This is a genomic window from Streptomyces sp. NBC_00887 (genome assembly GCF_045207585.1).
Genome location: NZ_CP108788.1, coordinates 3890799 through 4004293 on the forward strand (window position 1 = coordinate 3890799; position 113495 = coordinate 4004293).

Annotated in this window: 102 protein-coding genes, 2 pseudogenes and 1 riboswitch (2 of these 105 cut by a window edge); of the genes and pseudogenes, 33 read left to right on the forward strand and 71 right to left on the reverse strand. The window is 70.7% G+C overall.

Annotated features, from left to right (window positions below):
• The 4 genes in view from OG844_RS17675 to OG844_RS17690 are tightly spaced (each overlapping or abutting the next) and all read left to right on the forward strand, a layout consistent with a single transcriptional unit that may run on beyond the window.
• A protein-coding gene (locus OG844_RS17675) for a DNRLRE domain-containing protein (RefSeq protein ID WP_406391395.1) crosses the window boundary here: on the forward strand, positions 1-179 show its final stretch. 2605 nt of this gene lie to the left of the window's left edge; the window shows 179 of its 2784 coding nt (coding positions 2606-2784); the start codon falls outside the window, past its left edge; the stop codon is at positions 177-179.
• Positions 176-2428 (forward strand): LamG-like jellyroll fold domain-containing protein, encoded by a 2253-nt coding sequence (locus OG844_RS17680; protein ID WP_406391397.1) that lies wholly within the window; start codon positions 176-178, stop codon positions 2426-2428. Before OG844_RS17675 ends, OG844_RS17680 begins: the two co-directional genes overlap by 4 nt.
• Positions 2428-3120 carry a hypothetical protein gene (locus tag OG844_RS17685; protein ID WP_406391399.1) on the forward strand — a complete coding sequence of 231 codons (693 nt, stop codon included), beginning with the start codon at positions 2428-2430 and terminating at the stop codon, positions 3118-3120. Before OG844_RS17680 ends, OG844_RS17685 begins: the two co-directional genes overlap by 1 nt.
• Positions 3117-3944 carry a glycosyltransferase family 2 protein gene (locus OG844_RS17690; protein ID WP_406391401.1) on the forward strand — a complete coding sequence of 276 codons (828 nt, stop codon included), beginning with the start codon at positions 3117-3119 and terminating at the stop codon, positions 3942-3944. The genes OG844_RS17685 and OG844_RS17690 overlap by 4 nt, the downstream gene beginning before the upstream one ends.
• A 12-nt stretch (positions 3945-3956) precedes the next feature.
• Here OG844_RS17690 and OG844_RS17695 read toward each other — a convergent pair whose 3' ends face one another.
• A complete protein-coding gene (locus tag OG844_RS17695) occupies positions 3957-5120 on the reverse strand; it encodes a glycosyltransferase (RefSeq protein ID WP_406391403.1) in 1164 nt (387 codons plus the stop codon).
• A gap of 108 nt (positions 5121-5228) precedes the next feature.
• Here OG844_RS17695 and OG844_RS17700 point away from each other — a divergent pair, with 108 nt between their 5' ends.
• Positions 5229-6770, forward strand: coding sequence for a hypothetical protein (locus OG844_RS17700; RefSeq protein ID WP_406391404.1), 1542 nt, complete (start codon positions 5229-5231; stop codon positions 6768-6770).
• Here OG844_RS17700 and OG844_RS17705 read toward each other — a convergent pair.
• Genes OG844_RS17705 through OG844_RS17715 form a run of 3 tightly spaced genes read right to left on the reverse strand, consistent with a single transcriptional unit; the run spans position 6739 to position 10957 of the window.
• The gene (locus OG844_RS17705) at positions 6739-7983 is read right to left on the reverse strand and encodes a hypothetical protein (RefSeq protein WP_406391406.1); all 1245 of its coding nucleotides are present in this window, start codon (positions 7981-7983) and stop codon (positions 6739-6741) included. The genes OG844_RS17700 and OG844_RS17705 overlap by 32 nt on opposite strands.
• Entirely contained in the window at positions 7980-9668 is a 1689-nt protein-coding gene (locus tag OG844_RS17710) for a lipopolysaccharide biosynthesis protein (RefSeq protein ID WP_406391408.1), read from the reverse strand. The genes OG844_RS17705 and OG844_RS17710 overlap by 4 nt, the downstream gene beginning before the upstream one ends.
• The gene (locus OG844_RS17715) at positions 9665-10957 is read right to left on the reverse strand and encodes a glycosyltransferase (protein ID WP_406391409.1); all 1293 of its coding nucleotides are present in this window, start codon (positions 10955-10957) and stop codon (positions 9665-9667) included. Before OG844_RS17715 ends, OG844_RS17710 begins: the two co-directional genes overlap by 4 nt.
• Before the next feature lie 117 nt (positions 10958-11074).
• Here OG844_RS17715 and OG844_RS17720 point away from each other — a divergent pair, with 117 nt between their 5' ends.
• On the forward strand, positions 11075-11524 hold the full coding sequence (locus tag OG844_RS17720; protein ID WP_406391411.1) for an adenylyltransferase/cytidyltransferase family protein: 450 nt from the start codon (positions 11075-11077) through the stop codon (positions 11522-11524).
• Here OG844_RS17720 and OG844_RS17725 read toward each other — a convergent pair.
• Complete coding sequence (locus OG844_RS17725) at positions 11493-12224, reverse strand: CDP-alcohol phosphatidyltransferase family protein (RefSeq protein ID WP_406391413.1); 732 nt, start codon at positions 12222-12224, stop codon at positions 11493-11495. The genes OG844_RS17720 and OG844_RS17725 overlap by 32 nt on opposite strands.
• A 184-nt stretch (positions 12225-12408) precedes the next feature.
• Here OG844_RS17725 and OG844_RS17730 point away from each other — a divergent pair, with 184 nt between their 5' ends.
• Complete coding sequence (locus OG844_RS17730) at positions 12409-12777, forward strand: nuclear transport factor 2 family protein (protein ID WP_384611736.1); 369 nt, start codon at positions 12409-12411, stop codon at positions 12775-12777.
• Between the two features lie 30 nt (positions 12778-12807).
• On the opposite strand, the gene mnhG is transcribed toward OG844_RS17730, so the two are convergent.
• From mnhG to OG844_RS17765, 7 genes are all read right to left on the reverse strand, one after another.
• Positions 12808-13185: a monovalent cation/H(+) antiporter subunit G gene (mnhG, locus tag OG844_RS17735; RefSeq protein ID WP_406391415.1), complete on the reverse strand. Its 378-nt coding sequence runs from the start codon at positions 13183-13185 to the stop codon at positions 12808-12810.
• Positions 13182-13505: a monovalent cation/H+ antiporter complex subunit F gene (locus tag OG844_RS17740; RefSeq protein WP_406391417.1), complete on the reverse strand. Its 324-nt coding sequence runs from the start codon at positions 13503-13505 to the stop codon at positions 13182-13184. Before OG844_RS17740 ends, mnhG begins: the two co-directional genes overlap by 4 nt.
• On the reverse strand, positions 13502-14134 hold the full coding sequence (locus OG844_RS17745) for a Na+/H+ antiporter subunit E (protein WP_406391419.1): 633 nt from the start codon (positions 14132-14134) through the stop codon (positions 13502-13504). Before OG844_RS17745 ends, OG844_RS17740 begins: the two co-directional genes overlap by 4 nt.
• A complete protein-coding gene (locus OG844_RS17750) occupies positions 14131-15786 on the reverse strand; it encodes a Na+/H+ antiporter subunit D (RefSeq protein WP_406391421.1) in 1656 nt (551 codons plus the stop codon). Before OG844_RS17750 ends, OG844_RS17745 begins: the two co-directional genes overlap by 4 nt.
• On the reverse strand, positions 15783-16469 hold the full coding sequence (locus tag OG844_RS17755; RefSeq protein WP_406391423.1) for a Na(+)/H(+) antiporter subunit C: 687 nt from the start codon (positions 16467-16469) through the stop codon (positions 15783-15785). Before OG844_RS17755 ends, OG844_RS17750 begins: the two co-directional genes overlap by 4 nt.
• A complete protein-coding gene (locus OG844_RS17760; RefSeq protein WP_406391425.1) occupies positions 16466-19366 on the reverse strand; it encodes a Na+/H+ antiporter subunit A in 2901 nt (966 codons plus the stop codon). Before OG844_RS17760 ends, OG844_RS17755 begins: the two co-directional genes overlap by 4 nt.
• A gap of 102 nt (positions 19367-19468) precedes the next feature.
• Positions 19469-19900: a (4Fe-4S)-binding protein gene (locus tag OG844_RS17765; protein ID WP_406391427.1), complete on the reverse strand. Its 432-nt coding sequence runs from the start codon at positions 19898-19900 to the stop codon at positions 19469-19471.
• A gap of 205 nt (positions 19901-20105) precedes the next feature.
• Here OG844_RS17765 and OG844_RS17770 point away from each other — a divergent pair, with 205 nt between their 5' ends.
• Positions 20106-21239 carry an FAD-dependent monooxygenase gene (locus OG844_RS17770; RefSeq protein ID WP_406391428.1) on the forward strand — a complete coding sequence of 378 codons (1134 nt, stop codon included), beginning with the start codon at positions 20106-20108 and terminating at the stop codon, positions 21237-21239.
• Positions 21240-21308: 69 nt separating this feature from the next.
• Here the strand turns inward: OG844_RS17770 and OG844_RS17775 are convergent, their stop codons facing one another.
• Entirely contained in the window at positions 21309-21710 is a 402-nt protein-coding gene (locus OG844_RS17775; protein ID WP_351167580.1) for a RidA family protein, read from the reverse strand.
• Complete coding sequence (locus OG844_RS17780) at positions 21707-22834, reverse strand: acyl-CoA dehydrogenase family protein (protein ID WP_406391430.1); 1128 nt, start codon at positions 22832-22834, stop codon at positions 21707-21709. The genes OG844_RS17775 and OG844_RS17780 overlap by 4 nt, the downstream gene beginning before the upstream one ends.
• Before the next feature lie 102 nt (positions 22835-22936).
• Between OG844_RS17780 and OG844_RS17785 the strand changes: the two genes are divergently transcribed.
• Genes OG844_RS17785 through OG844_RS17800 form a run of 4 tightly spaced genes read left to right on the forward strand, consistent with a single transcriptional unit; the run spans position 22937 to position 26728 of the window.
• Positions 22937-24574, forward strand: a complete 1638-nt coding sequence (locus OG844_RS17785; RefSeq protein ID WP_406391431.1) for an AMP-binding protein — start codon at positions 22937-22939, stop codon at positions 24572-24574.
• A gap of 4 nt (positions 24575-24578) precedes the next feature.
• Positions 24579-25409 (forward strand): PaaX family transcriptional regulator C-terminal domain-containing protein, encoded by an 831-nt coding sequence (locus tag OG844_RS17790; protein WP_406391433.1) that lies wholly within the window; start codon positions 24579-24581, stop codon positions 25407-25409.
• 42 nt (positions 25410-25451) lie between these two features.
• Positions 25452-26273, forward strand: coding sequence for a GNAT family N-acetyltransferase (locus tag OG844_RS17795; RefSeq protein WP_406391435.1), 822 nt, complete (start codon positions 25452-25454; stop codon positions 26271-26273).
• Positions 26270-26728 (forward strand): hypothetical protein, encoded by a 459-nt coding sequence (locus tag OG844_RS17800; RefSeq protein ID WP_406391436.1) that lies wholly within the window; start codon positions 26270-26272, stop codon positions 26726-26728. The genes OG844_RS17795 and OG844_RS17800 overlap by 4 nt, the downstream gene beginning before the upstream one ends.
• On the opposite strand, the gene OG844_RS17805 is transcribed toward OG844_RS17800, so the two are convergent.
• On the reverse strand, positions 26715-29015 hold the full coding sequence (locus tag OG844_RS17805) for a bifunctional salicylyl-CoA 5-hydroxylase/oxidoreductase (protein ID WP_406391437.1): 2301 nt from the start codon (positions 29013-29015) through the stop codon (positions 26715-26717). The two genes, OG844_RS17800 and OG844_RS17805, sit on opposite strands and share 14 nt — an antisense overlap.
• A gap of 4 nt (positions 29016-29019) precedes the next feature.
• Entirely contained in the window at positions 29020-29847 is an 828-nt protein-coding gene (locus OG844_RS17810) for an enoyl-CoA hydratase family protein (RefSeq protein ID WP_406391439.1), read from the reverse strand.
• Between the two features lie 366 nt (positions 29848-30213).
• Between OG844_RS17810 and OG844_RS17815 the strand changes: the two genes are divergently transcribed.
• Positions 30214-30660, forward strand: coding sequence for an ATP-binding protein (locus OG844_RS17815; protein ID WP_406396173.1), 447 nt, complete (start codon positions 30214-30216; stop codon positions 30658-30660).
• On the opposite strand, the gene OG844_RS17820 is transcribed toward OG844_RS17815, so the two are convergent.
• The 17 genes from OG844_RS17820 to OG844_RS17900 form a co-directional block, all read right to left on the reverse strand.
• A complete protein-coding gene (locus OG844_RS17820; RefSeq protein ID WP_406391441.1) occupies positions 30620-32089 on the reverse strand; it encodes an amino acid permease in 1470 nt (489 codons plus the stop codon). The genes OG844_RS17815 and OG844_RS17820 overlap by 41 nt on opposite strands.
• 238 nt (positions 32090-32327) lie before the next feature.
• Positions 32328-33344, reverse strand: coding sequence for an ornithine carbamoyltransferase (argF, locus tag OG844_RS17825; protein WP_406391443.1), 1017 nt, complete (start codon positions 33342-33344; stop codon positions 32328-32330).
• 156 nt (positions 33345-33500) lie between these two features.
• Positions 33501-34733, reverse strand: coding sequence for an arginine deiminase (locus tag OG844_RS17830; RefSeq protein WP_406391445.1), 1233 nt, complete (start codon positions 34731-34733; stop codon positions 33501-33503).
• 72 nt (positions 34734-34805) lie between these two features.
• The gene (locus OG844_RS17835) at positions 34806-37349 is read right to left on the reverse strand and encodes a polynucleotide kinase-phosphatase (RefSeq protein WP_406391447.1); all 2544 of its coding nucleotides are present in this window, start codon (positions 37347-37349) and stop codon (positions 34806-34808) included.
• Positions 37346-38905, reverse strand: coding sequence for a 3' terminal RNA ribose 2'-O-methyltransferase Hen1 (locus tag OG844_RS17840; RefSeq protein WP_406391448.1), 1560 nt, complete (start codon positions 38903-38905; stop codon positions 37346-37348). The genes OG844_RS17835 and OG844_RS17840 overlap by 4 nt, the downstream gene beginning before the upstream one ends.
• Before the next feature lie 30 nt (positions 38906-38935).
• Positions 38936-39883: a homocysteine S-methyltransferase gene (gene mmuM / locus OG844_RS17845; RefSeq protein WP_406391449.1), complete on the reverse strand. Its 948-nt coding sequence runs from the start codon at positions 39881-39883 to the stop codon at positions 38936-38938.
• A 15-nt stretch (positions 39884-39898) separates the two neighbouring features.
• Positions 39899-40822 carry an LLM class F420-dependent oxidoreductase gene (locus tag OG844_RS17850; RefSeq protein ID WP_406391451.1) on the reverse strand — a complete coding sequence of 308 codons (924 nt, stop codon included), beginning with the start codon at positions 40820-40822 and terminating at the stop codon, positions 39899-39901.
• A 46-nt stretch (positions 40823-40868) separates the two neighbouring features.
• Positions 40869-41399, reverse strand: coding sequence for a DUF6099 family protein (locus OG844_RS17855; protein WP_406391453.1), 531 nt, complete (start codon positions 41397-41399; stop codon positions 40869-40871).
• A gap of 124 nt (positions 41400-41523) precedes the next feature.
• On the reverse strand, positions 41524-41883 hold the full coding sequence (locus tag OG844_RS17860; protein WP_406391455.1) for a nucleotide pyrophosphohydrolase: 360 nt from the start codon (positions 41881-41883) through the stop codon (positions 41524-41526).
• Positions 41880-43043, reverse strand: a complete 1164-nt coding sequence (locus OG844_RS17865; RefSeq protein WP_406391457.1) for an ATP-binding protein — start codon at positions 43041-43043, stop codon at positions 41880-41882. Before OG844_RS17865 ends, OG844_RS17860 begins: the two co-directional genes overlap by 4 nt.
• A 55-nt stretch (positions 43044-43098) precedes the next feature.
• Positions 43099-43506 carry a cell division protein SepF gene (locus OG844_RS17870; protein ID WP_406391459.1) on the reverse strand — a complete coding sequence of 136 codons (408 nt, stop codon included), beginning with the start codon at positions 43504-43506 and terminating at the stop codon, positions 43099-43101.
• A gap of 75 nt (positions 43507-43581) precedes the next feature.
• Complete coding sequence (locus OG844_RS17875) at positions 43582-44886, reverse strand: cytochrome P450 (protein ID WP_406391461.1); 1305 nt, start codon at positions 44884-44886, stop codon at positions 43582-43584.
• Positions 44883-45497: a GTP-binding protein gene (locus OG844_RS17880; RefSeq protein ID WP_406391463.1), complete on the reverse strand. Its 615-nt coding sequence runs from the start codon at positions 45495-45497 to the stop codon at positions 44883-44885. The genes OG844_RS17875 and OG844_RS17880 overlap by 4 nt, the downstream gene beginning before the upstream one ends.
• A complete protein-coding gene (locus OG844_RS17885; protein ID WP_351167622.1) occupies positions 45475-45828 on the reverse strand; it encodes a DUF742 domain-containing protein in 354 nt (117 codons plus the stop codon). Before OG844_RS17885 ends, OG844_RS17880 begins: the two co-directional genes overlap by 23 nt.
• Positions 45825-46247 (reverse strand): roadblock/LC7 domain-containing protein, encoded by a 423-nt coding sequence (locus OG844_RS17890; RefSeq protein WP_383186594.1) that lies wholly within the window; start codon positions 46245-46247, stop codon positions 45825-45827. The genes OG844_RS17885 and OG844_RS17890 overlap by 4 nt, the downstream gene beginning before the upstream one ends.
• Positions 46244-47734, reverse strand: coding sequence for an ATP-binding protein (locus OG844_RS17895; RefSeq protein WP_406391466.1), 1491 nt, complete (start codon positions 47732-47734; stop codon positions 46244-46246). Before OG844_RS17895 ends, OG844_RS17890 begins: the two co-directional genes overlap by 4 nt.
• Positions 47735-47815: 81 nt before the next feature.
• The gene (locus tag OG844_RS17900; RefSeq protein WP_406391468.1) at positions 47816-48811 is read right to left on the reverse strand and encodes an MBL fold metallo-hydrolase; all 996 of its coding nucleotides are present in this window, start codon (positions 48809-48811) and stop codon (positions 47816-47818) included.
• 429 nt (positions 48812-49240) lie between these two features.
• Between OG844_RS17900 and OG844_RS17905 the strand changes: the two genes are divergently transcribed.
• Entirely contained in the window at positions 49241-50134 is an 894-nt protein-coding gene (locus OG844_RS17905) for an SIS domain-containing protein (RefSeq protein WP_406391470.1), read from the forward strand.
• A gap of 76 nt (positions 50135-50210) precedes the next feature.
• On the opposite strand, the gene OG844_RS17910 is transcribed toward OG844_RS17905, so the two are convergent.
• Positions 50211-50795, reverse strand: coding sequence for a hypothetical protein (locus tag OG844_RS17910; RefSeq protein WP_406391471.1), 585 nt, complete (start codon positions 50793-50795; stop codon positions 50211-50213).
• A 326-nt stretch (positions 50796-51121) separates the two neighbouring features.
• On the opposite strand from OG844_RS17910, the gene OG844_RS17915 reads away from it, so the two are divergent.
• From OG844_RS17915 to OG844_RS17925, 3 genes are all read left to right on the forward strand, one after another.
• Positions 51122-51784, forward strand: a complete 663-nt coding sequence (locus tag OG844_RS17915; RefSeq protein WP_406391473.1) for a DedA family protein — start codon at positions 51122-51124, stop codon at positions 51782-51784.
• Between the two features lie 83 nt (positions 51785-51867).
• On the forward strand, positions 51868-53058 hold the full coding sequence (locus OG844_RS17920; protein ID WP_406391475.1) for a sensor histidine kinase: 1191 nt from the start codon (positions 51868-51870) through the stop codon (positions 53056-53058).
• Complete coding sequence (locus OG844_RS17925; RefSeq protein ID WP_406396175.1) at positions 53058-53693, forward strand: response regulator; 636 nt, start codon at positions 53058-53060, stop codon at positions 53691-53693. The genes OG844_RS17920 and OG844_RS17925 overlap by 1 nt, the downstream gene beginning before the upstream one ends.
• 97 nt (positions 53694-53790) lie before the next feature.
• Here the strand turns inward: OG844_RS17925 and OG844_RS17930 are convergent, their stop codons facing one another.
• Positions 53791-54648 (reverse strand): transglycosylase SLT domain-containing protein, encoded by an 858-nt coding sequence (locus tag OG844_RS17930; protein WP_406391477.1) that lies wholly within the window; start codon positions 54646-54648, stop codon positions 53791-53793.
• Between the two features lie 4 nt (positions 54649-54652).
• A riboswitch (cyclic di-AMP (ydaO/yuaA leader) is annotated at positions 54653-54837 on the reverse strand.
• A gap of 356 nt (positions 54838-55193) precedes the next feature.
• Here OG844_RS17930 and OG844_RS17935 point away from each other — a divergent pair.
• Positions 55194-55430, forward strand: a complete 237-nt coding sequence (locus OG844_RS17935) for a hypothetical protein (RefSeq protein WP_406391479.1) — start codon at positions 55194-55196, stop codon at positions 55428-55430.
• An 82-nt stretch (positions 55431-55512) separates the two neighbouring features.
• Here the strand turns inward: OG844_RS17935 and OG844_RS17940 are convergent, their stop codons facing one another.
• Positions 55513-55965, reverse strand: a complete 453-nt coding sequence (locus OG844_RS17940; protein WP_406391481.1) for a flavodoxin family protein — start codon at positions 55963-55965, stop codon at positions 55513-55515.
• Here OG844_RS17940 and OG844_RS17945 point away from each other — a divergent pair.
• Both OG844_RS17945 and OG844_RS17950 read left to right on the forward strand, forming a co-directional pair.
• On the forward strand, positions 55958-56350 hold the full coding sequence (locus OG844_RS17945; RefSeq protein ID WP_406391483.1) for a hypothetical protein: 393 nt from the start codon (positions 55958-55960) through the stop codon (positions 56348-56350). The two genes, OG844_RS17940 and OG844_RS17945, sit on opposite strands and share 8 nt — an antisense overlap.
• 109 nt (positions 56351-56459) lie before the next feature.
• Positions 56460-57206, forward strand: a complete 747-nt coding sequence (locus tag OG844_RS17950) for a thioesterase II family protein (protein WP_406391485.1) — start codon at positions 56460-56462, stop codon at positions 57204-57206.
• Positions 57207-57384: 178 nt separating this feature from the next.
• Here OG844_RS17950 and OG844_RS17955 read toward each other — a convergent pair whose 3' ends face one another.
• Positions 57385-58047: a TetR/AcrR family transcriptional regulator gene (locus tag OG844_RS17955; RefSeq protein WP_406391487.1), complete on the reverse strand. Its 663-nt coding sequence runs from the start codon at positions 58045-58047 to the stop codon at positions 57385-57387.
• A 295-nt stretch (positions 58048-58342) separates the two neighbouring features.
• Between OG844_RS17955 and OG844_RS17960 the strand changes: the two genes are divergently transcribed.
• Positions 58343-60235: an RICIN domain-containing protein gene (locus tag OG844_RS17960; protein WP_406391488.1), complete on the forward strand. Its 1893-nt coding sequence runs from the start codon at positions 58343-58345 to the stop codon at positions 60233-60235.
• Between the two features lie 64 nt (positions 60236-60299).
• Here OG844_RS17960 and OG844_RS17965 read toward each other — a convergent pair.
• A pseudogene (locus OG844_RS17965) lies at positions 60300-61265 on the reverse strand (hypothetical protein); the annotation flags it as partial.
• A 181-nt stretch (positions 61266-61446) separates the two neighbouring features.
• Here OG844_RS17965 and OG844_RS17970 point away from each other — a divergent pair.
• Positions 61447-62262: an SAM-dependent methyltransferase gene (locus OG844_RS17970; RefSeq protein WP_406391490.1), complete on the forward strand. Its 816-nt coding sequence runs from the start codon at positions 61447-61449 to the stop codon at positions 62260-62262.
• Positions 62263-62354: 92 nt separating this feature from the next.
• Here OG844_RS17970 and OG844_RS17975 read toward each other — a convergent pair whose 3' ends face one another.
• Entirely contained in the window at positions 62355-64301 is a 1947-nt protein-coding gene (locus OG844_RS17975) for a protein kinase domain-containing protein (protein ID WP_406391492.1), read from the reverse strand.
• A gap of 199 nt (positions 64302-64500) precedes the next feature.
• Here OG844_RS17975 and OG844_RS17980 point away from each other — a divergent pair, with 199 nt between their 5' ends.
• On the forward strand, positions 64501-65094 hold the full coding sequence (locus tag OG844_RS17980; RefSeq protein WP_406391494.1) for a TetR/AcrR family transcriptional regulator: 594 nt from the start codon (positions 64501-64503) through the stop codon (positions 65092-65094).
• 59 nt (positions 65095-65153) lie between these two features.
• Here the strand turns inward: OG844_RS17980 and OG844_RS17985 are convergent, their stop codons facing one another.
• The 4 genes from OG844_RS17985 to OG844_RS18000 all read right to left on the reverse strand — a co-directional run bounded on the left by OG844_RS17985 (position 65154) and on the right by OG844_RS18000 (position 69993).
• Positions 65154-66635: a pyridoxal phosphate-dependent decarboxylase family protein gene (locus OG844_RS17985; RefSeq protein ID WP_406391496.1), complete on the reverse strand. Its 1482-nt coding sequence runs from the start codon at positions 66633-66635 to the stop codon at positions 65154-65156.
• Positions 66625-68082, reverse strand: coding sequence for an MFS transporter (locus OG844_RS17990; RefSeq protein ID WP_406391498.1), 1458 nt, complete (start codon positions 68080-68082; stop codon positions 66625-66627). The genes OG844_RS17985 and OG844_RS17990 overlap by 11 nt, the downstream gene beginning before the upstream one ends.
• A gap of 95 nt (positions 68083-68177) precedes the next feature.
• Positions 68178-69251 carry a LacI family DNA-binding transcriptional regulator gene (locus OG844_RS17995; protein WP_406391500.1) on the reverse strand — a complete coding sequence of 358 codons (1074 nt, stop codon included), beginning with the start codon at positions 69249-69251 and terminating at the stop codon, positions 68178-68180.
• 325 nt (positions 69252-69576) lie between these two features.
• Entirely contained in the window at positions 69577-69993 is a 417-nt protein-coding gene (locus tag OG844_RS18000) for a nuclear transport factor 2 family protein (protein WP_406391502.1), read from the reverse strand.
• Between the two features lie 511 nt (positions 69994-70504).
• On the opposite strand from OG844_RS18000, the gene OG844_RS18005 reads away from it, so the two are divergent.
• Entirely contained in the window at positions 70505-70801 is a 297-nt protein-coding gene (locus OG844_RS18005) for a hypothetical protein (protein WP_406391504.1), read from the forward strand.
• 110 nt (positions 70802-70911) lie between these two features.
• On the opposite strand, the gene OG844_RS18010 is transcribed toward OG844_RS18005, so the two are convergent.
• The 4 genes from OG844_RS18010 to OG844_RS18025 all read right to left on the reverse strand — a co-directional run bounded on the left by OG844_RS18010 (position 70912) and on the right by OG844_RS18025 (position 75899).
• A complete protein-coding gene (locus tag OG844_RS18010) occupies positions 70912-72768 on the reverse strand; it encodes a DUF2201 family putative metallopeptidase (protein ID WP_406391506.1) in 1857 nt (618 codons plus the stop codon).
• Positions 72765-73826 (reverse strand): ATP-binding protein, encoded by a 1062-nt coding sequence (locus tag OG844_RS18015; RefSeq protein WP_406391508.1) that lies wholly within the window; start codon positions 73824-73826, stop codon positions 72765-72767. Before OG844_RS18015 ends, OG844_RS18010 begins: the two co-directional genes overlap by 4 nt.
• Positions 73827-73971: 145 nt before the next feature.
• Positions 73972-75039, reverse strand: a complete 1068-nt coding sequence (locus OG844_RS18020; protein WP_406391510.1) for a glycoside hydrolase family 43 protein — start codon at positions 75037-75039, stop codon at positions 73972-73974.
• Between the two features lie 209 nt (positions 75040-75248).
• Positions 75249-75899, reverse strand: coding sequence for a TetR/AcrR family transcriptional regulator (locus OG844_RS18025; RefSeq protein WP_406391512.1), 651 nt, complete (start codon positions 75897-75899; stop codon positions 75249-75251).
• Between the two features lie 103 nt (positions 75900-76002).
• Here OG844_RS18025 and OG844_RS18030 point away from each other — a divergent pair, with 103 nt between their 5' ends.
• The 3 genes from OG844_RS18030 (at position 76003) to OG844_RS18040 (ending at position 83009) form a co-directional block, all read left to right on the forward strand.
• On the forward strand, positions 76003-77064 hold the full coding sequence (locus tag OG844_RS18030; RefSeq protein ID WP_406391514.1) for an oxygenase MpaB family protein: 1062 nt from the start codon (positions 76003-76005) through the stop codon (positions 77062-77064).
• A 492-nt stretch (positions 77065-77556) separates the two neighbouring features.
• Complete coding sequence (locus OG844_RS18035) at positions 77557-80088, forward strand: S8 family serine peptidase (RefSeq protein WP_406391516.1); 2532 nt, start codon at positions 77557-77559, stop codon at positions 80086-80088.
• Entirely contained in the window at positions 80088-83009 is a 2922-nt protein-coding gene (locus tag OG844_RS18040) for an FG-GAP repeat domain-containing protein (protein ID WP_406391518.1), read from the forward strand. The genes OG844_RS18035 and OG844_RS18040 overlap by 1 nt, the downstream gene beginning before the upstream one ends.
• Before the next feature lie 187 nt (positions 83010-83196).
• Here the strand turns inward: OG844_RS18040 and OG844_RS18045 are convergent, their stop codons facing one another.
• Entirely contained in the window at positions 83197-84216 is a 1020-nt protein-coding gene (locus OG844_RS18045) for a DMT family transporter (RefSeq protein ID WP_406391520.1), read from the reverse strand.
• Entirely contained in the window at positions 84213-85031 is an 819-nt protein-coding gene (locus OG844_RS18050; RefSeq protein ID WP_406391522.1) for an SDR family NAD(P)-dependent oxidoreductase, read from the reverse strand. Before OG844_RS18050 ends, OG844_RS18045 begins: the two co-directional genes overlap by 4 nt.
• Before the next feature lie 161 nt (positions 85032-85192).
• On the opposite strand from OG844_RS18050, the gene OG844_RS18055 reads away from it, so the two are divergent.
• Together OG844_RS18055 and OG844_RS18060 are read left to right on the forward strand one after the other, a co-directional pair.
• Entirely contained in the window at positions 85193-85774 is a 582-nt protein-coding gene (locus OG844_RS18055; RefSeq protein WP_406391524.1) for a TetR/AcrR family transcriptional regulator, read from the forward strand.
• 880 nt (positions 85775-86654) lie between these two features.
• Positions 86655-87047: a hypothetical protein gene (locus tag OG844_RS18060; protein WP_406391526.1), complete on the forward strand. Its 393-nt coding sequence runs from the start codon at positions 86655-86657 to the stop codon at positions 87045-87047.
• Between the two features lie 129 nt (positions 87048-87176).
• Here the strand turns inward: OG844_RS18060 and OG844_RS18065 are convergent, their stop codons facing one another.
• The 5 genes from OG844_RS18065 to OG844_RS18085 all read right to left on the reverse strand — a co-directional run bounded on the left by OG844_RS18065 (position 87177) and on the right by OG844_RS18085 (position 91031).
• The gene (locus OG844_RS18065) at positions 87177-87530 is read right to left on the reverse strand and encodes an STAS domain-containing protein (protein ID WP_406391528.1); all 354 of its coding nucleotides are present in this window, start codon (positions 87528-87530) and stop codon (positions 87177-87179) included.
• A complete protein-coding gene (locus OG844_RS18070; RefSeq protein WP_406391529.1) occupies positions 87527-88807 on the reverse strand; it encodes a PP2C family protein-serine/threonine phosphatase in 1281 nt (426 codons plus the stop codon). The genes OG844_RS18065 and OG844_RS18070 overlap by 4 nt, the downstream gene beginning before the upstream one ends.
• Positions 88807-89739, reverse strand: coding sequence for an alpha/beta fold hydrolase (locus tag OG844_RS18075; RefSeq protein WP_406391530.1), 933 nt, complete (start codon positions 89737-89739; stop codon positions 88807-88809). Before OG844_RS18075 ends, OG844_RS18070 begins: the two co-directional genes overlap by 1 nt.
• A 317-nt stretch (positions 89740-90056) precedes the next feature.
• Positions 90057-90260: a cold-shock protein gene (locus tag OG844_RS18080; protein WP_406391532.1), complete on the reverse strand. Its 204-nt coding sequence runs from the start codon at positions 90258-90260 to the stop codon at positions 90057-90059.
• 435 nt (positions 90261-90695) lie between these two features.
• On the reverse strand, positions 90696-91031 hold the full coding sequence (locus tag OG844_RS18085; protein ID WP_406391534.1) for a MerR family transcriptional regulator: 336 nt from the start codon (positions 91029-91031) through the stop codon (positions 90696-90698).
• Positions 91032-92618: 1587 nt separating this feature from the next.
• Here OG844_RS18085 and OG844_RS18090 point away from each other — a divergent pair.
• The gene (locus tag OG844_RS18090; protein WP_406391536.1) at positions 92619-92828 is read left to right on the forward strand and encodes a hypothetical protein; all 210 of its coding nucleotides are present in this window, start codon (positions 92619-92621) and stop codon (positions 92826-92828) included.
• Positions 92815-93174: a hypothetical protein gene (locus OG844_RS18095; protein ID WP_406391537.1), complete on the forward strand. Its 360-nt coding sequence runs from the start codon at positions 92815-92817 to the stop codon at positions 93172-93174. The genes OG844_RS18090 and OG844_RS18095 overlap by 14 nt, the downstream gene beginning before the upstream one ends.
• Positions 93175-93275: 101 nt before the next feature.
• Here the strand turns inward: OG844_RS18095 and OG844_RS18100 are convergent, their stop codons facing one another.
• The 9 genes and pseudogenes from OG844_RS18100 to OG844_RS18140 form a co-directional block, all read right to left on the reverse strand.
• The gene (locus tag OG844_RS18100; protein ID WP_406391539.1) at positions 93276-93584 is read right to left on the reverse strand and encodes an SCO5918 family protein; all 309 of its coding nucleotides are present in this window, start codon (positions 93582-93584) and stop codon (positions 93276-93278) included.
• A gap of 51 nt (positions 93585-93635) precedes the next feature.
• Positions 93636-94040: a CBS domain-containing protein gene (locus tag OG844_RS18105; protein WP_406391541.1), complete on the reverse strand. Its 405-nt coding sequence runs from the start codon at positions 94038-94040 to the stop codon at positions 93636-93638.
• Positions 94041-94086: 46 nt separating this feature from the next.
• The gene (locus OG844_RS18110; RefSeq protein ID WP_406391542.1) at positions 94087-95580 is read right to left on the reverse strand and encodes a DEAD/DEAH box helicase; all 1494 of its coding nucleotides are present in this window, start codon (positions 95578-95580) and stop codon (positions 94087-94089) included.
• A gap of 310 nt (positions 95581-95890) precedes the next feature.
• Positions 95891-96094, reverse strand: coding sequence for a cold-shock protein (locus OG844_RS18115; RefSeq protein WP_023586116.1), 204 nt, complete (start codon positions 96092-96094; stop codon positions 95891-95893).
• A 994-nt stretch (positions 96095-97088) separates the two neighbouring features.
• Positions 97089-97844, reverse strand: a complete 756-nt coding sequence (locus OG844_RS18120) for a hypothetical protein (protein WP_406391544.1) — start codon at positions 97842-97844, stop codon at positions 97089-97091.
• A 13-nt stretch (positions 97845-97857) separates the two neighbouring features.
• The gene (locus OG844_RS18125; protein ID WP_406391546.1) at positions 97858-100179 is read right to left on the reverse strand and encodes an RHS repeat-associated core domain-containing protein; all 2322 of its coding nucleotides are present in this window, start codon (positions 100177-100179) and stop codon (positions 97858-97860) included.
• Positions 100180-100537: 358 nt separating this feature from the next.
• Positions 100538-100769: pseudogene (locus tag OG844_RS18130) on the reverse strand (hypothetical protein); the annotation flags it as partial.
• 489 nt (positions 100770-101258) lie between these two features.
• On the reverse strand, positions 101259-102602 hold the full coding sequence (locus OG844_RS18135) for a class I SAM-dependent RNA methyltransferase (protein ID WP_406391548.1): 1344 nt from the start codon (positions 102600-102602) through the stop codon (positions 101259-101261).
• A gap of 100 nt (positions 102603-102702) precedes the next feature.
• Entirely contained in the window at positions 102703-104751 is a 2049-nt protein-coding gene (locus OG844_RS18140; RefSeq protein WP_406391550.1) for an APC family permease, read from the reverse strand.
• 367 nt (positions 104752-105118) lie between these two features.
• Here OG844_RS18140 and OG844_RS18145 point away from each other — a divergent pair, with 367 nt between their 5' ends.
• Positions 105119-105787 carry a TrkA family potassium uptake protein gene (locus OG844_RS18145; protein ID WP_329206645.1) on the forward strand — a complete coding sequence of 223 codons (669 nt, stop codon included), beginning with the start codon at positions 105119-105121 and terminating at the stop codon, positions 105785-105787.
• On the forward strand, positions 105787-106464 hold the full coding sequence (locus OG844_RS18150) for a TrkA family potassium uptake protein (RefSeq protein ID WP_329206646.1): 678 nt from the start codon (positions 105787-105789) through the stop codon (positions 106462-106464). Before OG844_RS18145 ends, OG844_RS18150 begins: the two co-directional genes overlap by 1 nt.
• An 86-nt stretch (positions 106465-106550) precedes the next feature.
• On the opposite strand, the gene OG844_RS18155 is transcribed toward OG844_RS18150, so the two are convergent.
• The 8 genes from OG844_RS18155 to OG844_RS18190 form a co-directional block, all read right to left on the reverse strand.
• Positions 106551-107321, reverse strand: coding sequence for a DUF3159 domain-containing protein (locus tag OG844_RS18155; protein WP_406391551.1), 771 nt, complete (start codon positions 107319-107321; stop codon positions 106551-106553).
• 3 nt (positions 107322-107324) lie between these two features.
• The gene (locus OG844_RS18160) at positions 107325-107675 is read right to left on the reverse strand and encodes an OB-fold nucleic acid binding domain-containing protein (protein WP_383179311.1); all 351 of its coding nucleotides are present in this window, start codon (positions 107673-107675) and stop codon (positions 107325-107327) included.
• Positions 107676-107827: 152 nt separating this feature from the next.
• Positions 107828-108520: a response regulator gene (locus OG844_RS18165; protein WP_356429983.1), complete on the reverse strand. Its 693-nt coding sequence runs from the start codon at positions 108518-108520 to the stop codon at positions 107828-107830.
• A gap of 55 nt (positions 108521-108575) precedes the next feature.
• Positions 108576-111119: a DUF4118 domain-containing protein gene (locus OG844_RS18170; protein ID WP_406391552.1), complete on the reverse strand. Its 2544-nt coding sequence runs from the start codon at positions 111117-111119 to the stop codon at positions 108576-108578.
• A 147-nt stretch (positions 111120-111266) separates the two neighbouring features.
• On the reverse strand, positions 111267-112001 hold the full coding sequence (locus OG844_RS18175) for an ABC transporter ATP-binding protein (RefSeq protein ID WP_406391553.1): 735 nt from the start codon (positions 111999-112001) through the stop codon (positions 111267-111269).
• A gap of 130 nt (positions 112002-112131) precedes the next feature.
• On the reverse strand, positions 112132-112905 hold the full coding sequence (locus OG844_RS18180; RefSeq protein WP_351178915.1) for a DUF3710 domain-containing protein: 774 nt from the start codon (positions 112903-112905) through the stop codon (positions 112132-112134).
• Position 112906: 1 nt separating this feature from the next.
• A complete protein-coding gene (gene dut, locus OG844_RS18185) occupies positions 112907-113434 on the reverse strand; it encodes a dUTP diphosphatase (RefSeq protein WP_351178930.1) in 528 nt (175 codons plus the stop codon).
• Positions 113434-113495, reverse strand: partial view of a PaaI family thioesterase gene (locus tag OG844_RS18190; RefSeq protein ID WP_406391555.1) — the 3' portion only. Its footprint extends 523 nt past the window's final position; only the last 62 of its 585 coding nucleotides appear in the window; the start codon falls outside the window, past its right edge; it ends in the stop codon at positions 113434-113436. The genes dut and OG844_RS18190 overlap by 1 nt, the downstream gene beginning before the upstream one ends.

Here is a 113495-nt window from a genome sequence, read left to right on the forward strand (position 1 = left end):
CCTCGGTCTCCACCGACGACACGGTGGAGCTGAACGCGTCCGCACTGGGCGGAGCCCTGGGCTCCGTCTACTCACTCGCCCTCACCAGCAGCGGGACGGACAGTCTCCGCGTCTGGTCGAGCGAGGCAGGAACCGCGGCCTACCGGCCGCAGCTCGTTCTCACCTTCGGAGCTGAATGATGAACGCAAGCACGGGGCACAGACCCGGGGGACGCGGCCGTGTGCGGGCCGTCTCCACCGCTCTCTGCCTGTTCGCCGGCGCCCTGACCGCCGCGGCGGCCGGGGCATCCCCGACGGCGGCACTGACACCTCCGGTGTCTCTCACCGCGGACGACCTCACCACCTGGCAGACCAACGGCATCGTCTGGTCGATGGCCGCGACCGACGGCGTCGTGTACGCCGGCGGCACCTTCTCCACCATCCGGCCGCCGGACGCCGCGGCCGGCACCTCCGAGCAGCCCGCGGTCAACTTCGCCGCCTTCGACGCGGCGACCGGCGCACCGACGGGGTGCAGCCTGTCGTTCACGCTCTCGTCGGGCACGGCCACCGTTCGCGCACTGGCGCTGTCGCCGGACGGACAGACCCTGTACGCGGGCGGGCAGTTCGGGGCGGTGAACGGGGAGGGCGTCAGCAACATCGCCGCCATCGACACCGCGACCTGCACTCCGCGCCAGGACTTCAAGATCTCCGTCTCTGCGACGGTGCGGGCCCTGGACGTCACCGCGGACACCGTCTACCTGGGCGGGGACTTCACCAGTGTGGGCGGGCAGACCAGGAACAGCTTCGCCGCCGTCACCACGGGCGCCGACCTGCTGCCGTGGGCGGCCAACGCCGACGAGGTCGCCCGCGCAGTCCAGGTGACACCCGACGGACAGCACGTGGTGCTCGGCGGTGACTTCTTCACCGTCAACGGCACCACGTCACACGCACTGGCCGTCGTGGACGCCACCACGGGGGCGCTCACCAGGAGCTACCCCGGCTTCATCCCCAACACCTCCACGGTGCAGGACCTCACGACGGACGCGACCGGCCTGTACACCGCCAACGAGGGCACCGGGGGCGGTGTCTTCGACGGCCGGATCGCCATCGACCTCGACGACTTCCAGCAGCGGTGGCGGGACACCTGCCTGGGAGCCACCCAGGCCGTCCTGGCGTACTCGGGCGTGCTGTACAGCGGAAGCCACGCCCATGACTGCGCCAGCATGGGCGGGTTCCCCGACCAGCCGCGCAGGCATCTGCTCGCCCAGTCCGTCGACGATCCGGAGCTGCTGCCCTGGTTCCCGGACACGAACGACGGCATCGGCGAGCCCGTCGGGCCGCGGGTGATGGCCCAGACCGACAAGGGCGGCAGCCACTACCTGTGGGTGGGCGGGGAGTTCACCACCGTCAACGGCGCCGCGCAGCAGGGGCTGACCCGGTTCGCCGACGGCCCGGACACCGGGGCGCCGTGGGTGCCCAACGTCAGCCTCTCCACGGTCGCTCCGGGGCAGATCGACGTCACCTGGCAGACCAGCTACGACACGGACGACGGTGAGCTCACCTACCGGATCTACAAGGACGGGGCGAGCACACCCGTACACACGACGACCGGGTACTCGCTCTTCTGGGACCGGCCCCAGCTGAAGTGGACCGACGCCGATGTGGCGGTGGGCGAGACCCACTCGTACCGCATCACCGCGGGCGACGGCACCAACACCAGCGCCAAGTCCCCGGCACAGTCCGCGACCGTGGCGGCGACGGCGGAGAGATATCCGGCGCGCGTGCTGGCCGACGGCGCCTCGCTCTACTGGCGCTACGACGAGGGCACGTCCACCTTCGCCGCGGACACCACGGGCGGGCTGAACAGCGGCTTCCTGCGCAACGCACCCGCCTACCGGCAGACCCCCGCCGCCGTCGCGGGTGCCTCGACCGCGATCGGTTTCAACGGCTCCGACGAGTACGCGTACAGCAACAAGCGCCATGCGCAGCCCACCCGGTTCTCCGTGGAGACCTGGATCAAGACCACCACGGTCCGGGGCGGCAAGATCATCGGGTTCGGCAATCTGACGATGCAGAACAGCACCCGCTACGACAAGCACGTGTACATGGCCAATGACGGGCGGCTGGTCTTCGGCATCCACAACGGCAGCACCCGCACCATCACGACGCCCGGCGCCTACAACGACGGCGCCTGGCACCACGTCGTCGCCACCCAGGGCCCCGGCGGCATGGCCCTGTACGTCGACGGGCAGCTGCGCACGTCCAACTTCCTCTACACCACCAACGAGAACTACCCCGGCTACTGGCGGGTCGGCGGGGACAACCTGAGCAACTGGCCCAACCGCCCGACCAGCAACTTCTTCGCCGGGCAGATCGACGAGACCGCCGTGTATCCGACCGCGCTGGCCAGTTCGCAGGTCAGCGCCCACTACGCCCTGAGGACGGGTTGATGAGGTATCCGTTCCTGGCCGGCGCCGTCGTCGTCATCGCGACGGCGGCGCTGGCCGCCTGCGGCTCGTCCGCCGACGGGAGCAAGGAGGCCGCCGCGGGCGGCAAGCCGTCCGCGGCGGCCCCGCCCGCGCCCTCCGTCTCCGGGCCGTCCGCCGGCCCGGCCGGTCCGCGGGCCACCCGGACGAGCGAACCGCCGAAGGTGCCGGCCGACGGGATCACCCCGGCCACCGGCTCGTTCACCAAGAAGCAGAAGGAGTACCTCACCGACCGTGTCCCCAAGGGGATGGACCCGGCGGCGGTGCTCCAGACCGGTCAGGAGACCTGCGACCGGCTCCGCTACCTGGTCAAGGCCGACCGGGACATCGCCGTCGGCGCGATCGTCACCGGCGAGGTCGCCGACGCGAAGCCGGCCGTCACCCATCTGTGCCCGCAGCACCAGGACCTGGTCGACGAGGCGGCGCTCGGCTACGCCGACGGCACGCACCAGGGCGCGAAGCTCCGGCCCGGCCGCTACCTGGCCGCCTCCCCCACCAAGAATTGCAGCTGGCAGCTGACCGGGGCGAACGGCAAGGTGCTGGGCTCCGGTTCCTCGGACACCGGCGGACGGGTGGAGATCACCGTCCCGACGGCCGCCCGCACGTTCACCTCCACAGGCTGCTACGCCTGGCTGCCCGAAGGAGACAAGAGTTGAGCAAGCTGCCCATCGCCGTGGCGATCCCCACGAAGAACGAGGGCCTGAACATCGCCGAGGCGGTGAAATCGGTGCTCGGCCACTTCGAGGCGGTCGTCGTCGTGGACTCCCACAGCACGGACGACACGGCGAAGATCGCCGAGGAGTGCGGGGCCGAGGTGGTCACGTACACCTGGGACGGGGGCCATCCACGCAAGAAGCAGTGGTGCCTGGAGAACGTCCGCACCGATCTGGACTGGATCCTTGTGCTGGACGGCGACGAGCGGCTCAGCCCCGGTCTGCTGGCGGAGCTGCGGCAGATATTCGCCGACCCCGACACCCCGAAGCCCGCCGCGTACGACATACCGCTGGGGTACTGGTTCTCCGGGAAGCGGCTGCGCCACGGCTACACGATCCGCAAGCGATCGCTGACCGACCGCACCCGCTGCCACTACCCGGAGGTCGGGGACCTCGACGCGCCGGGGATCGGGGAGGTCGAGGGGCACTACCAGCCGGTCGCCGCGACGGCCGAGGCGCTGAGCAACCCCATCGAGCACCAGGACCTCGACCCCGTCACCGCCTGGTTCGAGCGGCACAACCGCTACTCGGACTGGGAGGCGTGGCTGGAGCACCACCCCGATGTCAAGGAACAGGTACGGAAGGTGAAGTCCCGTCAGGGGCAGCTCTTCCACAAGGCGCCCTTCAAGCCGCTGGTCTCCTTCGCCTACATGTACGTCTACCGGCGGGGGTTCCTGGACGGGCGGGCCGGGCTGGACTTCGCGCTGGCCATGAGTTTCTACCGCTGGCAGATCGCGCTCAAGTCCCGTGAAGCGCCTGCACGTTGACGGGCAGAGCCCTCACCCTCGCCTCCGGCGGACCACGTCCTCGTAGGTCCGCCGGAGGGTGGCGGTGACGGCCTCGATGGTGAACTGGTCGTTGACCAGCTGCCAGGCGGCCTTGCCCGCCTGCTCGGCTGCCTCCGGCTCCAGCAGCTCCAGGATCGCGTCGGCGACCTTACGGGCGTTGGCCGCGTCCTCTCCGACCCGGCTGTCGATGACCCGGCCCGCACCGGCCCCCGACACATCGGGGCCCTGCCCGCAGGTGCGGGTAATGACGACCGGGGTGCCGACCGACATCGCCTCCAGGACCGAGACCGGGAACGGCTCCTCGATCGCCGGCAGCACATACACATCGGCCTCGCGTCCGGCGGCGAGAACCGCGTCGTGCTCCAGCGGGCCCACATGGTCGAGGGAGTCCGTGACACCCAGCTTCCGGGCGAGGGCGAGGGTGCCGGCCAGTGCGCCGGTGTCCGGGCCGGCCAGCACGAAGCGGGCATCCGGGTGGTGGGCGAGGACGTGCGGCATCGCGGCGATGAAGTCCTCGGGCCGCTTGCGCTCCTGGATGCGGGCGAGGTACAGCACGGTCGGCGGGCGGCCGGGGTCGCGGGCGGGCTTGCGCTCCTGCGGGCGGACACCGTTGACCAGCCGTACGGTACGGGTGAGCGGTACGGGAGCTGCGACGGCGTTCACGTCGACCCGCTCCATCTCGGTGAGGTGCAGGACGGCGTCGGCCTCGCGCAGCACCTTGCGGACCCCGAGGACGTCGGTGAGCTGGGCGACCTTCTTCTCGGTGGGGTCGATCATGCCGTGGGTCTGCACGACCAGGGGTGTGCGGGTCGCGAGCGCGAGGAGCGCCGCCGGCAGGGTCACCAGGTCCCGCATCAGATGGACGTGGACGAGGTCGGCGCCGCGCATCATGCGGCGTGCGGTGCGCAGCAGCGCGGCGGAGGTGATGCCGCTGACCTCGAACATCGGGAGCAGGTGCCGTGCCTGGAAGAGGTGGACGGGAACTCCTTCCACATGGCTGGGCAGTTCGCCGTCGGGAAAGCCGTCACCGAGGGCCATGACGCGTGCGTCGTCGCCGTTCGCCCGCTGGACCCTGGAGAGGTTGAACGCCACCCGGGTCGGCCCGCCGAAGGCATGGTCCGGAGTGTGGAGCGTGACAACGTGCAGGATTTTCACCAGAGTTCCCCTCAACTGCGGCCAATACTTCACAGAGTAGTCATCGCGTCCCCTCACATGGGCCGATTCGTTAGAGTGTTCAGCGGTTCACTGATCCCGGGGGGGCGCATGACGTCGGTGCACACATCGGCGCCGGAGCAGGTCGCCCGCGGGGTCGCGCGTCCGGAGTGGGCACGGGGCCGGGGCGGCGTCCCGGAGCCGCCCGAGCTGCCGATCGCCTGGTCGATGCTGTCGCGGGCCCTGTCCGTGCCGCTCATCCTCGGCCTGGTGTGCTTCCTGCCCGCGGTGATCGCCGCCCAGCCCGGCAGCGGTGTCCGGGACACCGCGTACTGGCTCCAGTTGGTGCTGACCTGCTATGCGGGGGCCCGGCTGGCGACGATGATCCTCTCCACCCGGCGGCGGCTGCTCCAGGGCGTCTTCTGGATGTTCGTGTACATCGCGATGGGCGTGGCGCCGTTCGCCCAGGTGGTGATCGGGCAGACACCGACGCCGATGGTGGGACCGCGCCAGGACCTGGTCACGGCCATCGCGATGGTCCTGGTGGGGTGTGCCGCCTTCGACCTGGGGGCGCTGCTGGCCTCGCGGCGCCCGCTGCGGCGCCGTACGCCCTCCACGCGGAGCCCGGGCGGAGGACCGGCCGTGGCGCATCCGCTGCGGCTGCGACTGCTGGTGCTGCTGGCGTTCGCGGCGAGCGCGTTCTACGTGGTGAAGCTGGGCGGGCCCTCGGTCTTCTTCTCCAGCCGGCAGGAGATCAACGAGACCGTCGCGGCGAGCGGGGTGGTCTCGGAAGGGTCCAATGTCGGCTCGGCGTTCGTCAAGGGCTTCGGCCAGGTCCCGGCGCTGCTGGCGCTGCTCTTCTACACCCGCCGTCTGGCAACCTCCTACCGGGCCCGGCGCTCCCCGTCGACGGTGCTGGTGTGGGTGGCGCTGGTGGCGCTGAACCTTGTGGTGAACAACCCTGTCTCCAACGCCCGTTACTGGTTCCTGACGGTGCTGATGGCCTTCGTGTTCACCGCGTTCCCGAGCAGTGCGGCGATCTACCGCATCGTGCTGGCGACGGGGGTGGTGGGGGCACTGGTGGTGTTCCCGTACGCCGACAAGTTCCGGTACGACGACGAAGGACAGCGGCCCGCGCAGTCGGCCTCGGTCTTCGAGCCGCTGGTGACCAAGGACTACGACCAGATGGTGATGTTCGCCAACAGCATCTCGTGGGTCGACACACGGGGCCACACCTACGGCCGCCAACTGACGGGCTCCGCCCTGTTCTTCGTGCCGCGCGCGGTGTGGAGCGGGAAGCCGGAGGACACCGGGGTCCGGGTCGGGCAGTGGATGGGGCTGCGGATGACCAACCTCTCGGCCCCGCTGTGGACCGAGTTCTGGGTCGACTTCGGCGCCTCCGGGGTGATCGGCGGGCTCGCACTGATCGGTTACGCGGTGGCGCGCACCGACCGCCGGTACGCGCTGGCCGTCACCCGGGCGGGGCCCGGCCCCGGGAGTGTGCTGGCCATCGCCGCGCCGCTGATCGCCGGATACACCTTCATCCTGCTGCGCGGCCCGCTCCTGCAGGCGGCGGGGAAGCTGGCCATCGCCGCGCTGTGTCTGCTGCTGATCAGCACGTTCAAGGAGCAGAGGGCAGTGCGTCGGCGGTGACGGCCTCGTCGGGCGCCGGCTTCCCGCGTCGGATCCGGGCCACCCTGGTCCAGGTGGCGGCGGCCTTGCAGAGCGAGCCGAGGCACAGCCCCCAGGCGGCCCCCGGGACGCCTCCGAGGGCGTAGCCCCCCGCCATGAACGCCATGGCGGTGAGCGAGAAGACCACCTGGATGCTCAGCGTCGTACGCGGGTCGAGCATGCGCAGAGCGAGCAGTCCGCAGGTGCCCACGGCCATCGCCGCGTACTGGCTGCCGGTCGCCGGGAGGAGGGCGGCGGCCGTCGGCCAGGTGTCGCCGAGCAGCTCACGCCCAGCCTCGTCGGGGAGCAGGGCCAGGGCGGTGGCCCAGAGGGCGGCGGTGGCGGCGAGGACGGCCGCGAGTCCCGCGGTGGCCCGCACCCGGCGTCTCTCGTCGCCGACGCGGCCGAGCAGCGGGGGGCCGAAGGAGGTGGCGGAGGTGAACAGCACGTTGAGCGGCCCGAACAGGGTCGTCGCCCCGCGCAGCGCGCCGACCAGCAGCGGGTTGCCGACGGCACCGAGACCGAGGACGGAGAGCTGGCTGGTCGCGTTGCCGACACCGAACTCGACGACGAAGCGCTTCCCGAGGTGGCCGCGCCCGAGCATCGGACGCAACCGCGTCACCGCCCCGGCGGTCCTGCGGTGCAGCAGCACGGCGGACAGCAGGAGGGCCGGCAGGGCGGACAGCCCCCAGACCGCGATCAGCCGCGCGGGGCTCGCCCCGTACTCCTGGGCGGACAGGGCACCCAGCACGCAGGCCAGCCTCACCACGTCCGCGCTCAGGGCGAACTGGGGCTGCTGGAGGGCGGAGAAGGCGTACCGCAAGGCGTCCTGGCCGAGCACGACCGGCAGGACGAGGCCGAGCATCGTCAGGGCGCGTGCGGTGTCCCCCGGGACGAGTAGGCCGACGGCGGCCAGCGGCGCCCCGAGCGCGGCGGAGGCGGCCACGGTGAACGCTACGGCCGAGCGGCAGGCCCCCCGGGTCTCCTCGCCGTCGCCGCGCCGCAGGACCAGGGGCTGTCCGCTGTACGCCCCGGAGACGCCCAGCAGCACCGTGAAGACGAGGTAGACCGCGGAGAAGCGGGCGAAGTCGGCCACGGTGGAGAGCCGGGCGGCGGCCACGAGCACCAGGATGTTGGTGAGCGCGGCCACGCCCTGGTCCGCGACCGAGCAGAGGATCGCGGTACGGGCTCTCACCGGCGCGCCCCCGGCAGGGTGAAGGAGCGCAGGCCCATCGTCTCGGCGGGGTCCCCGGTGACCTCCGGAGCGTCCTCGTCGACGGCCGGGCCCTGGGGCCCCCCGCCGCTGTGGCGCCGGGCCGGCCTGGGCCGGCGTTCCGCGCGGCGCAACCGGCCGCGGCCAGGGTGGAGCAGGGCCCCGAGCACCTGGCCGCCGGAGGCCCCGATGATCTCGCGGATGCGCTCCAGGTCGCTGCGGTGCACCTCACGCGGGTCGCAGACGATCATGACGCCCTCGACCCGGTCCACGAGAGCGACGGCGTCGGCGTAGGAGAGCACCGGCGGGGCCAGGACGATGACGACGGCGCCGGGGCGGTCGGCCTCGGCGACGATGCGCCCGACGGACGCGGAGGTCAGGGCGCGCGGCACGTTGTCCGCGGTGGCCCCGGCCACCAGGGCGAATGCGCCTGAGCCGGGGACGTCCACGTTGGACCTGCCGCCCGCGGGCCAGCTGCGGTCGCCCTCGTCGGCGGCCCAGCGCGGCGGCCGCACCTCGTGGGCCGCCGGTCCCAGGTCCCCGGCCAGCGACGGGGTGCGCAGATCGGCCTCGACGAGCAGGACGTCACGGCCCATCTCGGCGAAGGCGGCGGCCAGGTTGACCGCGGCGGCGGCCGCCGCGGCGTTGTCCCCGCGCGGCGCGGTGACCAGGAGCCGGCGCCGCTCCGCGAAGGACGGGTCGTAGGCGAGCCGGAAGGCGACCGCGCGGTACTCCTCGGCCAGCCGCGAACCGCTCCGCCCGATCGCGAGCAGGGTGCCCGCGGCGGCGCGCTCCCTGGGCAGGGTGCCGAGCAGCGGGGCCCCGAGGGAGCGCACGAGCTCGCGCGGGGAGCGTACGGCGGGGTCGAAGACGAGCCGCACCCAGGACAGCAGCAGCCCGAGGGCGAGACCGACGACGGCGCCGAGCCCCAGGAGCAGCGGGAGACCCGCTCCGGCCGGCTCGGTGGGGGCGACGGGCTTCTTGTTGAGGTAGCCGGGGGTGGTGTCGAGCGCCTTGAGCTCGGAGATCTTCCGGCTCAGCTCGGAGATGGAGACGATGATGTTGGCGCGGGCGCTGCTGACGTCGTCGGCGGCGTCGACCCCGGTCCGCTCCTCCAGGAGGTCGCGCTTCTCCTCCAGTGGTTCGAGCTGGGCGCGGTAGCCGTTCGCCATGTTGTCGATGCTCTCCTGGGTGCGCGCCTTGCGGTGTGCCAGGTAGGCATTGGCCAGGGCTTCGGCGCGGGAGCGGGCCTGCTCGGGTGTGGCCCCGGTGTAGGAGAAGCGGAGGGTGAGCGTGTTGGGCGGGTTGGTGACCTGGAGGCCGGTGAGCAGCTTCCTGGCGGTGACGTCGTCCCCCTTCTTGAGCAGGGTGCCGGCTGCCAGCTCGCCCACGGTGTCGCTGACCGCGGTCTGCCGCTCCGAGCCGATGTTGATGCCCTTGTCGGCGGAGGCGCCGGTGGCGAAGGGATCGGCGGTCGCGGAGCGCACCTGGACCTCGCCGCTGGCGGTGTAGGTGTCGTCGCCGCTCAGGGCGAGGAACCCGCCGCCGAGCAGGCCCACCACGACACCCGCGGCGAGCAGGGCCCGGTAGCGCAGGAGCTGGCGGAACTGGTCGCGCAGCAGCGCCGGTTCGTCGTGGTCGTCCGCGGGCCGGATCGGATGTGTCATCGGCGTGCTCCCCCTTGTGTGTCCCCGGCTCGCGCTGTTCCGGCTCGTGCGTCCCCGAGTGCCTCGGTGAGCAGGGCGTCGAAGCGGGCGAGGCCCGCCTCCCTGCTCAGGTGCTGTGCGACGTACCGGGGGCCGTGGGCCCCCAGCGCCCGGGCCGCCCCCGGATCGGCGGCCAGCGCGCGTACGGCGGTGACGAGCGCGGCCGGGTCCTCGGGTGCCACCAGGACTCCCGCGCCCGAGCGGCGCACCTCGTCGGCGGTGCCGCCCTCGTCGGCCACGGAGGCGATGACGGGGCGTCCGGAGACGAAGTACGAGGTGAGCTTGGACGGCACGCTCATGTCGAGCACGGAGGCCCGCTGGGTCACCGCGAGCACGTCGGCGGCGGCGAGCACATCGGTGAAGTCGTCCGCGCCCGCCGGCGGGAGGAAGTCGAGGTTGGGCAGCCCGGCGGCCTGGGCGCGCAGTCCGTCCCGCTGGTTGCCGTCGCCCATCAGGACGACCCTGATGTCCGGGGCCAGCCGCGCCAGGTCGACGAGGACGTCGAGCCCTTGCTTGAGGCCCATGTTCCCGGAGTGGACCAGGACGGGGGTGCCCTCGGACCAGCCGAGCCGCGCACGGGTGGCGGAGCGGTCGGCCGAAGGGCTCTGCACGTGCGTCCAGTTGGGGACCACACGGATGCGTCCGGGGTCCACGCCGAGGGCGGTGACGCCCTCCACGAAGCTCTCGTGGATGACACCGACGAGAGCCGCGCCGCGCAGCGCGTACCTCTCGGCCTTCGAGGCGACGGCCGCGGCCCTGCCTCCGCCGCGGATACCGCTCTGCGCGGCGGCGGCGCCCATCAGGTCCTGGACGACGGGTATGTGGGGGACGCGGTGGCGGCGTGCCAGCCGCGCGGCGATCACACCGCCCGCGAGGCTCGGCATCTGGGATATCACCGCGTCGGGGCGTCCGGGCGGCGGGGCGAGGATGCCGTGGACGAGTACGGACGCCTCGAACGCGCCTCGGCGCAGCGCGGTCTGATGGGACGGCACGTAATGGCGCCGACGGTGCACACGCACCCCTTCGCGGCTCTCCAGCCTCCGCCAGGCGCCCCGGTACCGCTCGTCCACCCGCCAGGCGGGGTAGTGCGGCATGCCGGTCAGGACCTCGGTCCTGGCCCCCGACGCCGCCCAGTGCTCGGCGAGCTGGGTGGCGTACGGCCCGATGCCCGTCAGCTCGGGGGCGTAGTTGGTGGAGACCACGAGAAGTCTGCGGTTCTCGAACGGCTTCTGATGCTCAGCAGCGGACAACGGATGGTCGCCTTCCCCCGGAACAGCCTCTTCCTTGAGCTTATCCGTTCACGGGTTGCACAAGTGTTCTTCACAGTAAGGTCGTTGCACCAGTTCCACCGTGGGGGGAGAGAACGGATGGTGCAGCACAGAGTCGGTTACGCACCGGGGGCGTGGGACCTGTTCCACGTCGGCCACCTGAACATCCTGCGGCACGCCCGCAGCCAGTGCGACTACCTGGTGGCCGGGGTCGTCTCCGACGAGATGGCCGCACTCGCCAAGGGCCACAAGCCGGTGATCCCGCTGCCCGAGCGGCTGGAGATCGTGCGCAGCGTGCGCTACGTGGACGCGGCGTTCGTGGAGACCGTCCCCGACAAGGTCGAGACCTGGCAGCAGGTCCGGTTCGACGTCATCTTCAAGGGCGACGACTGGCGCGGCACGGAGAGGGGGAAGCGCCTGGAACGCGACTTCGCCGAAGTCGGCGTGGAGGTCGTCTACTTCCCGTACACCGTCCACACGTCCAGCACCCAGCTGCGCCGCGCCCTCGACGTCCTCGTCAGCCGGCCCGGAGCGCTTTCAGCTCCCTGAACCACTTGGCCAGGAACGCCACCAGGAACAGCGCGTGCACCGCGGCGAGTACGGCGTAACCGGCCCGGAAGACCACGGGTGCGCCGAGCAGCAGGAAGACCGGGACGAACACCCCGTAGTCCGCGGGAAGCAATGCCACGGCCCGCACCCGGGACACCGGAGCCGTGGCGCCCGCGGCCCCCGGTGCGGTCCGGGCCGCCCCCTTGCCCAGCTGTTCCCGCAGGAGCCCGGCACAGAAGGTGAGCACCGCGACGAACAGGAAGCCGAGCGGCAGCAGGAGCCAGGCGTCCGCGGGCAGTTCGGCGAATCGGTAGAAGGAGATCAGTACGGCGGTGTGGACGAGGATCATCTTCGCGCAGTCCACGACATGGTCGAGCCACTCCCCGTCCGGGCCGCCCCGGCCGGTCAGCCTGGCGAGCTGCCCGTCGGCCGCGTCGAAGGCGAATCCGACGGCCAGGCCCGCGTACACGACGATGCCGAGCCACCAGGACGGCTCGGCGAGCGCCACCGCCGCAAGGGCGGAGAACGTGAAGGCCGCACTGACCATGGTGACTTGATTGGGCGTCAGACCCGCACGGTACGCACCTGCCGCCAGCAGACGACCGGCCGGCCGGTTCACATACCGCGAGTAGAGCGAGACACCCTTGGACGACTTCTGTGCGCCGCGCAATTCGCGCAGCACCGTACCCGTGCTTTCCATACGCCCCCCAGCGTCCGGCCGGTTCCCCGCTGCATCATGGCACGCAGGAACCCCGGACGCCCGGGATTCGTACCGGCGGCATGACCCGGCAGGTAATCGACGCCCCCGGCCGCCCCGGGACAAGCTGTTCCTGCCGCTCCAAACCACGGATCGGCAGCCTCAGCACCCTGGGAAGGGACTCATCGTGACCGTTCACGAGGACGCCGTCCGACGCTACTTCGCCGCCTGGAACGCCGGCAGTACCGAGGAGATCGAGAAGGCGGTGTCCGCCGCCTTCACCGAGGACGCCACCTACACCGACCCGCTGGCCGACGTGCGCGGCCACGACGGGCTGACCGCGGCGATCAGCGGCGCGCAGGCACAGTTCCCCGGCTTCGACTTCGTACCCACCGGGACGCCGGACGGACACCACGGCCTGGTCCGCTTCACCTGGGACCTCGTCTCCCGGGCCGACGGCTCGGCGCCCGCCGCCGGCTTCGATGTGATCACCCTGGCGGAGGACGGCAGGATCAGCTCGGTCAGCGGCTTCCTGGACCGGCTGCCGGGAGCATGAGGAGGAGTGGGAAGTCGCCCCTTCGGGGAGTCATCCCTTTCCCGCTCCCGAGCCCGGATCCTGCTCGGTGAGCTGCTCGTCCAGTTCGTCGAAGAGCAGCTCACCGTGCTCGATCTGGCCGGTCCGGTACGCGGAACGGGCCACCAGATGGGCCGCCACCGGGCCGGTCATCAGCTGGAAGAAGGCGATGAGGGCGAGCGTCGCCAGGTCCATGCCGCTGCGCAGCCGCAAAGCGACGCCGGCCAGCACCAGCAGGAGGCCGAGGGCCTGCGGCTTGGTCGCCGCGTGGCTGCGCGACAGCACGTCGGGCAGCCTCAGCATGCCGATCACCCCGAGCAGGCAGATCACCGCGCCGATGAACACCAGGGCCGCACCGGCCGTGTCGGTGACCTGCAGCCAGACGCTCATTCCTGCTCCTCCTTGCCTTCGGGCGTCCGGCGCGACAGCGGACGGTCGCGTACCGCGATGAAGCGGGCGATGCCCACGGATCCGGTGAAGCCGAGGAACGCCAGCACCAGCATGATCGGGAAGTAGAACGGGTCCCGGGCGAGCGCCGACTTGGCGCCGAGGCCCGCGATGATCAGGGCGGCGCCGACGTCGAGGGCGATGGCCCGGTCCAGCATGGAGGGGCCGCGCCGGATCCGTACGAGCAGCAGCGTCCCCGCGAGGACGAGGACCACCACGGCGGCGGTCAGCAGCACATGGTCGACGGTCTCGACGCCACTCATGACCCGTTCCTCCTGTCGTCGGACTGCGTGGTCGCCGGGGGTGCCTGCGCGACCCTCGCGATCTCGTCGCGGGTACCGAAGGCCCGTACCGTCAGCTCTTCCAGACGCCAGACGGAGCGCCTGGCCGCGTCCAGCGCCGCGGGCCTGTCGGCGTCGAGCACGTGCAGGAAGACCGTGGCGGTGTCCCTGCGCACCTCGACGATCGATCCGCCGGGAACGTTGGACACGGCGACGGCGGTGGCGGCGAGCATCAGATCGCTGCGGCAGCGGAGCGGCACGCCGATGACGGCGGGCCTGTGCGGACGGCCGGCGAAGATCTGCCGGGTGACTTTCACGCCCGAGGTGTACATGTCGTAGAGGAGGTATCCGGCGAGCAGAAGGATGCCCCAGGGGTGCAGCCGCAGGCCCAGGTCGACACTGGGCAGGGGGAACGCCAGGCAGACGGCCACCGCGACGACCACTCCGGTGACGACGTTGGCCCAGGTCAGGGTGGACCACAGCAGCACCCAGATGAGGGTGAGCCAGGCGATCAGCGGAAGGTCGAGGACACGGCGGCGGCGGCCGGCGAACTCACAGCTGAAGGGCGGCAGTTCGGGGTTCCGGTAGGACAGGGTGATCAGGCGTTTCACCGGCCGAGCACCTCCTCGGTGTAGGGGGTCCGTTCGACGAGTTCGTCGGCCGCGCGGTCGGTGAAGGTGGTGAGCGGACCTGCCAGCACGGTGAAGGCGAGACCGAGTGCGACCGCCGCCGCGGTGGCGGCGGGCATCGCCGCCGGCGGCCGGGTCGTCGTGATGACGGCCCGTCCCTGCAGACTCGCGGCGACAGCCTGCCCCGCCGGTCGCGGAGTGCCCCCGACCGGTTCGTCGCCGGTGCCGGGGATTCGGTCGGGACCCGGGTCGACATCGTCGTCGTCGGTCTCGTCGGCGGACTCGAGAACGGTGCCGTAGGCGGTCTGACCCGGCGGTTCGGCGCGCCAGAAGGCCAGGTTCCAGATCTTGGCCATCACGTAGAGGGTGAGCAGACTGGTCACCGTCGACCCGGCGACCAGGATCCAGGCCCAGACGCCGCCCTCGGCGACACCGGCGCGCATCAGTCCGAGCTTGCCGATGAAGCCGGACAGCGGGGGGATCCCGGCGAGGTTCATGGCCGGTACGAAGAAGAGGACGGCGAGCGACGGCGCCGCCTTGGCCAGCCCGCCGAGCCGGGTGAGCTCGTTGGTACCGCCCCGGCGTTCGATGAGCCCCGCGACGAGGAAGAGCGTGGTCTGGACGGTGATGTGGTGGACCACGTAGAAGATCGCCCCGCCGTACGCGTCGCGGGTGGCGAGGCCGATCCCGAAGACCATGTAGCCGATGTGGCTGATGAGGGTGAAGGAGAGCAGCCGCTTCAGGTCGGTCTGGGCGACTGCCCCGAGGATGCCCACGGCCATGGAGGCGAGCGCGGCGGCCATCAGGAGGTCGCCGAGCCGGTTCCCGGGGAAGAGCAGCGTCTCCGTACGCAGCATGCAGTAGATGCCGACCTTGGTCAGCAGGCCGGCGAAGACGGCCGTGACGGGCGCGGGCGCGGTCGGGTAGGAGTCGGGGAGCCAGGCGGCGAGGGGGAACACCGCGGCCTTGATGGCGAAGACGGTGAGCAGCATCGCCTGGAGCAGCGTCTGCACGCCGAGCGGCAGTTCGGGCAGCCGGAGCGCCAGCTGGGCGAGGTTGGCCGTGCCGGCCGCCGCGTACGCCATGGCGATGGCGGTCAGGAACAGCATCGAGGAGAACAGCGAGATGATCACGTACGTGGAACCCGCCCTGATCCGCGGCCCGGTGCCGCCGAGGGTGAGCAGCACGAAACTGGCGACCAGCATGATCTCGAAGCCGACGTAGAGATTGACGAGGTCGCCCGCCAGGAAGGTGCACGACACCCCCGCAACGAGGATGAGGTAGGCGGGGTGGAAGACGGCGACCGGAGTCTCCTTGTCCCGGTCGGCCATGCCCTGGCCGAGCGAATAGACGAGGACGGCCAGGGTGATGGCCGAGGAGACGGTCAGCATCAGTCCGGACAGCCGGTCGGCGACCAGGGTGACGCCGAGCGGCGGAGCGAAGTCGCCGAGGTGGACGGAGAGGGGCCCCTGGCGGTCTGCGGCGATCATCAGGGCGACGGAGAGGCCGAGGACGGCGGTGAGCACGGCGACGCTGATGAAGCGCTGGAAGTGGGCGAGCCGGGTGCCGAAGGCGAGGCTCAGCCCGGTGGCGCAGAGCGGCAGCAGCACGGGCAGCGGGACGAGCGCGTTCATCCGGCGGCTCCTCGGTCGGGACCGGTACCGCCGGGACCGGTACCGCCGGAATCGGGACCGGTCGGCCCCGGTCCGCCGGTGTCGGGTCCGGCGGATTCGGGGTCGGCGGATTCGGGGTCGGTGCTCACGTAGTCCTCCGGATCGGCTCCCAGCACGTCGTGCCACAGATCGCCGGTGGCGTCCCGGCCCCGGGCCTGCAGCGCGCGGTCGGCGCGCAGCCGGGAGCGCAGCCGGTGGCGCTCCTCGCGGTATCGGGCACGTTCCTCCGGTGTACGGCCGGCTTCCGCCCGGTACTCCTCGCGCAGCTCGGCCCACTCCCCCAGCACTTCGGCACGCAGCACGATGCGCCGGTCCTCGAGGTCGTCGTGGACCTCGTCCGTGCCGGTCAGCTGGTGGCTCCGGTACGCCATGGCCAGCAGGAACGCCGTCGTGGCGAGGGTGATGACGATGGCGGTGAGTGCGATGGCCTGGGGCAGCGGGTCGGTGACCTGTCGCAGCGGCACGCCGTAGAGCAGCGGGGCCTCGCCCGCCGAACCGGTCGCGGAGAGGACCAGGAGGTTGATGCCGTTGCCCGCGATGACCGCGCCGAGCAGGATGCGGGTGAGGGGCCGGGTGAGCATGAGGATGCCGCCGACCGCGCAGAGCACCACGGCGGTGGCCAGGAGCGAGACACTGACCGTCATCCCCGGCCCTCCGTCCCGGTGCCGGGTACGGGGGCGAGGGCGCCGGCCGCCCGTTCGATCTGCCGGTCGACCTTCGCGCCCAGCGCCCGCACGATGTCCAGGACCACGCCCAGGACCAGGAGATAGACCCCGAAGTCGAAGACGACGGGTGTGCCCAGGTGGTAGCTGCCGAACACGGGCAGGTGCCCGTGGTACGTCCAGGCATGCAGCACGGTGCCCTCCGCGAGGCCGAACAGGCCGACCCCGGTGGAGAGGAACAGGCCGAGGCCGGTGAAGAGGCCGGGCTGCAGGGGCGCTGCCTCGGCGAGTTCGAACCTGCCGCCGGCCAGGTAGCGGGTGATGAAGGCGAGTCCCGCGACGAGTCCGGCGACGAACCCGCCGCCGGGCATGTTCTCCGCGCAGAACAGCAGGTACAGCGAGAGCACCAGGATGGGGTGGAAGAGAAGCCTCGCCACCACCTCGAAGACCACGGAGCGGTGTTCCGGCGCCAGCGTCGACCCCGCGGCCAGCCAGCTGCGTTCGGGTGCGGTGTCGTCGCCCTGCGGCATCCCGGTCAGCTGTGGCGTGCTCAGCGACCAGGCCGTCCTGCCCCGCAACTCCTGTCTGGTCGGGGGCGCTTCGCTGCGGCGGTGCAGATAGATGAGGCTGGTCACCCCGATCGCGGCCGCTGCCAGTACGGCGGACTCCCCCATCGTGTCCCAGGCCCGCAGATCGACCAGGATCGTGGCCACGACGTCCTTGAGCCCGTGGTGGGCCACTTCCTCGACCATCGCGGCGCCCGCCGGCTCGGCGACGCGTGCGGCAGCGGAGACCCACACGACCACGCCGAGAGTCGCCGCGGCGCCCAGCGCCACGGGAATGCGGACGGCCCGCCGCCAGGTGCTGACGGACTCCTGGAAGTGCACCGGCATCCGGCGCAGCACCAGCACGAACACGATCATCGACACGGTCTCGACGCAGAACTGGGTGAGCGCCAGATCGGGGGCGCCCTGCACGACGAAGAGCAGAGCGGCTCCGTACCCGGTCAGTCCCGCCAGCACCACCGCCTTCATCCGGCGGCTGACGGTCAGGCAGAACAGGGCGGCCGCACAGGTCAGCACGGCCAGGGCGCCCTGGAGCGGTGCGTCCCACAGCCTGGGGGCGACGGCTCCCCGCCAGGGGCGGTCGGTGAAGAGGACCGCGAGCTGCCCGGCCAGCATCACCAGCAGGGTGGTCGCCAGGTAGACGGAGAGCGAGCCGCGCTGGACGAAGCCAGTGATCTGCAGGGCGAGGCGTTCCAGCCCGAGCAGCATGTGCCCGAAGACGCTGTCGGCGGTCGGCCAGGCGATCCGCCGGGAGATCCGGGTGACGGCGGTGCCCCCCGTGAAGAGCACGGCACCGCCCGCCCAGGTGAGGGCGGACAGCACCAGGACCGTCCCGAAGCCGTGCCAGAGCGCGAGGTGGTAGGGGTGGGCGGGGACCGGGAAGGCGTCGGCGTACGCACCGAACAGCCTGTCCGTCCACCCGACGCCGGGGCCGAGTACCAGGCCGGCCACGGCGAGCAGCGCGGGCGGGGCCAGGAAGGCGGCACCGACGCGGCGCACGGGGGTGTCCGCGACGCCGGGCTTGCGCCAGAACGCGCCCCACACGAAGCGGAGGGTGTACGCGACGGTCAGCACCGACCCGACGACGGTGGCGGCCAGCACCCAGCGGTCCGAGGCGTCGCCGTGCAGCAGCGCGTAGAAGGCGGCCTCCTTGGCGGCGAAGCCGAGGAACGGCGGCAGGGCGGCCATGGAGGCGGCGGCAAGGACGGCGACCGTACAGACGTACGGCAGTGAGCGGCCGACCCCGGAGAGTCTGCGCAGATCACGGGTGCCCGCCGCACGGTCGACGACGCCGATGACGAGGAACAGCGCGGCCTTGAACAGGGCGTGGCCCAGGATCATCGCGACGGCGGCGAGTGCGGCGTCCCAGTTGCCGGCCCCGGCGAGGACGGTCAGGAAACCGAGCTGGCTGACCGTGCCGTAGGCGAGGACGAGTTTCAGGTCGTTGAGGCGCAGTGCGCGCCAGCCGCCGAGCAGCATGGTCGCGGCGCCGAGCACGAGGATCACGGGTCGCCAGACGGGGACGTCGGCGAAGGCGGGGGCGAGCCGCGCCACCAGGTAGACACCGGCCTTGACCATGGCCGCCGCGTGCAGGTAGGCGCTGACGGGGGTGGGGGCGGCCATGGCGTTCGGCAGCCACAGGCTGAAGGGCCAGATCGCGGACTTCGTCAGCGCCCCGCACAGAACCAGGACGACGGCCACCGAGACGGCGAGGGTCGTCTCCGGGGGATCGGCGACGATCGCGGAGATCCGGTAGGTGCCGGCTGCCTGACCGAGGATCAGGAAGCCGACCAGCATGGCGAGGCCGCCGAGGGTGGTGACGGTGAGTGCCTGGAGTGCCGAGCGGCGGTTCTGTTTGCGCTCGCTGCTGTGGCCGATCAGCAGGTAGGAGAAGACCGTGGTCAGTTCCCAGAACACGTAGAGGGTGATCAGGTCGTCGGCGAGGACGAGGGCGAGCATCGCACCGGCGAAGGCCAGCAGGTTCCCGGCGAAGGCGGCCAGTTGCGGGGTGTCGTCGGTGAAGTAGGAGGTGCAGTACAGGAGGACGAGCGTGCCGACCCCGGCGGCGAGCAGCACCATGAGCTCGGCCAGTGCGTCCAGGCGCAGATCGAAGGAGACGCCGTAGGCGGGAATCCACTCCCAGGACCGGTTGACCGTCCGTCCGGCCGCCGCGGTGTCCCACTCGGTGGCCGCCCAGACCGTGGCGGCGGCGGGGGGCAGTGCGAGGACCACGAACGCTCGCCTGCCGAGCCGGCGCACCAGCGGGCCCGCACAGGCAGCCAGGACGAAGTGGCAGACGATGAGCGCGATCACGGGGCGGGGTCCGGAGCAAAGGGCACCGAATACAGATATATCCCCCGGCCGCATTCACCCGTCCGGCGCGCCGCACGGGCTCGGTCCCGCTCCTGGCCGCGCTCAGACGTGGTCGGCGCACACTCCGCTGTGATCACAGAACGGCGTGTTCCCGGTCAGCCCGCAGCCACACAACATCACCCGGGTCTCCTTCCGGGGGCCCTCCGGCGTGGCCACCACCAGGTCCCCTCGCACGTGGAGCACCCCGTCGCCGTGCAGGGAGACATGAGTCGGCACATCGGGAACCTCGTCCGGCAGCCCGTCGGTGCGGTGGTACTGCAGGGCTCCGCCGGGGCAGCGCCGGATGATGTCCGCCACTTCGTCGGCGGACGCGCCTTCGGGCGTGATCCACGGCCTGCGCCCGGCCTGGAAGACGTCGGGCAGCCCTCGCACGCATTCGGCGGCGTGCAGGCAGCGGTGCGCGTCGTAGCTCACGGTGATGCCTTCACCGTCGTACGACCTGGCCGCAGGGTGCGGAGGCGGTTCGCTGGTCACCGCTGGCCTTCCCGCTCGCGTGCGTCGGGCTGTATACGGAATACCGACTCCTCCAGCGTCGCCCCGGAGCGGTCGCTCCGCTACCCGGGCGATTCCGTCATCCCGAGACTTCGACGGATGCGGGGAGATCGTGCGGGCGCTCCCCGACGCACATGCGAGCCTGAGGGCACTCCTCTTCATTCTTCTCGCTCTGGAGAGATCTGAGATGCCAACACCCCTGCGCGTACTGATACATGGCGGCGGAATCGGCGGGCTGACGCTCGCCGCAGCGCTCGCCCGGCGCGGTCACACGGTCGAGGTCGCCGAGCTCCGCGACGATCTGGACGCGCTGGGCGTCGGCATCATCCAGCCGTCCAACGCCCTTCACGTCATGCGTGAGATCGGTGTGCTCGACGCCTGCATCGCGGCCGGCTTCGAGTGGGAGGTGCTGACCATCTGCGATCCGGCCGGCGCCACGCTCGCCAAGATCCCGCAGCCCCGGATGGGCGACGCCCCGTCCGGCAACGGCATCCCGCGCCCGGCCCTGGCCGGGGTGCTCGGGGACGCCGCCGCGGCTGCCGGGGCCGTGATCCGCTTCGGTACGACGATCGCCGAGCTGACCGACGACGGTTCCGGCGTCGATGCGACCCTGTCCGACGGCTCGACGGGCCGCTGGGACCTGGTCGTCGGCTTCGACGGCATCGGCTCCCCGCTGCGGACCCGGCTGTACGGCGACCGCTTCACGGCCGAGTACACCGGCTTCGCCAACTGGCGGGTCACCGTGCCGCGCCCGCCCGGCGTCCAGGGCGTGGTGATGAGCACCGGCAACCAGGCGGCGAAGGCGCTGCTCACTCCGATGACGGACGAACTCATTTACCTGGGAGCGGTGTTCGCCGAGACGGCGGGCTTCCGGCCGGATCCCGCGCGGGCCCACGAGCAGCTCGCGGAGCGGCTGGCCGCGTTCTCCGGGCCGGTCGCCGAGGCGCTCACCCATGTCACGGACCCGGACGCCGTCGTGTATTCGCGGATCTCACAGGTCACGGTGGAGGAGCCCTGGTACGTCGGCCGGGTCGTCATCGCCGGTGACGCCGCGCATGCGAGCACCCCGCATCTCGCGCAGGGTGCGGCCATGGCGGTGGAGGACGCGCTGGTGCTGGCCGAGTCACTGGACGCCGAGGACGACGTGCCCGCGGCACTCGCGGCCTGGGAGGCCCGCCGCCGCCCGCGCGCCATGTTCGTGCAGAACCTGTCGCGCGCGATCCTGAAGCAGGAGACGGGCGGCCCGACGACCCCCGAGGAGGACGAGCTGCTCAAGATCGGCATCCCGGGCGCCGCACACGTGCTGGTCGAGCCGTACTGAACCGACGTGGCCGGGGCAGCCGTTCCCTCGGCTGCCCCGGCCATGTGACGGGATGCGGCCCGTGCTCGCTCAGTCCAGCACCGCGATGCCGTCCAGCTCGACCAGTGCCTGTTCGTCCCAGAGCCTGGCCACCCCGATGACAGCCATGGCCGGATACTCGCGCCCCGCCAGCCTGCGCCAGATCCTGCCCAGTTCGTGGGCGTGGGAGCGGTAGTCGGCGACATCGGTGGCGTACACGGTGACCCGGGCCAGGGCGGCCGGGGAGCCGCCCGCGGCGCGCAGAGCGGTGAGCAGATTGCCGAGCGCCGTCTCGAACTGTTCGGGCAGGGTGGCCCCGAGGACCTTTCCGTCCCCGTCGAGGGCGGTCTGTCCGGCCAGGAAGACCAGCCGGCCGCCGCTGACCGCGACGGCGTGCGAGAAACCGGTGGCCGGGGCGAGCTCGGTGGGGTTGATCCGGGTGAGCGGGTTCATGCGGGCATCTCCTGTGTCGCGTACAGCTCCTTGGCGATGATGGTGCGCTGCACCTCGGTGGCACCCTCGTAGATCCGGGGCGCGCGGACCTCCCGGTAGAGGTGTTCGAGCAGATGGCCGCGGCGCAGGGCGCGTGCGCCGTGCAGTTGGACGGCCGCGTCGACGACGAACTGCGCGGTCTCGGTGGCGTACAGCTTCGCCATGGCGGCGCGGCCGGGGACTCCCGGCTCACCCGCGTCGTACGCCGCGGCGGCCGCGTACACCAGGAGCCGGGCGGCCTCGGTGCGTGTGGCCATCTCGGCGACCTGGTGGGAGACGGCCTGGAGGTCCTTGAGCGGTCCGCCGAACGCGGTGCGGTGCGCCGTGTGTTCCAGGGTGGCGTCCAGTGCGGCGCGCGCCATGCCGACGGCGAACGCGCCGACGCTCGGCCTGAAGAAGTTCAGGGTGTTCATGGCGACCCGGAAGCCGCGGCCGGGTTCCCCGAGGACGTCGTCGTCCGTGACGGGTACGCCGTCGAAGTCGAGGGTGCCGATGGGGTGCGGGGAGAGCATGTCCAGGGCCGTTCCGGTGAGTCCTGGGCGGCCGGCGGGGACGAGGAACGCGGTGACGCCGCGGGCCCCTTCGCCCTCCGCCGTACGGGCGAAGACGGTGTAGAAGTCGGCCTCCGGGGCGTTGGAGATCCAGCACTTCTCCCCGGTCAGCCGCCACCCGCCCGCGGAGCGCCGGGCATCGAGGGCGAGTGCCGCCGCGTCGGATCCGGCGCCCGGCTCGCTGAGCGCGAAGGCGGCCACGGCGCGGCCGGCACTCACCTCGGGGAGCCAGCGCTCGCGCTGGAGCGGGGTGCCCGCCTGGGCGACGGGATACGTGCCGAGGCCCTGGAGTGCGAGTGCGGTCTCCGCCTCGGTACAGCCGCGGGCCAGGGACTCGCGCAGCAGACAGAGGTCCAGCGCGCCGGATCCCAACATCCGGCCGAGGAGCCCCAGCTCGCCGAGGGCGGCGACCAGCGGGCGGTTGACGCGGCCAGGGGTGCCCTTCTCCGCGAGTGGGCGCAGCTGTTCACCCGAGAGGGTGTACAGCTCGTCGCACCATGCGGTTTGACCGGGATCGAGGGAGAATGCCGTCATACCGGCGCCTCTCTTGTCACGACTCTTCGCGGACCTATCGCGGACTGTTGACTGCCGTCACTCAAACGATACGCTCCAAGGGCGACAAGGGGGCGATGCTTCATGAAGCCGTCAGGTACCGCAAGTGCTCACTCCGACACGTTCGCACGCGACCATCTCCCGCCCGCCGGACAGTGGCCCGAGCTGGTCTTCGACCTCCCCGAGCTGCTCTATCCCGACCGGCTGAACTGCGGATACGAGCTGCTCGACCGGACCGCGGAGCGCTTCGGGAGCGAACGCCCCGCCTTCCGCAGCCCGGACGGCGGCGTCTGGAGTTACGGGGAACTGCGGGACCGGGTGGACCGGATCGCCCATGTACTGACCGACGACCTGGGCGTCGTCCCCGGCAACCGGGTGCTGCTGCGCGGCCCCACCACCCCGTGGCTCGCCGCCTGCTGGCTCGCCGTGATGAAGGCGGGCGCGGTCGCCGTGACCGTACTGGCCCAGCAACGGCCGACGGAACTCGCCACGATCTGTCTCCTCGCCAGGGTCGGTCATGCCCTGTGCGACATCAGGTCGGTCGACGACCTGATGAAGGCTCAGGTACCCGGGCTGCGGGTCACGGCGTTCGGCGGAGAGGCCCCCGACGACCTGACGCGGCTCGCGGCGGCCCGGCCGGGGCCCTACCGGGCGGTGGACACGGCCGCCGACGACGTCGCACTCATCGCGTTCACTTCGGGGACCACCGGACGACCCAAGGGCTGTATGCACGTCCACCGCGATGTGCTGGCCATCGCGGACACCTTCGCCCACCACGTCCTGCGGCCCTGCCCCGACGACGTGTTCACCGGCAGCCCTCCGCTCGGCTTCACCTTCGGGCTCGGCGGTCTGGTGGTCTTTCCCCTGCGGGCCGGGGCCTCGTCCCTGCTGCTGGAGCAGGCCGGCCCCAAGCAGCTCCTGCCCGCGCTCGCCGCCCACCGGGTCTCGGTGCTGTTCACGGCTCCGACCGCGTACCGCCTGATGCTCGACGAGCTGGACGGCCATGACCTCTCCGCACTGCGGCGCTGCGTCTCGGCCGGGGAGAACCTCCCCGCGGCCACCTGGCAGTCCTGGCACGAGCGGACGGGTCTGCGCATCATCAACGGCATCGGGGCGACCGAGCTGCTGCACATCTTCATCTCCGCGGCCGACGAGGCGATCCGCCCCGGCACCACGGGTACACCCGTGCCCGGGTGGCAGGCACGGGTGGTCGACGGCGACGGCGAGGAACTGCCCGACGGAGAACCGGGCCTGCTGGCGGTGCGCGGCCCGGTCGGCTGCCGCTACCTCGCCGACGAGCGCCAGAGCCAGTACGTACGCCACGGCTGGAACATCACCGGCGACACCTACGTCCGTGAGCCGGACGGCTACTTCCGCTACGTCGCCCGCGCCGACGACATGATCATCTCCTCCGGCTACAACATCGCGGGCCCCGAGGTCGAGGAAGCCCTCCTGCGCCACCCCGACGTCGTCGAAGCGGCGGTGGTGGGCCGGGCGGACGAGCTGCGCGGTCAGATCGTGGCGGCGTACGTGGTGCTCCGCGAGGGTGCCGAGCAGTCGGCCGACTCCCTGCGCGCCCATGTGAAGTCGGAGCTCGCGCCGCACAAATGCCCCCGTGTCATCGAGTTCCTGCCCTCGCTCCCGCGGACCGCGACCGGCAAACTCCAGCGCTTCCTCCTGCGCACCTCCCCGGACCCGCACGGCCGAGTCGCTCTAGAGTGATCACGTGGCCGAGCACTCTCCCCGTTCCCTGATCGTCACCCTCTACGGCGCCTACGGTCGCTCCCCGGGCAACGCCCCGCTGGCGGTGTCCGAACTGATCCGGCTGCTGCACGCGGTCGGCGTCGACGCTCCGTCCGTGCGCTCCTCCGTCTCCCGGCTCAAGCGCCGCGAGCTGCTCGTCCCCGCCCGGACGGCGGACGGGGCGGCCGGATACGCCCTGTCGGCCGACGCGCGTCAGCTGCTCGACGACGGCGACCGGCGGATCTACCGGCATCCCTCGCCCGGGCTCAGGGAGGGCTGGGTGCTCGCCGTCTTCTCCGTACCGGAGGCGGAGCGCCACAAGCGTCACCTGCTGCGCTCCCGCCTCGGCAACCTCGGCTTCGGCGCGGCCGCCCCCGGGGTGTGGATCGCGCCCGCCGGACTGTACGAGGAGACGCGGCACACCCTGGAGCGGCTGGAACTCGCCCCGTACGTCGAGCTGTTCCGCGGGGAACACCTCGGTTTCGCCGCGACGAAGGAGTCGGTGACCCGCTGGTGGGACCTGGACGCGATCGCCCGGCTCCATCTGGACTTCCTGGCGCAGCAGGAGCCCGTGCTGCGGGGCTGGGAGGCGCGGGCCGGCGGGAGTGCGCCCGACCCGGAGGATGCCTACCGGGACTACCTCCTCGCCCTGGATTCCTGGCGGCGGCTGCCGTACGCGGATCCCGGGTTGCCCGAGGAGCTGCTGCCCAAGGACTGGCCCGGCGGCCGTTCGGCGGAGGTGTTCGGGCGGCTGCACGCACAACTGAGGGACGCGGGAGCGGAGTTCGTGGGCGCAGAAGTCGACGCAGGATGAAATCGGGGTGCCCCGAAGGCTGCTGACCCGGCAGGATGAGGCATGACCTGGACCTTCACTGATGACGTCGGCGTCTTCCTGGACGCGGCAGGAGCGTCACTGGCCGCCCGGCCGGCGGAGAACACCCTGGTGCTGACCGTCACTGCGGCCCTGCGGCACAGCGGTCCGCACGCCTACGGCGAGGCATCCCCGCTGCTGGGGTGGTGGCGCGGGGTGGACGGGGCGGTCGCCGGAACGCTCGTGCGGACGCCGCCGTTCGTGCCGATCCTGGGCACGGTGGCTCCGGACGCGATCGGTCCGCCGGCCGAGGCGCTCCCCCTGCCCGGCGTCAACGCGGACCGCGCCACCGCCGAGGCGCTGGCCTCCCGCTGGCCCGGCCACCGTGTCGACGAGCAGCACCGGCTGTACCGTCTGCGCGAGTTGGTTCCGCCCTCCCCCGCGCCCGCCGGAAGCCCGCGCACCGCGACCTGCGCCGACCGCGCGCTGCTCATCGACTGGTTCCGGGCCTTCGGCGAGGAGACGGGACAGTCGGGCGACCGGGCCGAACGGATCGTGGACGACCGGACCTCGCACGGCGGGCTGACCGTCTGGGAGGACGACGGTGTCCCGGTGTCGATGGCGGGCGTCTCCCGCAGGATCGCGGGCACGGTGCGGGTGGCGACGGTCTACACACCGCCGGAGCACCGCGGCCGGGGGTACGCGGCGGCGGTGACGGCGGAGGTCAGCCGTGCGGCACGGGAGGCGGGCGCCGAGGAGGTGCTGCTCTTCACGGACCTCGCGAATCCGACGAGCAACGGGGTGTACCGGCGCATCGGCTACGAGGCACTCTCCGACCGGCTGCTGATCACCGCGGAGCCGAAGTGACGGACGGGGACCGGGAAGCCTCACCGGAGCAGGCCTGGCTGGTTGCCGCGAACGTGGTGCGCTGGCGGCGGTACGGGGACGGCGGGCAGGAGCTCCGGCCGGGCACCAAGTCCTACCGGGGCGGCTCGAAGGTCCATGTGATCTCGACCTACCCGGGAATGGCCCACGAGCAGCTGACCACGATCGGACGCGGGCGCCACACGGGCACGTACATCACCATCGACATGGCGACGCGCAACCTGCACACCTTCCGCGCCGTGCCGGTCCACAGCCCGACCGTGCTGCGGCTGTGGACGGAGGCCGGCGTGGGCGGCTGCCGGCCGAGCCGGGAGGACGCCGAGGAACTGGCCGTACTGCTCGAACGGCTGGCGGCCGAGTACCGCACCACCTCGTGGGGCTCACCTCATCCCCTGCCCTGCCGCTGCCACGAATGTCTGACGCTCAGCCCAGGGTGAGCCGCGGCTTGGGTGCGTCGGTGCGGCCCGTCGGCGGGGTGCGGCTGCCCGCCCGGTACGGAAGGGGCCACGGGGCGCCCGGACCCTCGTAACCCTGTTCGGCGGCGGCGTGCAGGGTCCAGTGCGGGTCGTACAGATGCGGGCGGGCCAGGGCGCAGAGGTCGGCGCGGCCGGCGAGGAGCAGTGAGTTGACGTCGTCCCAGGAGGAGATGGCGCCGACCGCGATGACCGGAACGTCCAGGGTGTTGCGGATCCGGTCGGCGTACGGCGTCTGGTAGGAGCGGCCGTACTCGGGGCGTTCGTCCGGGACGACCTGGCCGGTGGAGACGTCGATGGCGTCGACGCCGTGTTCGGCGAAGGCGCGGGCGATCCCGAGGGCGTCCTCGGGGCTCGTACCTCCCTCGGCCCAGTCGGTGGCGGAGATCCGGACGGTCATGGGCCGGTCCTCGGGCCACACCTCGCGGACCGCGTCGAAGACCTCGAGGGGGAAGCGGATGCGGTTCTCCAGCCGCCCGCCGTAGGCGTCGGTGCGCCGGTTGGTGAGCGGGGAGAGGAAGCCGGAGAGCAGATAGCCGTGCGCGCAGTGCAGTTCGAGGAGGTCGAACCCGCAGCGGGCGGCGCGCCGTGCGGCATCGGTGAACTGGGTACGGACGGTGTCGAGTCCGGCCCGGTCCAGGGCGTGCGGGAGCCGGCTGACGCCCTGTGCGTACGGGATCGGGGAAGCGGCGCTCAGCGGCCAGTTTCCTTCGTCCAGCGGTTGGTCGATGCCCTCCCACATCAGTTTCGTGGACCCCTTGCGGCCGGAGTGGCCGAGCTGGACGCCGATCGCGGCACCGGGGGCGGAGTCGTGGACGAAACGGGTGATCCTGCTCCAGGCCGTGGCCTGTTCGTCGGTCCACAGGCCGGTGCAGCCGGGGGTGATGCGGCCTTCGGGGCTCACGCACACCATCTCGGTCATGGTGAGTCCCGCGCCGCCGAGTGCGCGGGCACCGAGGTGGACGAGGTGGAAGTCGCCGGGCATCCCGTCGACGGCGGAGTACATGTCCATGGGCGAGACGACGACGCGGTTACGGAGTTCGAGGCCGCGCAGCCGTAGCGGGGTGAACATCGGCGGGGTTCCCGGCGGGCAGCCGAACTCCGCCTCGACGGCTCCGGTGAAGTCGGAGTCGCGCAGCCGCAGGTTGCCGTGGGTGACGCGGCGGCTGCGGGTGAGGAGGTTGAAGGCGAACCGCCGGGGCGGCTGGTCCACGTACAGCGGGAGTTCCTCGAACCAGCGCAGGCTCGCCGCCGCGGCGCGCTGCGTGGACAGGACGACCGGGCGCCGCTCGGCCTCGTACGCGGCGAGGGCGGCGGGCAGGTCGCGCTGTTCCTCGATGCAGGCGGCCAGCGCGAGGGCGTCCTCGACGGCGAGTTTGGTGCCCGATCCGATGGAGAAGTGGGCGGTGTGGGCGGCATCCCCGATGAGGACCGTGTTGCCGTGGGCCCATTGGGTGTTGGTGACGGTGGCGAAGGTCAGCCAGGAGGAGTTGTTTGACCGCAGCGGCCTGCCGCCGAGGGCCTCGGCGAAGACCTTGGCGCAGCGTTCGGTCGACTCGGTGGCCTCACAGGTGTCGAGGCCGGCCGCCCGCCAGACCTCTTCGCGCATCTCGACGATGACGGTGGAGGCGTCGGGCGAGAAGGGGTAGGCGTGCAGCTGCATCACGCCGTACTCGGTCTCGGCGATCTCGAAGCGGAAGGCGCCGAACGCGAAGTCGGCGGCGAGCCAGATGTAGCGGTTGCGATGGGTGGCGGTCCGCGGGCCGAAGTGGGCGGCGTCGGCCTCGCGTGTGGCGCTGTGCACACCGTCGGCGGCGATGACCAGGTCGTGGTGGGCGGCGAGCTCGGCAGCGGGCGGGGCCTCGGCCCCGAAGCGGAGTCGTACGCCCAGGGACCCGCAGCGCTCGTGCAGGATCTGCAGGAGCCTGCGGCGGCCCAGCGCGGCGAAGCCGTGGCCGTCCGAGGTCTGGGTGGTGCCCCGGTGGACGACGTCGATGGTGTCCCAGCGGACGAACTCGTCCCGCAGCGCCGCGTACACGACGGGGTCGGCGTGCTCGATGCCGCCGAGCGTCTCGTCGGAGAGGACCACGCCGAAGCCGAACGTGTCGTCGGGCGCATTGCGCTCCCAGACGGTGATCTCGCGCCGGGGGTCGAGCCGCTTGAGGAGGACCGCGGCGTAGAGCCCGCCGGGCCCGCCGCCGATGACCGCGATCCGTCCGGTGCGCGGAGTGTCCGCAGCGGAGGAGGGCATCGCGCTACCGGCCCTGCCACTTCGGCGGCCGCTTCTCGGTGAAGGCGGCGTGGAACTCTGCGTAGTCCTCACCGTTCATGAGAAGCGCCTGGGTGGCGGCGTCCAGTTCGACGGAGGCCGCGAGCGGCATGTCGAGCTCGGCGGTGAGGAGGGCCTTGGTCTGGGCGAGGGCGAGGGCGGGGCCGTCGGCCAGCCGGCGGGCGAGTTCCGCGGCCTGTGCGTCGGCCCTGCCCTCCTCCGCCATCTCGCTGATCATTCCGATGCGCTCGGCCTCGGGGGCGCGGACGGGTTCGCCGAGCATCAGGAGCCGGGTGGCATGGCCGAGGCCGACGACACGCGGCAGGAGGTAGGCGGCCCCCATGTCCCCGCCGGAGAGACCCACCTTGGTGAAGAGGAAGGCGAAGCGGGCGGAGGGGTCGGCGACGCGGAAGTCGGCGGCGAGCGCGATGACCGCCCCGGCCCCGGCGGCGACCCCGTGCACGGCGGCGATGACGGGGAAGGGGCACTCCCGCAGGGCACGTACGACCTGTCCGGTCATCCGGTTGAAGTCGAGCAGTTGTGCGGTGTCCATGGCGAGCGTGGCGCCGATGATCTCGTCGACATCGCCGCCGGAGCAGAATCCGCGCCCCTCACCCGCGAGCACGAGCGCGCGCACGGAGCGTTCACGGGAGAGCTCGGCAAGGAGGTCGCGCAGGTCGGCGTAGGCGCCGAAGGTGAGTGCGTTGAGCTTCTCGGGCCGGGCGAGAGTGACGGTCGCCACCCCGTCGTGCTTCGTCAGGCGCAGATGTTCCCATCGCTCCGTATGCGGGACGGTGCCGGTGAACGGGCTCATGGAAGGGGTCCCCTTCAGCCGTCGGGCTGCTGTGATCCGCTTCGAAGTTATCACTCATGCGTGACTTCCGTCATGAGTGCGCAATAACTGATCCGTCGCGCCGGTGTGGCGAAGGTCCCGTTTGTGCCGGTCGACCGCCCCTATGTCTGAGGCGGTGCACTTCGTAAGGTTGGACCCAGGAAGTCCTGGTACCGAACTTTCGGTGCAGAACTTCGGTACAGAGCCTCCCTGCGGAACATCGGTACAGAACCTTCGGTACTGAAATCTCCGTACAGAACTCTCCGTACAGACGTCCGGTACGACCCTCCGGCGCAGCTCGGCAGGGAAGCCCGGTGCAGGATGTCCCGCTCCCGAACGGAAACCACCTTGCCGCCCGACGCCCCCGCCCCCGTGCCCACCTCCTGGCGCGTCGCACTGCCGCACTCCACGGCCGCCGTGCCGATCGCCCGCGCCCTCATCCGTACGGCGCTGGCGGACATCGACGCACCGGCGGACAGCGACACGGCCGAGCTCCTCACGGCCGAACTGGTCGCCAACGCCGTGGAGCACACCGACGGCGCGGGGCCCATCGAACTGGTCGTGGAGCTCATGGCGACCGGCTGCCAGGTCGAGGTGCACGATCACGACCCCGGCCCGCCCGGCGACCTCTCACGCCCCCGGCCCGGCAGCGAGCCGGACCCCTGGCAGGAGCACGGCCGCGGACTGGTCCTGATCCGCACCCTCAGCTCCGCCTGCGGTCATCGCGCCACCGAGCACGGCAAGGCCGTCTGGTTCACCCTTCCGTCGGTGCGGCCGCCCGGCCCGCAGGGTTGACCAGCCGGGACCGGCTGCGGCCGTAGCCGGCGTACACGAGGGCTCCGACCGCCAGGAAGACCACGAACTGCACCCAGGTCGACCAGCCCGTCCCGTACATCAGGTACAGGCAGAAGGCCACACCCAGGACCGGGCTGAGCGGGTAGAGCGGCACCCGGAAGGAACGCTTCAGCTCCGGATTGCGGCGGCGCAGCGCGATCACCGCGATGTTCACCACCGCCATGATCGCGAGGGTGCCGATGGTCGTCAGGTTCACCACGACGTCGAGCGACGAGAAGGCCGCCGGGATCGCGAAGAGGAGCGCCACGATCCAGGTATTGGCCACCGGCGTGTGCGTCCGGGGCGAGACGCGCTCGAAGACCCGGGGGATCAGTCCGTCGCGGGACATCGACATCAGGATCCGGGTCTGCCCGTACATCACCGCGAGCACGACGGACGCGATCGCGACAACGGCGCCGAAGGCGATGATCCCGCCGCCGACCGCGGAGTCGGTGACCTGGTCGACGACCAGCGAGAGCGCGGCCGGCTTGTCGGACACCGCGTCCGCGCCCAGCGCCCCGATGGCCCCGAGGGCGACCGCGCAGTAGAGCAGCGTGACGAGGCCGATACAGATCATGATCGCGATCGGGATGTTCCGCCGGGGGTTCTTGACCTCTTCGCCCGCCGTGGTGATGGCGTCGAACCCGATGTACGAGAAGAACGCCAGCGACGCGCCGGCGGTGACCCCGGCCATGCCCTCGGGAGCGAACGGGGAGAGGTTTCCGTCCTCGAACGCGGTGAAGGCGATCACGCAGAACGCGATCAGGATGCCGATCTTGAGGACCGCCATCGCAGCCGTGGCTCCCGCGCTCTCCCGGATGCCGCGCACCAGCAGAGTGGCGGCCATCATGATCACGACGACCGCGGGCAGGTTGATCACACCCCCGTCCGCGGGTCCCGAGGACAGGGCGGCCGGCAGTTCCCAGCCGAAGATGCTGTTCAGCAGCTCGTTGACGTACTGGCTCCAGCCGACCGCGACCGCGGAGACCGAGACGCCGTACTCCAGCAGCAGGCACCAGCCCACGAGGAACGCGACGCGCTCGCCGAGCGTGGCGTAGGCGAACGAGTACGAGCTGCCGGAGACAGGGATGGCGCCGCCGAGCTCGGCGAAGGAGAAGGCGGTGAAGATGCAGGTGACCGCGGCGAGGACGAACGAGACCACGACCGCGGGGCCCGCTTCGGCGACGCTGTCGGACAGGCCGACGAAGATCCCTGTGCCGACGATCGCGCCGACTCCGAAGCACACGAGCTGGAACAGCCCCATGGTGCGCCGGAGGCCGTGGCCCTCCAGGTCGGCACCGGACTCGGCGACCAGCAGGTCGGGGCTCTTGATGCGCGACCGGCTCGCCGGCGGGCTCACGGGCGTCCGGGGGGAGGGGACGGAACTCATGGGGGGACGTTCTCTTCTCTGGTGGAGCGTGGGGGTGGGGGTGGGCTGGGGATGGGGCTGGGGCGCCCGCGGAAAGCTGCGGGGGTGACCTGGAGCCTGTGGGCGGGACGACCGAGGAAACCGTGGGGAGGACTCGGACCGAGCGCACAGAAATGGGGTTCGAGCGTGCGAGCCCGAACCCCACCAAGTGCCCCTATCGTAGGCGCCACCACGCATGTTCACCCAATCGGGTGCATGCTCATGCGTACTGCCCCTGCCCCGCCATGGTGGCCACGAGAACGGCCTTGATCGTGTGCATCCGGTTCTCGGCCTCGTCGAAGACGACGGAGTGCCCGGACTCGAAGACCTCGTCGGTGACCTCCAGCTCGGTGAGGCCGTGGCGCTCGTGGACCTCCCGGGCCACTTTCGTACCGAGGTCGTGGTAGGCCGGGAGGCAGTGCAGAAACTTGACGCCGTCGTTGCCGCTGGCCCGCAGGACGTCCATGGTCACGGCGTACGGCGCGAGCGCGGCGATCCGCTCGTCCCAGACCTCCTTGGGCTCCCCCATGGAGACCCAGACGTCGGTGGCGACGAAGTCGGTGCCGCGGACGCCTTCGGCGATGTCCTCGGTGAGGGTGATGCGCGCGCCGCTGGACTCCGCGAGCTTGCGGGCCTGCGCCACGACCTCCTGGGCCGGCCAGTACGCCTCGGGCGCGACGATCCGGACGTCCATACCGAGCAGAGCGCCGGTGATCACGTAGGAGTTGCCCATGTTGAAGCGGGCGTCGCCGAGGTAGGCGAAGCACAGCTGGTCCAGCGGCTTGTCGCTGTGCTCGGTCATCGTGAGGACGTCGGCGAGCATCTGGGTGGGGTGCCAGTCGTCGGTGAGGCCGTTGAAGACGGGGACGCCGCTGTACGCAGCCAGCTGCTCGACCGATTCCTGGCTGTCACCGCGGTACTCGATGCCGTCGAACATCCGGCCGAGCACACGTGCGGTGTCCATGACCGACTCCTTGTGGCCCATCTGGGAGCCGGAGGGGTCGAGGTACGTCGTGGAGGCACCCTGGTCGGCGGCGGCCACCTCGAAAGCGCACCGCGTGCGGGTCGAGGTCTTCTCGAAGATCAGCGCGATGTTCTTCCCGCGCAGCCGCTGCACCTCCTCGCCCGCCTTCTTGGCGGCCTTGAGCTCGGCAGCCAGGGCGATCAGGCCGCGGAACTCCTCGGCCGTGAAATCCAGCTCCTTGATGAAGTGGCGGCCTGCGAGGTCTATGGCCATGGTGGCTGCTCCTGGGTCGGGCTGAGGACACGCATACAGTGACCCTGGAAGTCTATACGAGACTACGCATTGATATACAGAGATGGTGGGGTGCCCTGTTGCCCCTGGAAATCGGTGTCGCGCACCGCCGGGCCGCTCATTCGGTCGGTCGGTCGCTCACACCGGGTCGCGCACCACCGGGCAGCTCATACAGCGCGGACCGCCTCTGCCCCGCCCCAGCTCACTGCCGCGGATCTCGATGACCTCGATGCCCTCCTTGCGCAGAAAGGTGTTGGTGGTGGCGTTGCGCTCGTACGCGACGACGACCCCGGGTTCCACGGCCAGGACGTTGCAGCCGTCGTCCCACTGCTCGCGCTCGGCCGCGTGGACGTCCTGGGTGGCGGTGAGGACCCTGATCCCGTCCAGGCCCAGCGCGGCGGCGATGGCCCGGTGCATGTGCTCGGGCGGGTGGTCGGTGACCTTCAGCTCCCGGGGGCCGCTGCCAGGCTCGATCGTGTAGGAACGGAGCATCCCCAGCCCGGCGTACTGCGTGAACGTGTCCCCGTCGATCATCGTCATCACCGTGTCGAGGTGCATGAACGCGCGGCGCTTGGGCATGTCGAGCGCCACGATCGTCCGGGCCGACCCGGTGTCGAAGAGACCCCTGGCGAGCATCTCCACGGCCTGCGGAGTGGTGCGCTCGCTCATCCCGATAAGGACGGCACCCCGGCCGATCACGAGGACGTCGCCGCCCTCGATGGTGGACGGGTAGTCGTGCTGCCCCTCGGACCAGTGGTGGAAGACGCCTGCTTCCGGGCCGGTGAACAGCGGATGGTGCCGGTAGATGGCCTCGAAGTGCACGGTCTCGCGCTGCCTGGCCGGCCAGCGCATCGCGTTGATGGACACCCCGTCGTAGATCCATGCCGAGGTGTCGCGGGTGAAGAGGTGGTTGGGCAGCGGGTTGAGGAGGAAGTCGTCCAGGTCCATGACATGGAAGCGGACGGACGTCGGCTCGGCGTGCCGCTCCAGGAACTCCCGCTTCGTCATCCCGCCGACCAGCGCCTCGGTCAGTTCGGCGGCCGACAGCTCCTCGAAGACGGCACGCAGGTGCTCGGTGGCGAGCGGCCCGTACTCCTTTTCCTCGAACACCCGGTCGAGCACGAGCCGCCGCGCCACCGGGATGTCGAGGGATTCACGGAGCAGGTCACCGAAGAGGTGGACCTCCACACCGCGGTCGCGCAGGACATCGGCGAAGCCGTCGTGCTCCTCCCTGGCGCGGCGCACCCACAGCACGTCGTCGAACAGAAGCGCGTCCTTGTTGCTGGGGGTGAGCCGCTTCAGCTCCAGATCGGGGCGGTGCAGGATGACGCGGCGCAGCCGCCCGGCCTCGGAATCGACATGGAATCCCATGTCTCCATCCTCACCGCGCGGAGCACCGTTCACCCCGCGAACGGCCAACCGGTTCCCGGCCCCGGCCGGGAGCTACAGCCGGGGGTCGACCGGCTCGGACTCCAGGGCCAGTACCGCGAAGACCGCTTCGTGGATCCTCCACAGGGGCTCTCCGTCGGCCAGCCGGTCCAGGGCCTCCAGGCCGAGGGCGTACTCCCGCAGGGCCAGCGACCGCTTGTGGCCGAGGAACCGCGAACGCAGCCGGTCCAGATTTTCCGGACGCGTGTACTCGGGCCCGTAGATGATCCGCAGGTACTCCCGGCCGCGCACCTTGACGCCCGGCTGGACCAGCCTGCCCTTCCCGTCCCTGACGAGAGCGCCGAGCGGCTTGACGACCATGCCCTCACCGCCGCGCCCGGTCATCTCCAGCCACCAGTCGATGCCGGCGCGCACGGAGTCCTCGTCCCCTGTGTCGACGACGAGGCGCCGGGTGACCTGGAGCAGCCCGGTCGGGTCGTGCTCCACCAGGCGGTCCAGCCAGGCCAGCTGCTCGTCGTGCGGTACGGAGGCGAGTGAGCGGCCCTGCACGGCGAGGATCTGGAACGGCGCGAGGCGGACACCGTCGAGTCCCTCGGTGCTCCAGCAGTAGCGGCGGTAGGCCTCGGTGAAGGCCGCAGCGTCCGCGGCACGCTCCTGCTGACGTCCGGCGAGAGCGCCGACGTCCACACCGCGGGCAGCCGCCGCGGCCAGGGCCTCGCCCGCCACGGGAAGGACCGCGCCCGACGCGGCGCCGACCGCCGCGTACTGCGAGCGCAGTAGCCCGGCCGCCTTGAGGGACCAGGGCATCAGCTCGGCGTCCAGCAGCACCCAGTCCGTGTTCCACTCCTCCCAGAGGCCGGCTGCGGTGACGGCCGTGCGGAGCCTGCCGAGGATCACTTCGGTGAGCGCCACGTCGTCCAGGAACGGCCGGCCGGTACGGGTGTGCAGCGCCCCGGTGGGGCCCTCGGCACCGAAGCGCTCACGGGCCGCGTCCGCGTCGCGGCAGACCAGGGCCACCGCACGCGAGCCCATGTGCTTCTCCTCGCAGACGACCTTGGTGACGCCGTCCGCCCGGTACTGGGCGAAGGCCTCGGCCGGATGCTCCAGGAAGCCCTCCTCGTGGGACGTCGCGGTCGGGGCCATGGTCGGCGGGAGGTAGGCCAGCAGCCTCGGGTCGACGGCGAACCGGCTCATCACCTCGAGGGCCGCCGCCGCGTTCTCCTCGCGCACCGCGACGCGGCCCATGTGGCGGGTCTCCACGATGCGGCGGCCCTGCACGTCGGCGAGGTCGAGCGGGCGCCCCTCACGGCCCCCGGGGGCCTCGGTGGTCAGGGGCTTCACGGGCTCGTACCAGACCTGCTCGGCCGGTACGTCGACGATCTCGCGCTCCGGCCAGCGCAGCGCGGTCATCTTCCCGCCGAAGACGGCTCCGGTGTCCAGGCACAGGGTGTTGTTGACCCAGGAGGTGGTGGGCACCGGGGTGTGTCCGTAGACCACGGCCGCGCGGCCGCGGTAGTCCTCCGCCCACGGGTAGCGCACGGGCAGGCCGAACTCGTCGGTCTCGCCGGTCGTGTCCCCGTACAGCGCGTGCGAACGGACCCGCCCCGAGGTGCGCCCGTGGTACTTCTCGGGCAGCCCCGCGTGGCAGACGACCAGCTTGCCGCCGTCCAGGACGTAGTGGCTGACCAGCCCGTCGATGAACTCCTTCACCTGCTCGCGGAACTCCGGGTCCTTCGCGTCCTCCCGCTCCAGCTGCTCGATGGTCTCGGCGAGTCCGTATCTGACCTGGACCTGCCTCCCCTTGAGGTACCGGCCGAGCTTGTTCTCGTGGTTGCCCGGGACACACAGGGCGTTGCCCGCCGACACCATGGACATGACGCGGCGCAGCACACCGGGGCTGTCGGGACCGCGGTCGACGAGGTCGCCGACGAACACGGCGGTGCGCCCGTCGGGGTGCGCGCCGTCGGTGTATCCGAGCTTGCCGAGCAGGGACTCCAGCTCGGAGTTGCAGCCGTGGATGTCACCGATGATGTCGAAGGGACCGGTGAGGTGGCGGAGGTCGTTGTAGCGGCGCTCCAGGACGACTTCGGCGCTGTCGGCCTCCTCCTCGGTGCGCAGGACGTGCACCTTGCGGAAGCCCTCGCGCTCCAGTCCGCGCAGCGAACGGCGCAGCTCACGCCGGTGGCGCTGGACGACATGGCGCGGCATGTCCGCGCGGTCGGGCCGCTTCGCGTTGCGCGCGAGGCAGACCTCCTCGGGCAGGTCGAGCACGACGGCGATGGGCAGCACGTCGTGCTCCCGGGCCAGCTGCACGAGCTGCTTGCGGCTCTCTGCCTGCACGTTGGTGGCGTCGACGACGGTGAGCCGTCCGGCGGCGAGGCGCTTGCCCGCGATGAAGTGCAGGACGTCGAAGGCGTCACGGCTCGCGCTCTGGTCGTTCTCGTCGTCGGCGACGAGGCCGCGGCAGAAGTCCGAGGAGACGATCTCGGTGGGCTTGAAGTGCTTGCGGGCGAAGGTGGACTTGCCCGATCCGCTGGCGCCGATGAGCACCACGAGGGAGAGGTCGGTCACCGGCAGTGTGCGAGAGGTACTGGTCATGCGGCCTTCGCCTCCTTCGTCTTCTCGTCTGTCATCCGGCCGGTCTCCGTGCCGGCCTTCCCGTCCGTCATCCGGCCGGTCTCCGCACCGGCCTTCTCTCCGGTCGCGTCCTTCCCCGCGGACCTCGTGAAGACAGCCATCTGTGTGGGCGGCCCCACTTCGGGGTCGTCCGGCCCCACGGGTACGAACGCGACGCCGTAGCCGTGACGCTCGGACACCTGCCGGGCCCAGGAGCGGAATTCCTCCCTGGTCCATTCGAAACGGTGGTCGCCGTGGCGCACGTGTCCGGCCGGGAGCGTTTCCCAGCGGACGTTGTACTCGACGTTCGGCGTGGTCACGAGCACGGTCTGCGGCCGCGCCGAACCGAACACCGCGTACTCCAGCGCGGGCAGCCGAGGCAGGTCGAGGTGCTCGATCACCTCGCTGAGCACCGCGGCGTCGTATCCCTTGAGCTGCTTGTCGGTGTACGTGAGTGCGCCCTGGCGGAGCGTGACCCGGCCGGCCTGCCGCTCCCCCATCCGGTCCAGCTTCAGCCTGCGCGAGGCGATCGTCAGGGCACGCATCGACACGTCGACCCCGACGATCTCCGTGAACCGCACGTCCTTGAGCAGCGCCTGCACCAACTGGCCCTGTCCGCAGCCCAGGTCGAGCACCCGGCTCGCCCCGGCGGCGCGCAGTGCCTCCAGGATCGCCGCACGGCGCTGCTCGGCGAGCGGCACCGGCTTCTCCTCGGTGTCGGTGGTCTCGTCCACGGCGTTGTCGACGCTCTCCACCTCCAGGTCGTCGGACTCGGCGAGCCGCACCAGTTCGAGCCGTTCCATCGCCTGCCGGGTCAGACCCCAACGGCGGGAGAGGTACCGGCTGGTGATCAGCCGCTGCTCGGGGTGCTCGGCCAGCCAGCCCTCGCCCGCCCGCAGCAGCTTGTCCACCTCGTCGGGCGCCACCCAGTAGTGCTTGGCGTCGTCGAGCACCGGCAACAGCACATAGAGCTGGCGCAGGGCGTCGGCGAGCCGCAACTCCCCCTCCAGCGCGAGCCGTACGTAGCGCGAGTCACCCCACTCCGGGAACTTCCCGTCCAGCGGTACGGCTACGGCGTCGACGCTCCTCCAACCGAGCGGCCCGAAGAGCTTCTCCACCAGTTCGACGCCGCCGCGGGCCGGCAGCGCGGGCACCTCGATGCGCAGCGGCAGGAGCTCCTGGACCCGCTCGGGCATGGCGCGGCACACCCCGTTCAGCGCGGACTTGAAGACCGTCGTCATCGCGACCGAGAGAAGGGACGAGGCCGCGTAGGGCCGGTCGTTGACGTACTGCGCGAGCGCCGCGTCGGGGGCACCGCCCCGGCCCTTGCCCTTGCCTCGCCGCACCAGCGCCACCGGATCCACCTCCAGCAGGAGCGCGGCCGTGCAGCGCTCCACGGATGCCTCGGGGTAGAAGACGTGCGCGGTGCCGTGAGAGGTGGAGAACGTCTGCGCCTTCTCGGGATGCTTGTGCAGCAGAAAGCCGAGATCGGTGGCGGGACGCTCAGGGGTGCCGGTCGTGCTGATAGTCAGGAACACCCGTCCGAGTATGGCCCTGCACCCCACCCCCTACCAGGCATTTTCGCCTCCGGTCCGTCCTGGCAGCGCGGCCAGCTCTGCGATCTCGGAGGGGCCGACCCGGCAGCAGCCCCCGATGAGCCGGGCGCCGGCCCGCTGCCAGGCGCGCACCCGCCCCGGGTCGAAGGTGTTCTCCCCGGTCCACCTCCGGCCCTCGGCATCCCACACCTCGCCGCTGTTCGGGTAGACGACGACGGGCTTCCCGGTCACGGCCGCCGCCACCTCCACCGCACGCTCCGCGTCCGCCGGGTCGCAGCAGTTGACCCCGACGGCCACCACCTGGTCGTTGCCCGTGGCGATCCCGAAGGCCTCCTCGATCGGCTGGCCCGCCCTGGTCCGGTCACCCGCCACGCAGTAGGAGAGCCAGACAGGGACGGCGCAGTCCTGAACCGCCCGCAGCAGCGCCTCGGCCTCGTCGATGTCCGGCACCGTCTCCAGGGCCAGCACATCGGGGCCCGCCGCAGCCAGCGTCTCCACCCTGGGGCGGTGGAAGCGCTCCAGCTCGGGGACGCTCAGCCCGTAGCGGCCGCGGTACTCGCTGCCGTCCGCGAGCATCGCCCCGTACGGTCCGACGGAGGCCGCGACCCAGAGCTCCCGCCCTGTCCCCGCCCCGGCCCGGCGTGCCAGCTCCACGCTGCCGGCCATCAGCTCCGCGGCCCGGTCCCGCCCGATCCCGCGCCGCCCGAACCCTTCGAACGTCGCCTGGTAACTGGCCGTGATGAGCACCTGCGCACCCGCCCGTGCGTAGGCCGCGTGGGCCGCCTCGATCTGCTGGGGCGCGTCGGCCAGGAGCCGGGCCGACCACAGGGCGTCGGACAGATCGCACCCCTGCGCCCCCAGTTGGTTGGAGAGACCGCCGTCCAGCAGAACGGTGCCTTCGGCGAGCGCGTCGCCGAGGGTGCGGCCGGTCGGCTCGTGAGGAGTCCGGGCGGATTGCACAGCTGTTCCTTCCCGTCAACTCAGCTGGGCCTGGACCTGCGACGAGATCAGCTCCAGGTGTTCCAGGTCGTGCAGGTCGAGGATCTGCAGGTAGATCCGGGACGCTCCGATCGCGGCGTACTGGCCGATCTTGTCGACCACCTCGTCGGGCGAGCCCGCCAGGCCGTTCGCCTTGAGATCCTCGACGTCCCTTCCGATCGCGGCAGCCCGCCGGGCCACCTCCGCGTCGTTCTTCCCGGCGCAGACCACCAGGGCGTTGGAGTACACCAGGTCGTCCGGGGCACGGCCGGCCGCCTTCGCTGCCTCCCGGACACGGCCGAACTGCTTCTCGCTGTCCTCGATCGACGCGAAGGGGATGTTGAACTCGTCCGCGTACTGTGCGGCCAGCCGCGGGGTGCGTACCGCACCGTGCCCGCCGATCAGGACAGGCACCTTGGCCTGGGCCGGCTTGGGAAGCGCGGGTGAGTCGGTGAGCTGGTAGTACGTGCCGTCGTAGGTGAAGGTCTTGCCGACCTCGGTCTCCCACAGGCCGGTGATGATCGCCAGCTGCTCCTCGAGGCGGCCGAACTTCTCCTTCGGGAACGGAATGCCGTACGCCTTGTGCTCCGCCTCGAACCAGCCCGCGCCCAGGCCCAGCTCGACCCGGCCACCGGACATCCGGTCGACCTGGGCCACCTGGATGGCCAGCACTCCGGGCAGCCGGAAGGTGCCTGCCGTCATCAGCGTGCCGAGCCGGATCCGCTTGGTTTCGCGGGCAAGACCGGCCAGGGTGATCCACGCGTCGGTCGGTCCGGGCAGTCCGTCCCCGGAGCCCATGCGGAGATAGTGGTCCGAGCGGTAGAAGGCGTCGAAGCCGAGATCCTCGGTGGCCTTGGCGACTGTCAGCAGGGTGTCGTAATCGGCCCCTTGCTGGGGCTCGGTGAAGATTCGAAGATCCATGCCTCCATCCTGCACCTTCGGACGGGGCCCATGACTTCCCGGCTGCTCATGACTGCCCGGCCACGAAGCCGGCAGGGCCGCGGATCACTCCGTACGGACCGTCACGCTCCCGGCCCTGCTCCTGTTCCCGCTCCTGCTCCTGCTCGGCGAGCCGTCTGAGCATCCCGTACACCCTGTCGATCGATTCGTCGACGGCGTCTATCGCCTCGATGCACTGCCAGTAGAGCCCGTCCTCCTCCGTATCGCAGGCAACGCCGACGAGTGCGATGCCCACATCACCGAGGAGCAGGCCGAGTGCGCCCAACGCGCGTGGCACATCGGTCACTTCGGTGAGCTGTGCCGCCCGTGCGGCACCGGCCGGCACCATCGGGTGGTCGAGCACCGCGGCGCCCCGTCCGCCGATCTCGCTGAGCCCGCGCGCGTCGGTCCGTAACTCAGCCGGTCCGCAGCGCACCAGCTGTCCGCCGACCGTCCGGGCGAGGGCCTGCGCCTGCCAGGCCTCCGCCATGATGGCCGGGGTTCCCCGGCTCGCCGCGAGGGCTCGTCGTCCGGCCTCGATAAGCCGCTCCGCTTCCATGTGATTCCCCCGTCGTCGCGAAAACCCGCTCACCTTCTTCATTACCCACAGTGAGGTGAGCGGCACCGAAATGCCAGAGGAAATCGGAAATCTGTGGACAGGAAGTCGATTGTCGAGAAGTTGATCACTCCGAAGAGTGACGATCGTGGAGTTCAGTGGGTTTCGGCGCCGGGAAGCGCACTTCGTTCCGGTCGATCTTGGCCGCCAGCGCCGCCAGCACGTCGACACCGAGCACTTCGCAGAACTGCAGCAGATACGCCAGAACGTCGGCGACCTCGTCCACGACCCTGTGCGCCGTGCCGGGATCCTCCATCACCCGCGCCGACTGCTCCGGTGTCAGCCACTGGAAGATCTCGAGGAGTTCGGAGGCCTCGACGCTCAGCGCGACCGCCAGATTCTTCGGGGTGTGGTACTGCTCCCAGGCCCGTGCCGCCGCGAAGTCGGCCAGCCGCCGCTGCAGTTCAGCTACATCGAATTCCGTCACGGTGCCAGGTCTACCACTGTCACACCCGCCGTCCCGCGGGCCAGTGCCGCGGTCGCCTCGGTGACGGTGCCCAGCAGCCGGATGTGACCGTCCGCGCAGATCGAGGACGCCAGCGCCAGCAGTTCACGTGTCTGCCGCGCGTCCAGGCTCCGGTCGAGCCCGTCGGCGAGGACGGTGAGCGCCTGCATCGCCGACGGCACCTCCGCGGCCGGTTCCACGACCAGCACATGGGGGCCGGTCAGCAGCACGAGGGCGAACGCCAGATACCTGAGCTCGCCGTCGCCGAGGCGGCGCAAGGGCGTACTGTGCCCGGCCCCGCGCCCCGCCCTGGCCTGTACGGCTCCGCCCGCGAGGTGTTCGACGGTCAGTCCCGTCACGGGTCCCGCGCACCCGGCGTCCGCGGTGGCGACCAGCCGGGCGTGCCGTTGGGCGCACTGGGTGTGTGTGCGGTGGAGTACGTCGGCGAGGTTGTCGCACGCGGTCGTCAGCCGTCCTTCCCCGACCGGAACCGCGGCACGCATCCGCCGCGGCTGCGGATCGCAGGCGAAGGCCGACCGCAACGCCACCACCACCTGCTCGGCTGCGGCCAGCACCCGTAACTGCCCCGGCGTGGTTCCCGCGACCCGCAGCGGCAACAGCGCCGTACCGAGCCGGTCGTCGGGGAACGGGGCCCGTGTCACCGGTACCGCGCCCGCGGTGTGCCAGGCCGCCTGGACGGCGGAGCGCCTGGGATCCCGCAGGGCCGTGGTCAGCAGCGTCTCGCCGGCGTCCACGAGCCGTTCGCCGACGATGCGGAGGGTGGGCTCGGCCTGGACGGCGAGATCCAGTCCCACCGGACCGGCCGGGCCCTCCACCGTGCAGCCGAGCCGGAACCCCCGCCGCCCCTGCGCATCCGCCCCGGCCCGTTCGGGCACCCAGGCCCCGGGGTCCGGGAAGACCTCTTCCAGCGGGTCGCCGGAAGCGAGCCCGGCCAGCGCCTCGTACGCGCGAAGGGCAGTCGTCTTCCCGCTGCCGCTCGCCCCGGTCAGAAGGGTGAACGGGCCGAGGGGGATCGCCGCACGGCGGTACGAGGCGAAGGCGGAGAGCCTCAGTTCGCTGACGAAGGGACGGACCTGGACACCGGTGCGCGTGGGTGTGGTCCTCGTGGTGATCACAGTCATGAGCGGACCGTACGCACGCCGCCGGCCGGCGAACCGTTCCGCCCGCACGACCTTCCTACGATTGAGGTACGCCCGCGGCCGTGACCCCCTCGACCTCCATGCCGACCGGCGCGAGCAGAAAGACATTGCGGTCGACGCGGTGCATCCCGCTGCCCAGTCCGAAGACCACGCCGCTGCTGAAGTCGAGGATCCGCTTGGCCACGTCGGTCTCGGCGCCCGTCAGATCGAGCAGCACCGGAATCTGTGCCACCAGGTACTCGGCCACCTCGCGCGCGTCCGCGAACACCTGGACCCTGAGTACGACCAGCCGGCGCTGTTCGGCCGGATTACGCTCGTCCTGCACCGTGCGGTGGTCGACGCGGGAGGGCCATTCGTTGCGCCCCCTCAGCGGTACGACCTGGGCGAGCCCTTCCCACTGTTCGTCGGTGGCGTCGTACCTGTCGTACCTGTCGTACCTGCTCACAGAACCACCCCGTCCGTAAGCCGGTTGGCTGTGCGCCGGCTGCGCTCGCTGTTCATCGGGCAATTCTCTCGCCCCTCACCCGTTCGGCGTACCACCGACACGGCTCGCGGCGTGATCGACACCGTCCTGGACCGTACGGGGGTCCGCTTCGGGGAGGGTGTCGAGAGGGGTGAAACGGACCGGAAGATGAGCCGGCGCGCGATGGAAGGGCCCGGGTCGCCAGATCAGCTCCGCGGCGTCGACGGACAGTTCGAGGTCGCAGAGCTGACTGGTGAGCTGTTCGATCGCGGTCATCGCCATCAGCAGCGCGGGCTGCTTCGCCGGGCATCGGTGCGGACCCGCCGACCAGGCGAGATGCGCACCGGTTCCGGAACGCACCGCAGGGTCCGAAAGGCCGGGCAGCGATTGTGTGTTGGCGGCTGCGAAGGAGACCAGGAGCAGTTGCCCCGCGCGGAGAGGGATGCCGTGGAACTCCGTGTCGTGCCGGGGGTAGTGGGCCCCGAGATTGGCCATCGGCGGGTCCCGCCAGAGCACTTCGTCGATCGCTTCGTGCGCGGTCGTCGCGCCGCCGTGCAGGGATCCCGTGTGTCCGGTGCCGAGCATGTGGAGCAGTGCGTTGCCGATCAGATTGGTCGTCGGATCGTGTCCGGCACTCATGATCAATGTGATCTGCCGCACGGCCTCGTCGTCGTCCAGTGCTGCAGGATGCGCGAGCAGATACGTGGTCAGGTCGCGCCCCGGCCGCGCACGCCGATCGGCGACGAGGCTGGTCACGACGCCGACGAGATCGGCGTACGCCGCTGCCGCACCATCGGCCGAGTCCATCATTCCGCCAATGCCGCGGACGATCCGCTCGCTGGCCCCCGGCGGCACTCCGAAGGCCGCTGTGAAGACGTGCAGGGGGAGGAGTCTGGCGTACTGGGCGATGAGATCGGCTCTGCCGGTGGACGAGAAGGCGCCGATGAGCTGCTGGGCGACCCGGGCCACCTCCGTCCTCAGCAGGTGCGGCTCGATCAGCGCGAGGGTGTCGTTGATGGCCTCGCGGTACCGGGCGTGGACGGCGCCGTCGGTGAAGAGCGCGGTGGGCCGGTAACCGAGCACGGGCAGGACCGGCGAGTCGGCCGGCACGCCCGCCTGCCAGGTGCGCGGGTCCTTGGTGAAGGTGTCGGTGTCGCGCAGCAGATCGACGGCGGCCTGGTAGTCCGTGACCAGCAGCGCGTCGATCCCGGGAGCGATACGGACCCGGGCCAGCGGCCCCTGGGCGCGCAGTTCACGGTAGTGGCCGTGCGGATCGGCTGCGAAACCCGGTCCGTACAGCTCGAGCGGCTCGTAGGGAGAGGTGCGGGCTGCGGGCACGGTGCCCGGTGTGTACGCGGTCATGACGGGTCCTGGGACGTGGGCAGGCAGGTCAGCGCATGCTCGGCGAGGGCGATCAGGGCGTTGATGCTGCCGCGTCGTTCACGGGCGTCGCACTGTACGAGGGGGGTGCCCGGGGCGAGGTCGAGATGCTTGCGCAGGACCTCGTCGGTGTGGGCGGGGGCGTCGGGGAAGCGGTTCACGGCCACGGCGTACGGCAGCCCCTGCTCCTCCACCATGTCCATGACGGCGAACGAGTCCTCGAGGCGGCGGGTGTCGACCATCACGAGGGCGCCGAGGGCGCCGCGCGCGATGTCCTCCCAGAGCGGGATGAAGCGCTCCTGGCCCGGGGTGCCGAACATGTAGAGCACCAGATCGTCCTGGACGGTCAGCCGGCCGAAGTCGATGGCAACCGTGGTCGTGGTCTTGTCGGGAAGCCCGGCGGTGTTGTCGAGTCCGGTGCTGGACTGCGTCATCACCTCTTCCGTGTGCAGGGTCGGGATCTCCGACAGGGTACGGATCAGGGTCGTCTTGCCCACGCCGAACGGACCCGTGACGACGAGCTTCATCAGGGTCTCGGCGGCACTCGGCAGATAGCCGATGCCGCCCCGGTCAGTGGAGGGAACGGAGTCCAACGAGCAGCCTCTCGACGAGCGACCGGTCGATCTCACCGGCACTGGGGATCGGTGGTCGAGCGTGCAGATGTCCGGCGGCCACGAGATCCGTGGCCAGGAAGACGGTGGCGCTGACCGGGAGTTCCAGATGTGCGGCGCACTCGACGACGGTGAGGGCTCCCGGCTCCAGGAGTTCACACAGTCTGCGCTGCTCGGAACCGGAGCCCGGCGGCAGGTCCGCATCCGTACGGACGAGCACGGCGAGCCGGTCGAGCGCGGGGCCGGTGGGCGCGGAACGGCCACCGGTGACCAGATATGCGGGAATCAGGCGGCGTCCTGGGCCGGGGGTCATGGCCGGGTGGCAGCGTCCGGCAGGCGGGTGGGGGCGTGCATCGCCCGGGTCAGCGCGGTCACCTGTACCTGCATCTGGTACGCGATGTTGCCCAGGTGCGCGTCGGGGGCCGCGAACAGGGCGAGGGTGGTGTTCCTGCCCGCGGGTACGACGATGGCGAAGCCCAGTTCGGACTCCACGACCGTCTGTGCCAGCCGTGGGGACTCCGCCTCCGTGAAGGCGGTGGTGAAGGCACGGGCGGCGGCGTGCAGGGTGGCTGTCATCGCGGCGACCCGCTCGGCGGACGCGCGGTCCAGGCCGGGCGACGCGCCCTCGACGAGCCCGTCGCCGGTGGCGACCACGGCGTGCTGCACACCGGGCAGTTCCAGCAGCGGGGTCAGCACCCAGGCGAGATCACCGGTGGTGGGAGTGGTGCTCACGTCTCGTCGTCTCCTTGGTCGTCCGATGAGGATGCTGAGGCGGCCGGCCCTGCTGAGGCCGGGGCGGCCGAGGACGCCGGGGCTGTGGGTGCTGCCGTCCCCGTCGAGGGCGCCGGGGCTGCGGGAGGCTCCGCGGCGGCCGGAGCGCTCCTGCCGCTGACGGTGCCCTGCTGGAGCGCGGTCCAGGACGCTCCTGCCTGTTCGGGGGTACGGAGCACGGGCTCGTCCGCCGCCGCGCCCGGTGCGGCCGTGGCGGCGTCCGGGGAGGCCGCCCGGCGGCTTCTACGGCGTCGGCTGGGCAGTGCGGCGGGACGCTCGTCCGGGGAGGCCGCGGGGACGACGGGGGTCGCGGAACCGGCCTCCTCGCGGGCCGGGCCGGGGTGCGCTCCGCCGGCCGCGTGACCGGAACCCGCACCGGCCGCGACCGCACGCGTCTGCACCGGCTTCGGCGCGAGCACGGACAGGGTGCGGTCGTCGTCGATCACGGTCAGCAGATGGGCCGGAATGCGCAGCATCGTGCGCATGCCCCCGTACGGCGACGACTCGATGTGGCAGCTGAAGCCGTACCGCGCGACGAGCCGCCCCACCACGGCGAACCCGGTCTGCGGCGGATCCCCCAGCTCGGTCAGCAGCACTTCCGAGGGCCCGGCCAGCAGCGCGCGGGCCCGTTTCAGCGCGTCCTCGTCCATGCCGATCCCGGCGTCGTCGACGAGGACCAGGGCACCGCGCCCCGCCGTCTGCTGGACCGTCACGGGTACTTCGGTGTCCGGGTGCGAGTACGCCGTCGCGTTGGCCAGCAGTTCGGCGAGGGCGATCGCGAAGGGCTCGGCGGCCCGGGCGACCAGCGCGAGCCGCTCCTGGCGCAGATGGTTGGCGACCTTGATCCGCTCGTATCCCGGGACCCGGGACTGGGCTCCGAGCACGACTTCGACGAGCGAGGAGTTCTGCCGGGCGAGGCCCGGCCAGGCATCGCAGAGAACGGCGGTGGCCTGGGTGCGGCGCAGCGCCAGTTCGTTGCGGAAGTCGAGCTGCAGGATCCGCGGATCGTCGTACTCGTGCTGGAGCTCCTGCAGCAGGTGCTGCGACTGGTTGAGCAGTGACTGGATCTTGGCGGACGTACCGCGCATGGCCGACCGGGCGGCGGCGTCGACGCGCCCCCGCTCCTCCATGACCGCGGTGCGCGCGGCCTGTACGGCCTCGGTCAGCAGGCGCGCGGCGTCGCCCTCGATCCCTGCGGCCTCCCTCAGTCCGGGAACCGGTGCGGTCGGGTGGGAGAGAGCGGTCGCCGCGGCGGGTATCCGCTTCTCGGCCAGCTGGCGTATCTCCTCGGTGAGGGCCAGCGTGCGTGCCTCTGCCGCCCGTGCCTGCCGGTCGGTCAGCTCGGCGCGCGCGGAGGCCCCGTATGCGTCGAGGCCGGCCTGATGGGCCCGTACGACGGCTGCCACCGCCGTGATGACGGCGATCAGCGCCACGATCCATGCCACCACAGCGTCACCGTGTCTCTCTTGTCGGACAGATCCCGCACCCCGTGGGACGCCGGGACTTCAGGCTGTCGCTCCGGCCCGCGGTCACTCCGGCTCGCCGCCGGACGTTCCCCGCTCGGTCTCGTGCGCGAGCGCCGCCACATCGGACATCACCTGCAGGACGCCGGGGAGTTCGGAGCCGTCCAGGTGCCGGTACTCGCTCCCGATGGTCACCACCAGCCGCTCGGCCAGGCCCAGTGCGGGGTGGCGGCCCTCGCCGATCACACGGCGTGCGGCCTCGATGGCGGGCACTCCGGCCGCGTGGAAGGCGTGGGCGCGTTCTCGTACGTAGGAGAGGTAGCCGATGTGCTCGCGTACGCCGGCCGGATCGAGGACCGGTCCGTGGCCGGGCACGATCACCTCGGCGCCCGTGGCCAGTACCTGTTCGCAGGCCGCGATCACATTGCTCAGGGGCCCGGCCCAGTGGATCGGGTGGTCGCCCGGCTGCTGCGCTGTGGAGGAGAAGATGATGTCGCCGCTGAACACGGCACGCTGCGCGGGCAGATGGACGATCAGGTCGCCGGTGGTGTGGGCGGGCGGCAGGGCCGACAGCTGGACCGCGTACTCCCCCAGGGTCAGTTCGAGCTCCCCGGTGAAGTACGTGGTCGGCTGGACCGGTTCGGTGGCCGACCAGTCGAAGTCGCCGAAGTGGCGGCCGAGGTACGCGCCGAGGGGTGTGGCCGGATCGCTGCCGGCCACGAGTGCGTGCTGCTGCTTCGGGGTGGGCTCGTAGTGGATGTGCTCCCGCGCCTCGCGCGTCGCGATGATCTCGGCGTCCGGGAGCACGCCGGCACCCCAGAAGTGGTCCCCGTTGGCGTGCGTGACGATCACGCGGTCGATGGTCACCCCGTCGGGCAGCCGCTTCTCGCTCTCCGCCAGGAACTGTCCGCCCAGCACGGGGTCGTACGGGGTGTCGATCCAGAGCGCCCCGCGCGGCGACACGAGAAGACCGCAGTTGGCCAGCCCCCAGCCCCGCTTCGGCGGCAGCCAGGCATACAGGCCCCTGCCGAGGTCGGCGACGTCCCCACCCGTGATCGACATGGGCCGATTATGCCGACAGCGATCCGGCCGCGTGTTCGAACTCGGCCAACTGGAGCGCTCAATGACGCAAAACCGCCCCTCCGTCCGGCCGCGCGTCGCTCCTCGGTGACCGTCCGGGGTCACCCGCCCCCTGAAGCGCGGCGGACTTTCCACTCTTTCTCCGGAATTTCACCCTTCGACCTCGCCTCACGCGGCAGATACCCAGCCGGTTGCGACGGAACCGGATTGAGCCGACTACCCGCTGAGCATGGCCGAAAACAGCTGGACCAGTGGCTCTTGATCCACCCACCTCATGCTTGTTCTTGCTCGATTGACCCAGGTAACATGCAAAATTGAACACGCAAGCAAAGATTTCTTGCACCCGGGCCGGACCCGGCCCGGGTCGGCCCAGGCGCGAACGAACAGCGGAAGCGGAAGCGGAGCCCAGACGTGTCCCATGTCGAGACCGAGACAGCCGGCCAGCCCGAGTGCTGGCGTCGCGCCGCGGAGGTCGCAGCCGAGCGTGCGGCGGTCCTGCCCGCGACCGGTGAGCGCATCGCCGTCGTGGGCTGCGGCACGTCGTTCTACATGGCGCAGGCCTACGCCGCGCTACGCGAGGAATCCGGCCAGGGAGAGTCCGACGCCTTCGCCGCCTCGGAGTTCCCCATGGGCCGCAGCTACGACCGGGTCGTCGCCCTGACGCGTTCGGGGACCACGACCGAGGTGCTCGACCTGCTGACCCGGCTGAGCGGCGCCACACCCACCGTCGCCGTCACCGCCGACCCGGACACCCCTGTGATGACGGCGGCCGACGAGGTGGTCGTGCTCGACTTCGCCGACGAGAAGTCCGTCGTGCAGACGCGCTTCGCCACCACGGCGCTCACCCTGTTCCGTGCCCATCTCGGGCTGCACACCGACGACGCGGTACGGGACGCGGAGACCGCACTGGCCGAACCGTTGCCCGAAGGACTGCTGGACTGCACCCAGTTCAGCTTCCTGGGACGGGGCTGGACCGTCGGTCTCGCCAACGAGGCGGCGCTCAAGATGAAGGAGGCGTCGCTCTCCTGGACCGAGTCCTACCCGGCGATGGAGTACCGCCACGGTCCGATCAGCATCGCCACCACCGGGACGGCGACCTGGATGATCGGCTCCGCGCCCCAGGGCCTGGCGGAGCAGGTGCTGGCCACCGGCGCCCGCTGGGTCGAGAGCGGCCTGGACCCGCTGGCCGATCTGGTCCGGGTCCAACGCCTGGCGATCGCGCGTGCGGTGGCCGGTGGCCTCGACCCCGACCTTCCCCGCCACCTGACCCGGTCGGTGGTCCTCGACGCGGCTGCCGGAGCCTGACCGGCACGCCGACGGACCGTGCGGCGGGCGGGTGTTCCGCCCGCCGCACGGTCCGTCACACGGCCGCAGGACGCGGTCAGGCCCCTTCGAAGTAGGCGTCCAGGACGGCGTCGAGTTCCGCCGTCCACTCCTTGAGGCTGCTCCTCGCTCCGGCCTCGACCTCGGCGTTGAACCACCGGCGGCTGGACAGGTGCACCGTGACCGTGAACCGGCGCCCGAAGCGGCCGGTCCTGACCTCGACCGCGCCGATCTCCGCCCAGTCGAACTCCGCCTCCTGGTCGTCCAACCGGAACCGGACACCCTCGCGGGCCACCCTGATGGATCCGCGCCGGTCGCTGACCTCGAAGACCGGCCCGTCCGCCTCGTCCGACGACTCCGCCTCGTCCGACGACTCCGCGGTGTCCGAGGACTCCGCGGACTCTTTCGGCGCTTCCCGGCTGTCAGGCTTCGACTTCGCGTCCTGCGGCGTCTCCGCCCCGTCGGCGACAGCCGTGGAATCGTCCCCGTCGGCGCCCTTCTCGAGCACGGCGGACTCCTCCGCCGCCTTCTCCGCATCCCCCTCCGTCCGCGCGGGGGCAGGGGCCGTCAGGCCGGGGATGTACGCCGGGTCTGTTCCCGCGGCGAACTCGGGCTTGGTGTTCGAATCTATGCGCTGCTCCACGGCGGGCAGTATGGACGACGAACCTGTACGAGACCAGTCACAGCGGTCCGGACGGCGCGGACGCGCCCCTGCCGGAAGGCGGCCGCCCGGCGCCCGGCCCGGTCGGCGGAGCCACCGGGCGCACAGCCGAGGACCTGCCCGATGCCGGGACCGGTCCCCTGCCCGGCTCTCGCCCCGCCCTGCGGGAAACCGCAGGGCGCCCCGTGCGGTGAACCCCAACGGCCTTGACGGCGACCCTCGTACCGGCGCCGTGCCGCGCTCCCTAGCGTTCCTGGAGAGGCGTGGCGGACCCCGCGCGTCTCGTGCCGCCGGCCAGGAGACCGCTCATGGATCACGCACCGCTTGCCCTCCCCCAGGAACCCGCTGCCGGTATCGCCGGCTGGGCGGCCGATCTCGTGGACACCCTGGGTGCTCCCGGGGCGGGCCTCGCCGTCGCCCTGGAGAACCTCTTCCCGCCGCTGCCGAGCGAGGTCATCCTCCCGCTGACCGGATTCGCGGCCGGACAGGGTGTCATCGGTCTGACGTCCGCCCTGTTCTGGACGACGCTCGGTTCGGTCGTGGGCGCCGTGGTCCTGTACGGAATCGGGACGCTCTTCGGCCGCGACCGGGTCCACGCGGTCTGGGCGAGGCTGCCGCTGGTCCAGCCCGCCGATCTCGAACGTACGGAGCAGTGGTTCGCCCGGCACGGCACCAAAGCGGTGCTGCTCGGCCGCATGGTGCCGGTGTTCCGGAGCCTCATCTCCGTACCGGCCGGCGTGGAGCGCATGCCCTTCGCTCTCTTCGTCGTCCTGACGGCCCTGGGGAGCCTGATGTGGAACTCGGTTCTGGTGATGGCCGGTTACTGGCTCGGCGACCGGTGGAACACCGTGGAGGCCTACGTCGGAGTGCTGTCCAAGGCCGTCGTCGTTCTCGTCCTGGTGGCCTTCGCCGGGTACGTCGGGGTACGGCTGCGCTCCCGCGACCGGGGGCAGCACCGCCGTACCCCGTGAGCTCCCGGCCGCCCGCGGCACGATCATGTTCCGCCGGTATCGTGTGGCCCGCGCCTGTCCCGGTATCCCTGCAGGAGGACGTCATGGACGACGCGGCACGCCCGCTCCGGGACTCCGGGGGCGCCGGGGTCGTCCCCGCGGCACAGTCGTTCCCGCTTCCGCGCCGAGCCGCCGGCGCCCTGCTCGGCTGCTGCACCGCGCTCCTGGGCCTGCTGTACTTCGCGGTTCCGGGCGCGGCGCTGGGACCGTTCCTCCTGTGGCCCCGTACGCACGGCCGCGCGCTCGCCCTGCTGGCCGGTGGGGCCCGTGGGCTCGCGGAGCTGGAGCGGTGGCGGCGCGGTGTCTTCTTCGGTGACGTGTTCCCCGCACACAGCCTGTCCGGGCGGGCCGTCCTGCGCTTCGTCGCCGCACGTACCTGGACCGGCATCCTGTTCGCCTTCGTGACCGGGCTGCTCGTGTTCGGGGCGGTACTGGCCGGGCTCCTGGCCGCCGGGGTGGTCCGGTCGACCACGAGCTGGCAGGAGCTGCTGCCCCAGGCCGCCCTCGGCGGTGTCCTGCTCTTCCTCGACCTGCAGGGGCTCGTCTCCCTCGACGCCCTCGACGCCCGCCTGGCCCGTGAACACTTCGGGCCCTCCGCGCGGGAACTGCTGGAGCAGCGCATCGACGAACTGGCCGCCAGCCGTGCCGGAGTCCTCGAAGCGGTCGACACGGAGCGCCGCCGCATCGAACGCGATCTGCACGACGGCGTCCAGCAGCGGCTCGTCGCGCTGGCCATGCTCCTGGGCCGCGCCCGCCGCAACCGGACGCCGGAACAGGCCGAAGCGCTGCTGCGACAGGCGCACAAGGAGTCGAGGGACGTCCTCACGGAGCTACGGGAAGTGGCCTGGCGGGTCTATCCGTCGGCACTGGACAGTCTGGGTCTCGAGGAGGCGCTCGGCGGCGTGGCCGAGCGGTGCGTGATCCCGCTGCGCATGGAGTTCGATCTCGCGGTGCCGCTGCCCCGTCCGGTGGAGACCGCCGCGTACTTCGTGGTCTCGGAGGCGGTCACCAACGCCGCGAAGCACTCCGGTGCCACGCACATCTCCGTCACCGTCCGGGGCGACGGCAACCGGGTGTCGGTGCGGGTCCGGGACAACGGCACCGGCGGTGCGGATCCCGCGGGCAGCGGGCTGACCGGGCTACGGAGCCGGGTCGACGCGCTCGACGGCCTGCTGCACATCGAAAGCCCTCCGAAGGGACCGACCACCATCACCGCGGAGCTGCTGTGCGCGTAATGCTCGCCGAGGACTCGACGCTGCTCCGGGAGGGCCTCGTCCGGCTGCTGGCGGAGGAGGGGCACGACGTCCTCGCCGCGGTGGGCGACGGAACGTCCCTCATCCAGGAGGCCGGGGCGCGGACACCGGACCTCGTCGTCGTCGACATCCGGATGCCTCCCACCCACACCGACGAGGGGCTGCGGGCCGCCCTGGAGATCCGCGAGCGGTGGCCGGCGGTCGGCGTACTGGTGCTGTCCCAGCATGTCGAGCGCACCTATGCGGCCCGGTTGCTGTCAGGGGGCGCCGAGCGGGTGGGGTACCTGCTGAAGGACCGGGTCGCGCAGGTCGACGAGTTCCTCGACGCACTGGAGCGGATCCGGGCGGGAGGTGTGGTGCTCGACCCGGAGGTCGTACGGCAGCTGGTGCTCCGCAGTACCCACAGCGATCCGCTGGCCGGGCTGACGCCCCGGGAACGCACGGTCCTGCAGGAACTGGCGCAGGGCCGCACCAACGCCGCCATCGCGCAGCGGCTGCACCTGTCGCTGAGTTCGGTCGAGAAGCACCTCGGCTCCGTCTTCGACAAGCTGGAGCTGCCGAGCACCACGGAGTACAGCCGCCGGGTCCTCGCGGTGCTGCACTACCTGAAGTCGTAGGACCGGCGCAGGAGGCCGGGACACACGGACGGGTGGTGCGGATTCGTCCGAACCCGCACCACCCGTCGATCGTGCTCAGCTGTCACACAGCCGTGTGTCAGTAGGCCCCGAAGACGTTGTCGATCGAGCCGTACCGGTCTGCGGCGTAGTTGCACGCTGCGGTGATGTTGGCGACCGGGTCATAGCTGTCGGTCGACGTACCGGGCACGTGGTAGGCCTCGAAGGTCGGGTCGATGACCTGCAGCAGGCCCTTGGACGGGATGCCCGCGGCGGCGTTCGAGTCCCAGTTGTTGATGGCGAGCGGGTTGCCCGAGGACTCACGCATGATGTTGCGGTGGATGCCGTCGTAGCTGCCGGGGATGCCGTGCTCGGCCATGACCGCCAGCGACTCCTTGATCCAGCCGTCGAGGTCGTTCGTGTACGTGGCCGGCTGGGCCGCGGGAGCGGCGGCGGGCGCGCCCTGCGCGGCGAGCTTCGTGCTCGTGCGCTCCGAACGGTCGGCGCGGTCGGCGCTCTTCTCGGCGCGGTCCGAGGCGCCGGAGGCCTTGGGTTCGGCCTTACCCGACTTCGCAGCCTTGTTCTCGGCCTTGGCGCCGATGGTCAGCTTCAGACCGGGGCGAATCAGATCGGGGTTGTCGCCGACAGCCGCGCGATTGTCCTTGTACAGCTCCTGCCAGCCACCGCTCACGGAATGTCCGCGTGCGATCTTGGCGAGGGAGTCACCCAAGATCACGGAATAGGTGACGGGTGCGGACTTCTTGGCCGCAATTCCCTTTGCGGACACAGCAGTCGACGTCGACGCCTTTTCGATGGCGACCGGCTGGGCCGGTGCTGCGAAGGCGCCGGTCGCACCGATCACGGGGAGGGCCAGAGCGGCTCCGCCCGTGCTCACGGCGATGATGCCGCGGGTCAGTGAACTGGTCCTGGAACGACGGTGCTTACCCTTTGCGGGCATGGTGAATTCCTCTCCGTCGCCTGCGAAGTGAGCTGTCGGGTTCGGGCTGGAGATGCCCGGCCGCATGCGAATGCGACTTCACCCCGAGCCGATCCGGATACCGGATCGGCGCTTACCTGGGTCCCCCGCTCCTGCCGTACGTGAGTGGTCGGGTTACCGGACGGCGGCAGGATTCGGCGTTCCATCCGGAGTGAGGGTGACCGTAGGCGAGAAATAGCGAAAGGAACAAGCCCCGAATTGGTGATCACAATTCATTCGCAAGATCGATCGATGGAAATTCGTGTAATCGACCCCACACGGCGAAGCCAACTTTCTTGGCGCACAAGGGGACCGGCCGACGGCTGTCGACGTCGTCGGCGTGACAGGTGACGCTGGTCACTGAGTCCGATAAGGGCGATTTGCTCTGTGCCGAAAGATCACAGGCCGCACGATATGGGGCCTTATGAATGACGGGATCAATCCCAAGAATCGACTAAATCAGGCAAACAGCTCATTGACGTCACATCTGCGCATACCGCGGCCGTCCGTGTGGAACCGATCCACGCATGACCGACAGCGCGAGCCCCAGCACCTGGAACCCGCCGATCACCGTCCTGGCCGTACAGCCGGGAGATCCGCCCTTCCGCCTCGTGGAGATCGACGGAGAGATCGTCGGCAGGGCGACGGCGATGACCGACGTGCTCGTCATCGCCAACGCGGCCGGAATCACCGTCCATGACCTCGACGACCCCGCCACGGTGCGATGGGTGGGCGGCGACAAGCTCACCTGGCGGCCACGCTGAGCAGCGGACGGTACGTCCTGCCCGGCAGAACGTGACCCGGAGCTCGCCGCCGGGCCGAACAGCGCCCGGGAGGCGCGCCGCCTCAGCCCATCAGCCCGGCGGCGACGGTCGCACCCAGTTCCCAGCACGCCTCGATGTCGGCCTTGCCCGGCTCGCCCGTGACTTTCACGGCGTCGGCCGTACGGCGCCATCCCAGGCCGGTCGTGATCGACTCCATGGCCCGCAGGGCGCCGGTGACGTCGCTGCCGCCGTGCACGTAGTAGCCGAAGGGCCGGCCGCGCGTCGCGTCCAGGCACGGGTAGTAGACCTGGTCGAAGAAGTGCTTGAGGGCGCCGGACATGTAGCCGAGGTTCGCCGGGGTCCCGAGGAGGTAGCCGTCGGCGGCGAGTACGTCGGAAGCGGTGGCGGAGAGCGCCGCGCGCCGTTCGACCCTGACCCCTTCGATCTCCTCCGTGGTCGCACCGGAGACGACGGCTTCGAACAGCGCCTGACAGTTCGGCGAGGGCGTGTGATGCACGATCAGCAGAGTGGCCACACCCAGGACCCTGCCGCCCGGAACCGCCGACTGCAAGCGAGGCACGCGCCGGCGGTGTGCACGGCTCGTCTGCGCGGCGTCCGGAGTCGCCCCGCAGGAGGCGGGTACCGCCTCGGCGTTGGCCTGCACGTCCCAGCAGATCGGCGGCGCCGCAGGCCTCGCGCTGCTCGTCGCGCTGGCGACCGCCGGCCTGCCCGGGGACGCCCCGGCCATCGTGGACGTCGCCGACGGTCTGCGCACCGCGATGTGGGTCGGCGGTGCGGCCTCGATCATCGGGGGCCTTCTCGCCTTCACTCCCGGGAAGCCGGGGACTCCCGGACCCCGGCCCGCCGTCGAGGCGCCGAGTCCGGCGATCGACGAGGTCGGGGCGCGCAGCAGCGGCTGATGGGCCTGCCCCCGACGGTTCATGGCCGGAGCCTCCCCCGGCGCCGGCCATGAACCCTTATCCTGTTCTGCCACCACCAGCACGCCCCGCCCCCCGACTTGGTGACCTCATGTCTCAGCAGCACACACATGACGACTCCTGGATACGGCGCTTCGCGCCCACCGCGCAGAGCACGGCCCAGCTCGTCTGCTTTCCGCACGCGGGAGGGTCGGCGGGGTACTTCCGCCTCCTGGCCCACGCCCTCGCACCCGGGATCGACACACTGGCCATCCAGTACCCAGGGCGTCAGGACCGGCACGGGGAGCCGCTCCTCGACAGCGTGAAGGGGCTGGCCGACGCCGCCTTCGCCGTCCTGCGCCACCGGCTCGACCCCCCCTTCGCCTTCTTCGGCCACAGCCTGGGTGCAGTCGTCGCCTTCGAGGTGGCCCGCCGGTTCGAGCAGCAGACATCGCACGGACCGGTACGGCTCTTCGCCTCCTCCCGCCGGGCGCCGTCGATCGCACGCAAAGGGACGATCCATCTCCGTGACGACGACGGCCTGGTCGCGGAGATCGTGCGGCTCGGCGGCACGGACCGGTCCGTGCTGGACGACCCCGAAATGCGGGAGCTGATCCTGCCGGTCGTGCGGGCCGACTACCGCGCGGTCGAGACGTACACGGCCCCGCCCGGAGCCCGGCTCACCTGCCCCGTCTCCGTGTTCGCGGGCGCATCCGACCCGGTGACCTCGGCCGCGGACGTGACGGCCTGGGAGGCGCACACCACGAAGGGCACCGACACGCAGGTGTTCGAGGGCGGCCATTTCTACCTCGACCGGCATGTCCCCGAGGTCGCCTCCGCGATCATCGGTGCGATGTAGTTCCCCGGGCAGGGCGCATCCGGAGGGTCACGGACCGGCTGATCATCACTGCTGACGCCGAACCGGTTTGATTGTGCCGCGTGTCGGGAGTGCACACTCCGGAGTCCTATGCCGGCAACGGGGACTGACTGAGCGTCAGGCGACGACTGCTGGTCCGGCCGGCCGGACAGAGGCCGGGCTACCGGTCTCCGGCGGCCGGGCCGAACGTGCCCGGTGCGAGGGCGGCCAGCAGGGAGGTGACCACGAGCTCGGTCGAGGCCGCCATGTCCACGGCGTCGGGTGCGAGAAGCCACTGCACCTGGAGGCCGTCCATGACTGCGATGATGGCGTTGGCGGCGTTCTCGGCTCTGCCCGCGTCGTGTTCGGGAAGGTCGCAGGCCTCGCGCAGGGCGTCGGCGACGAAGGTGCGCAGCCCGCTGTAGCGGTCGCGGAAGTAGGCCTGGGCCGGGTGCTCGTCGGTGACGGATTCCGCCGACAGCACGGCGTAGAGCCGGACGATCCCCTCCCGTTCGGCGTTGCGCAGCGCGGTGTCCACCAGGTGGCGCAGGAACTCCAGGCCCTGGGGCCGGTCGGCCCCGAGCTGCTCGATGTCCGTCTGGTCGCGCAGTTCGAGGACGCTGGTGAGCAGGAGCGCCTTGGAACGGAAGTAGTGCAGCACGCCTGCCTGGGTCAGGCCTGCCCGGTCCGCGATCTCCGCGAGCGAGGCGTTGTTGTAGCCGCGCGCGGCGAAGGTGTCCGTCGCGATGTGCAGGATGTCCCGCTGCCGCTGCCGGGCTTCCGGGCTGCGCGGAACACGGGGCCTGGCAGGACGCGCCGGTCCGCCCACTGACTGGTTGCTCACCGGCACACCCTAAGCCCGCCCGGGGATCCCACGGCGATCTTCACGTCTTGAGGAAAGTCCGGGCAGAGCACTTACTAACCACTTAGTGGGTGTGCTTCTATGTCGCCGTCTCCCCCCACGAAACGCCGACGTCACGGCGGGAAGGACGCTCATGGCCTTCTTACGCGCACCGGTCGCACCTGCCGACCGGGAGACCTTGCGGCGAGACCCGTCCGCTCACCCCCACCCCGGCGCGCCGGGGTGCGACAGCCGGCCGCACCACCCCGTCAGGCACCGACCGAAGGAGAGCCTCACCATGCCACCTCGCAGTCCCCTCAGTCCGCGGACACGTGCCGCAGGCGCCGCCTTCGTCCTGGCCGTGACCGGACTGGGCCTCACCGGCACCGGCACGGCGCAGGCCGCCGACCCGACAGCCCAGGTGTGGGTCACCACGGCCGACGGCAGCAAGAAGCTGTCCGCCGAGGGCAGCGTCCCGTTCACCGGCACCCCCCAGCCCGTCGACATACGCATCGACGGCAACAGCAGGAGCCAGAAGTTCACCGGTGCGGGCGCCTCGGTCACCGGTGCCTCCGCCCGCCTCATCCAGGGCCTTGCGCAGGACAAGCGCAACGCGCTGATGACGTCGCTGTTCTCCGCCAACGGGGACGGCATCGGGCTCAACTACCTGCGCCAGCCGCTCGGCAGCACCGACTTCAACGCCACCGGCGAGTTCCACACCTACGAGGACACCCGCGGCTCCTTCTCGATCGACCGGGACAAGGCGGAGATCATCCCGGTCCTGAAGCAGGCCACCGCGGTCAACTCCGCCATCCGATTCATGGGGTCGCCCTGGTCCCCGCCCGCGTGGATGAAGACCGGCAACTCCCTCAACGGCGGCAGCCTCAGGACCGAGCACTACCAGGCGTACGCCGACTACCTGGTCGCCTCGATCAGGGCGTACGGCCGGCAAGGCATCACCCTGACCGATCTGACCGTGCAGAACGAGCCCGAGTTCGCCACGAGTTACCCGTCCATGAGCATGACGTCCTCGCAGCAGGCCGAGTTCTTCAAAGTGCTCGACCGCACCCTCACCTCGGCGGGCCTGCCCACCAATCTGCTGGCCTACGACCACAACTGGGATCACCCCAACTACCCGGTCGAAGTCTTCAACGGCACCCAGGGAATCAGCCGCGTGATCGGCGCCGCCTTCCACTGCTACGGCGGCACGCCCTCGGCGCAGCAACAGGTGGTGAACGCGGGCAAGCGCGTCTTCTTCACCGAGTGCTCCGGGACCGAGAGCGCCGACCCGGGCACGACCTTCCGCGACACCCTCCAGTGGCACGCCGAGAACCTCGTCGTACAGAACATGCGCAACGGCGGCGAGACGGTCATCAACTGGAACCTCGCCCTCGACCAGAACGGCGGTCCTCACCAGGGCCACTGCACCCATAGGTGCAACGGCATCGTCGACATCGCGAACGGCAACGTCAGCCGCAACGCCGAGTACTACGTCCTCGGCCATGTCACCAAGTTCATCAAGCCCGGCGCCACCCGCATCGGCTCCACCAGCCAGGGCGCCGGAGGCGTCCAGAACGTCGCCTTCCAGAACCCCGACGGCACCCGCGCCGCCTACGTCGTCAACACCGCCGTCGGCGCCCAGCGCTTCTCCGTGACCGACAACGGCAAGTCCCTCGCCTACACCCTCCCCGCGGGCGCGGTCGCCACCTTCGTCTGGAGCGGCGACGGCGGGACCACCGAGCCTCCCGTCGGCTCCATCGACCCGAGCACCTGGTACCAGGTCAGGAGCCACAGCGGAGCCTGCCTCGACGCCGCCGACTGGGGCACCGCAAACGGCACCGGGCTCCAGCAGTGGGCCTGCGGCAACGGCGCCAACCAGAGCTGGCAGTTCCGGCCGACCACCGACGGGAACTACCAGGTCGTCAACCAGCACAACACCAAGGTCTGGGATGTCGACGGCGGTACCGGAGCGACCGCGGACGGCACCAGGGTCCATCTCTGGAGCTACGAAGGGGGCACCAACCAGCAGTGGCGGCCCGAGGCCGTCGGCACGGCCGGCGCATATCGCTTCGCCGCACGCCACAGCGGCAAGTGCCTGACCGTGAACGGCTCTTCCGCCGCCAACGGTGCCGCCTTGTCGCAGCAGCCGTGCAACGGATCCGCGGCCCAGGCGTTCACCTTGAGCCACTGACACGGCACCCCGGTCGCGCAGGGTCCGGTCCGGCGGGACCGGGCCCTGACGCCTTGGCGTTCCGTCAGCCCGCGGTGATCCGCAGGATGCCGGTGACCGTGCCCTGCAGGTAGGCACCGTCCGGTGCGACGTTGGCGGCCATCTGCAAGGTGTCGTACAGGGCGCCGACCCCTATCAGTTTGCTGCGCAGGACTGCTCCCGTGGCCGGGTCGATCTGCGCGTAGCGGTAGGGGTCGAGCAGGCTGGTCCCCTTGGTTCCGGGAATGACCGGGTCACGCAGCACCGTATGCAGCTTCCCGTCCGCGGTGGAGAGCTTCGGTACTGCGGCGGAGCGCAGTTCGTTGTCCCAGACCAGGTCGCAGCCGCTGCCGTCGGCCCGGACGTCGACCCTGCTCAGTCCACCCGCGAAGGGTGCCGAAGCGGGTGCACTGGCGCCCGCGCCTTCGGGCACGGCGGGGTAGGGATGGCCGTAGGTGCCGGCGACGTAGACACTGCGGTCCGCGCCGACAGGGGAGTTCTCGCTGCCGGGTCCGTCCGCCGCGAGCAGCACCGGGACCGAGCAGACGGTTTCGCCGGTCGAGGTGCGGTAGACCTTCAGCCGGACCGACGCATCGGCGTTGTCGACGATCGTCACGTGGTCCGTGCCGTCGGTGGGTCCGAAGAAGGTGGGCGTGGAACCGCTGCCCCAGCTCAGCAGGCCGGGCTTACGGGCCTGGCCCCGGTCCTACGCCTGCCGCCAGGAAATCCTCGGCGTGCCGTCGGTGGAAGCCGTGAGCAGGTAGGTGGCGTGGGTGGTGGTCACCGCGGTGCCCTGCGGTGCGGTCGAGATGCTGTTGGCGATCCACTCGCCGGCGGGGAGGGCCACGGACCTCACCGTCCCGGTCCAGTCGTCCGCGGTACCGACGACGCCGCCACCCGTGGCGAACCAGACGCGCTCCGGCCAGTCCGGGGAGAGCCCGGTGACGGCATCGTCGGCGGGTGCGGCCGAGCCGAGCGGGAGACTGCTGTCGACGGTGAGCCGCCAGGAGCCGGTTGTTGCAGGCTCTCCGCGCCGGGGCCGGAGCGGCTGATCCACGCCCATCCGCTGCGGGAGGCCGCCGACCGTACGGCCGATGGCCCGCCGGCCTGCGAACGTGTCCTGATCGGCGCTCAAGTTCCCTATTCTTGGGGCGAACTGATCATCCACAGCTTCATGCCCCCTGGAGTTCGCAATGTCCCGACCGGAGAACAACAGCACCGCACTGCACATCGACACCAGCAAGCCGCACCCCGCGCGGATGTACGACTGGTTCCTCGGCGGCAAGGACAACTACCCGGTGGACGAGGCGATGGGCCGGCAGATGCTCGCCGTGGAGCCCGCCGTCCCGGTGATGGCTAAGGTGAACCGGGCCTTCATGCACCGCGCCACGCGCTGGCTGTCGAACCAGGGCATCCTGCAGTTCCTCGACATCGGTACGGGGATACCCACCGAGCCCAACCTCCACCAGGTGGCCCAGGAGGCCGCGCCCGCCACGCGGGTCGTCTACTGCGACAACGACCCGATCGTGCTCGCCCATGCCGAGGCCCTGCTGAGCGGCACTCCGGAGGGCAGCATCGACTACGTGCAGGCCGACGCGCGGGACGTGGATGCCATCCTCGAACACGCGGGCAGGACACTGGACTTCAGCCGGCCGGTCGCGCTCTCGCTGATCTCGCTGCTGCATTTCGTCTCTGATGAGGGCGGCGCCTACGAGCTGGTGAGCCGGCTGACCGACGTGCTGGCGCCGGGCAGCTATCTGGTGATCTCGCACCTCACCGCGGACTTCCATCCGGAGGAGGCACGCAAGGTCGACGAGATGTACAAGGCCAACACGCTCACGCTGGCGCCGCGCAACCGCGCCCAGTTCGCCGCGTTCTTCGAGGGACTCGAGATCGTCGAGCCCGGCATCGTGGCCGCCGAGGCGTGGCACCCCGAGCTCGGCGAGCCGATCCCCGGCCAGGAGGACATCGTCAGCGCGGGATACGTGGCGCTGGGTCGCAAGCCGTAGCCCTCCCCTCCCCCCGGCGGCGGCCGACCAGGCGGAGGCGGTGCCCGGCCGCGCCGCGACGGTGGCTGCGCGGCCCCGGCGGAGGACGGGGGCTAGGATTTCCGCCAGCTCTGGGACGCCTTCCCGGACGCGCAGGTCTGCGTCGAGATGCCGCCGCCGTAGGCGAGGTCGAGGCAGCCGCCGTTCGGGACGCTCTTCAAGGTCCCGCCCGAGCCCCAGCGCCACAGGCGCTGGGTGCCCTGGGTGCAGTCGCCGACGAACACGGCCTGGCCCAGCATGTTGGCGACGAGACAGGCGCCGGACTGCTTGTTGACGACCTTGATGCTGTTGTTCTCGGCGGTCACCGTGGTCCAGGAGGCGCTCGGGTCCGCGCAGTTGCCGTCGTCCGCGGCGCCGTACACCTGGATCAGGCACGAGCCGTTGTCGGCGTTCTTCAACCGGAAGGTGCCCGACGAGGGCGGGGGCGCAGGCTCTCCTCCGCCCGTGGCCGAGTCGGAGGTACCCGAGCCGGACGAACCGGACGAGTCACCGTCGCCCGTTCCGGAGCTTCCCGCACCGGCGGAACCAGCGGACCCGTCACTCCCTCCGGACGTGTCACCCGCCCCGCTCCCCGAAGCCGCGCCGCCCGTATCGGCACCGCCTACCGCGGCGTCCGGCGACGACGTGCCCTTCCCCTCCGGCTTCTTCGGCTTCTCCGACGCGGGGGTGGCCGATGCGCTCGCACCGGACGACTGCGTGGGGTCGGCCGGTGCGGTGACGGTGACGGAGGGCGTCGATCCCGCGGCGTGGTCGGGGCCGGTGGCGTACGGCAGGTTCTGGAGGGCGAGCGTCGTCCCGACGGTGGTCACGACGACGGGCACGACGGCCAGCAGGATGCGGGTACGACGCCGCTCACGTCGCGGGGACCGGGCGTCGGGTGCGGTCGCCGGTATGTCCCCCGTGCCGCCCGCACCTGCCGTGTTCCCCGCACCTCCGGTGTTCCCCGCGTCCTTGGCGGGGTCCGGTGCTGTCCCGGGTGCGACGGGAACGTACGGCTCGATCTCCGGCACCCTCGCGGCGAAGGCTGCCCGCCGAGTCAGTTGCTCCATGACTGCCTCGGGCCAGCCACCCGGGGCCGACGGGCCCCGCAGCCCGATGAGTTCGACCAGCTCCGCAGCGGTCGGACGGCCCTCCGGGTCCTTGTCCAGGCAGGACGCCACGACTTCCGCGAGCCGGGCGTCGCGCTCGCGCACCGACGCCAGGTCGGGCTCGTCGTGCACGATGCGGTAGAGCGGGCTGCCCTCCGCCCCGGCCCCGAACGGCCAGCGGCCGCTCGCCGCGTACGCGACCAGCAGCCCCAGGGCGAACACGTCGGAGGCACCGGTCAACCGCCGTGTGCCCATGGCCTGTTCGGGCGACATGTACGCGGGCGTGCCGACGATCAGGCCGGTCCGGGTCAGTTGGCTCTGCTCGGCGGCGCGGGCGATGCCGAAGTCGATGAGTGTGACGCCGCCGAGGGTCAGCATGACGTTCGACGGCTTCAGGTCCCGGTGCACCATACCGAGCGCGTGCACCGGCTTCAGCCCTGCGGCCACCTCCCGCAGCAGCAGCCACAGGGCGCCGGCCGGGAAAGGGCTCCCGCTGCTCGCGCGCGGTCGAGAGCTCGGTCCAGGGTTCGGTTGAGAGCTCGGGGAAGGAGCGCCGTGCGGTTCGACGGCCTCGGCCAGGGTGATCCCGGGCACGTACGCGGTGGCGAACCACGGCGGCTCCGCGCTGCGGTCGCTCGCGAGCAGGGGCGCCGTGGCCTCGGACGGTAACCGTGCGAGGTTGTCCATCTCCTGTCCGAACCGGCGTACGAACCCCTCGTCCTCGGCGACGACCGAGGCCAGCATCTGCTTGACGGCGGCATAACGGCCGTCCGTGACACCGAGGTACACCCGCCCCATGCCGCCGGCCCCGATCCGGCCCACCAGCGGGATCGGTCCGATCCGCCGCGGGTCCTGTGCGCGCAGCGGCTCCGCACCGCTGCCCGCCAGGTCGAACCCGTCTTCCCCGTTCACGCTCTCCCCGTTCACCAGCCGGTCGGCCGGGCCCTGCGCCGGTCCATGCGCTCCCCCGGTCCGCACGGGCCGACACAGGCTCCCGACACGGGGAACAGTCTTAACCATCGATCGTCCTGATTGGAAGATCTTTCTAGAAAACGATTCCACTTCCCGCCCGGCGTGACCGTGACCACGGGCGACTAGGCTGGTTGTCACCATGAGCCCCAAGCAACAACGTGGCGAGGAGACTGCCGATCGTCTCCTGGACGCCGCCCTCCAGGTGTACGCCGAGTCCGGCGAACAGGGCGTCACCGTCAGTGCCCTCACCAAGGCGAGCGGCGTCAGTCTCGGCAGTCTCTACCACCACTTCGGGAGCGTCGACGGCCTGATGAACGCCCTTCTGTTGCGCTGGCTCGGCCGTCTCCTGGCCGAGCTGGCCGCAGCCGTGGAGCGTTCCCGCACGGCCCGTACCGGCATCGGCGCCCTCGTGCGGACCTATCTGACCTTCATCCAGGAGCACCCGGACGCCGCCCGGCTCCTGCACTCCTCCTACGCCGACCGGCTCGGGATGGCGCAGGCCAGGCAGCTCCGCGACGCCCAGGAGGCCAGGCTGTCGCCCATGGCCGAATGGGTGCGGCTGCACATCGGAACGGGAGAACTCGCTCCGCTGCCCGTGCCCCTGGTCGAGGCACTGGTGATGGGGCCCGTCGTCGCGACCGCGCGCCGCTGGCTGTCCGGCGTCGACGACGTCGACCTCGATGAGGCCGCGCGCGCCCTGCCGGAGAGGATCTGGCGGTCGCTCAGCCCCTGAGCGGGGACGGTCCCGTGCAGGGGCCGGGCGCTCGGTGCACCCGGCCCGGGCGCAGCTGCTCAGACGACCTGGAAGACCGAGCCGATGAACTCCGTGAGGAGCCGCTCCTTGAGCGGCCCGTCGAGCGCGTCGAGCAGCACGAGAACGGGTGCCATCCTGCCCGGGAGCCCGGAGCCGCCGCCGAGTCCCGCGAAGGCCAGGACGGCGGCGATCTCGTCCGGACCGAGCGTCGCCGGGTCGAGTCCGGCGGCGAGCTCCGCGAGGCCCGGGTCCACGGTGACCGGCGGCAGCGCCCGGGCCGCGTGGAGCGCGGCCACGAGGTCATCGAGCAGGGCGTCGACCTGCCCGACGGTGGCCGGCGTCAGGGTGAGGTGGAGATTGGGCGGCAGGCCGTCGAAGGAGAGCTGGGGCTGCAGGTACCAGCCGCGGTCGCGCATCTCGTCGGCGAGGTGGAGCAGCAGGCTCAGGTCGGGGTCACCGTCCACCGGCCCGCTGTGGACCGTGAACGCGACGAGTCCGGCGGCCGGTTCCCCCAGCACCCGTACGCCGTCGGTCCCCCGCAGGCCCGCCAGCAGCCGGTCCGACGCCTCGGCGACCCGGCCGGCCAGCGCGGTGTAGCCGTCCTCGCCGACATGCTGGAGGACCGCCCACGCCTGGGCCAGCAGGCCGCCGGACTTCGTGCCCTGGACCGTCGGGTTGACGACCGGGTAGCCGGGCCAGCCCGCATGGGCGAAGTACTGGTACCGGCGCAGTTCGGCATCCCGGTAGAGGACGACGGAGGCGCCCTTGTCGGCGTACGCGTACTTGTGCAGGTCGACGGAGAGCGAGGTGACCCCGGGAACCGACAGGTCGAACGGCTGCACCTCGCGTCCGGCGCGCCGCAGGTAGGGCAGGAGCCAGCCGCCGATGCAGGCGTCGACGTGGCAGAGCACCCCGCGCCGGGAGGCGGCCTCGGCGATCTCGGCCACCGGGTCGATCACCCCGTGTGCGTACGAGGGGGTCGAGGCGACCACGAGCGCGGTGCGGTCGGTGATCGCCGCGGCGACGGCGCCGGCGTCGGCACGGAAGGTGACGGGGTCGACGGGGACGACGACCGTCTCCAGGCCCAGGTAGTGGGCGGCCTTGTGGAAGGCGGCGTGGGCGGTGGCCGGGAGGACCAGTTGCGGTGCCGTGATGCCTCGTACGGAACGCGCGTGGTCCCGGGCCGTCTTGACGGCGAGCATGATGCTCTCCGTCCCGCCACTGGTGAACGTGCCTTGGGCCCCCGGTGCGCCCAGCAGCGCCGCGACGGCCCCCACCAGGTCGTTCTCCAGCCGTGCCACGCTCGGGAAGACGGTGGGGTCGAGCCCGTTGACGGTCGCGTACGCCGTGTACGCGGCGGCGGCCAGTTCGTCGAGGCCGTCCAGGCCCGCGTCGTAGACGTACGCGAAGGTGCGCCCGCCGCGGGTGGGAGCGTCGGCTTCCCGCAGGGCTCGCAGCTCGGCGAGCACCTCGGTCGCGGAACGGCCTGCGGGAAGGGCACGGGTGGTTTCAGTCGACACGGTCGGTCTCTTCCTGCTGAGGTACGGACTGCGGGGGTACGGACTGCGGGGGTACTGCGGGCTGCGAGGGCATCGCGGACGGCTGAGGTTCGGACTCCGGGGGTACGGACTCGATGCGGTCCTCGCGGTAGCGGTGCAGCAGCCACAGGCTCGCCCCGGCGAGTACGGCGGGCAGCACGCTCATGCCCAGGGTGATGCCGGTCACGGCGGCCTCCGGCTGGGCCACCCGGTGGCCGGCGTCGGACGAGCGGAACCCCGTTACCGCCAGGACCAGCGCGAACACCCCCGCACCCAGCGCGAAGGCCAGGGTCTCGGCGGCCGTCCACAGTCCGGTGAAGGTCGCCGCCCGCCGCTTGCCGGTACGGGCGACATCGGCGGCGAGGGTGTCGGCGAGCATGGTCAGCGGCAGCAGCTGGAGCCCGGCGTATGCGACACCGATGAGCACGACCGCCGCGTAGCCCAGGGCCGGTCCGGCCGCCGGGGTGAAGGCGAGCAACACGGCGCCGGCGAGGAAGAGCAGGGACGCGCACCACTGGGCCCCCTTCACCCCGCGCAGACGGGCCAGCCGGTTCCACAGCGGCATGACGAGGACGAGCGGTCCGATCAGGCAGGCGAACAGCGGGGTGACCGCGGTGGGCGAGCCGAGGGTGTACGTGGCGAAGTACTGGACGCCCGCGAGCATCACGCCGATGGCGAGGGCCTGGAGGGTCCACATGCCGGCCAGGAACAGGAACGGCCGGTGGGAGCGGGCGGCGGCCAACTGGGCCCGGAGTGAGGGTTCGGCCTCGCTGCGGGCCACCGCGGGGGCCCACCGGGTGGTGAACCAGGCGCCGAACATGCCGAGGGCGAGCAGGACGGCGACGGCGATCCCCATCGTCCGGTAGCTCGCCGGACTGTCGCCGTCGGCGTGGGCGATCGCCGGTGCGAGTGCCCCGGACAGCAGGATCGCGACGCCGAGGAATCCCACCCGCCAGCCCAGGATCCGGCCGCGTTCGGCCGGGTCCTCGGTCATCTCGGCGGGCATCGTCACGTACGGCACCTGGAAGACGGCGTACGCGGTGGCCGCCAGGAGGAACAGCACCGCCACGTATCCGGCCGCGGCCGCTCCGCGCAGCGGGGGCGCGGCGAAGATCAGCGCGAAGAGCGGTGGGAGGGTGCAGGCGCCGATGAGCAGGAAGGGACGGCGTGGTCCGCCGCGCAGCCTGCTCCGGTCGGACACCGCGCCGACCAGCGGGTTGATCAGGACGTCCCAGGCCTTCGGCAGGAAGACCGCCGCCCCCGCGACGGCCGCGGGCACGGCGAGGACGTTGGTGAGGTAGTAGAGCAGGATCAGTCCCGGCACGGTGGCGAAGGTGCCGGTGCACAGGGAGCCGAGCCCGTATCCGATACGGACCCGGCGTGGCAGGCGTGGACCCGGTTCACTGTCCGCACGGATGTCTGCTGGCATGCCGCAGATCATGAACGAACGTTTGAGCAGGTGGCAAGGGGTACGGATGACGGGGCCATGAACTCCGGCGGCCGGACGTCGGCGCCGGGGGAACCTCAGGCGTCCGCTCGCCTCCGCGCAGGTCCCGTGCTGGCCCGCACGATCAGTTCGACCGGGACGACCGAGCGGACGTCGCTCTCCGCATCCCCCCGGAGCTGCCGCAGCAGCAGGTGGAGCGCGCGTCGGCCGGTCTCGGCGAAGTCGTTGTGGACGGTGGTCAACGGAGGTACGAGGTAAGGGGCTTCGGGGATGTCGTCGTAGCCGATGACACTGACGTCCTCGGGCACCCGGCGCCCCGCCTCGTGCAGGGCGCGCAGTACTCCCAGTGCCATGTGGTCGTTGGAGGCGAACACGGCGGTGACCTCCGGCCGGGAGGCCAGTTGCCGGCCGAGGGTGTACCCGGAACCGGCGCTCCAGTCGCCTATCAGCCGGCCGGGTACGAATGCGCCCGCTGCCTCCAGAGCCTCACGCCAGCCGAGTACGCGCTGCTCGGCGGCGAGCCAGCCGTCAGGCCCCGCGACGTGCCAGACGGTGGAGTGTCCATGGGCCAGGAGGTGCTCGACGGCCATGCGGGCTCCGGCGGCGGAGTCCGACGTGACGACCGGGGTGTCCGAGCCGAGGCGGCTCTCCAGCGTGACCAGGGGAATGGCCGGGGCGACGTCGGACAGCGCCTTGTCCGTGTTCTGCTGCGGAGCGATGGCGATGACACCGTCCGCGCCCTCCGCGGCCAGCAGGTCCACGGCCTGCATGACGGTGTCCGCGTCGGACGGGGGCAAGGAGACCGAGCTGATCAGATATCCGGCCTCGCGAGCGGCGACATTGATCGCGGTGAGAAGGGAGGCGGGTCCGTGACGGGCCGCGTCGAACGAGATCACGCCGAGCACCCGGGTACGGCCGCCGGCCAGGGAGCGGGCGCTCGAACTGGCCCGGTAGCCCAGTTCGTTCATCGCCGCCAGGACCTTCGTACGCGTCTCCGCACGCACGGAGGGGTTCTCGTTGAGGACTCTGGAGACGGTCTGCTTGGAGACGCCCGCGAGCCGGGCGACATCGTCCATGACCGGTTTGGAACGGGCGAAGCTGCGGCGGCTGCGCCCGGCCGGAGCCGGTCCACCGGTAGCGGCTGCGGGCATCGTTGGGGTCTCCTCCGGAGCACCGGTGATCTGGCACGGCCGTCCGGCCGGAGACAGGATATGCCGGACGGCCCGACAGGCCACCCAACTCAGCCCCGCCGGACCGCCCAACTCCTCGTCGCGCTCAGCGCGGCACCGATGACCAGGGCCTCTCGGTGGCGGTAACTTTCACCGCGTCAAGGAGCCCACGCAGGTACCGACGGAACGACGGGTGGCATTCGCGGAGCGCGGTAACCACCCGCACGGTAACCAGAGTTGAGCCGCGAGCAATCCCACGCCGGCCGGCCCGATCACCTCCTCATGATGCCGCGCCCACCAGGCGCCTTCAGGGAGCGCACGCCTCCGCGATCGACAGACTGTTCTCGTACAGGTGGTGCCGGGTGACCCGGCCGCCCTCGACCGTGAGGTGCAGCGCGAAGGGGCCTGAGAAGGACTTGCCCGTCGCGCGGACGGTCCCCGAGAGGTGACCCATCAGAACGGCGTCGGCGCCGTCGACGAGGAAGGCGTCGACAGACGCGCGGGCATCCTCGGGCACGGTGTGCTCCGCCAACTCCGCAGCCTGGGCAGCACAGTCCGCCGCGGTGGAGCGGGGCCGGGCCCAGGGGGCCGCGGGGTTCTCTGCGAGCAGCCAGTCGACGTGGTCGGCGAAGAGAGCGGTGAGCCCCTCGGTGTCCCCGGCGAGGCGGAGGGTGAGGAACTTCTCCACGGTGGCGCGGGTGGCATCTGCGGTGGTGAGCGTCATGGAGACAGTCTGCCGGGGCGGTGACGGAGCGTCGATTACGTCGGAGGTAAGCACCGGCATCCCGCGCAGACGCAGCGTGACGACATTCCGTTCCGACTCAGTTGCGTGATGTTCGGAATCCGCACCTGCACCGGAGTCGGAGGCAGTCGTTCGATGCACCTGCCAGTGAGCCGCCGTACTTTCGCCGCCGCGCCGGCAGCGGCCCTTGTGGTCGGATCGGCCGACCGCGCCTGGGCCGCCGCTGCCGCCCCCGCACCGGAGCGCGGCGACATCGTTGCCGCCATGGCCCGCGTGACCGCGTTCATCGACGAGCACGTCTCCTACCGGGGCGGCTATGTCTGGAGCTATGCGAAGCCGCCCTGGACAGGGCCATCCGGTTCGTCGTCGCGGCGCAGTACCGCGGCGGCGTCGCGGACGGCGGCCGGCCGCAGCGCTTCCCGGCGTTCTCCGGCTCCGTCGAGCGGACGCCCTGGCCGCCGGCTCCGTCGAGCAGACGCCCTGGCCGGACGAAGTGCGGTCCTGGCTGCCGGCCGGCATCCGGCACGGCCTGGAGGACGGCGACTACACCGGACACGTCACCTTCAACGACAACGTGCTCGGCGAGAAATTCAGGTTCCTGCTGATGTGCGTCACGCCCCTCGGGCGCCGCGATCTGATCCCGAACGACAGGCGGGCCATGGCCTGCCTCCGTCGTATGCAGCAGCCGGGACCGCAGGCAGGCTGGGGCCTGCAGCACCTCGCCCGCGCAGCCGGCGGCCGACAGGCGGGTTCGCCCGCCGGTGCCCGTTCATCCGCAGCCGCCGTCTGACGCCGCGACGGGGCGTAGGCCCGGCTGGCCGGTCGTCCGGGCCCGCGTGATCGCGCGGGCCCGGACGGAGTCGGACTGCTGCGACGTCGACGGAGGGGAACGCCGCCCCCTCAGCTCAGCCGGAACACCGGGCCGCGCGGTGTGAACGGCAGGGAGGCGCCCTGCGGGATCAGGAACGCGTGCTCGCGGCGGATCCGCAGGGTGTCGCACCAGCCGTCGGTGATGACGAGTACCGGGGCCGTCGGCGGGAAGTCGTCGGCCCTCTGCAACAGGTCGATGCCCGGCTGCAGTTCGGTACCCCCACGGCCGCGCACCCGGACCCGGCCCGCGATCTCCGCCGGTGGCAGATAGCCGGCGTCGTACGGTGCCGCGTCGCAGAACACCACGCGCGCCGCGGGTACGTCGCGGGCCTCCGCGTACGAGGCGATGGCGCCGAGTGCCTTGCCGAGCAGGGCGCTGTCCATCGAGCCGGAGGTGTCGAGAACGACTCCGAAGGTGCAGCGGGCCGTCTCCTGGGGAGGGAAGTACCGGCCCGCGCGCGGGATGTCCGGTGTCGACGCCTGCCGCCGCGCCGGGCGGGCGTAGGACCGCAGGAGTTCCGGTCGGGGGACGTACTCGTCGAACCAGCGGGCGAGTCTCGCGTCCCAGGGTACGGGCGGGTGGGCCAGTGCTCTGATCTCCTCGATCAGCCCGGCCGGCAACAGGCCGCGCTCACCGTATTGGTGCAGATCGAAACCCTGCATCAGGCCTCGCCGGTAGAATTCGTCCAGGTCGGTGTACGGGCGGGCCTCCGCGTGCGGCAGTGCCTCGCCGAGGATGTCGCCGGCACCCTTGCCGCGGAGGGTTGCGAGCCGCCGCTGTCGGCGCAGGTCGACCGCGATGCGGTCGTACACCTCCTCGGCGGACAGGTCCCGCAGGTCCGGGTCGTACAGCAGCCCCTCGGGCATGTCGCCGACGCGCATCTGGACGAGCCAGCCGTTGACGACGTAGTCGGCCGCGACGTTGAAGAGGAACGGGTCCCGGCCACCGCGGCGTTCGCCGTGGCGCAGCGCGGCGTGCAGCATCTCGTGGGCGAGGACGAAGCGCCATTCGTCATCGGTGAACGTGCGCAGCGGGTTGATGTAGATCTCACCCGCGGCAGAGCTCACCGCGGCGATCGCGATGCCCTGCGCACGGGCGAGTTCGGCGTCGGCCACGACGGTGAGGCCCGCGGCGAGTCCGCCGAGCAGCGGGTAGGAGGAGACGAACCAGTTCATGGCCCGGCTCCAGGGGCGCTGCGGTGCGCGCTCACCGGTGACCCGGTCGACGCGTCCGCCCGCCACGTCCATGGCGGTGGAGACGCTCCGGGTGAGGGCGTGTGCGAAGGCCGTCTCCCAGTCGGGGACAGAGGCGTTGTTCCATGCCGGCCACGTCGTGAGGACCTGGTCCGGGTGCCCGCCCGCGGTACCGCAGAGCTCGTGGACGGCGGGGATGCCGTCGCGGCGCCAGCGGGCTGCGAGTTCTGCCTCGTCGCCGCCGGGAAAGGACTCCGGCAGGTGTCCGGGAGGACTACCGACCGGGAAGGTCAGCAGAAAACGGTTGACGACCGTGCAGCGGGCCGCGAGGTCGAACCGGTCGGGCTGCTCGCGCGGGTCGTCCGCGGCGGCCGGCACATGCCCGAAGCCCAGGTGCAGCAGGCAGTGGGCAAGGGCCCAGGCCCATTCGGCGGGATCCGCGCGCTTGGTGGGGTGAACGTGGATGGTGCCGTTGGAGGTGACGGCGGCCAGTCCCCCGGCCGGGGTCAGGGCGCACTTGTCCTGTCTGCAGACGGAAGCGTGGACAGCGGCGAAGGCCGGGTTCCGTTTGACCGTCGCGAGCCCCGCCGCGAACGCCTCGGTGGCCGGGTCGGAGGTGCCGCCCTTGCTGTTCTTCCCGCCCTTGCTGTTCTTCCCGCCGCTGCCCTTGGCCCCGCGCGCCACGGCCTTCATCGCCGGGCCTCGACCAGTCGGGGCATGTCGCGCGCCGCGTCGATGAGGAACCAGGCGGGCAGCACCGGCATGCCGTCGGCGTCGTCCGCGATGACAGTCTGCGCGACCTCGACCGAGATCTCGGCCAGCTGCACGAGCAGCGACTTGGCCCGGTAGGAGGTCTGGCGCATGGACGCCGAGACGTGCTCCTTCTGCCGCGGCAGCTCCTTCACCAGCCGCCCGCGGAACGCCTCGGCCAGGTAGTAGAGGAGGTCGCGGTCCTCCAGCCGGGCGGGCCAGGATGCGTCGCCCTTGAGGATCGCCTCGATGCCGAACGCATGGCGGACGATCTTCGCGTAGCCGCAGAAGGAGACGGCATGCGCGGGCGTCAGCGTGCCGTGCACGATCACCTTCAGCGTCTGCTCGTCGACGGCCGGCCCGAACGAGTGCAGGGCGTCGGAGAGCATGTGCCAGGAGCGGGGCGTGGAGAACGGCTCCTCGGCCTTGGGCGGCTGCGACCACAGGTGGTCCGGGCGGTCGACGAGGTAGTCCGTGACCCAGGGGTGGATGCCGTTCTCCCCCGCCCACACCAGCCAGTCCGCTCCCGATGCCCGCAGATGGACGTGGGTGAGCCGGTTGACCAGGGCGGACGCGATGGGCCTCGCCAGCGCGTTGTCCGTGGCGCGGTTGCCCGCCCCGATGACGATCGAGCCGGCGGGCAGCTCGTACGAGCCGATCCGCCGGTCCAGGATCAGCGAGTAGAAGGCCTTCTGGACATCGGGGGTGGCGGCGTTGAGCTCGTCGAGGAAGAGGCAGTACGGCTCGTCGCGGGCAATGATCTCCGGCGGGCAGAACACGGAACGCCCGTCACGGATCTGCGGCACACCGATCAGGTCCTCGGGCGCGAGCTGCGTCCCGAGGAGACTGACGCACTCCAGTCCCAGCGACTCGGCGAACCTCCGCACGAGTGACGACTTCCCGATCCCGGGGGCTCCCCAGAGGAACACGGGCCGCACGGTCGCGAGCCCGAGCAGCAGGTCGGGGATCTGGGCGGGAGTGACGGTGACGGCGGCCTGCACGCGGGAAAGTTCCTTCGGGGCTTGGGAGTTCGAGCCCGCTCAGTATGGGAGGCCCCGCGGAGCACCGCAGCCGAATATCGGGCCGGTCGGTGCGGGGACGCCCCCTGCGGAGAGGCCCGTGCAGCCGCGCCGGCCGCCCTCCGCCCTACTCGAAGAACTTGAGGCTCCAGCCGGTGTCGGCCGTCGGACCGGGGACGTTGGCACGGCTGTAGGTCGTGTTCCCCCACCACGCGAACGTCCCGGTGTACCAGTACCTGTTCTCCCACGCGTACGGCGTCCCCTTCGGGACCGCGTGGAACATCAGCGGGAACCTCGGGCCCGCGGGCGGACTGGTGTTGATGTCGCCGTTGAGCAGGACGAAGCTGTGGTGGCCGGGGCCGTTGACGTACAGCGTCGGGTCCCAGCCGGACATCATCGTCGCGCGGTTGGAGCCGAACAGGCAGCCGTTCGACTTGTACCAGTCCCAGACGTACGTCGGGTTGCCGCCGGCCCGAAGCCGCAGGTCGGCCAGGCAGTACTGGTCGCTCCAGCTGCCGTTGGCGGAGTACACGATGTGCAACTGCCCGTTGGGGTCCTTGATGGCCTCGGGGCTCTCGTTGATGAACGGGTTGCCGACCACCCGTTCCCAGCTCTCGCGAGGCTGCGAGATGACGTACCGCGCTCCGGTCGGCGTGGTGGGACTGCTCATCCGCGCGATGTAGAGGTTCTGCTCGACGTTGGAGTCGCCGGCCCAGCCGGACCACACGAACCAGCGCTGCCCGCCGAAGGTGAACAGAGTCCCGTCGATGGCCCACTTGCCGTCGGGCAGGGCCAGTTGGCTCTCGCCGGTGTACCCGCTGTCCGGACTGGCCGAGCTGATGACGTACATCCGGTGGGCCGATCCGCGGCCGGCCGAGAAGTAGATGTAGTAGCGGCCGCCGTCCGTGACGATCTCCGGAGCCCAGACCTCACCGCGGCCTGCCGTGTCCGACCACACCTGCCGTGCGGGCGCCGAGGCCAGTGCTGCCGTCGACGACGCCTGCCGCACGGCGATGCCCCCACCGGCGGACTGCACCGATACGTAGGTGCTGCCGACCCGGATCACACTCGGGTCCGCGGCCCTGATGGTCTGTTCGGCCTGGGCGGGCTGGGCGGACGACAGGGACATGACGGCAGCCAGGACGCCGGACAGTGCAACGGCGGCGGCGCCGGAGAGAAGTCGAGAGAGCTTCATGGTCCCGTTCCAAGGTTGGCCTCCGCTGCGACAACGGGCCGGCGGGGGGATTTACATCGATGGAAGAGCGCTCTCACAGCATCGTGACTAGTCCGGGACATGTCAATGCGTTGCGCGGAGGCGGGCGTGCCGCTGTCACTTCGCCCGATGTCTCCCGGATGGCCCCATCGTCCTCAACCTCCTTCGAACAGCTAGCTCCTGACTGTCAGTCAGTCAACCGGCCACAGCGCACCGAGGGCCACTCGGATCTGCCCGGCCAGGTATTCCGGGGCGAACCTGCCAGGGTCGGTGAGTTCGATGCGGCAGAAGTGTTCCGCGCTGGCGACGAGCGCATGGGCCAGGATCTCGGGGTCGAGGTCAGGGGTGTCTTCGCGTGCGGCCCCGAGCCGGGCGATCCACGAGGCCGTTCGCTGTCGCACCCGCTCCCTGTCCGCCTCGATGCGTTCGTGGACCACCGAGGGCATGGCCGGCGGGGTCAGCAGGATGAGCCGCCAGGTGTCGGGGTCCTCGGAGAGCATCTCCACCCCGCGGCGCACCGACTCCGCGACGAACCCGGCCGGATCGCGCAGGCCGTCCCCCTGGGGAAAGACGGCGAGCAGGCGGCCGAACGCGCGCGCCTGCTGCCTGTCGAGCAGGGCACCGAGCAGGGCACCCAGGTCACCGAAAGCGCTGTAGACCACGGCCCGTGCGACACCGGCCTGCTTCGCCACGGCATCGATGGACACGCGGTCGTGCCCCGCGTCCACGATCACGGCGAGCGCCGCGTCGAGCAGCTGCTCACGGCGCTCCTCGATCGGCACCCGCGGGGCGTAGGGGCGACGTTTGCGCGGCCTGGCGTTCGGACTGCTCGTGGTCGACACCTTGGCATCTTACGACATCCGTGTCTTAATTTACGACGGCAGTGTCGTAAATACGGTCGGGCAGCCATCAGGCGTACGCAGCACGGACACGAGGAGGCGCAGCATGCCGACACGACAACGTACGGTCGAGCCGCACGAGGACTACGGGTTCTTCGGCCCCGGTTCGGTGGTGTGGAAGGTCTGGGGCTATCCCACGGCGCCGACCGTCGCTCTGCAGCGGGCTGTCGTGGTGGAGGAACTCGACCCGCCCCTGGTGGCGGCCGTGCACGGGACCCAGGACATCTACCGTCGTCCCCGCACCCGCTACGACCGGACCCTGCGCTACTTCTCGATGGTGGCTTTCGCGGGCTCACGGGACGTGTGCAAAGCAGCGGACATCCTGGTCAAGGTCCACTCCAAGGCGATAGGGAAGCTGCCCTACGGCGGCGGCGCCTACGACGCCAACGACCCCGACTCCCAGTTGTGGATCCAGCTCACGGGCTGGCACTCGATCCTCTACGCCTACGAGAAGTACGGGCCGGGAAAGCTCTCCGCGGGCGAGGAGAGGGAGTACTGGGAATCCTGCGCCGTGGCCGCGGAGTTCCAGACCTGCCCGCCCGGTGACATCCCGCGCGACCGTGCCGGCGTCCGCGCCTACTTCGAGCGGATGCGCCCGAAGATGTCCGCCAGCCCGATCGCCAAGCAGGCCATGCACCACCTGCTCAGGACGGAACTCGTCCTCCTGCCGGGGATGCCCTGGTGGGAGAAGCCCGGCGCCCTGGTCGCGGCCAGGGCGATCCGGGCCGCGACCATCGCCACTCTGCCTCACTGGATGCGCCGGATGGCCGGCATCCGGCAGTCGCGCCTGACCGACGTCCTGATCGTGCCCGCCATGAAGGCCGGCTTCGCCCTCCTGCATCTCAGCCCCCGCGCCGAACTGTCGATCCTGGAGAAGCTCTCGCCGTCCACCGTCCCGGTCGTCGCACCGGTCAAGCTCGGTATCCCCCCGCGCACCGACGAGGTAGTCACCCCCGCCGAAGCCCGTACCCGCCACGGCTACGCCAAGCCCGCCGAGGCGCATCTCGACCTGCGTGCCCGCCAGGCCGCACGCCTCTTCGGCGAAGGCAAGGAGCCCAGCGACGAGGGACTCATCGAGTCGCAGGACATCCTCGGCCGCCTCACCTGATCCGGCCCCGGAAGAGGCCCTGGTCCTGAGCCTCGGGCGGACGCTGCTCACGGTCCTGAAGGATTGGCCGCACAACGACCGGCGCGCCCTGGAGCGGCCGGGGCTCCGCGCCCCGGCCGCTCCAGGGCAGGCGCTCCTGGGCAGGTCCAGACGTGCACACGACGGCCATACCCACCCGCGAGTCCGGCCGTCGCGTCCGGCAGGCCGGATCCGCACAGGCCCGCCGGACACTGCCCCCCCCCCCCCTTCACGAGGTCCGTGCAGCCGGTCGTGCCGTCCGTCCACAGGATCCGCAGGCCCTCGTCGGCCGCGGCGTAGACCTGGTCGCCGGACGGTTCGACGGGCGCGCGCCGCCGCTTCCGGTGGCGAGGCGGTGTGGGTCGCAGGGCAGGGACCGGGCGGGTTCGGCCCGTCGGCCGATTGCCATGTAATGGCCGAGTAACGGCGGCTGCCTAATGTCCGGGCTCCCTCTACGTTCCGAAGGAGCACCCGATGTACGTGCCCCGATCGCCCCGGCGCAGACGCGCCGCGTGGGCGGCGGCCGCCCTCACCGCGACCGCGCTTCTGACCGGTGCGCTGCCCGCGGCGACCGCGGCTGCCACGCCCTCCCCGAAGATCGACTCGGCCCTGCAGAAGGCTGTGGACAGGGGTGGCGAGGCATCCTTCTTCGTCGTCCTGAAGGACCAGGCCGACCTGTCCGCCGCCAAGGCCGAGCCCGCGCACTCCAAGGCGAAGTCTGCGTACAAGGAGCTGCGCGCCAAGGCCGCCGACAGCCAGCGCTCGCTCAACGCCTTCCTCGACGAGAAGAAGGTCGGCCACCAGGACTTCTGGATAGCCAACGCCGTCTACGTCAGCGGTGACGAACGGCTCGTCGACGAGCTCGCCAAGCGCTCGGACGTGGCGAGAATCGTCAAGGAGCAGCACTACCGGCTCGACGACGTCGAGAGCGCGGACAGCAGGACCGAGGCCGCCTCCGTCACCGACGAGGCCGCCCCCGAGTGGGGCGTCAAGGACATCAAGGCCGACCAGGTCTGGTCCGAGTACGACAACCGCGGCGAGGGCATCGTCATCGCCAACGTCGACTCGGGCGTGCAGTTCGACCACCCGGACCTCGTCGGCAACTACCGTGGCAACAACGGTGACGGCAGCTTCACCCACGACTACAACTTCTACGACCCGACCGGCGAGTGCGGCACGAGCGGCCTCCCGTGCGACAACAACGGCCACGGCACCCACACCATGGGCACGATGGTCGCCGCGAACGGCATCGGCGTCGCGCCGAACGCGACGTGGATCGCCGCGAAGGGCTGCGAGACGTCCTCCTGCTCCGACGCGTCGCTGCTGTCGGCCGGCCAGTGGATCGTCGCACCGACCGACCGCAACGGTGAGAACCCGCGTCCCGACCTGGCCCCCGACATCGTCAACAACTCCTGGGGCGGCGGCAACACGACGTTCTACCAGGACATCGTCGAGGCATGGAACGCGGCCGGCATATTCGAGGCGTTCGCCGCAGGCAACGACGGCGACGGCGTGACCTGTTCCACCACGAAGGCCCCGGGTGCGCAGGCGCCCGCCTACGGCGTCGGCGCGTACGACTCGACCGGCAAGATCGCCAACTTCTCCGGCTTCGGCCCGTCGCTGGTCGACGGTTCGGCGAAGCCGAACATCTCGGCCCCCGGCGTGAACATCCGCTCGACCTGGCCGGGCAGCACGTACAAGGCCATCAACGGTACGTCGATGGCGACCCCGCACGTCGCGGGCGCCGTGGCCCTGCTGTGGTCCTCGGCTCCCGCCCTCATCGGTGACATCGACGGCACCCGCGCGCTGCTCAACGAGGGCGCGACGGACGTCGACGACACGCACTGCGGCGGCACCGCCGGTATGAACAACGTGTGGGGCGAGGGCAAGCTCGACATCCTCAGCACCGTCACCAAGGCCCCGCACACCGCGGGCACCGTGACCGGCAAGGTCACCGACAGCGCCACCGGTTCCGCCCTGTCCGGCGTCACCGTGAAGGTGAGCGGGTCCGGCACCGACCGCACCACGACCACCCACGCGGACGGCTCCTACCGGCTGACGCTGGCCGCGGGCACGTACGACATCTCGTACGGCGGGTACGGCTACGCCATGGGCTCGGTCAAGGGCCTCGAACTCGCCGCCGGCCAGGACCTCGCGCAGGACATCACGCTCGACGCCGTGCCGATGCACCCCGTGACCGGCACCGTCCTCGACGTCACCGGCAAGCCGCTCGCCAGGGCCACCGTCGAGGTCGACGGCGTCCCGGTGCGCGAGGTCACCACGGACGCCTCCGGCCGCTTCACCCTGCCGAAGGTCGCCGAGGGCTCCTACTCGCTGACCACGACGCCCACCGCCCCCGTGCTGTGCAACGGCGTGGACACCACCGCGCTCACGGTCGACGGCGACGAGTCGCTGACCGTGCGCCTGCCGGCCCGCACCGACCGGTCCGGCAACAGCTGCACGCCGGGCACGTACGCCTGGGTCAAGGGCGCCGACAAGGTCGCACTCAACGGTGACGAGGACGCGAAGAACATCGCACTGCCCTTCCCGGTGAAGCTGTACGGCGTCTCGTACTCCAGCGCCGCCGTGACCACGAACGGCATGATCAACTTCCTGGCGCCGCGCGTCGGCGACTACACCAACACGGCCCTGCCGTCGACGGCGAAGCCCGACGGCGTCGTCGCCCCGTTCTGGGACGACCTGACCCTCGACAAGAAGTCGAGCGTGCAGACGGCCACCACCGGCAAGACCGGCAGCCGTACCTTCGCGGTCGTCTGGAACAACGCCCTCTTCGCCGACGGCTCCTCGACCCGCGTCACCTTCGAGGCGGTCTTCGACGAGGCCACCGGCGCGATCACCTTCCAGTACCAGACCGTCCCGGGCAACGGTGGCACAGCCACTGTCGGCATCGAGAACCAGTCCGGCACGGATGCCCTGCAGTACTCCTTCAACCAGTCGGTGCTGACGAATGGTTCGGCCATTCGCATCGCCCAGGGAGCCAAGTGATGAGAGCCACCACTTCCCGGCGGGCCCTGCGGCTCGCCTCCGGCCTGGTCGCGGCCGGCCTCGCCCTGACGGCGGCGCCGCACGCGCTCGCCGCCGGTGACGACGACGGTTCGGCGATGAAGCTGACCAGCCGGCAGGCCGAGACCCTGGCCGAGCGTCTGCAGGTCGACGTCTACGGCGACAACCAGAAGGCCGTCGACGCCGGTGACCAGGAGGGCGACACGGCCGACAACGGTTCGTCCGACGACACGGCGGGCTCCGGTTCCGGAACCACCGCGGCGGCCCCGGTCACCTTCACCGACAAGTCCGCCCTGGAGGGCGTCCGCGGCGTCGGTGCGACCGTGCCTGCCGGCTCCGACGGCAGCTACTTCACCCTGCACAGCCTCGGCAACGTGCAGCTGCACAAGGCCGACGGCACCACGGCCTGGGCGCGCACCAACACGTCCCTGTACGCGGACTGGCAGGTCAAGCCGCTGCGGGTGTGGCAGACCGAGCCGTACCCGGCGCGCATCCAGATGGGCTACAACGCGGTCAGCCCCTTCACGGCCACCTCCGACCAGGGCTTCGACACAGCCGACCTGACCGGCGACGGCACGCCCGACGTCGTCTTCTCGGCGAGCGTCGGCAGTACGCCCTACCGGCCGTTCACCTCGCCCGGCTCCACGCTGCCCACGGGCACGTTCGTGACGGTCCTCGACGGCAGGAGCGGCAAGACGCTCTGGTCGAAGGTCTACTCGCAGGCCACCGCGGTCAAGGTCGTCGACGGCACGCTGCTCGTCGCCAACACGCCGGCGTACAACCAGAACGCCCCGGCGGCCGAGACGGCCACGCTCAGCGGGATCCGCTTCTCGTACGCCGACGGCGCGCTGACCCCGGCGTCGACGTGGACGTACGACACCCGGCAGACCGAGGGCTCCTGGGGCGCACTGGAGTCCGTCGGTGACGGCAGGCTCGCGGCCTCCTGGAACCTCCGGAAAACGGCGACGACGCCGGGCAGCAGCCGCACCCTCGTGATGGACGCGGCCGACGGGTCCGTCACCTGGCACAGCGACAGCACCCTGTACAGCCGCCAACTGCACCTGGACGCCACGCGCAACCGCCTCGTCGCCCTGGAACAGACCGACTCCACGGACGGCGTGCGCTACGAGATCGCCTCGTACGCCCTCGGCGGCGGCGCACGCGCCACCCTGGACGACCGGTCCAACGTTCTGCCGACGGCCATGACGGTCGGCGACCTGCGGGGCGACGCGAAGACCGAGTACGTGGTCGCCGAGTCCACCTTCGACCCGGGGCTCTACGTGAACGCGAGCACCGTCCGGGTCCTCGACGGCAACAGCCCGGACACCGCCCTCTGGTCGCGCACCGTCAAGCGGGATGCCGACAACGGCCATGACGGCGCCAGCACCTGGCGTCTGGACGTGACGGCAGGCCGCCTGGTCGCCTCCGCGCAGAGCGACAAGCGCATAGACACGGCCGACAACGCCGGCGGTGGCAGGCTGGCCAGGCTGACCGTGTTCGACGGCGACGGTGACGTGCGCTGGGAACACGAGGACAACTCCGCCTCGCCGATGTTCCAGCAGCTGTTCAGCGACAAGAGCGGGGCGCACATCCGTGTCGTCGATCTGGAACAGAACGTCCGCGACTTCGACCTCGGCAAGGGCACGCAGCAGCGCCTGACGCCGCTCCAGGGCGACCTGTCGTACGCCAAGGCGCTCGACGTCGACGGCGACAAGAAGCCCGACGTCGTCGCCGGCGGCACGTCGCGCGGCGTGTGGGCCTACTCCGGCGCCTCGCTGCTCGACGGCACGCCGAAGAAGCTGTGGCAGGCCACGGTCCCCGGCCAGGTGCATGCCGTCGAGACCGGCGACGTGACCGGCGACAACAACCCCGAGGTCGTTGTTGCCGCGGACACCGCGACCGTCGTCCTCGACGGCCGCACCGGCAAGGTCCTGAGCACCATCGACGGCGGCGGCGCGTACGTCCGCTCGGTCACCGTGGCCGATGTCGACGGCAAGGGCAAGGCCGAGATCCTCGTCCCGACCGACGCGCTGCGCGCCTACAAGGGCTCCGGCAAGACGATGTGGACGTACGCGGCGCCCGCGGACGCCGGCGACGTGGTCTTCTCCGACACGACGGTCGCCGACGGCCAGGTGTACGCCCAGTACACCAGTGTCGGCGCGTTGAACCTCGACGAAGCCGTGGTGGACGGTGTCGCGCTCAACGGCAGGAACGGCGCGGTCCGCTGGACGGCGGCCCCCAAGGCCCCGGCCGCGGCGGTGGACGGGAAGCTGCACGGCGCCCTGCTCGACCACGGCGTCTTCGCCTCGCCGAAGATTCCCTACGCGGACGGGCACGCGGTCGCCTACACGTGGATCGTGTCGGCCGTGCCCGACTTCAGCTCGACGGAGGCCGCGAGCGCCACTGTCATCGTGGAGATCCGGGACGGCCGCACCGGCGAGGTGCTGCACCAGAAGCAGACCGGCGGCCCTTGGTCGCACGGCAACTTCTTCACCGGTGACGACGGCGACGGCCTGCTCGCCACGAGCTTCGGCACCATCCGGGTCTTCGGCCCCGACGGCCAGGACGGCAAGGGCTCGACCTCCGCACCGCTGCGCACCACGCAGTTCATCACCGGTCCCGGCGGGCGGAAGCTGCTGGCCGGTGGCGTGGAGGGCGGCGTAGGGGCGTGGGACCCCTCGATCCTCACCAGCGGGGGCGCCTTCAGCAGCTCGCTCGGCGCAGGTAACGCCTCGGGGGGCCGCGAGTACCTCGCGGCCGACCTCGACGGGGACGGCGCGGAGGAGATGATCTCGCTCAACTTCGACCGCAGCGGATACGACCGCATGGCCCAGCAGCTGGGCTCGCGCGTCCTCAGCCCGGACAACGCCATCCACCAGATGACCACGTTCAAGCTGTCCTGACGTCATCCCGCGGTGGAACACCGCGACCCGTCCTGCGGGGGGGAGCCGGCGCAATGCCCGGCTCCCCCGCAGGACACGGGACGGCCCTCGAAGCCATCCGTCGACCCTCCGGGCTCTGCCCCGGAGGGTTCACAGCTCTTCGATTGCATGACGCTCCTCATGAACCGGCCGGGACCGGTCTTGTCGTCTACGAGGCGCTGCTGGGGGCCCGCCCGGCACGACAGCCCGAGGGCACTCGCCCGGAGTCCTGCGTCGTGCACGACTCCTCAGCTCCTTCTCGAACGGTGACGCCGCCCCGTTCGGACCGCCGGACACGACGGCCGCCCCGCCCCGCACCGCTGGTCGGCGCAGGCCGCCGCAGCCCGAAGACGACACCCGCGGCGACGAGCAGGGCGCCGGCCACGTCTGCGGGGCCCGCCTCGCCGAGCCCGAGTGCGACGGTGGTGATCAGTGCGCCCACCGGGACGAGTCCGGCGAACAGTCCGGCAAGCTCGGCGCCCAGTCGGCGCAGCGCGTCGTACCAGAGGAAGAAGGCGGTGGCTGTGACGAGTGCGCCGAGGTAGCCGAAAGCGGCCGCTTCGGTGGGGGTGGGCAGGCGCAGGGAGCTCGCGCCGTCCAGGGCGAGGCTCGCGGCCAGCAGCATGGGCACGGACAGTGCCGCCGGATAGGCGGCGACCCTCAGGGGGCCGAGCTTGGGCAGCAGAGGAAGAGCGAGCAGCGAGAAGGCGACTTCGCCGGCGAGTGCTCCCAGCGACAGGAGCACACCGTGCAGGCTGCCGCCGCCGAACCCGGCGGCGACGACAGCGCCCAGGGTCACGACAGCCGCGGCGCCGACGGTGCGGGTGGCGGGCCTGCGGCGTTGCGTCAACGGCCCGGCGAGGGCGAGGACGATGGGGATCGCTCCGACCACGGTGCCGATCATGGCGGGGCTTGCGTGCCGGGTGGCCTCGACCAGGAAGATGTTGAAGCCGGCCAGTCCGGTGGCGGCCAGCGCCGCCAGGAGCAGGAAGTCACGGGGCGTCAGGCCGGCGCGGGGTAAGCGCTGATGGCGTACGACGGCGAGCAGGATCGCTGCGGCAAGTGCGTAGCGCAACGCCTGGCCACTGAGGACGGGGTAGTCGGCGATCGTCGCGGAGACGGCCGTCGAGGTGCCGACGAGCAGCATCGCGGCGGCGGCACCCGCGGCCGGGACGGTGGAGGAACTCATGCCGCGTACTCCTTCGGCTGCGTGGCCACGCCCGAGGGGGTGAGGACCTTGCGGGTGACGCGCTCGGCGATGGCGGCGACCAGGGTGCGCGGTCGGCGCGGCAGCAGATGCGCGGCCAGGGCGTTGCCGAGGCCGGGGGTGATGTAGCCGCGGTCGCGGTCGAGTGCGCGCAGAGCCGCACGGACGACCGGCTCCGGCGTGGTCATCGAGCCGTTGACGGCCGCCTTGCGGGTGCCGATGGCGTCGAAGAAGGGGGTGTCGACCGGGCCGGGGCACAGCGTGAGCACGCGAATGCCACGGCCGCGGTACTCCTGGCGCAGGGCGAGCCCGAAGTTCAGGACGAAGCCCTTGGCCGCGCTGTAGACGGCGAAGTACGGGGAGGGCTGGAAGCCCGCGGTGGAGGCGACGTTCACGACCGCGCCCGTGCCGCGCTCCAGCATGTCCGGGAGCAGGGCGTGGGTGAGGTCGACGAGCGCGACGACGTTGACCATCAGCTGATCGTGGTCACGGTCCGCGGCAATGTCCTCGAAGCGACCGCACGTGCCGAACCCGGCGTTGTTGACCAGCAGGTCGACGCTCAGGCCACGGGCGGCGAGCCGGCCGGCGATCCGACGGGCCGCGTCGGGCTCGGCGAGGTCCTGGACCAGCACATGGGCGCGGATGCCGTGCTCCGCGGTCAGGCGCTCGGCGAGGGCGGTGAGCCTGTCCTCGGAACGCGCCACCAGGATCAGGTCGTGCCCGCGGGCGGCGAGCTGCGCGGCGAACTCCGCTCCGAGTCCGGATGAGGCACCTGTGACGAGCGCTGCACTGCGCATGGGAAGACCCCTTCAGTCGACTTCACTTGATGTCACTCGACGAGCAACCGAGACAGGAGCGTACTCGATTCCCTAGTAACTGCAACACCTTTGATGCATCTAGCAGGGAGATGGCGCATCGGTGTATCGTTTCGTGAAGCACTAGATAAGTGGGAGGCGCCATGGGTGAGACAGCGGCACGGCCGTTGCGGGCGGACGCGGAGCGCAGCGTTCGCGTGATCCTGGAGGCGGCCGAACGCGTGCTCTCCACGGATCCGAGCGCGTCGATGGAGCAGATCGCCACCGCGGCGGGAGTGGCCAGGACGACGATCCACCGGCGTTTCGCCCATCGACAGGCGCTGATCGAGGCCCTGGCCTCGTCCGCAGCCCGCCAACTCGCCCAAGCCGTTGAGGACGGCCGGCCGGACACCGCTCCCCCGCTGGTGGCACTGCACCGGATCACGGCCAATGTGCTGGAGGTGAAGGGCGCCTGGACGTTCGCCCTGGAACTTCCGGCCGATCCCGGCAGCGAAGCGGCCGCCCTCCACCAGGACATCGGCCGGCGTTGCATCACCGTGCTGGAGCGGGCCCGGGCGGAGAAGCTCATCGACGAGGCGGCCGATCTCCACTGGGTACGCCGCGTCTACTATGCGCTGCTCGGGGAGTCCCTGCACGGGAGCCCGGACGACACCGACGTCGACACCGACACCCTCGCCGCCCGCATCATCGACACCCTGCTGCACGGCGCCGGCCCGCGCGCCTGAGTCCGCCATCGCCGCACCGGGCCCACGAAGCCTCATCGGGAGCGCGACTACGCGGGCTGCCGCCCCGGGGCACCCATCGGTGAAGGACCCGCCCTGCGCGTTCGAGGAGGCCCGCAGGGCCGACCCGCATCGAACGATCGGGGGTCGGCCCAGCGGCTTCGATGGTGACCGGCCGGCGACGGCGGCGAGATCGCCGGGCGCGCAGGCGCCACCGCGTGAGACGGACACGACGCGACAGGCGGGAGCCGACGATGGACGAGCGCATGACCGGGCAAAGACCTCGCGCCGGGGGTTCGGACTCCGCCACCGAGGCGTTCGTCGCCTATCGCAACCTGCCGTTCACCGTTGCCTACGAGATGCTCGGCTACGTGGCCGAGGACGTCCTTCAGGAGTCCCGATGTCGTCCTGCTGACCGACGGCGGCGGAGTCGTTCCGGCCGCGCTGGAGCCTGTCGTGGGGCCCGACGAGGCGGCCAGGGTTCTGGGCCGGATCGCCCTGGGGCCGGGAGTCGGTCGCATGGCGCTGCGACCGACGCAGGTCAGCGGCCACCCTGCCTTGCTTCTCCGCGCGGCGACGAGATCGGCAGCGTCCTGACGGTACGCATCGAGGACGGCCGCATCATCAGCCTCTACGCCGTCCGCAACCCCGAGAAGCTGTCGCGCCTCAAGCGGTGGGCCGCTGAGTCCGGGCGGGCTTCGCCTCGCGGCGATCCACGCCAACGGGGCGGCCTGGAACGCGTTCTCGCCCTTCGGCCGTGTCGAGCGCCGCCTGCCCGAAACCGGATCAGCGGTCCGGTGGTCGCGGGCAGGTCCGGACGTCGGTCGATGGTGGTATTTTCTGCCGCCGATCGACATTGCCCACGACACCTCAGGGGAACCCGATGACCACTCCACCGCCGCCCGGTCTGAACCCGTACAGACAACCCGCCGTGCCGGTCCCCGCCCGCCGCTCGAGCGTCAAACGCGTCCTCAGGGGAGTCGTCACCGTCGTCGTGGCCGGCGTCGTCGTGTACGGCGGCTACACCACCTGGTTCGGGGGCGCGGCGACCGCCGACGCGGGTGACTGCCTGCACGCCGGCAACGCGTCGGCCACCGCGGTGATATCCGTCGGCGATCCCGAGTTCGAGATCGTGGACTGCGGCAGCTCCGAAGCCCAGTTCAAGGTCGCCGGCCGCACCTCCGGCACGGACGGAACCTGCGACAGCCAGTACCAGCGCTACACCCAGGGCGGCGCGGGCCGGGACTTCACCCTCTGCCTCGAACGCCTCAAGTGAACCCTCGCACAACGGATTGAATGTTCCCGGCGCCGCCGGTGCCGGGAACCCCAACGGCACCGCGCCGTCCGTCGTCAGGTGCCGCTAGCCGACCGGGCGTCAGTGACGCTCCGTCACAGCCAGAGGACGTCACTGCGCCGGATGCTCACCGAACTGGAGCCCGTCCCGGACATCGACGAAGGTGAAGACTCGGTCCAGGCCGACGATACGCAGGATCCGGGCGGTGTTGGCCGGGACAGCGGTCAGGGCCATGTCGCCGCTCTGTTCCGTAGCCAGGTTGCGCGCCGCCAGCAAGGCGGTGATGCCGCTGGAGTCCATGAATTCCAGGCCGGTCAGGTCCAGGACCAGCAGTTGGCCGCCGGCCAGGGTGAGGTGGTCCACGACCTGACGGAGTTCTGGTGCCGTCCCGTGGTCGAGGTCACCGGTGATCTCCAGTACCGGACCGGTGGCTGCGTGTTGGACGGTGATCGTCAGCCGGCTCATGTCAGGTCTTTACTCGTGGGGTGGGGAAGCCGGGCGGGCACGCCGAGGGCGAGCAGCGCGGTGTCGTCGTCGAGTCCGTCGCCGAAGTCGGCGAGGAGCCCGGTCAGAGCGGTGACGAGGGCCTGGGGCCCGGTGGCGGACTGTTCGGCCGCGAAGGTGCGCAGGGCGTCATCGCCGAAGAGCTCACGTTCGGGCCCGGTGCGGGCTTCGGTCAGGCCGTCGGTGTAGAGCAGCAGGGTGTCGCCGGGCAGGAGCCGGGTCCGGGCAGGTGTGAACTGCGCCTCGGGCAGGACGCCGATGAGCATGCCACCGGGGGTGGGCAGGTAGTGCGCGGTTCCGTCGGCGCGTTGGATCAGCGCGGAGGGGTGGCCACCGGAGGCCAGGTGCACACTGACCTGGTCGTCACCCGGGTGCAGGACGCCGAATATCGCGGTGCAGTAGCGGGTGTCCCCGCTGGTGTACCGCTCGTGCAGCACCGTGTTCAGGGTGGTCAGAACCGTAACGGGGTCCGGATCGTGGAGGGCCGCCGCCCGAAGCGTGTAGCGGGTCAGTGAGGTGACCGCGGCAGCCTGAGGGCCCTTGCCGCACACGTCGCCGAGGAAGAACGCCCACCGGTCCGCGTCGAGGGGAAACAGGTCGTAGAAGTCTCCGCCGAGGAGTTCCGGAGAGGCGGTGTGATAGTAGGAGCCGGCTTCCAGGCCCGGAACCGTGGGCAGTTCGGCGGGCAGCAGGCTCTGCTGCAGCACGGCGAGGGCTTCCTGGAGTCGTTCACGGTCGGCCTCGGCCTGCCGACGCGCCGCTTCAGCCTCCTGACGTCCGCGCAGCAGCTCGGTCTCGTAGGCGCGGCGGTCACGGGCATCGAAGACCGTGGTGCGGACGAGCATCGGTCCGCCGTCGTCGCCGGTCTTCACCTTCGAGGTGACGAGCACCGGCATTCGCTGCCCGTCAGCGGTTTTGATGTCCAGGGCGATGCCGCTGACCTCGCCGTTCATCTGCAACAGCGGGGCGAAGTGCGTCTCGTGGTAGAGCTTGCCGCCCACGGTGAGCAGATCGGCGAACCGCATCCGGCCCACCACCTGCTGCCGTGACAGGCCCAGCCACTCCAGAAGGGTGGTGTTGATCTTCGCGATGGTGCCGTCCATCAGCGTTGACAGGTAGCCGCAGGGAGCCTGCTCGTACAGCTCCTCCGCGCTGTCCTCCAGCAGGGACGTAAAGGCGGCCACGTCGGTGACTTCCCTCTCTTGCTCCCTGTAGGGACGCTGATCGCTGCGGCGCATCAGCGGGGCACCGCCAGGAAGTCGGCGATCGCCACCGCAGTGGCCTGCGGTGCGCTCAGTTGCGGGCAGTGCCCCGTCGCCTCGAGCGTGACCAGGCGACTTCCCGGGATCGCGTCGTTGACGTAGGCACCGACCTCGCGGGGGGCAATCACGTCGTGCTTGCATTCCAGCACCAGCGTCGGCACCGTGACCGTCTTGAGCTCTTCGCGGCTGTCGGAGAGGAACGTCGTGCGGGCGAAGATCCGAGCCATGTCCGGGTCGGTCGCGCAGAACGAGGAATTCAGCTCCTGGCCGAGTTCAGGCCGGTCCTGATTACCCATGATCACGGGAGCCATCGCCGCCGACCAGCCCAGGTAGTTCGACTCCAACGACTCGAGCAGCTCACCGATGTCGTCCGCGCCGAACCCGCCCCGGTACCCGTCCTCATCGATGTAGCGGGGCGACGGAGCCACCATCACCAGGCGGGAGAACCGCTGGGGTTCCCTGGCCGCCGCGAGAACCCCGACCATGGCACTGACCGAATGTCCGACGAAGATCACATCCCGCAGGTCCAACTCCTCGCAGACATCCAACACATCCGAGGCGTAGCCCTCCAGTGAGCTGTAGCGCCGCTCGTTCCAGGCCGAAGGGTCCGAGCGGCCGGAGCCCACGTAGTCGAAGAGCACCAACCGGAAGTCCCCTGCCAGCAGGGGAACCACCAGGCGCCACATGTTCTGATCACAGCCGAACCCGTGGGCCAGCAGGAGCACCGGCCCGTCGACACGGCCGGTGACGGTGATGTTGTTCCTGCGACGGATATCCGTGCCCACCGGCTTCCCCTCACCCGGGGCATGCGATTCGCGGCTACCCAGGCCCGAACCGGCGTTGGAGCCGAACGCGGGGCCGCTGGTCCGGCTGCGGGAAGAGTGGTCGTCCGTAGGTTCAGGGTTCATTCAAAACCTTCCTTGATAGGGCGCGTATCAAAGAATTCCCGCCCCGCAAGGCGGTGCAGGGAGAATAACGAGCCGAATGGAATGCGAAAGAAAATCTGGCCTGCGGCGAATCCGGATGCGAATGCAGGCGATGGAAATCAACAGCGTCACGCGGACGCGAAATCCGGGACTCCAGCAGGCGCAGCTCGGGGGTAGCACCCCTGAATAATCCCTGAGGGCGATGGCATTCCCACACGTGAGTCCACCAAGAGAGGCATTTGCAGCGCTGGCCCGCACCCTTCGGGGTGCGGGCCAGGGCTGCGGAGTGCGCGTCGACGTCAGACGGGAACGATGTTCTCGGCCGTCGGGCCCTTCTGGCTCGGCACGATGTCGAAGGTGACCTTCTGGCCTTCGAGCAATTCGCGGAAGCCCTCGGCGGCGATGTTCGAGAAGTGGGCGAACACGTCGGCACCGCCACCATCCTCCTCGATGAAGCCGAAACCCTTTGCCGCGTTGAACCACTTCACAGTGCCGGACGCCATGTCATATCTCCTTCGGAGGCAGTAAGCCGGGACCCGCAGTACGCGGATACCGGGTCGCCGCGATGACGCCCCTCCCGGAATGACCGGAAATACAAAAACGCTTCCAACGGCTGAAGTACCGTTGGAGGCGCTTGAAGTTCGGGAACCATGACTGCAACTGCGATCGACAGTAGCATGCCATAGCGTCCGTCATAAGTTACACAATTACATTCTGCTCGTTGCAGTAAAAACGCTCCCGGCGCGGCACGTTAAACCCTCACCTCGCGGTCGCAACTATCAATCCACCCGGAGCACAACGTTTCGCGAGGCGAAACACACGCGCCCAAGACGTGGGCGGGGGCCTTCCGCACCATGACAGCCGAGGCAGAGGACAGAGCCTCCGCAACGTCGCGCCGACACGTGCGGGAGGAGCCACCGGAACCCGGGCGCACCGCCTCAGCTCACGGGCGGAACGGACGGTCCGGCGGCGCGGCGGTGTTCGGCGTTGATGCGCTGGGCTTCTTCGAGCTGGTCTTCGAGGATGACGATGCGGCAGGCGGCCTCGATGGGGGTGCCCTGGTCGACGAGTTCCCGGGCTCGGGCGGCGATGCGCAGCTGGTATCGGGAGTAGCGGCGGTGGCCGCCCGCGGAGCGGAGCGGGGTGATCAGGCGGGCCTCTCCGATGGCGCGGAGGAATCCCTGGGTGGTGCCGAGCATCTCAGCGGCCCGGCCCATGGTGTAGGCGGGGTAGTCGTCGTCATCGAGACGACCGAACGAATCATTTACTGTCATTTGCACCTCTCTGCGGAACGCGTGGAGGGGCCCTGGTGCCGTACTGGCACCAGGGCCCCGAAGGAACTACTACACCATCCGCCGACCCTGATACTGCGCCGGCCCTCTGTTTCCGCAGACCCGACCGAGATGCTGTCGGGAACGCGGGGATCGCGGTTGCTTGACCGGAGACCACCTCACTATCGATGTCCTGCGGTACCCGGGCCCAGTCACTCCGCCCGGGCGATCCTGATGGCGCCTGGCTCCTCCGTTCTTCCCTCTGGGATCAACCACTTACCTACTGCTGGTACTTCCCTCTTGTACTGCTGGTGACCTGATCAAGCGCCACTCTTCGACAGCCAGCCCCGTCGCCCGTCCTGCGTCTGCTCCGGCTTGGAACCCCACTGCCGAACCTCCCGGCACGCGCGCCCGCAGCCGACGCCTTCACCGAGGAACTACCCACCACCGCACTGCTGGTCCTGTGAACCGCAGGTACGGGTACTGCCACTGCGGTACTGCTCTCGGCGGCCCCTGATCACTGCGGGCCACCCGGTCCGGTCGTCAGTCCCGTCGCCGTCCTGCAACAGCCCTGGCTCCGAAACTCCACCACCGCACCGTCCTGCGCACTGCAACTACCTGTGCTGCCTGGCAGTTCATCTCTGCCGGGCCTTGCTCGATCTCGGCTACGAGAGAAACCATAGCCACCCCACCACCCAATGTCTACTCCAGCGGACATAGATTTCTACGCACCCGAAGATGAGGTAATCCACCTCGACCGGTCTACGGACGGTCCAAGCAGCTCCGAAGCCCAGTCCGGCGCCCGGAGTGACCACAGCCGCGCAGCACGTCGGGCCGAGCCTGACGCCGCCGGCCATGCTGCGGCGGGCACCGGCCGACACCGGGCATCTCGTCACGGCCACCACCGACCGGGATGCGTGTTTCCGGCCGCAACACCCCACAGGTCGGCCGTTGACGGGCGTGGCACAAGGACCCGTGCCGCCCTCGACGCTCCCGGCCCGTTGATCGAGCACCGGGGAAGCGTGCGCGCAGGTGCCATGGTCCGCGGACTGGCGCTCCTGCTTCCGTTTCAGCGCCTTGTCGAGGATCTGTCCACTCGTCCCGCGGTCGCTCTCGTGCTCGCCCGGCCGGTGGCATCAGCGTGGATGGGCCGCATGCTCCGATCGTCGCGAGCCCACGACTCGGGCAGGCCGGGGACCGGCATGGCGCCACGGGCGCGCGCCGGCGTGCGGCCACGCGTCGATTGTGGTCCTCATTTCCCTACGGCAGGCACTGCGGCTCTGCCGGGTTGGCCGGGCGGAGGAACGGGACACAAGGGTCGGGGAGGCGGCCGGGCACGGACGATCCACGGACCGGGGTGGCCCCGGTGAACATGATGACCGTCGACGCCACAACCGTCCGTTCTACGGGAGCCGTTGCCGACGCGCGTGATGCGGATCGGGCCTTCCTCGAAGGCTTGCGGCAGCCGATCATGGCCCGGACGCGGCACATATCGTGTTCCTGGCCGCGTCAGAGCTCGTCACCAACTCCCTGCATCACGGAGAGGTCACCTGCACCCTGGACCGACCGCGCACCCCGAGACCATGTGAGGTGACCGACCGCGCACCCGACCGGCATGCAGCGCTCAACGGCGGCACCGAGGGCTTCGGCCGGCCGGTGGTCAACAGTCTCGCCCGCGCCACCGCGGTCACCTGCCGGGCCTCCGGCGGCAAGACCGTGATCGCCCGTCCTGCCCGGTGGCGCGACCGCCCGAGCAGCCGGACACCACGTGAATATAATCTGCCTCATGTCGAAGCCTGACGAACTGCTCGTTGCCATCGCCGCCCTGGTGGAGTCCGGGCAGAGCAACCAGATGTCCCTGACCGTGGTCGCCGGTGGTGCTGTCATCACCGGCCGACTGGCTCCCGAAGCAGTGTGGAGCCGGCGCGTCTCGGAGGTCCTGACAGATTCCGACCACCTGAGGGAGTTCTCCGCCATCTTCGACACCTCCGCGAAGAAGGACGTGCCGCCTACACATCTGCACTTCCACGTGGCCCGGATCCTGCAGGGCACGGTGGGCATCCCTGAGACGGGCGGGATGTACCGGGTGGCGATCGAGGATGTCAGCTCATGGACCGTGGGCGACGTCAGCTACTCCACCCTCTGAGCAGCCACCACGGCAGGAACCCCTCGCACGCAGTATGAGCCCGACCGGCGCACCGGTAGGGCCCACTGCCGTTCAGGTCTCGGCTCCCACCTGTTCCTCGTTCAGACGGAGGCGGGGGTGCCGAGCATCGCGGAAGCCTGCTGGAGCGGGCTGAGGATGCGAGCGGGTGCGGGTGCGGGAAGGGTGCGGCAGGTGAAGCCGAGCTTGGTCATGGCCCGGAAGACTTCGGCGGCGCTGAAGTCGCGTCGGTCCTGACGGGTGATGACCTGGCCAACTTGCTTGACGGGGTAGTGGCGGCGGCCGATGGTCACGGATTCACCGGTGTCCCGTTCGGGCTTGATGCCCTTCATCGATTCCAGCACGCCGTTCCTGGTGAGATCGAACGGGAAGCGGGCGATGACGCAGCGCATGAGGCCTCACAAGGAGAAGGAAAGAACGGTCCGACCAGGGGTGAAACCGGGTCAGCGGGAGAGGGCGAGGACGCCCAGGGCGCTGCCTTGCTCGTCGGCCACCGGCAGAGCACCGAGCCGGAGGTGGCGCATCGCGTGCTCGGCTTCGGCCGCACCGGTCACGGGTGAGGTGATCGATCCGTGGTCGCCGAGAATGTCTCGCAGGCGGACCCGGTCGGTGTAGGCGGAGCTGTCCCGGACAACGGCGAGTTCCGCACGGGTGACCAGGCCGGTGCGCTGGCCGTCCTGGTCGCAGACGACCAGTCGGCCCGTTCGTGCGGCGGCCATGACGGCCAGCGCCACCTCGACGCTCATGTCGTCGCAGACCTGCGGCCCAGCAGCGTCCATAGCCCTGACCACCGGCCGGTGCGCGGGGTTGGCGCCCGCCGGGCGGGGCTGTGCCTGAATCAGCGTCAAAAGGTGCCTCCTGCAGAAGTGGGTCAGCTTCCTGATCACGAACGTTCTAGGCTGCCGCGCCCACCACGGACTGGCGCACGGGAGTGCGCCGGGTCGCCGAAGCGGGGCGTCGCCGGCCTCGGGAGGAGGCGCTGCGCTTCTGACGTTCGGCCACCGGCGCGGTGATGACGACCGGAACGCCGGAGGGGGCCTGGGCGCCGGTGATCCGGCTCAGGGCCTCGTCGCCCGAGTGGATCTGGGTGGTCTGCGGCCGGATCCCGGCGTCCGACATGAGACGGACCATGTCGCGGCGCTGGTTCGGTGTGACGAGGGTGACGACACTGCCGGACTCGCCGGCGCGGGCCGTACGGCCACCGCGGTGGAGGTAGTCCTTGTGGTCGGTCGGCGGGTCGACGTTGACCACGAGGTCGAGGTTGTCGACATGGATGCCACGCGCCGCCACATTGGTCGCCACCAGCACGCTGACGTGCCCGGTCTTGAACTGCGCCAGCGTGCGGGTGCGCTGCGGCTGTGACTTGCCGCCATGCAGCGCCGCTGCCCGGACCCCGCTGTTGAGCAGATCCTGGGTCAGCCGGTCCACTGCACGCTTGGTGTCCAGGAACATGATCACGCGACCGTCGCGGGCGGCAATCTCGGTCGTGGCAGCGTGCTTGTCGGCCCCGTGGACGTGCAGGACGTGGTGCTCCATCGTCGTGACCGCACCCGCCGACGGGTCGACCGAGTGCACGACGGGGTCCGTCAGATAGCGGCGCACCAGCAGGTCGACGTTTCGGTCCAGCGTGGCGGAGAACAGCATCCTCTGCCCCTCCGGACGGACCTGGTCGAGCAGCGCGGTGACCTGCGGCATGAAACCCATGTCAGCCATCTGGTCGGCCTCGTCCAGGACTGTGATGCCCACCTGGTTCAGCCGGCAGTCGCCACGGTCGATGAGGTCCTTGAGCCGGCCCGGGGTCGCGACGACGACCTCGACCCCACCGCGCAGCGCGCCGGCCTGCTTGCCGATCGACATCCCGCCCACGACCGTCGCCAGCCGCAGCCTGACGGAACGGGCGTACGGAGTGAGCGCGTCCGTCACCTGCTGGGCCAGCTCACGCGTCGGTACGAGGATCAGCCCCAGGGGCTGGCGGGGCTCGGCACGCTGTCCAGCGGTGCGGGCCAGCAGGGCGAGACCGAAGGCGAGGGTCTTGCCGGAACCGGTGCGCCCCCGGCCCAGGACGTCACGGCCCGCCAGGGAGTTCGGCAGCGTCGCACCCTGGATCGGGAACGGTGCCGTCACGCCCTGCTTGCCGAGTTCGGCCAGTAGCTGCTCGGGCATGCCAAGATCGGCGAAGCCCTCGACGGCGGGCAGCGCGGGGGTGATCGTCCTCGGGAGCGCGAACTCACCTTGCACTGCGGCGGCCCGGCGCCCGTAACCGCCGGGACGGGCCGGCCCGCCGGAACGGCGCGGCGCCTGCGAACCGAAGCGGCCGCCTCCCATGCCGGCGGCGGCACTGCCACCACGGGTGCGGGCGGAGCGGTCGTTGGTACGTGTGCGGTTCATGCGGAACCTTCCTCGATGTGGCGCATATCAAGGAATTCCCGCAGCAATGAGCGGCACAGGGAATTACAAGTATGGACCGGTGGTAAAAAAAGCAGATCCGGCCGGCGGAAATCCACGCAGGCGCAGGTGCTGAAATGGGTGACGCGATGGGGACGCAAAATTCGGCCGTCGGCCGCAATGCCGCTCAAGGAGCCGCGTGTGTGGAAACTGCGGATTTCTCCGAGCCGTCCCGCACCGCTGCGGGATACGCGTGCAGCCGGGGCCCGCACCCCGAAGGATGCGGGCCCCAGCTGCAAAGTGTGCGTCAGCGTCAGGCCGGAACGATGTTCTCGGCCGTCGGGCCCTTCTGACCCTGCGCGATGTCGAAGGTGACCTTCTGGCCTTCGAGCAGCTCGCGGAAGCCCTGGGCGGCGATGTTCGAGTAGTGGGCGAACACGTCAGCGCCGCCACCGTCCTGCTCGATGAAGCCGAAGCCCTTTTCCGCGTTGAACCACTTCACGGTACCAGCAGCCATGTCATATCTCCTTTGGGGCAGTACATCGGAAGCCGCACCGTGCGGATTCCGTGTCGCCGCGATGATTAACCCCGTCCGGAAAATGACCGGAAACACAAAAGCGCTCCCGCCGGCAGGAGCCGGGTGGGGGCACTTGTAAGTTTTGGGAACCACAACTGCAACTGAGATCGACAGTAGCACGCCGCAGCGCCTTGCGTTGGGTTGCGCAATTCCCCTTGCTCATTACGCCAAAAACCCTTACTGCATGGTCCGTCAAACTCTCACCTCGCGGGCGCAGATATTAATTCACCTGGACTGCAATGTTTCGGGAGGAGCGGTGTGCAAGCCGCTACCGGGACCCGAAACCTACGCAACTGTCCGCACGAGCGCCTTTCATTTCCATGCGTGTCCCGTGCGGGGGAGTTCCTCGTACAGCAGTCGGCCGGCCAGCGCCCCGCCGAAGACGACGGCGTCAAATGAGCGTCACGGCCGGTGCGCGCAAGTCTTAGTGCACGGTGGGCTACATGCCTGCACCGGAAATCCTTCAGGAGGAAAGCCAGGCGGGGCGCGTCGTCGCCGGCGTCCACCACGATCAGGATCTCCCGGGCGCTGTCCTTCTATGCCCGGCTGCGACCAGCTGCTCGACGAGCTCGCGCATCTGCCCGGCGGTAACAGGCGCGGCATCGTCGCCCAGTACCAGACGGAGTGCACACGGCGCGGCACTCCCAGGGACGGCCCGTCTCCAGTGCGCAGATCACCGAGTAGGGCGGGCCGGGAACGGGAACGTGCGGGTCCTTGCCCACGTACAAGGTCCGCTGCGGTGAGGTGTGGGAGCCTGGCCGCAGTCGGCACCAGTCGGCCGCCCGCGGCACCACGGCCAGGGCCCGCCGCAGCCGGGCCATCGACCCGCTCCACGAACGGCTGTGCAGACCTTCCGCAGGGGGCAGAACACAAACGGGGGTGAACCTGTCACTGCGGCGAGATGGAAGGGGACCGTTGTCGAATCGGCCGACCGTCACCGGCTCCCGTAGTCCTCAACCAGTTCGCCGATGAAAGCGAGGAGCGCGTCAGCCCTGTTCCGGTCCTCACGCTGGTCGCGCAGCCTGTGGTCAAGCTCCCGCAGGCCGGACACGGCGGCCGGTTCACGGCGCCGCACCGCGTCCAGCCACGGCGTGGTGATGAGGTCCATGCACGTGGTGAACAGGACCCGCGTGGACGGGGCGGGGGGAGCCGGGTCGGGGGCGGCGAACCCGGTGGTCACGTACCGGACCGGGTCGGTCAGACTCCAGCCGGCGACGGCACCGTCCTGAACGAGGAGTGCCACGTCCGGGGCGATGCCGATGCGTGCCTCCAGCGGTTCGTCGAGGACATCGAGATCGCGCAGACAGGTCAGTACGGCGTCCTCCGGGGCACGGCAGAGCTCGGTGGTCACCTCAAGGTGGAAGTCCCGGGCCTCGTCCGCGCGAAGACCTCCCGGGTGGACAGTGGGGGTTACGGAAAGGCGGGCGGAGTCCTCGGGGTCGGCGGCCTCACCGGCGACCTGAAACTCGGCGCCGACCAGCTCCTGGTCTTCTCGGTCGAACCGGAGCTCGTCAGGCGTGTCCCACAGCCACGGCCCACTGCCGAAGGTATCCAGAAGGAACGCGCCGCGTTCCTCTACGTTCGAATACTCCGCGATGCGCACACGGAAGTCCCGGAAGTCGAAACGCGGAGTGAGTCGCAGCGGCTCGCCCGTCACCATCACGGTCCAGTCATCGATGGTGATTCTCATGGTGGACGCCTCCTCATCTGACCTGCTCTGCGGGGGCCATGTAGCCGTTCTTGGCTGGAATCCTGCCCTCCACCACGTCAATGTGCGTAATCGGCGCACCCGGGTCGGTGGGCAAGCCGCCCAGTGCCTGAGCCCCCGAAGGACCCTTGATGCCGGACGAACCGTATGCCGTGATGACGTTGCCTGCCCCGGTACGGTCGGCACGGGTGACCACGATGTCCTCTCCCTGACGGAAAATCAGGTTTCCGCTGCCTGCTGTCGAGTGATACACCGCGTCCGGCTTCTTGAGGACTTCCATGACCATCTCCTCGGTGAAACCGTGGTCGTTCGCGTGGTAATTACCGGCCTTCTGCATCTTGCCGTCCTGCGCCCGTTCGATGACCTTGTCCATGGCGCTGAGGGCGTCGTCCCGGGCCTTCTGTGCCTTCTCTTCCTTCGTGTACTTGGGCATCAGGCCCAGCGGGTCCGACGCGGTGTGCGGGTTGTCCACGTAGCTGACGGGGTTCGGCGCGGGGGCGAGGCCGAGGGGGTCCGGGGAGGTGTAGCGGCCGGTCTCCGGGTCGTAGTGCCGGAGGTAGTTGTAGTGGAGGCCGGTCTCGGGGTCGTAGTACTGGCCGGGGAAACGCAGTGGGGTGTAGGCGCTGTTGTCCCGGGCCCAGGCCGTGGTGCCCCACAGGGTGCTGCGGCTACGCCAGGCGATGTCGCCCGTCTCCTCGATGAGTTCGGTAGGGGTGCCGATGAGGTCTGTGGCGATGGCGAAGAAACGGCGGTCGATCTCGCGTTGCCGGTCATCGGCGGTAAGAAGGCGCTCGGTTTGGGCAAGAGGGGTGTGGCCGCGGTGGTCCCAGGTGAGGGCGACCGTGTTCGGCCCGTCCGGCCCGTGACTGGTCTGTTCGCACAGGGTCAGGCCGTCCCAGGTGAACCGGACCTCCTCGACCACGCTCTCGCCACCGTCCGCCAGGCGCTGTTTCGCGGTGCGGCGTCCGAGCGGGTCGTAGCGGTACCTCCAGCGGGCCCCGTCGGGGGTGGTAACGGAGGTAAGGCGGTTCTCCGTGTCCCACGTGTAACGCCAGGTGTCCGGCTTGCGGGAAAGCCGCGTCTTCTGCCGCAGGGTGACCCGGCCGAGGGCGTCGTACTCGAAGCGGACGTCGCCGGCCCTGGTGAGGGCGGTACCGGTGTAGGCACGTGGTCCGGTGGCCTCGCGGCCGGGGTGGCCGGATGGCCAGGACGCCGACGTCTGGTTGCCGGATTCGTCGTAGGCGTACCGCTCCGTCCATCCCCGGGCGTGGACGGCGGTGACCCGGCCCGCCCGGTCGAGGTCGAGGGTGCGGGTGCCCGACAGGCGGTCCGCGACGGAGGTCAGCTGACCGTCGGCGCGGTAGGAATAGGCGCGGTTGTTCACCTCGCGCCCCGCGGCGGTGATGTGCTGCGCGGAGAGCCGTCCGGCCTCGTCCCAGGCCGAGGACACGGTGACCGCGTCGCTGAAGACCCGGGCCAGTTCCCGGCCGGCCGCGTCGTGTCTGAAGTCGATCCGCCGATCGCCGCTGGTCAGGCGCTCGGTCAGTCCGTCGGCGCCGTAGGCGTAGGAGGTGACGTGCCCGGTGGGCGTGGTGCGGCGGGTGCGACGGCCCAGGGCGTCGTAGGCGTACAGGATGGGGCGGCCGTCGACAAGTTCCGTCTTGGTGAGTCCCCGGCGGTCGTACTGGTAGCGCAGCTCGCCGTCCGGACCGGCGGCCTCCAGCAGGCGTCCGGACCGGTCGTAGCCGTAGGTGGTCACGCGGCCGTCGACGTCCTTGCGGACCACCAGGCCGAGCTGGTTGCGTTCGAACGAGATGGTCCCGCCGAGCGCGTCGGTGCGGGTGGCGAGTCGGCCCGCCGCGTCCACCCGGTAGGTGACGGTGCGGCCGTCGAAGTCGGTCTCGGAGACGACGTCGCCCGCCGCGTCGTACTCGTAGGTCCAGTTCAGGCCCTGCGCGTTACGGACGCGGGTGAGGCGCAGCGCGGTGTCGTGCTCGAACTCGAACTCGAACCGTGAGCCGTCGGGGCGGGTGCGGGCGACCGGCAGGTCGAAGTGGGTGTACTCGAAGCGGGAGACGCCACCGGACGCATCGGTGCGGGTGAGCAGGTTGCCCTCCCCGTCGTACGTCCACGATTCCGTGGCGCCGTCGGGGCCCCTACGGCGTGCGAGCTGACTATCCGCGTCCCATTCCAGCTGCGTGACCCCTCCCACCGGGTCGGTGATGCGGACCGGCCTGCCGAGGGAGTCCCTCTGCGTGCGGGTGACGGCGCCGGCAGGGTCGGCCACCTCCACGGGCAGCCCCGCCGCGTTGCACACCGCGTGCGTCGTGGCGCCGAGGGCGTCGGTGACCGAGGTCAGCCGTCCGGCGCTGTCGTAGGTGTAGCGGGTGGTGGCGCCGGCCGGGTCGGTGACTGCCGTGCGGTTGCCGCGTTCGTCGAATTCGTGGACGGTGCGGGCGCCACCCGGACCGTAGACCTCCGTCGGCAGGCCGAACAGCCCTCGTACGGTGCGTAGTTCGCTTCCGTCGGGGCGGACGGAGGAAATCAGCCTGTCGTGCTCGTCGTACGAGAAGGCGGTGGTCAGGCCCAGCGGGTCGGTGCGGGTGCTCGTGTTACCGCGCGCGTCGTAGGTGAACCGGGTGGTGTGGCCGAGCGGGTCGGTGACGGCCAGGAGCCGGCAGCCGGGGCCGAAGCCGCCGCGCCAATGCGGGCAGCCGCTTCACCCCGGCCAGGACGCGGGCCACTCCGCTCGCCGTGTCCAGGGCCTTCGACTCGCCCAGCAGCAACAGGAATGGCCACACCATGTTGTAGCGGGTGGTCGGCGCCGCCCGCATCGCGACGCCGCCGAGTCCTCGTCCCCGGCACCAGCGAGACCACCATCGCGGCCGCGCTCATCACCACCGCCCGCCATCAGTTCAGGAAGGATCTCCGTGTACCCGAGGGAGCCGAAGAGGGCCTTGACCCGCCGAGTGATGTCGTCGTCCGTCAGCCGCCCGAGCGTGGGGCCTCGGCGCAGGGCGAGTCCGACGCCACCGCGCAGCGCTGGCTCCCCTTCCGCCAACAGGGTCTCAGCGGTGTCAAGTTGCCGCCCCACCACGTGTGCCACGACGACCCGGCTCATGGCCCCTCATGCGCGTCCCCGCGATCGTGCACGAGCCAAATCGGAGACGGGCGTCGGGGCTGACCTTTCCCTCTGGCTTGACGGGCGGAATCCGACCACACCGGCAGAGCGTGAGCGTCATATGAGCATCAAAAGCAACGAAACCCGAGCACTCCCGGCTGCCGCCCTACCCGTCGCTCCACACAAAACCGCAGGTGAGCCCGTAGTGAGGAGCCCAATCTGTTGGACACGGTGAGCCAGGTCGAGAAACGCCCCCTGAAACAGAAAACCGCAGGTCAGGCACCCTTCTCAGCAGGCTCAAGGATCGCGACGCACTCCACGTGGTGGGTCATCGGGAACAGGTCGAACGCCCGCAGCGTGCGGACCTTGTAGCCGCCGTCCTTGAAGTACGCCAGGTCCCGGGCCAGTGCCGCCGGGTCGCAGGCCACGTAGGCGATCTTGCGCGCGCCCAGCCCCGACAGGTGCTTGACGACCTGCTTGCCGGCACCGGCGCGGGGCGGGTCGAGGACGATGAGGTCGCACTCGGTGATGCCGGTGCGCGGGAGGATCTGGTCGACCTTGCCGTGCTCGATGCGGACGCGGTCGAGGTCCTGGAGGTTGTGGCGGGCGTCCTCGACGGCGCGCTTGCCGGACTCGATGCCGAGCACCGCGCCCTTCTCGCCGATGCGCTGGCCGATCGCGCCGGCGAAGAGGCCGACACCGCAGTAGAGGTCCAGGGCGGTGTCGTTCTTGCGGGGCAGCAGGCCCTGCATGACCGCGCGGACCAGGGTGTTGGCCGCCTGCGGGTGGACCTGCCAGAAGCCGCCCGAGCCGACGCGGTACGTACGGTCGTCTGCCCGCTCGCGGACGAAGGCGCGGCCGTGGACGCGGTGGACGCCGCCGTCCTTCTCCTCGACGCGGAGCACCGAGACGGGCTTGTCGAGCTCCACGAGCGGCAGCCGGCCGCCCTCCTTCGGGGTCAGGATGACCTGGCGGTCGTGCGAGCCGGTGGCGGAGATGGCCTCGACCGACGCGATCTGCGGCCAGTCACGCTTCTCGATGCCCAGCTCGGAGACCCCGGGGGCGGCGATCATGCAGTGGTCGATCGGCTGGACGTCGTGCGAGCGGTGCTTGCGCAGCCCGGCCCGGCCGTCCGCGTCGATCGTGTACTGGACGCGGGTGCGCCACGCGGGCACCTCGCCCGGCGGGAGCTTGTCGCCCTCGGCCGGCATGACGGTGCCGTCCCAGCCCGCTTCCTCGGGGGTGAGGCCCGCGAGGCGCTGCAGCTGCTCGGCGATCACTTCGCCCTTGAGGCGGCGCTGGGCACCGGGCTTGGCGTGCTGCCAGTCGCAGCCGCCGCACTTGCCGGGGCCCGCGTAGGGGCAGGGGGCCTCGACCCGGTCCTTGGACGCCTCGATGATCTGTACGGCGTCGGCGCGCAGGAAGCGCGAGTCGCTCTCGCCGTCGGTGACCCGGGCCACGACCTTCTCACCGGGGAGGGTGTGCCGTACGAAGAGGACCTGGCCCTCGGCGGTGCGCGCGATGCAGTGGCCGCCGTGTGCGACGGGGCCGACCTCGACCTCGTACTCCCGACCGATCAGAGACTCCCCGGCCAGCGACGATGTGGATTCGTTCTGCATGAGGGGATGGCTCCAGAGATCAAGGGGAAAGCGGCCGGACAACAACCCACGAGTCTACGTGGATGTCGCCCGGCCGCTTACCACGAACGGTTGCACCGAGTCAGCCCTTGTGACCGGTTTCCTTGTTCCGCCGCTCCACAGGGCCTCGGCGTACCGATCCCGGGGCGGTCCAGTCCGCGCGCTTCCTGGCACGCAGCTTCGCGGCCTCGGAGGACTCCAGCTGGTAGGGCACCGAGGTCACCATGACGCCCGGGGTGAACAGCAGCCGGCCCTTCAGCCGCAGGGCGCTCTGGTTGTGCAGCAGGTGCTCGTACCAGTGACCGACCACGTACTCGGGGATGTACACGCTGACCACGTCGCGGGGCCTGTCCTTGCGCAGGCCCTTCACGTACTCGATGACGGGACGGGTCACCTCGCGGTAGGGCGAGTCGAGGATCTTCAGCGGGATGTCGATGCCGCGCCGCTCCCAGTCCTCCTTGAGCACCTTGGTCTCGGCCGGGTCGACGCTGATGGAGAGCGCCTCCAGGTGGTCGGAGCGAACCAGTTTGGCGTAGGCGAGGGCGCGCAGGGTGGGGCGGTGGAGCTTGGAGACGAGGACGATCGAGTGCACGCGGGAGGGCCGCACGGTGTCGTCGGACGGGGTGTCGGAGGCGGCGATCTCCTCGGCGACGCGGTCGTAGTGCCGTCGGATCGCGGTCATCGTCCCGAAGAAGATCACCATGCCGAGCAGTGCGACCCAGGCGCCGTGGGTGAACTTGGTGGCCAGGACGACGACGAGGACCAGCCCGGTGAAGAAGGCTCCGAAGGTGTTGATCGCGCGCGAGCGGACCATGTGGCGGCGCTTGGCCGGGTCCCGCTCGCCCCGCAGATGGCGGTTCCAGTGCCGCACCATGCCGGTCTGGCTGAGCGTGAAGGAGACGAAGACGCCGACGATGTAGAGCTGGATCAGCCGGGTCGAGTCGGCCCCGTAGATCCAGACGAGCAGGATCGCCGCGCCGGCCAGCAGCACGATGCCGTTGGAGAAGGCCAGACGGTCGCCGCGGGTGTGCAGCTGGCGCGGCAGGTAGCGGTCCTGGGCCAGGATCGAGCCGAGCAGCGGGAAGCCGTTGTACGCGGTGTTGGCGGCCAGGAAGAGCACGAGGGCGGTGGCCGCGGCGAGGAGAACGAAGAAGAACGTTCCGTCACCGAAGACCGCTGCGGCGACCTGGGAGATCACCGGGTCCTGGACGAAGCCGGCGCCGACCGCGACACCGTTGTGGATCAGGTCCTTCGCCGGGTTCTCGGCCATCTTCACGTCGGTGGCCATCGCGAGGCCGATGATGCCGCAGAACATGGTGACGGCCAGCAGGCCCATCGCCGCGAGGGTGGTCGCGGCGTTCTTGCTCTTCGGCTTGCGGAACGCGGGCACGCCGTTGCTGATCGCCTCGACACCGGTGAGCGCGGCACAGCCGGAGGAGAAGGCCCGCAGCAGCAGGAAGACGAGGGCGAAGCCGGCCAGCCCCTGGTGCTCGGGCTTGATCTCGTAGTCCGAGGTCGGCGCGTGCATGGTCTCGCCGAGGACCAGCCCCCGGAAGGCGCCCCAGAGGATCATGGCGAAGACCCCCGCCACGAAGAGGTACGTCGGGATGGCGAAGAGCTTTCCGGACTCCTTCACGCCCCGCAGGTTCATCAGGGTCAGCAGCACGATGGCCCCGATGGCGCAGAGCGTCTTGTGCTCGACCACGAAGGGGATCGCGGACCCGAGGTTCTCCACCCCGGAGGAGATCGACACGGCGACGGTGAGGACGTAGTCGACGAGGAGGGCGCTGGCGACGGTCAGACCGGCCTTGGGGCCGAGGTTGGTGTTGGCGACCTCGTAGTCACCGCCACCGCTCGGGTAGGCGCGCACGTTCTGCCGGTAGGAGGCGACGACCGTGAACATGAGGACCACGACGGCAGCCGCGATCCACGGGCTGAAGTGATAGGCCGACACGCCCGCGATGGACAGTACGAGGAGGACTTCTCCCGGTGCGTACGCCACAGAGGACAGCGGGTCGGATGCGAAGACGGGGAGCGCGATGCGCTTGGGGAGGAGTGTCTCTCCCAGCTTGTCGCTGCGCAGCGCCCGGCCGATCAGGATCCGTTTGGGCACGTCGGTCAGTTTGGACACGCTGAGGATCGTAAGCGTTGTGAAGACGGGCCGCCGAAGCACCACCCCCTCGGTGCCCGTAAATCCTTCATAATTACCCGCCCTCACCGGAAAAGTCCATGGAATCCTTAACGGAATCCTTGCGGTGCGAGCGGCGGAGCGAGGGTCCGCGGGCCCAGCGGTGCAGCCCCCGCGGGGTTCCCTTTGCCCTTCCGGCCGCGGCGTACGCACACTCGGATGAGGCAGTGGATGCGGCGCCGCATAAGCTCATCCCCGGGCAACACCGAAGGTGGTTGCCCCATTGTTTGCCCCGCAAGCTGAGAGAGAAGTGTGAGCAGGGTGTTTTCGCAGGTCATCCGGACGACCAGGACTGCGAGGTAGGCGCAAGGTGCACATCGTCATCATGGGCTGCGGCCGAGTCGGAGCCGCACTCGCACAGACCCTGGAGCAGCAGGGGCACACGGTCGCCGTGATCGACCAGGACCCCACGGCGTTCCGCCGGCTCGGTTCCGGGTTCGGCGGCCGGCGGGTGAGCGGGGTCGGTTTCGACCAGGACACCCTCCGCGAGGCCGGGATCGAGGAGGCCGGGGCGTTCGCAGCGGTGAGCAGCGGCGACAACTCCAACATCATCGCGGCCCGGGTCGCCCGCGAGATGTTCGGCATCGAGAACGTCGCGGCGCGCATCTACGACCCGAAGCGTGCCGAGGTCTATCAGCGTCTAGGCATCCCGACCGTCGCCACGGTCCGCTGGACGGCGGACCAGATGCTGCGACGGCTGCTGCCGTCGGGTGCCGAGCCGCTGTGGCGTGACCCGAGCGGTGGTGTCCAGCTCGCCGAGGTGCACACGACGCCCTCCTGGATCGGTCACAAGATCAGCACGCTGCAGGAGGAGACGGGCGTTCGCGTCGCCTTCATCACCCGCCTGGGCGAGGCCATACTGCCCTCGTCGCAGACGGTTCTGCAGGAGGGCGATCTGGTCCACGTGATGATGCGTACGGACGAGATCGCGAAGGTCGAGGAGGCCTTTGCCGAAGGTCCTGAGGAGGGCGGTCACTGATGCGCGTGTCGATTGCCGGGGCCGGCGCGGTGGGGCGTTCCATCGCGGCCGAGCTCCTGGAGAACGGGCACGAGGTGCTGCTGATCGACAAGGCGCCGACCGCCATCTCGGTGGAGCGGGTCCCGATGGCCGAGTGGCTGCTCGCGGACGCCTGCGAGATCACGTCGCTGGACGAGGCCGCGCTGCAGCGGTGCAACGTGGTGATCGCCGCGACCGGCGACGACAAGGTCAATCTGGTCGTCTCGCTGCTCGCCAAGACCGAGTACGGCGTTCCGCGGGTCGTCGCCCGGGTCAACAACCCGAAGAACGAGTGGCTGTTCAACGAGTCCTGGGGGGTCGATGTCGCGGTCTCCACGCCGCGCCTGATGTCCGCCCTGGTCGAGGAGGCGGTGAGCGTCGGTGATCTGGTCCGGCTGCTGCGCTTCAGCCACGGCGACGCCAACCTCGTCGAACTGACGCTGCCCCCGGAGTCGGCCCTGGCCGGCACCCCGATCAGCGATGTGGCCTGGCCCGAGGACACCTCGCTGGTCACCATCATCCGCGGTACGCGCGTCCTGACGCCGAGCCCCGAGGAGACCCTGGAGGCCGGTGACGAGCTGCTGTTCGTGGCCGCCCAGGCCCGCGAGGAGCAGTTGGAGGACCTGCTGTCGGTCCGCCGCGAGCCCTCCGACAGCTGAGGCACCGAGGCACGCAGCAGGAGAGGGGCCCGGAACCGTGACATACGGTTCCGGGCCCCTCTCCTGCTGCGTGCGTACGGGCCGGGTCAGACGTCGTAGTCGCGGGCCTCGGCGGCCCGGGCCTTCTGCGCGTCCTTGCGGGCCTTCTCGGCCTCCTCCTGCGCCTCCATCTCGGCGAAGACGTCGATGGGCGGCGGCGCCTTGGCGAGGAAGACCCAGGTCAGATACACCGCGAGCAGGAACGGCGGGATCTTGAGCGCGACGAGCACCCAGCCGAGCTGCGTCGTGTCCGCCCACCAGTACAGGGGGAAGAGGATCGCGCACTTGGCGAGCAGGATCAGCCCCCACGCGTAGCTGGCCTTGGCGTAGGCCTTCTTGCGACCGGGGTTCCTGGTGCGCCAGGAGAGGTTCTCCTTGAAGACCGGACCGAGGATCAGTCCGATCAGCGGCACCCCGGCGAGGGTCGTGATGAGGTAGGCGAGCGCCAGGCCGAGCGTGTAGATCATGCCCGGCAGATAGAAGTCCTTGGCGTTGCCCGTCATCATCGCGAAGACCACACCGAAGGCGACGCCGAAGACGCCGCTGAAGGCGTGCTTGACGGTGTCCTTGCGGATCAGCCGTACGACGACGAGCACCAGGGACAGCGCCAGCGCGGCGATGGCCGAGGCCTTCAGGTCCTTGTTGACGGTGAAGATCGTGACGAAGAGCAGCCCGGGCAGGACTGTCTCCACCATGCCGCGCACGCCGCCGAAGGCCTCGAAGAGCGCGGCTTCCGTGACCGCTTTCGCGTCGGCTGCCGACTGGTCGGTGCTGTGGGGCTGGTCCGTGTCGGGCGTCGGCTTGTCGAGAGACGTCACCGGCTACTCCTTGCCGAGTGGTCGGAGTTCGTATTTGGGGTTGAACAGCACCCGGCGCCCGTGACTCATGGCGATGCGGCCCGAGGCTATGAGCTTGCGGCCGGGCTCGATGCCGATGATGGAACGCCGGCCCAGCCAGACCACGTCGAGCGGCGCGGTGCCGTCGAAGAGCTCCGCCTCCAGGGCGGGCACTCCGGCGCGCGGGCGCAAGGTGACCGTCCGCAAGGTACCAGCCACCTTGACGATCTGGCGGTCCGAGCACTCGGAAATGCGCGTGCAGCCCGAGGCGTGCGTGTCCTCCTGCAGCTCCTCGGACTCCAGGTCCTCCTGGGAACTGGACAGCCGGTCGAGCATGCGGCGGAAGCGGCCGGACGGCTTCTCGGCCCTGCCGGCCTTCTCGAATCGGGGAACAGCGCTCATACCCGAAGGGTACCGGTCTCCTGTGGTAAGGGCTGGCCCGAGGGGGTCCCACCCGAACGGGTGACCAAGGTCGCCCCCGAACCCCGTCAGCCCTTCTCGAAGCGGTAGCCCATGCCCGGCTCGGTCACGAAGTGCCTGGGGTGCGAGGGGTCGGCCTCCAGCTTGCGGCGCAGCTGCGCCATGTAGACCCGCAGGTAGTTGGTCTCGGTGCCGTAGGAGGGCCCCCACACCTCCTGGAGCAGCTGTTTCTGGCTGACGAGCCGGCCCGCGTTGCGGACGAGGACCTCCAGGAGGTGCCACTCCGTGGGGGTGAGCCGCACATCGCGGCCCTCCCGGTGGACCTTCTTCGCCGCCAGGTCCACGGTGAAACCCTGGGTCTCGACGATCACGAGGTCGTCGGCCCCGTCCTGGCCGACCGGTTCGGCCCTGCGCACCGCCGCGCGCAGCCGGGCCAGCAGTTCGTCCATGCCGAACGGCTTGGTGACGTAGTCGTCGGCGCCGGCGTCCAGGGCCTCGACCTTCTCGTCGGAGGTGTGGCGGGCGGAGAGCACGAGGATCGGCACACGTGTCCAGCCGCGCAGGCCCTTGATCACCTCGACGCCGTCCATGTCCGGCAGTCCGAGGTCCAGGACGACGACGTCGGGATGGCGGGCAGCGGCGAGCTGGAGGGCTGTCGCGCCGTCGGGCGCCGCGTCCACCTCGTACCTGCGCGCCTTCAGATTGATCACGAGGGCGCGTACGATCTGCGGCTCGTCGTCGACCACAAGCACCCGGGTCATCGCGATCCTGCCTTTCCTGAACATGCGTACGAGGTGGGGTTCCGCCCCGGGAGGTTCACGAGGTCACCTGGACGGGCAGGCCGGGGTCCACACCGATCTGCCCCGGTACCGCCTTGAGCGTGAGGACCATCGTGAGCCCGCCGCCCGGGGTGTCCTCGGCCCCGAGCGTTCCGCCCATGGACTCCACGAAGCCCCGGGCGACGGCGAGCCCGAGGCCTACTCCCGCGCCGCGGGGGGCGTCGCCATAGCGCTGGAAGGGCTCGAAGATCCGTTCCTTGCCCTCGTCCGGGACACCGCGGCCGCGGTCGGCCACCCGTAGCTCGACGCGTTCGCCCAGGGCGCTGGCGGCGACGGTGACGCGGTCCCGGCCTGGGCTGTACTTGACCGCGTTCTCCACGATGTTGGCGACGGCCCTCTCCAGCAGCCCGGGGTCGACGGCGACCATCGGCAGCGTCTCGGGGATGTCGAGGTCGACGCTGCCCTCGGGCACGCCCCCCAGGGCCATCGGCACCACCTCGTCGAGGTCGATCTCACGGATGAGCGGGGTGACGGTGCCGGTCTGCAGACGGGACATGTCGAGGAGATTGCCGATCAGGTGGTCCAGCCGGTCGGCGCCGTCCTCGATGGCGGCGAGGAACTCGGCCTCGTCCTCGTCGGACCAGGCGACGTCGTCGGCGCGCAGCGAGCTCACGGCGGCCTTGATGGCCGCCAGCGGGGTGCGCAGGTCGTGGCTGACGGCGGCGAGCAGCGCGGTCCTGATCCGGTTGCCCTCGGCCAGCCGCCGGGCCGCCTCGGCCTCCCCCACCAGGCGCTGCCGGTCCAGGACCACCGCGGCCTGCGCCGCGAACGCTCCGAGCACCCTGCGGTCCTCGGCGGGCAGCACCCGGCCGGAGAGGGCGAGCGCCATGTTGTCGCCGACGGGCATGTCGACGTCGGCGTCGTCCGGCCGGGTCACGGGGGCGGGGCCGACGGATCCGGCGCAGGTCCACGGATCGACGTCGCTCTGCCGCTCCAGCAGGGCGACGGACTCCATGCCGAAGGTCTCGCGGACCCGCTCCAGCAGGGCGTCCAGCGCCGTCTCGCCGCGCAGGACGCTCCCCGCCAGGGCGGAGAGGATCTCCGACTCGGCACGCAGCCGTGCCGCCTGGTGGGTGCGGCGGGCCGCAAGGTCCACCACGGAGGCGACCGCGACGGCCACCGCGAAGAAGATCACGATGGCGACGAAGTTCTCCGGGTCCTGCACGGTGAGCGTGTGGGTGGGCGGGGTGAACCAGTAGTTCAGGAGCATCGAGCCGACGGCTGCCGAGGCGAGCGCGGGCGCCAGTCCGCCGAGCAGGGCGGCGGCGACCGTCAGGAAGAGGAAGAGCAGGACGTCGTTGGCGAGGCCCGGGCCGTTCTCCAGGCGGAGCAGGAGCAGGGTGAGCAGGGCAGGTCCGGCGACGCCCACCGTCCAGCCCCAGATGATCCGGGTGCGGCCGAGCCGGGCGCCGCGGGCCATGGGGAGGCCGCGTCCCTTGGCGACCTCTTCGTGCGTGACGATGTGGACGTCCAGGTCGGGTCCGGACTCGCGGGCGACGGTGGCGCCGACTCCGGGTCCGTAGATGTACTGCCAGGCCTTGCGGCGGCTGGAGCCGAGGACGATCTGGGTGGCGTTGACGCCTCGGGCGAATTCGAGGAGCGCCGAGGGTATGTCGTCGCCGATGACGTGGTGGAAGGTGCCGCCCAGGTCCTCGACGAGGGTGCGCTGGACCGCGAGCTCCTTGGGCGACGCGGACGTCAGACCGTCGCTGCGGGCGATGTACACCGCGAGGATCTCGCTGCCGGAGCCTTTGGCCGCCATCCGGGACGCCCGGCGGATGAGCGTACGGCCTTCGGGGCCGCCGGTCAGTCCCACCACGATGCGTTCGCGGGCCTGCCAGGTGGTACGGATGTTGTGTTCGCCGCGGTACTGCTGGAGGTACTCGTCGACGCGGTCGGCGACCCAGAGGAGCGCCAGCTCGCGCAGGGCGGTGAGGTTGCCGGGGCGGAAGTAGTTGGACAGGGCCGCGTCGACCTTGTCGGACCGGTAGATGTTGCCGTGCGCCATGCGGCGACGCAGCGCCTGGGGCGACATGTCGACAAGTTCGATCTGGTCGGCCCGGCGTGCCACCTCGTCGGGGATGGTCTCCTTCTGCCGTACACCGGTTATCGACTCGACGACGTCGCCGAGCGACTCCAGGTGCTGGATGTTCACGGTGGAGATCACATCGATCCCGGCCTTCAGGAGCTCCTCGACGTCCTGCCAGCGCTTGGCGTTGCGCGAGCCCGGCACATTGGTGTGGGCCAGTTCGTCCACCAGTGCGACGGCGGGGGCCCGCTCCAGAACGGCGTCGACGTCCATCTCCGTGAAGACCGCGGAACGGTACTCGATCTCGCGTCGGCGGATCTGTTCGAGGCCGTGCAGCAGGACCTCGGTGCGTTCCCGTTCGTGGTGCTCCACGAACGCGACGACGCAGTCCGTGCCCCGTTCCACCCGGCGGTGCGCCTCGGACAGCATCGCGTACGTCTTGCCGACGCCGGGTGCCGCACCCAGGTAGATCCGAAGCTTGCCGCGTGCCATGGCCCCATTGTCTTCTCTGAACCCGCCGCCGTGGATCCGGCGGCTGCTTCAGAAGCTACCCCGAGGATTTCCGGCATAAGGGACCAGGGGTGGGCGCAGGGTCCGTATTGACGGGATTCTGATGCGGGCCACAGGTGTGCCCGCGGTTCACACCTCCTCGACGATGTGCCCGTCACTGAGCTCCAGGACCCGGTCGGCGAAACCGAGCAGCTGGGCGTCGTGGGTGGCGACGAGAACGGTGACGCCCTCGCTGCGCACCACGGCCCGCAGCAGCTCCATGACCGCGAGGCCGGTCTCCGCGTCGAGCTGTCCGGTGGGTTCGTCGGCGATCAGGAGGGCGGGCCGGTTGGCCAGCGCACGGGCGATGGCGACACGCTGCTGCTGGCCGCCGGAGAGCTCTCCGGGCCGCTGCTGTGCGTGGTCGCCGAGGCCCACCAGGGAGAGCAGGAGCGCCACCCGGTCCTCGCGCTCACCCGGCTCCGCCCTGCGCAGCCGCATCGGTACGCCGACGTTCTCCGCCGCGGTCAGGATCGGGATGAGGCCGAACGACTGGAAGATGAAGCCGATCCGGTCCCTGCGCAGCTCCAGCAGGCCGTTCTCGCCGAGCTCGGAGAGGTCCGTACCGTCGACGGTGATCCGGCCGCTGTCCGGTGAGTCGAGGCCGCCGACCAGGTTGAGCAGAGTCGTCTTGCCGGATCCCGAGCGGCCTTTGAGCGCGACCAGTTCCCCGCGCGGGATCTCGAAGGAGACGCCGCGCAGGGCGCGCACGGCGGCCGCGCCGGTTCCGTACGAGCGGTGGAGGTCCTCGATCCGCACCATGGGCCCGCCGGCCGGGCCCTCGGCCACTGCCGTGCCGCTCTGTCCGGTGGCGCTCTCGGTCATGTCTCTCCCCGGTACGTACGTGCTCTCGTCGCCGCCAGTATGTGCACGAGGCACACGCACGGGCAATGGCCGGTGGGCCGCACCCCGTCAGGGGTACGGCCCACCGGCCGGATCATGCCGTGCGAACCGCTCAGCGCACCTCGGTGATCTCGGGTCCGCGCTGGAGCTGGCCCATGCCGCCGGAGAACTTCGAGCTCTCCTGGTCCTCCTGCTGCACACCCTCCGGCACCATCTGGGCGTCGTTGGGAAGCTTGAGGACGATCGGGTCGCGCGGGGCCATCGGGCCGTCGCCACGGACGACCACGGTGTCCCGGAAGATCGTCTCCAGGAGTCCGGCCGCCTCCGGCTGCACGGCACCCTGGCCGGAGATCACTCCGCGCAGGAACCAGCGAGGTCCGTCGACACCGATGAAGCGCACGAGCTGTACGCCGTTCTTCCCGTCGGGGAGCTGGACGGGGACCTGCGCGCGCAGCTCCCAGCCCAGCGGGCCCTCGACCTCGTCGATGATCCCGCCCTGCTGGGTGATGCCCGAGGCGATCTCCTCGCGGACCTCGCCCCAGATGCCCTGCTTCTTGGGGGCGGCGAAGGCCTGCAGCTGGACCGCGCTGTCGCGCAGTACGACGGTGGCGGCGACGATCGCGTCACCGGCCACCTCCACCCGCAGCTCCATGCCTTCGACTCCGGGCACGAAGATGCCGCCGAGGTCCACCCGGCCCTCACCGGGCTGGGAGACCTCGGAGATGTCCCACGGCCCGTCCGGCCTGGGCGCCGGCGGAAGGTTCGTCCGGCGCGAGCCGGATGCGGCACCGTCGGTGCCATCGAGCTCGTCGGCGACCTGCTCGGCCTCGCGCGCTTCGTCCGCCCTGTCCTCGGCGGAACCACTGTTCTTGCGACGTCCGAACACGTCACTGTCCTTCCCGGTCGGATACGACCGAAGCGTAGCTGTTCCCACCCTGGGTGTTACCGCCCCTGACGCCGTCCACGGCGGCGTGACCGCCGGTGGACCCGAAGCCCCCCTCGGCCCGCGCCGAACCGGGAAGTTCCGCCACCTCATGGAAGCGCACCTTCTCGACCTGCTGGACGACCAGCTGGGCAATCCGGTCGAACCGCTCGAACCGCACGGTCTCGCGCGGGTCGAGATTGACCACGATTACCTTGATCTCCCCACGGTACCCGGCATCAACCGTCCCTGGGGCATTCACGAGGGCCACTCCGCAGCGGGCTGCGAGGCCGGAGCGGGGGTGCACGAACGCCGCGTACCCGTCGGGCAGCGCGATCGACACCCCGGTGGGGAGCACCGCCCGCTCGCCCGGGGCGAGCTCGGCGGCCTCCGTGGTCACCAGATCGGCACCGGCATCGCCCGGGTGCCCGTAGGCGGGAATCGGCACGTCCGGGTCGACCCGGCGGATCAGCACGTCGACGGGATGGCGCATCACGGGTTCACCTCGAAGGCACGGGCACGCCTGACCTGGTCCGGGTCGGCCATCGCCGCCC

What these genes read in the sequence shown, in the direction of transcription:
- OG844_RS18100 (WP_406391539.1), bottom strand. Translation starts at nt 93,584, where the DNA reads ATGCGCTGCGTCATCGCCCGCTTCCCGTTCGATCTCACCAGGAACGGC.
- OG844_RS18175 (WP_406391553.1), bottom strand. Translation starts at nt 112,001, where the DNA reads ATGACCGAGAGCGCCACCGGACAGAGCGGCACGGCAGTGGCCGAGGGC.
- OG844_RS17885 (WP_351167622.1), bottom strand. Translation starts at nt 45,828, where the DNA reads ATGACCCCCGGCCCAGGACGCCGCCTGATTCCCGCATATCTGGTCACC.
- OG844_RS18165 (WP_356429983.1), bottom strand. Translation starts at nt 108,520, where the DNA reads ATGACCCGGGTGCTTGTGGTCGACGACGAGCCGCAGATCGTACGCGCC.
- OG844_RS17970 (WP_406391490.1), top strand. Translation starts at nt 61,447, where the DNA reads ATGTCCCGACCGGAGAACAACAGCACCGCACTGCACATCGACACCAGC.
- OG844_RS18045 (WP_406391520.1), bottom strand. Translation starts at nt 84,216, where the DNA reads ATGAGTTCCTCCACCGTCCCGGCCGCGGGTGCCGCCGCCGCGATGCTG.
- OG844_RS17980 (WP_406391494.1), top strand. Translation starts at nt 64,501, where the DNA reads ATGAGCCCCAAGCAACAACGTGGCGAGGAGACTGCCGATCGTCTCCTG.
- OG844_RS17920 (WP_406391475.1), top strand. Translation starts at nt 51,868, where the DNA reads ATGGACGACGCGGCACGCCCGCTCCGGGACTCCGGGGGCGCCGGGGTC.
- OG844_RS17710 (WP_406391408.1), bottom strand. Translation starts at nt 9,668, where the DNA reads ATGACACATCCGATCCGGCCCGCGGACGACCACGACGAACCGGCGCTG.
- OG844_RS17900 (WP_406391468.1), bottom strand. Translation starts at nt 48,811, where the DNA reads ATGTCGATCACGGGTGGGGACGTCGCCGACCTCGGCAGGGGCCTGTAT.
- OG844_RS17865 (WP_406391457.1), bottom strand. Translation starts at nt 43,043, where the DNA reads ATGACTGTGATCACCACGAGGACCACACCCACGCGCACCGGTGTCCAG.
- OG844_RS18080 (WP_406391532.1), bottom strand. Translation starts at nt 90,260, where the DNA reads ATGGCGTCCGGCACTGTGAAGTGGTTCAACGCGGCAAAGGGTTTCGGC.
- OG844_RS17795 (WP_406391435.1), top strand. Translation starts at nt 25,452, where the DNA reads ATGACCTGGACCTTCACTGATGACGTCGGCGTCTTCCTGGACGCGGCA.
- OG844_RS17785 (WP_406391431.1), top strand. Translation starts at nt 22,937, where the DNA reads ATGAAGCCGTCAGGTACCGCAAGTGCTCACTCCGACACGTTCGCACGC.
- OG844_RS18040 (WP_406391518.1), top strand. Translation starts at nt 80,088, where the DNA reads ATGAGAGCCACCACTTCCCGGCGGGCCCTGCGGCTCGCCTCCGGCCTG.
- OG844_RS18010 (WP_406391506.1), bottom strand. Translation starts at nt 72,768, where the DNA reads ATGAAGGCCGTGGCGCGCGGGGCCAAGGGCAGCGGCGGGAAGAACAGC.
- OG844_RS18035 (WP_406391516.1), top strand. Translation starts at nt 77,557, where the DNA reads ATGTACGTGCCCCGATCGCCCCGGCGCAGACGCGCCGCGTGGGCGGCG.
- OG844_RS18135 (WP_406391548.1), bottom strand. Translation starts at nt 102,602, where the DNA reads ATGCAGAACGAATCCACATCGTCGCTGGCCGGGGAGTCTCTGATCGGT.
- OG844_RS18120 (WP_406391544.1), bottom strand. Translation starts at nt 97,844, where the DNA reads ATGAGAATCACCATCGATGACTGGACCGTGATGGTGACGGGCGAGCCG.
- OG844_RS18115 (WP_023586116.1), bottom strand. Translation starts at nt 96,094, where the DNA reads ATGGCTGCTGGTACCGTGAAGTGGTTCAACGCGGAAAAGGGCTTCGGC.
- OG844_RS17995 (WP_406391500.1), bottom strand. Translation starts at nt 69,251, where the DNA reads ATGCCCGCAGCCGCTACCGGTGGACCGGCTCCGGCCGGGCGCAGCCGC.
- OG844_RS17990 (WP_406391498.1), bottom strand. Translation starts at nt 68,082, where the DNA reads ATGCCAGCAGACATCCGTGCGGACAGTGAACCGGGTCCACGCCTGCCA.
- OG844_RS18060 (WP_406391526.1), top strand. Translation starts at nt 86,655, where the DNA reads ATGACCACTCCACCGCCGCCCGGTCTGAACCCGTACAGACAACCCGCC.
- OG844_RS17950 (WP_406391485.1), top strand. Translation starts at nt 56,460, where the DNA reads ATGTCTCAGCAGCACACACATGACGACTCCTGGATACGGCGCTTCGCG.
- OG844_RS18020 (WP_406391510.1), bottom strand. Translation starts at nt 75,039, where the DNA reads ATGAAGCTCTCTCGACTTCTCTCCGGCGCCGCCGCCGTTGCACTGTCC.
- OG844_RS17725 (WP_406391413.1), bottom strand. Translation starts at nt 12,224, where the DNA reads ATGGAAAGCACGGGTACGGTGCTGCGCGAATTGCGCGGCGCACAGAAG.
- OG844_RS18065 (WP_406391528.1), bottom strand. Translation starts at nt 87,530, where the DNA reads ATGAGCCGGCTGACGATCACCGTCCAACACGCAGCCACCGGTCCGGTA.
- OG844_RS17850 (WP_406391451.1), bottom strand. Translation starts at nt 40,822, where the DNA reads ATGGATCTTCGAATCTTCACCGAGCCCCAGCAAGGGGCCGATTACGAC.
- argF (WP_406391443.1), bottom strand. Translation starts at nt 33,344, where the DNA reads ATGGCCATAGACCTCGCAGGCCGCCACTTCATCAAGGAGCTGGATTTC.
- OG844_RS17740 (WP_406391417.1), bottom strand. Translation starts at nt 13,505, where the DNA reads ATGAGTGGCGTCGAGACCGTCGACCATGTGCTGCTGACCGCCGCCGTG.
- OG844_RS17925 (WP_406396175.1), top strand. Translation starts at nt 53,058, where the DNA reads ATGCTCGCCGAGGACTCGACGCTGCTCCGGGAGGGCCTCGTCCGGCTG.
- OG844_RS17820 (WP_406391441.1), bottom strand. Translation starts at nt 32,089, where the DNA reads ATGAGTTCCGTCCCCTCCCCCCGGACGCCCGTGAGCCCGCCGGCGAGC.
- OG844_RS17915 (WP_406391473.1), top strand. Translation starts at nt 51,122, where the DNA reads ATGGATCACGCACCGCTTGCCCTCCCCCAGGAACCCGCTGCCGGTATC.
- OG844_RS17780 (WP_406391430.1), bottom strand. Translation starts at nt 22,834, where the DNA reads ATGACGGCATTCTCCCTCGATCCCGGTCAAACCGCATGGTGCGACGAG.
- OG844_RS18070 (WP_406391529.1), bottom strand. Translation starts at nt 88,807, where the DNA reads ATGCGCCGCAGCGATCAGCGTCCCTACAGGGAGCAAGAGAGGGAAGTC.
- OG844_RS18160 (WP_383179311.1), bottom strand. Translation starts at nt 107,675, where the DNA reads ATGCTCGACCGGCTGTCCAGTTCCCAGGAGGACCTGGAGTCCGAGGAG.
- OG844_RS17685 (WP_406391399.1), top strand. Translation starts at nt 2,428, where the DNA reads ATGAGGTATCCGTTCCTGGCCGGCGCCGTCGTCGTCATCGCGACGGCG.
- OG844_RS18150 (WP_329206646.1), top strand. Translation starts at nt 105,787, where the DNA reads ATGCGCGTGTCGATTGCCGGGGCCGGCGCGGTGGGGCGTTCCATCGCG.
- mnhG (WP_406391415.1), bottom strand. Translation starts at nt 13,185, where the DNA reads ATGAGCGTCTGGCTGCAGGTCACCGACACGGCCGGTGCGGCCCTGGTG.
- OG844_RS17805 (WP_406391437.1), bottom strand. Translation starts at nt 29,015, where the DNA reads ATGCCCTCCTCCGCTGCGGACACTCCGCGCACCGGACGGATCGCGGTC.
- OG844_RS17960 (WP_406391488.1), top strand. Translation starts at nt 58,343, where the DNA reads ATGCCACCTCGCAGTCCCCTCAGTCCGCGGACACGTGCCGCAGGCGCC.
- OG844_RS18085 (WP_406391534.1), bottom strand. Translation starts at nt 91,031, where the DNA reads ATGACAGTAAATGATTCGTTCGGTCGTCTCGATGACGACGACTACCCC.
- OG844_RS17855 (WP_406391453.1), bottom strand. Translation starts at nt 41,399, where the DNA reads ATGGAAGCGGAGCGGCTTATCGAGGCCGGACGACGAGCCCTCGCGGCG.
- OG844_RS18075 (WP_406391530.1), bottom strand. Translation starts at nt 89,739, where the DNA reads ATGAACCCTGAACCTACGGACGACCACTCTTCCCGCAGCCGGACCAGC.
- OG844_RS18000 (WP_406391502.1), bottom strand. Translation starts at nt 69,993, where the DNA reads ATGACGCTCACCACCGCAGATGCCACCCGCGCCACCGTGGAGAAGTTC.
- OG844_RS17830 (WP_406391445.1), bottom strand. Translation starts at nt 34,733, where the DNA reads ATGGGATTCCATGTCGATTCCGAGGCCGGGCGGCTGCGCCGCGTCATC.
- OG844_RS17775 (WP_351167580.1), bottom strand. Translation starts at nt 21,710, where the DNA reads ATGAACCCGCTCACCCGGATCAACCCCACCGAGCTCGCCCCGGCCACC.
- OG844_RS18055 (WP_406391524.1), top strand. Translation starts at nt 85,193, where the DNA reads ATGGGTGAGACAGCGGCACGGCCGTTGCGGGCGGACGCGGAGCGCAGC.
- OG844_RS17680 (WP_406391397.1), top strand. Translation starts at nt 176, where the DNA reads ATGATGAACGCAAGCACGGGGCACAGACCCGGGGGACGCGGCCGTGTG.
- OG844_RS17930 (WP_406391477.1), bottom strand. Translation starts at nt 54,648, where the DNA reads ATGCCCGCAAAGGGTAAGCACCGTCGTTCCAGGACCAGTTCACTGACC.
- OG844_RS18050 (WP_406391522.1), bottom strand. Translation starts at nt 85,031, where the DNA reads ATGCGCAGTGCAGCGCTCGTCACAGGTGCCTCATCCGGACTCGGAGCG.
- OG844_RS17935 (WP_406391479.1), top strand. Translation starts at nt 55,194, where the DNA reads ATGACCGACAGCGCGAGCCCCAGCACCTGGAACCCGCCGATCACCGTC.
- dut (WP_351178930.1), bottom strand. Translation starts at nt 113,434, where the DNA reads ATGCGCCATCCCGTCGACGTGCTGATCCGCCGGGTCGACCCGGACGTG.
- OG844_RS17835 (WP_406391447.1), bottom strand. Translation starts at nt 37,349, where the DNA reads ATGACCAGTACCTCTCGCACACTGCCGGTGACCGACCTCTCCCTCGTG.
- OG844_RS18110 (WP_406391542.1), bottom strand. Translation starts at nt 95,580, where the DNA reads ATGAACCGCACACGTACCAACGACCGCTCCGCCCGCACCCGTGGTGGC.
- OG844_RS17810 (WP_406391439.1), bottom strand. Translation starts at nt 29,847, where the DNA reads ATGAGCCCGTTCACCGGCACCGTCCCGCATACGGAGCGATGGGAACAT.
- OG844_RS17750 (WP_406391421.1), bottom strand. Translation starts at nt 15,786, where the DNA reads ATGAACGCGCTCGTCCCGCTGCCCGTGCTGCTGCCGCTCTGCGCCACC.
- OG844_RS17875 (WP_406391461.1), bottom strand. Translation starts at nt 44,886, where the DNA reads ATGACCGCGTACACACCGGGCACCGTGCCCGCAGCCCGCACCTCTCCC.
- OG844_RS17720 (WP_406391411.1), top strand. Translation starts at nt 11,075, where the DNA reads ATGGTGCAGCACAGAGTCGGTTACGCACCGGGGGCGTGGGACCTGTTC.
- OG844_RS17755 (WP_406391423.1), bottom strand. Translation starts at nt 16,469, where the DNA reads ATGACGGTCAGTGTCTCGCTCCTGGCCACCGCCGTGGTGCTCTGCGCG.
- OG844_RS18170 (WP_406391552.1), bottom strand. Translation starts at nt 111,119, where the DNA reads ATGGCACGCGGCAAGCTTCGGATCTACCTGGGTGCGGCACCCGGCGTC.
- OG844_RS18095 (WP_406391537.1), top strand. Translation starts at nt 92,815, where the DNA reads ATGTCGAAGCCTGACGAACTGCTCGTTGCCATCGCCGCCCTGGTGGAG.
- OG844_RS18030 (WP_406391514.1), top strand. Translation starts at nt 76,003, where the DNA reads ATGCCGACACGACAACGTACGGTCGAGCCGCACGAGGACTACGGGTTC.
- OG844_RS17700 (WP_406391404.1), top strand. Translation starts at nt 5,229, where the DNA reads ATGACGTCGGTGCACACATCGGCGCCGGAGCAGGTCGCCCGCGGGGTC.
- OG844_RS17770 (WP_406391428.1), top strand. Translation starts at nt 20,106, where the DNA reads ATGCCAACACCCCTGCGCGTACTGATACATGGCGGCGGAATCGGCGGG.